Genomic DNA, 115343 nt, shown 5'->3' with positions numbered 1-115343 from the left:
CAGCGGGCTCGGGTAGCGGCCGGTGAACAAGATCGCGACCGCGGCGATCAAGGTGACGAAGACCAGCCCGATCCACAAGAACACGAGCACGACGAAGTGGGGGATGGCCAGGATCCACTTGACGAGCCACAGCCAGCGGCTGAGCGGCTCGTCCAGACGGCCGGTCACGCGCACCGGGTATTCGTCGACAGCGACGCCGGTGGCCTCGGCCGGGGGCCGGGCGGCGAGCGCTGGGGCAGTCGCCGGCAGCGTCGCCGCGCCTTGCGGCGGGGCCAGGCCGGGAACGGTCGACGACGACCTCGGCTCGCCGGTGCTCCACACGATGGCGGCGATGGCGAGCGGCAACAGCAGCATCCCGGCGATCATCAGGCCGAGCCCGATCCAGGGCAGGGCGGGGACGCGCACGCCGATCGAGGCGTCGACGTCGACACCCCGGGTGGCATCGGCGTTCATCACGACGACCGCCCAGCGCCCGGGCTCGACGTCCCACTCCAACTCGAGCGGGCCCTGCCCCGTCGCCGACGCCACCCACCACGTCTCGTCCACCGGCGAGGAGGGGGTCCTGGTGCCCGGTGACGTCGTGTACTCGACGCTGAACGGGTTCGTGTCGACGTCGTGCACGACGGCATGGGCGACATCGGCGAGGTAGCCGGCGACCTCGTCCTCTGGCCCGATGCCGACGAAGAGCTCCGTGTCGGACGACGACTCTGCGCGCAGGCGCACGGTCGCCCAACCGTCGGGCGTCCAGTCGCCGGGGTCGGGCCGCGCACCGAGGTCGACCTCTTCGGAGACGATCGCGTACGTCCCTGTCCCGAGCGGCTCGGTGGAGGTGTGGAAGTAGCCGTCGTCGTCGCGTGCGATGGCGGTGACGACGAGCACCCCTGCTCCGACGAGGAGGGCGGCCAGACCGACCAGGGCGGCGACGGAGGCGACGACGGCGGCGATGATGCGACCCGGTCTCATGTGCACAGTCGAGCAGAGTGCACCGTCGTTGAACAGAGGCGAACGTCTGCCACTATCTTCGCCGGGGAAGGACGCCGGGCGCGCCCTTGCCGACGAGGGGGGATGGATCGATGGGGCAGATGAGGAAACGGCCAGCGCGCCGCGGGCGCACCGTTGCCGCGGCGCTGTTCGTGGCCACGGCGGCGATCGCCGCGGGCTGCGGCGGCGACGACTCCGGCGACGGGGCGACCGCCACCGACGCCCCAGCCACCGACGCCCCAGCCACCGACGCCCCAGCCACCGACGCACCAGCCACCGACGCGCCCGCCACCGACGCGCCGACGACTGCCGCGCCGACGACTGCCGCGCCGACGACTGCCGCGCCGACGACTGCTGCGCCGACGACCACCGAGGCGCCCGAGCCGATCCGCATCCTCGTGACGAACGACGACGGCATCGAGGGGATCGGCATGGACCTGCTCGTCACCGCTTTGAATGAGCTCGACGGGTTCGAGGTGACCGTGGTCGTGCCGCTCGAGGACAAGACCGGCTCCGGCGGCAGCACCACGCCCGGGCCGCTCACCGCCACCGAGGACACGACGATCAGCGGGCACCCCGCCTTCGCGGTGCACGGCTTCCCGGCCGACACCATCGTCTGGGCCGTGGATCAGGGCGGGCTCGACTTCGTGCCCGACCTCGTCGTCTCCGGCATCAACCACGGCCAGAACTTCGGCCCCGTGGCCGAGCTCTCCGGCACCGTCGGGGCCGCGCGCGCAGCGGCGTCGCGGGGCATCCCGGCCCTCGCGGTGAGCCAGGGGATCGTCATCACCGACGACACCGTCGAGCCGGACTACGCGAGCGGGATCGCGGCCACCCTCGCCTGGATCGAGGAGAACTTCGACGCGATCGAGGCTCACGAGCCGGGCGACCCGGTGGAGGCAGTCGTCAACATGAACATCCCCACCTGCCAGGTGGGCGACAACCGCGGTCCGCTCGAGGTGCCCCATGCCACCGAGCTGCCCCAGGACGTCGATCCGTTCGGGCCGATCGACTGCACGTCGACACTGACGAACCCCGCCAACGACGTGATGGCGTTCCTCTACGGCTTCGTCGCCATCGCGAATGCGCCGATCGCCCCCGCGGCCTAGCCACCGAGGGCGTACCTAGGGCCACCAACCGTCGTCGGTCTTGCGCCAGCCGCGCGCGGCGTCGCTGCCACCGTCGACGTGCACGGTGGTACCGGTGACGAAGCGCGACGCCGACGAGGCGAGGAACACCGCCGCGCCGGCGACGTCGTCGGGCTCTCCCCAGCCGAGGGCGAGCTTCGCGCCGTAGTCGTCGGTGCCCACCTGCAGCTGCTCGTCGCCTGGTGTGGCGAGCGCGTCGGGGGCGATCGTGTTCACCCGGACGCCGCGGTCGGAGAGCTCCAGCGCGAGCGAGCGCGAGAGGTGCTCGACCGCGGCCTTCATCGCCCCGTAGACCGCGAAGCCCGGCGAGGCCTTGAACGCCTCCACCGAGGTGACGTTGATGATCGAGGCGCCGCCGGCGAGGTGCGGCACACACGCCCTGACGACGTTCGTGACGCTGGTGAAGTTCTCGTCGATGAGGCTGCGCTGGCCCTTCTCGTTCACGTCGAGGAACCCGGCGTGGAACGTGCCCCCGGCGTTGTTGACGACGACGTGGATCGGCCCGAGCGAGCCGACCCACTCCTCGACGGCCTCGCGGTCGCGCACGTCGAGCACTCCCGACACGCAAGACCGCCCGAGGCGCTCCACCTCGGCCGTGGTGCGGGCGAGCCCGTCCGCGTCGCGGTCGCAGATCGCGAGGTCGGCGCCGTACGCGGCAAACGCCGCGGCGATCGACGCCCCGAGCCCCCGCGCGGCCCCGGTGACGACCGCCGTACGGCCGTCGAGGCGGAAAGCATCTGGGTGCAGCGTCATGGGCAACCTGACTTGGCGGATGGGGCCGTGGACCCTGCGGACAGAATCTGAAACACCGTCAGATATCAATGCTAGCCTGGCCCACATGCGCGAGCTCCCGAAGATCATCTCGGTCGACGACCACGTAATCGAGCCGCCCAACGTGTGGACGGATCGCCTGCCCGCCAAGTACGCGGACGTCGCCCCCCGTGTGGTGCGTGCCCCTGTGAAGGAGATGTCCTACATCGGCGGCAAGTTCACCGCCGTCCCCGGCGAACCCGGCGGCGCGGGCGATCCCGTCGATTGGTGGTTCTACGAAGACCTGCGCCGGCCGCTGACCCGGCTCGACACCGCGGTCGGGCTCGATCGCGACGAGGTGATCCTGAAGGGCATCACCTACGAGGACATGCGCCCCGGCTCGTACCTCGTCCCCGAGCGCCTCGAGGACATGGACGTGAACGGCGTCGAGGCCTCCCTGTGCTTCCCGACGATGCCCCGCTTCTGCGGCCAGACGTTCTACGAGGCCTCCGACAAAGAGCTCGCCATGCTCTGCGTCAAGGCCTACAACGACTGGATGGTCGAGGACTGGTGCGCGTCTTCGGGCGGGCGCCTGCTGCCGCTCATCATCGTGCCGCTGTGGGATCCCGTCGCTGCTGCGGCCGAGGTTCACCGCAACGCCGAACGGGGTGTCCACGCGGTGTGCTTCAGCGAGATCCCCCCGAACCTCAACCTGCCGAGCATCCACGACGCCAGCGGCTACTGGCTGCCGTTCTTCGAAGCGTGCAACGAGGCCGACGTCACCATCAACATGCACATCGGCTCGGGCTCGAAGATGCCCTCCACCTCGCCCGACGCCCCCGCCGCCGTCGGCTCCGCGCTCACTTTCGCGAACTGCTGCTTCAGCATGGTCGACTGGCTGATGAGCGGGCTCTTCACCCAGTTCCCGAAGCTGAAGATCGCCTACGCCGAGGGCCAGATCGGCTGGATCCCCTACATCTTGGAGCGCGCCGACACGGTGTGGCACGAGAACCGGGGTTGGGGCGGCATCGCCGACAAGGTGCTCGAGCCGCCGTCGGAGCTGTTCAAGCGGCACGTGTACGGCTGCTACTTCGACGACCCGCACGGGTTGCGCTCGATCAACGAGATCGGCGTCGACAACGTCACGTACGAGAGCGACTACCCGCACTCGGACTCGACGTGGCCGCACACCGCGAAGATGGCTGCCGAGCAGACCGCCGATCTGCCCGACGACGTCGTGTACAAGGTGCTGCGCGGCAACGCGATCAAGATGCTGCACATCGACCACCTCTCCTGAGCCGCACCAGTCGCACTCAGTGGACGCCGAACGCGCCGACCTTGCCTACGGCACCATCTCCCGCGCAGTGCGGGCGGCCGCGACGCGCTTTCGCGACGCCGAGGCGCTCGTCGACGATGACCTGCGGCTGAGCTTTTCCGAACTGTCGGCGCGCGTCGACGAAGCCGGGCGCGCGTTCATGGCCGCCGGGCTCGATCCGGGCGACCGGGTGGCGGTGTGGGCCCCGAACATCGCGGAGTGGGTGCTCGGCGCGCTCGGCGCGTTGGCTGCCGGCGGCGTGGTCGTGCCGCTCAACACCCGTTTCAAGGGTGCCGAGGCCGCCTACGTGATCGGGCGCAGCCGGGCACGGATGCTGCTGTGCGTCAACGGCTTCCTCGGCAACGACTACGTCGACGCTCTGCGGCGCTCCGGCGAGGAGCTGGCCGCGCTGGAGCGCATCGTCGTGCTCCGCGGCGACGTCCCGCCCGGCACGCAGTCGTGGGACGACTTCCTCGCCGGCGCGGCCGCAGTCGAACCCGCCGCGCTCGACGCCCGCGTCGAAGCCCGCTCCCCCGACGACCTGTCCGACATCATCTTCACGTCGGGCACCACCGGGCGGCCGAAGGGGGTGATGGTCTCCCACGCGCAGACGCTGCGCGTCTTCTGGGACTGGAGCGGCATCGTCGGGCTCGACGCCGGAGACCGCTACCTGATCGTGAACCCGTTCTTCCACACGTTCGGTTACAAGGCCGGCATCGTGGCCGCGCTGCTGCGCGGGGCGACGATCATCCCGGTGGCCGTGTTCGACGTGCCGACTGTGCTGCAAAAGGTGAGCGACGAGCGCGTCACGATGCTGCCCGGCCCGCCCACGCTGTATCTGTCGATCCTCAACCATCCCGAGCGGGACCGCTTCGATCTCTCCTCGCTGCGCCTCGCCGTGACCGGCGCCGCCGCGGTGCCGGTCGAGATGATCCGCCGGATGCGTGACGAGCTGACGTTCCGCACGATCATCACCGGCTACGGGCTGACCGAGTCCACGGGCACCGTCACCATGTGCCGGGCCGACGACGATCCCGAGACGATCGCCACCACGTCCGGGCGGGCGATCCACGACGTCGAGGTGCGCGTCGTCGACGACGACGGCAGCGAAGTGCCGCGCGGCTCGACCGGCGAGGTCGTGTGCCGCGGCTACAACGTGATGCTCGGCTACTTCGAGGACCCCACCGCCACCGCCGAGGCCGTCGACGCCGACGGCTGGCTGCACACCGGCGACGTCGGGGTGATGGACGAGCGCGGCTACATCGACATCACCGACCGCTTGAAGGACATGTTCATCGTCGGCGGGTTCAACGCCTATCCGGCCGAGATCGAGAACGCGCTGCTCGGCCACGAGGCGGTGGCGCAGGCCGCGGTGGTCGGCGTGCCCGACGAGCGGATGGGCGAGGTCGGTCATGCCTTCGTCGTGGCCCGTCCGGGCGCGACCGTCGACGCGGAGGTGCTCATCTCCTGGTGCCGGGAGCGGATGGCGAACTACAAGGTTCCCCGCGCCGTGCACGTCGTCGACACGTTGCCGGTGAACGCAAGCGGCAAGGTGCTGAAGTTCGAGCTGCGCGACCGCGCTCAGGGGTGATCGCGGCCGAGGACCGCCAGCTCGCCCGCCGGCCCGACGGCCAGGGGACGATCATGCGACGGCCAGGCGAGCGCGGCTCCGAGCAGGGTGGCCAACCCGCCGACGATGCAGATCGTCGGGCCTACCCCGGCGAGCAGATCGTTGCGCGGCAGCACGCTGTCGATCGCGTACCAAGCCAGCGCGATCATCCCGATCGAGCCGACCATCGAAGCCGCGAGCAGACTGCGGCCGATCGGTGGCCGGCGCAGCAGCTTCGTGGATCGGGCGTCGCGCATCATCCTCAGGTTCCGTCGCAGGGCCGACACCTCGTCACTGCGCCGTGAGCGCTTGGCACGCAAGCCGTTCGCCCGCCTGGCCCGGTTGAGCGAGTTGAGCGGGGTGACACCCGCCAAGTTGCCGAGGGCCATGACCGCGAGCGCCACGATGATGGCCACCGGCGGGATCCAGCGCTCGAGCATCCAGCCGGATCCGGCCGGCTCCAGCCGGTAACCCCACGTCGTCCAGCGCAACAGGGTCTCGGATATCGAGCCGCCCGTGTTGCGGGCGTTCTGGACGACGATCTCGGCGACGACGGTTCCGACCAGGCCGAAGTAGAAGACGATCCAGGTAGCCGCGCCCATCAGGAAGAGGCCGAAGCGCTGCGCCGCGGTGGCGTCCTCGACGTACGCCGGAACGAAGGCCGCCGGCGCGACAGGGCCGTGGGTGGCGGTGGGCGGGGGTGCTACCGCGACGGCCGCAGGCATCGACGGTGGTGCAAGGGAGGTTCCGGGCGAGGGCCTGGTCTGCACCGCCGCGGACATGACGAGCGTCCTCGTGGCTGGGGCGATGTGGCCGTCGGGGTGGGAGACGGCGACCGGGTCCGAGCTGCCCTCGCCCGCGTCGGCGACGCGATCGGTCCACGTTTGGCCGTCCCAGTAGCGATACTCGTGGCGGCCGGTCGGATCGCGGTAGAGACCGGCCCGCGTCGACCAGGGCGGCGCGAAGCCACAGTGCGCGCACGGTGGATAGGCCTCGTCTGTGGTCTCGGGTGTGTAGTCGAGGTGATGACCGGGACGAGCCACCTCGACGACGGTGAGCTTGCCGCCGCACCGCGGGCAGTGGTCGCGTCCCTGCGCCTTCAACACCATCTTGGCGGCGAGGTGCCACCCGACCTTGCGGGCACTACGCATGCCGACCGGCGCCGGGCCGGCCAGCCGGGTGGTGATCGGCGGGGGCCAGCTCGGGTCGGCGTCTTCGTTGGTGACGTCGGACCCCGTCGACACCACCGCGCTCCACAGGTCGCCGTTCCACCAGCGCATGTTGTGACGTCCTGCGGGGTCTCGGTACCAACCGGCGATCGTCGCCGACGGCGGCGGAGCGGAGTCGACCGGGTCGTCGACAACGCCACCGTTGTCGCACGACTTAGATGTCCAGCGCACTCCGTCCCAGAAGCGCAGTCGATGTCGCTGCGCGGGGTCCGGGTACCAGCCGGCGAGTGCGACGGCCGGCGGCGGTTGCTCGGCAAGCTCATCGACGGTTCTGGCGCCACCGCCGTCACTCACCGCGCTCGTCCAGTACGTCCCGTCCCAGTAGCGCAACACGTGGCGTCCCGTGGGGTCCCCGAGCCATTCCGGTGCCGACAGCATGGCCGCACCTCCTCCGCTCCAGCTTTCAGTGTGCGGCGACGCCGCGACGACGCATAGGGCCACTGGTCCTGCGGCCTCTCGCGCTGGTGGCCGGCCCGCGTGAGAGGAGTGTGCGGCGGACTCAGTCGGGGTCGCGGCGGAGGACTTCGTTGGCGGCGTGCCATCCGCACATGCCGTGCACGCCGCCACCGGGCGGGGTCGAAGCAGAGCACAGGTACAGGCCGCGCACCGGCGTCGCCCACGGGTGCAGGCCGAGCGTCGGGCGGGCGAACACCTGACGCAGGTCACCGGCGCCGCCGGTGACGTCGCCGCCGACGAGGTTCGCGTCGTGGTCCTCGAGCGCCGCCGGGCCCATCGCGTGGCGGCCGACCACCCGGTCCCGAAAGCCCGGGGCGAAGCGCTCGATCTGAGCCTCGATCGCGGCGGTCATGTCCACGCCCGATCGAGCGGGCACGTGGCAGTAGCCCCACAGCACGTGCTCACCGCCCCGGGCGCGGGTGGGATCGAACGCGCTCGGCTGGGCGAGCAGCACGAACGGCCGCTCGGGGATGCGACCGCGCGCGACCTCGTCCTCGGCGGCGGCGATCTGTTCGAGGGAGCCCCCGACGTGGACGCTCGCAGCCCGGGCGACGTCGGGGTTCGTCCACGGCACCGGGCCGTCCAGCACCCAGTCGAGCTTGAACACCCCCGGGCCGTGACGGAACCGGCCGAGGCGCTCCACATACCTGCGCGGCAGCCGATGGCCGGCGATCGCCACCGCCTGGCGGGGTGACACGTCGAGCAGCACAGCGCGCGACGGCGCCAGCTCGTCGAGCAAACCCACCCGCACACCGCACTCCACCCGGCCGCCGCGCTCCACGAGCAGCGACACGAGCGCGTCGGCGATGCGTTGTGACCCACCGCGCGCCACCGGCCAGCCGACGGTGTGGCCGAGCGTGCCGAGCATCAACCCGTACGCCGCGGTGAGCGGCGTGCTCAACGACAGCACCGAGTGGGCCCCGAGCCCGGCGAGCAGCGCCTGCGCCTCGACCCCCTCGAAGCGCCGGCGGGCGAGCCCGGCAGCAGAGCGCAAACCGAGCAGACCGAACCGGGCCAGCGCGACGGGGTGCTTCGGGGGCACCCGCAACGGGCTCAGCACGCCGTCGGTCAGGTCGAATCCGGCGTCGGCCAGCGGGCCGTAGAGGCGGCGGTAGGCGGCGGCGTCGGCGCCGAGCCCGGCCGCGGTGTCGCCGACGCAACGGTGCTGGAGCGCGGCGCGGCCGCCGTCGAGAGGGTGCGCGAGCGGCAGTTCGGGATGCACCCACTCCAGCCCGTGCGCCTGCAACGGCAGCTCCCGCAGCGCCGGGGAGGCGATGCCGAGCGGGTGGATCGCCGAGCAGATGTCGTGCACCACCTCGGGACGGATCAGCTCGGCCGAACGGGTGCCGCCGCCGGGGCGCGGCGCGGCTTCGAGCACGAGCACCTTCCACCCGGCCGCGGCCAACGTCACCGCGGCGACGAGCCCGTTCGGGCCCGAACCCACCACGATCGCATCGTGTTCGGCCACGCCAGGCACCGTACCCGGATCGGGCAGCGACCGGCCCGGCCCGGGGATCGAGATCGCGTGCGGGATCGGGCGCGAGGGGTGACGGGTAGGGTCGAGCACATGGCGGAACGGCCCGTCGACTGGTACCGAGACGCGGTCATCTACGAGATCCACGTCCGCGCGTTCCGCGATTCGACCGGTGACGGCGTGGGCGACTTCCCCGGCCTGATCGAGAAACTCGACTACCTGGTCGATCTCGGCGTCGACACGCTGTGGCTGCTGCCGTTCTACCCCTCGCCGCTGCGCGACGACGGCTACGACATCGCCGACTACACCGGCGTGCACCCCGACTACGGCACGCGCGACGACGTCGTGCGCCTGATCGACGAGGCACACGCGCGGGGGCTGCGGGTGATCACCGAGCTGGTCATCAACCACACCTCCGACCAGCACCCCTGGTTCCGTCGCGCGATCGCCGCACCGCCGGACAGCCCAGAGCGCGACTTCTACGTGTGGTCCGACACGCCGGAGCGCTACGGCGACGTGCGGGTGATCTTCTCGGACTTCGAGAACTCCAACTGGGCGTGGCATCCCGAGGCCGGCGCCTACTACTGGCACCGCTTCTACTCCCACCAGCCGGACCTCAACTTCGACAACCCGCTCGTCGCCGACGCACTGTTCGGCGTGCTCGACGACTGGGCCGCGCTCGGCGTCGACGGCTTCCGCCTCGACGCGGTGCCCTACCTGTTCGAGCGCGATGGCACGAACGGCGAGAACCTCCCCGAGACCCACGACTTCCTCCGCCGGCTGCGGGCACACCTCGACCGCGCCCACCCCGGGGTGATGCTGCTCGCCGAGGCGAACCAGTGGCCGGAGGACGCGGCCGCCTACTTCGGCGACGGCGACGAGTGCCACATGAACTTCCACTTTCCGCTGATGCCACGGCTCTACATGGCCGCCGCGCAGGAGGACCGCTTCTCGATCGTCGACATCCTCGACCAGACGCCAGAGCTGCCCGACCCGTGCCAGTGGGCGATGTTCCTGCGCAACCACGACGAGCTGACGCTCGAGATGGTCACCGACGACGAGCGTGACGCGATGTACCGCGCCTACGCGGCCGACCCGCGCATGCGCGTCAACCTCGGCATCCGCCGCCGGCTCGCCCCGTTGCTCGGCAACGACCGCCGGTTGATCGAGCTGATGAACAGCCTGCTGTTCTCGCTGCCGGGGACACCGGTCATCTACTACGGCGACGAGATCGGCATGGGCGACAACATCTACCTCGGCGACCGCAACGGCGTGCGCACGCCGATGCAGTGGTCGCCAGACCGCAATGCCGGCTTCAGCGAGGCCAATCCCCAACGGTTGTACCTGCCGGTGGTGATCGATCCCGAGTTCCACTACGAGACGGTCAACGTCGAGGCGCAGATGGCCAACCCGCGCTCGCTGTGGTGGTGGATGAAGCGCATGATCGCCCTGCGCCGACGGCACCCCGTCCTCGGACGCGGCCGACTCGAGATGCTGCACCCGGACAACACCAAGGTGCTCGCGTTCGTGCGCCACGACGACAACGAGCGACTGCTCGTCGTCGCGAACCTCTCCCGCCATCCCCAACCGTGCAGCCTCGACCTGTCGCCATGGGCCGGCCTCACCCCGGTCGAGCTCACCGACGGCACGGCCTTCCCCTGGATCGGCGACGGCGACTACCCACTTACCCTCGGTCCGCACGAGTGCTTCTGGTTCTCCTTGGAGGCGAGGCCCCAGCACCTGCGCCCTTCCGGTCCGGAACCGGCGGTGAGCGGCGACGGGCCCGAGCTCGTCCGGTTGCAGGTGCACGAGACGTGGACCGACGTCCTTGCTCCGCCCCACCTGCGACGCCTGGAGCCCGTTCTCGCCCAGCACCTGCTCTGGTGGCATCCCGGCGAGCTCGCTGCCTCGCCGATCGAGAAACTGTCGGTGCTCGACGCGCTCGACGTAGACGCCGGGGTGCTGCTCATCGCCCGCGTCGAGCGAGCCGACGGGACGGTCAGCGACCACGTCGTCTCCTTGGCCTTCGTGAACGACGAGGAGGGCAACGTCCTCGTCGAGCACGACCGCGCGGCGGCCTTCGCGCACCTCGACGTGATTTCCAAGAGACGGCGCAGCGGCATGCTCGTCGACGCGACGCGCCTACCCGCGTTCGCCAGCCGCCTTCTCGCGCTCACCGCTCGCGCCCAGCTGGTGGAGGGCAGCACCGGAGTGCTCACCGGTCGGCCCGAGGCGCCGCTCTTGCCCCACGCCGTCACCCGTGGACCGCGCCGCGTCGAGTTGCTGCCGGCCACCGTGGTGCGGGCCGGCCCATCGCACACCTCGCTGCGCTACGGCGACTCGGTGATCGCGAAGGTCCAGCACCGCCTCGGCACCGGCGAGCTCGACGCGCTCCTCGGGCGGGCCGGCGCCGAGAGACCGGCTCCGGTGCCCACTCTGGCGGGAACGCTGGAGTACAAGCCCGACGCCGGCGGGCCGGCGCGCACGGTGATGATCGCGCAGTGCATCGTGCCCGGTGCGGTCGACGCCTGGTTCGCGACCCTCGATGAGCTGGCGCGGTTCGCCGAGCGCGCCATGGCCGACCCGCCGCGTGACATCTCCGCGGAGCAGGGTCGCTGGCTCTCCCCGATCGAGCTGGCCACTCAGATCCCCGAGGGTGCGGGCGATCTGCTCGGACCGTTCGGCGTCACCTTCGAACAGATCGGGCGGAGGCTGCTGGAGCTGCACCAGGCGCTGGCCGCGGTGCCCGGCCAGTCGACGATCCGCCTGGGTGCGCTCGACCGGCGCAGCACCTACCAGTCACTTCGCAACACCGCCCGCCAAGGCCTGCGCGCTGCGGGCCGCCGCGCGCGCGAGCTGCCCGACCGCCTCGGTGAGCGCGTCGTCGCGCTCGCGGGCCAGGAGGCGTCGCTGCTCGACAAGCTGCTCCCGCTGCGCGAGCCCGGGTTCGAGATCCTGATCGCCCGCACGCACGGCAACGCGCACCTCGGCCAGGTTCTGCTGTCGGGCGGCGACGCCACGTTCGTCGACCTCGCGAGCGCCAACGGCGAGAGCCTCGAGCGCCTGCGCATGCGCCCCCCGATCCGCGACGTGGCCGGGGTCCTGATCAGCATCGAACACGCCTCGGCGCACACGTTGCGCCAGCAGACCGAGCGCGGCGTCGTCGAGCAGGGTTCCGCGGCGTACACCGATCTACGCGGATGGCTGGCCTCGTGGTCACGCTGGGCGGGCGCGTTGGTCGTGCGCGGCTGGATCGAGGAGCCCGGGGCCCGGTCGTTCGGCGCCGACCGACCGCAGGAGCTCGCGACCCTGTTGGACGCGTTCGTCGTCGAGCGCGCGGTGCAAGAACTGCTCGACGCGCTGGGCCGACGCCCGGTGTGGATCGAGGTGCCGCTGCAGACCCTGGAGCGCTTGGCCAACCCCGACTGAATGCGGCGCGGCGCTAGGAGTTGGCTCTGCGCTGCGCGCCCTCTTGCACCGTGCGCTTCAGGAGCAGCGCCGGCAGCAGCACCCCGGCCAACATCGCGATGACCCAGACGATGACCGTCGCGAGGGCCCAGGTTCCGAGCCCCGTGATGTGGAAGCCGTCGACGAAGATCTTCGTGACGATCAGCCCGACAAGCGTGGCGACGAGTGCCGAGCCCCCCATCAGCGCCTCGAAGTACCTGACTGCCATCTTCATGATGAAGGGTCGCACCAGGATGACGACTCCGGTGAAGATGAGCACGGCGAGCACGAAGGCACCGGCAGTCATGTCCATGTCTTCCAGCAGCGCATTGGCGACGAGCAGCCCGATGGCGTTGGCGGCCAGCAAGAAGGCGGTGGAGATCAAGAAGCGGACCAATGCGGCCTCCTAGGTCAGTTGTCGGGCGGGATGCTAAGGCACGCCGTCACCTCCTAGGGGGATCTACCATCTGACGTACAGTCAGAAACCGGTAGGACTCGACCACCAAGAGGGGCACCACGGCCATGCGCGGCATCGTTTACGACGGCACTTCGACCGAACTCGTCGACGGGTTGACGCTGCGCGCGCCCGGCGCGCGCGACGTGATCGTCGAGATCGGCGCCGCCGGGCTCTGCCACAGCGACCTGTCGTACATGCAGGGTCTCTACCCGGTGCCCTCTCCCGGCGTATGCGGCCACGAGGCGGCGGGGATCGTCGCCGAGGTCGGCGGCGCGGTCACCAACGTCGCGCCGGGCGACCACGTGATCGTCGCCACCCTTTCGGCCTGTGGGATGTGCGAGCACTGCGCCGACGGGCGGCCGACAGCGTGCCGGGCCACCCTCGCCAACTGGAGCCAGCCGTTCACGCTCGACGGCGAGCCGATCTACAACTTCGCCGCCACGAGCGCCTTCGCGGAGCGCACGGTGGTGCGCGACGTGCAGTGCGTGAAGATCCCCGACGACGTGCCGCTCACGTCTGCCGCGCTCGTCGGTTGCGGTGTCGTCACCGGCATGGGCGCCGTGTTCAACCGGGCGAACGTGCGCCGCGGCCAGTCGGCGGTGGTGTTCGGCGTCGGAGGTGTCGGGTTGAACGTGATCCAGGCGCTGAAGGTGCAGGGCGCGACGACGATCGTCGCCGTCGACACGATGCCCGATAAGGAAGCCCTCGCGCGGCAGTTCGGCGCCACCCACTTCCTGGACGGCAAGCGCGACGATCTCGTCGACGCAGTCGGTGCGATCCGCCCCGCGAGCGCGACCGCGGTGCGGGGCGCGTTCAACTCCGGCGGGGTCGACTGGGCATTCGACTGCGTCGCGCATCCCCAGGTCACATGGAACGCACTCGAGTGCCTCGACTGGGAAGGCACCGTCGTCGTCATCGGCGTCGCGTCCCAGACGGCCGAGTTCAAGGGCCTGTACGGCAGGCTCACCCAGGTGGACCGCGGGATCGTCGGCTGCCGATACGGCACGATCTCGCCGCACCGTGACATCCCCCGCATCGTCGAGCTCTACCGCCGGGGGGAGATCCTGCTCGACGAGCTCGTCACGTCCACCTATCCCGTCGAACGGTGGAAGGACGCGGTCCACGAGATGGAGTCCGGCCAGGTTGCTCGCGGCGTGCTCACGTTCTAGCCGCCGGCCCGACCACGACCACGCCTGCGACGACGATGCCACTGCCCGAGCGCCCGCTCACCGGCGACCACGCGACCGTGCTCGACGTGTTCGACGCGGTGGTGCGCGTGGCCGCCGACGCGATCGCGTTCGTGCAGCCCGGGCCCGACGCCAGCGCGCGGCGGATCACGTTCGGCGAGTGGGCGGCGCAGGCCGACGCGCTGGCGGGGTGGCTTCTGGAGCGGGGCGTACGCCGTGGCGACGTCGTCGGCATCGAGCTGCCGAGCGGCATCGACTACGCCGTCGCGTACCAGGGCGCGATGCGCGCCGGCGCGGTCGCGACCGGCATCAACCCCCGGCTGGGGCCGGCCGAGGTGCGCCACATCACCGAGCACGCCGCGCCCTCGTTCACGTTCCGCGACGAGCTGCCCCAACTCGATCCGGGTGACCCCGAACGGCGGCGGGTGCGCCTCGACACCACCGACCCGGTGGCCATCGTGTGGACCGGCGGCACCACCGGGTTGCCCAAGGGCGCGTGGTTCGACCACGGTTGCCTGCGCGCGATGACGCTCGGCGCCGCGCCGCTCAGCGCGGTGGGCGACCGGCGGCTGTCGCCACTGCCCTTCGCCCACGTGGGTGCGATGACGAGGGTCTGGGACGAGCTGATGCACGTGATCACGACCGTGGTCACCCCCACCCCCTGGGCGCCGGGGCCGACGCTCGCCCTGCTCGACGCCGAACGGGTGACGGTGTGCCAGGGGGTACCGACGCAGTACAGGATGCTGCTCGACCACCCGAGCCTCGACGCGGTGGACGTGTCGTCGCTGCGCCTGGCCGGCATCGGCGCCGCCCGCGTACCCCCCGACCTGGTCACCGAGATCCGCGAGCGCCTCGGCTGCCCGGTCGTCGTGCGGTATGCGAGCACGGAGTCGTGCCTCGCCACGGGTACCCGGCTCGACGACGACGTCGACGTCATCTGCTCGACCGTCGGCCGCCCGAACGGCGGCGTCGAGCTGCGCCTCGTCGACGACGACGCCGGCCCGGTCGAAGAGCTCGGCCCCGACCACGTCGGCACCGTGTGCCTGCGCAGCCGCGCGATGATGCGCGGCTACTGGCACGACCCGGAGCGCACCGCCGAGGTGATCGACGCCGAGGGATGGCTGCACACCGGCGACCTCGGCTGGCTCGGCGACGACGGCAACCTGCGCCTCGTCGGGCGCTCCACCGAGATGTTCATCCGCGGCGGATACAACGTGTACCCGATCGAGGTCGAGAACTGCCTCGGCGGGCACCCCGCGGTGGCGGCGGCGGCGGTGCTCGGCGCAGCAGTGGACGACCGCCTCGGCGAGATCGGGGTGGTGTTCGCCGTCGCCGCGCCCGGCGCCCACCTCGACCTCGGCGAGCTGCGTACGTTCGTGAAGGAGCGACTCGCCGACTACAAGGCGCCGGACTGCCTGGTGACGATCGACGAGCTGCCGCTGACGAGCATCGGCAAGGTGGACAAGAAGGCGCTGCAACCGCGCGCCGATGAGGAGGGTTCGAGATGGAGCAGATGAGCGGGATCATCGACACCGCCGGCAAGGCGTTGTGGCAGCTCGTCGAGGAACGGGCCGCGCTGACGCCTGACAAGCGGATGGCCTTCGACGAGGCCGGGCGCTCGTTGTCGTACGGCGAGTACAAGGCCTGGTGCGAGCGCGTCGCTGCCGGCCTGCAGGGCCACGGCGTCGGCGAGGGCACCGTGGTGTCCTGGATCCAGCCGTCGCGGTTCGAGTCGCTGGTGCTCACCGGCGCGCTCTGCCGCCTCGGCGCGGTGCAGAACCCGATCCTGCCCATCTACCGCCACCGCGAGGTGTCGTTCATCACCCGTCAGATCGGGTGCCGGCTGCTCGTCGTGCCCGGGGTGTTCCGCGGGTTCGACTTCCCGCCGATGGCGCGCGAGGCCACGGCCGGGCTCGACCTCGAGGTGCTCGTCGCCGACCCGGCGATGCCCGAGGGCGACCCGGCGACGCTCGCCCCCTACCGCCCCGCGCCGACCGAGCTGCGCTGGTTGTTCTACAGCTCCGGCACCACGGCCGACCCGAAGGGCGCGAAGCACAGCGACGCCACCATGTCGGCCGCCAATGACGGCATGCAGTGGAGCATGCAGGTCGGCCCCGACGACAAGGCCGCGGTGGTGTTCCCGATCACCCACGTCGGTGGACTGGTGTGGCTGTTCAACGCGATGCAGACCGGCGTCGAGCTGTTGATGGTCGAGGTGTTCGACCCGGCGACGACACCGCGCTGGCTGGGCGAGCACGGCTGCACCTGCGCCGGGGCCGGGACCGTCTTCTGGCTGACGTACCTGAACGCGCAGCGCCAGCTACCGCCCGGGGAGCGCCTGCTGCCGGACGTGCGGATCTTCAACGGTGGCGGTGCGCCGAAGCCGAAGTCGCTGCACGCCGAGATGATGGAGGCGTTCGGCGCTCCCGTGATCGGCGGGTGGGGGCTCACCGAGAGCCCGATCAACACGATGGTGCACGTCGACGATCCCGACGTGAAGAAGGCCGAGACCGACGGCCGGCCCTGCCCGGGTGTCTCCCTCCGCACGGTCATGGACGGCGTCCAGGTGGCGCCCGGCGTTGAAGGCGAGCTACAAGTGTCGGGCCCCCAGGTGTGCATGGGCTACGTCGACTCGACGCTCGACGACGAGGCCTTCACCCCCGACGGCTGGTTCCGCACCGGCGATCTCGGCGTCATCGACGCCGACGGCTGGGTGTCGATCACCGGGCGACTGAAGGACATCATCATCCGCAAGGGCGAGAACATCTCCGCGAAGGAGATCGAAGACCTGCTGTTCCTGCACCCCGCCGTCGCCGACGCGGCGGTCGTCGGGTTGCCCGACGACGCGAGCGGCGAGCGCGCCTGCGCCGTGGTGGTGTGCAAGGCCGGCGAGCAGTTCACGTTCGCGCAGATGGTGGAGCACCTCTCCGCCCAGCGCCTTTCCAAGCACAAGATCCCCGAGCAACTCGAGATCGTCGAGCTGCTCCCCCGCAACCCGAGCGGCAAGGTCCTGAAGAAGGACCTGCGCCAGAACTATGGAGGTCACCCATGAACAATCGCTTCACCGACAGGGTCGCCATGCTGACCGGCGCCGGATCGGGCATCGGGCGGGCGACTGCCCAACGCCTGGCCGACGAGGGTGCCGCCGTCGCCTGCCTCGACGTCCAAGGGGCCGAGGCCACCGCCGAAGGCATCGTCGCCGCCGGCGGGCGCGCTTTCGCGTGGACTTGCGACGTGACCGACGCGGCAGCGGTGGAAGCGACCGTCGACACCGTGGTGCGTGAGCTCGGCAGGCTCGACATCGTCGGCAACATCGCCGGCATCGGCCACTTCGCCTGGTCGCACGAGGAGACACCGGAGTGGTTCGACCGCATCCTGCGAGTCAACCTGAACGGCACGTTCTACGTCGCCCGCTACTCGATCCCCCACATGCTGCGCCTCGGCGGTGGCGTGATCGTGAACATCGCGTCGACCGCGGGGCTCATCGGCCAACCGTGGAGCGCCGCGTACTGCGCGAGCAAGGGCGGAGTCGTCCAGCTCACCAGGGCCCTGGCCTACGAGTACCGCACCAAGGGGATCCGCGTGAACGCCATCGCGCCGGGTGGCACGGTGACGAACATCGTCTCGTCGTTCTCCACTCTCCCCGAGGGTGCGGACGTGAGCGAGATGGCGAAGATCATGACGCCGATGGGCATGTGCCAGCCCGAGGAGATCGCCGCCGCGATCGCCTATGTCGCCTCCGACGAAGCGAAGTACATGAGCGGCTCGATCATCCCCATCGACGGTGCCATGACCTGCTGACCGGCGTCCGGCGCCCGGCGCGTCAGTTGGTCAGCGACGCCGCCAACGAGGAGACGAGCAGCGCCAGCGCCCCCTCGATCGGCAGCGGGGGCGAGAACCAGAAGCCCTGGGCCGACTCGCATCCGAGGCGGCGCAGCTCACGCAGCTGGAGCTCGGTCTCGACGCCCTCTGCCACCGGCGACATGCCGAGCTCGTGGGCGAGCGACAGCACCAGGCCGACGATCTGGGTGTCGCCCGTGTCGACGCCGAGGCCGTCGATGAACGAACGGTCGATCTTCAGGTACTCCACCGGCAACCGCCGCAGCATCGCCAGGCTCGAATACCCGGTGCCGAAGTCGTCGATCGCTACCTGGACGCCGAGCGTGCGCAGCCGGTCGAGCACGCCCTTGGCCTCGGCGAGGTCCGACATCAAGGCGTGCTCGGTGATCTCGAGCACGAACCCGCTCGGGGACACGCCGGCCACCTCGGCTCCCAGCGCGAGGCTCTCGACGAGGCCGGGCGACAGCAGCTGCGAGGAGGCGATGTTGATCCCGACCTGGATCTCCGGATCGACGGCCTGCAGGCGGGCGAGCGCGTCGGCCGCCCCGCGCAGCACCCGATCACCGAGCTCGTTGGCCAAGCCCACCTCGACCGCGAGATCGAGGAAGTGGGCGGGGAGCAGCAGCCCACGGCTGGGGTGTCGCCACCGGACGAGGGCTTCGAAACCGACGATCGTCGGTGCCGCGGTGTCGTAGATCGGCTGGAAGTGCAGCTCGAACTCCTCGTGCTCCAGCGCCAGGCGCAGGTCGCGCTCCAGCTCCAGCCGATCGACGATCTGGGTTCGCATCGCCTCGTCGAACACGACTGCCCGGCGGCGCCCTGACCGCTTGGCGTGGTACATGGCGATGTCGGCATCCTGGACCAGCTCTCCGGCGTGCAGCGGTCCGCCGCCCCACGAGGCGATGCCGATCGACGCGGTGACGACATGCTCGCGCCCGTTCAACAGCACCGGCCGGCGGATGGCATCCTGCAGCCGCTCGGCCACCTCGATCGCCTCTTCGGAATCCTCCAACCCGCTGCACACGACGAGGAACTCGTCGCCACCGAGGCGGCCGATGACATCTTCGTTGCGGCACGCGGTGCGCAGCCTGGCGCCGATCGCTTGCAGCAGCTCGTCGCCGACGCGATGGCCGAGGCTGTCGTTGACGAGCTTGAAGTTGTCGAGATCGCAGAAGAGCACGGTGAGCTGGTCGGCCTCCTCCATCCGCGCCAAGAGCTCTTCGAACAGATGCTCCCGATTGGGCAGGCCGGTGAGTGCGTCGTGCGCCGCCGCGTGCGCGAGGCGCGACTCGAGGCGCTTGCGCTCGCTCATGTCGCGATAGACGACCCCGAGCGCCTCGACCTCCTGCGCCGGACTCGGAATGCCGACGACCACCGCCGAGACGGGGATGCGTCGCCCGCTCGTCGGCGAGACGAGGTCGAGCTCTGCGCCCCACCGCTCTCCGGCGAGCACGCGTTGGTACGCGTCGCCGATGAGCGCCTCGTGGTACTCGACGGGCACGATCGAGAACGCGTCGAACTGGTCGAGGGCGGCGTCGTGGGCGATCCCCGCGAAAGCGCGACCGGCGGGGTTGAGGTAGATCGTCTGTCCCTTGACGTCCATCATCCCGATGATGTCGCTCGTCGACTCGGCCATCGCCGCAAACCGCCACAGCCACCGCTCCCGCTTCACGTCGGCCGACACGTCGGACAGCATCGCCACCGTGCCAGCGACTCCCGTGCCCTCCACCTTCACGGGTGCGATGTCGACCCGGACGGTCCGCCCGCCGAGCTCGTCACGGGTGCGCCCCATGTACGAGGCCGCCACCCCGAGGGCGAGCGAGTCGCGCACCGCCTCGTAGATCTCGTTGTCGTCGGGGTGGATCACGTCACGGAAGCCGGATTCGAGGAGCTGTTCGACCGAGCAGCCACAGATCTCCGCCGCGCGCTGGTTGACGAACGAGCGCTGCTCGCCGTCGTAGAACACGATCCCGAGCGGCGCGGCGTCGATCAAGGTGCGGATCTGGGCCACCTGCAACTCGCGTCGATCGGCACGCCGGCGTTCGCGCTCGGCGGCCTCGACCGTCATGCCGAGGGCATCGCCGACGATGCCGGCGACGACGACGCAGCCGAGGGCCGGCAACGCCCTGGCGAGAGTGGGTCCCGGCCCGAGCGCCCAGTACGAGCCCACTGCCAGGCCCGCCAGCACGCCGACCTGCACGGGCAGGCTGCGCCGCAGCCCGAGCACGAGCCCGTAGACGATCCCGAGGTACGAGAACCAGATCAGCAGGTCCACCTGGTGACCGGGTACCGCGGCGCTCGCGGCGAAGACCAGCGCGACGGCGACCACACCGCGCAGCACAGCCGCGATCCACCGCCGGTGAAGCAACGGCACCGACCCCGCCACCACTGCGAGCGCAGCCAGGCCGGGGAGAGCCCATGCCGGGCCGTGCTCGCGGGCGAGGACGGCCCCGGCGTACGCGCTCGCGGCTGCGGCAGACGCCACCTCGAGCCACGGCCCGTAACGGTGCACGAGCGCGACGGCGTCGGCTCCCCCGTCGACAGGCCTGCCGTCTGGCGATCGACCCTCGTTGCGCCCGCGGATCAGGCTGTCCCGTCCGCTGACGCGACCAGCCATGGACTGGCCAGGCTACGCCCCCTCCACGGTCACCTCAAGAGGTCGGCCCACCGCGATCGGTGCTTGTAACGCAGGCGCAATCCAGGTGCTTGTAACGCAGGCGTAATCCAAGGGTGCTAGTCAGCTTCGATGACGCGCACCCTGTTGCTCACTTTGCACATCTGCGGTGTCGCGGCGTGGCTCGGGGCGAACCTCGTGCAGCTCGTCGTGGCCCGGCTCTACGCGAAGGCCGATGCGGGCGCGGCCCGGACGTGGACCGAGGCCACCCAATGGCTCGGTCGGATCCATTACCCCCTGGCCGGCGCGGTCATCTCGGTCAGCGGCGTACTGCTGGTGCTCGACGGCGACTGGTCGTGGGGTGCCGGCTTCGTGTTGCTCGGGATCGTCACCGTCGTCGTCGGTGCGGCGCTCGGCGTGGCGCTGTTCAACCCGCTCGCCGAGCGCCGGGCGCGCGCCCTCGCCGCCGGCGACCTCGACGCCGCGAGCGTCCCGATGCGCACGATCCTGCCTGCGGCCTGGTTCGACACGACCCTCGTCGTCGTGACCGTGCTCGCGATGGTCGACAGGTGGCTGCCCTAAGAGCAGCGCGCCTTCCCCGGACCCGGCCGGATGCGGCTCGGGGTCACGATGCTGAGACGAGGGCGCCGCGGCCGTCTACGGTCACCAGCTCACCGACGACGTCGCGCTCGCTCCAGACGGCGATCGTGGCCCCGTCCTCGGTGACGGCCGCGCACCGCTCCCCCGCGGGGTTCTCGACGACGGCCAGCCCGCGAACCGGGCCTTCCCGATCGTGCACGACGGTCGCGGCCACCACTCGCGCCTCGCCTTGCAGGTCCGGGCGTTCGCGCCGGGCGGGTGACAGCGCCGCTGCCCGGGCGCTGACGTCGAAGTCGACCAGCTCCGCCTGCGGCCCCCCGCCGCGCCACACGGCCGCCGCCACCTTCGACAACATGCCGCTGACGCTCGTCACGAGACCCGTCTCACCGGGACGCGAACGCAGCACACGCGCCATCGCCGCCGTCGACTGCAACACGTAGTTGTTGAACGGGCCACCGCCGAACGTCATCCCCCCGGTCACGGTCCACGGCCGCCCGGCGAGGTCGTCGATGTCGAGCAGCTCGGCCGCGGCCACCTGCACGGCCGACGGGAAGCAGCTGTAGAGATCGAGGTGGTCGACGTCGCCCACCGCGACGCCGCACGCCGCCGCCAATTCGTGCCCGATCAACCGCCACGCCGGGCAGCCCCCGAGGTCGGGGCGCGCGGAGAGAGCCACGATGTGGTTCGTCTCCCCCAGCGCGACCGGTGACACCCAGCGGCCGGGGTCGACGCCGAGCTCACGGGCGGTATCGACGGAGGCGACGACGAGTGCGGCCGCCTGGTCCACCGTCCAATCACTGACGCACCGGCGGCGGTACGGCGAGGCGAGCAGCCGGTTGCCGCGCGCGGGCGACAACAGCTCGGCGGCGGTCCATCGCGTCGGGTCCCAGACATCTGAGTCGTCGGGCAGGTCGGCGGCCACCTCGGCACCCCTCGCCCACAGGCGCGCGACGTGGGTCTCCCGCTCGCGAGGGGTGTGGCCATCGCGGTGGGTGAGCACGCTCTCGATCAGCGCGTACTGGTGCACGGGCACGGCGAAGTGCCGTTCGATCTCCATCGCCGACACGATCTCGCCGCCCGGGGCGAGCACCTCGTCGGGGCCGGGCCACGGGCCGTCGGCGACGTCGGCCGACAGCTCGACCCCGGCCGCCGCAGCCACCCGCGCCCGATGCATCGCCTCGCCGCCGACGACAGCCACCGCCCGCGCCTCGCCGGTGGCCACCAGCCGGCAAGCGAGGGCGATGAGCGACTGCTGCAGCACGCCCACCTCGGACACGACGCTGCGCACCGCGTCGGCACCCACCGCGGCGGCTACCGCCCGCCCGGGGTCGGCGTGCTTCCAGGTGCCGCGCGGCACGAGCACGGCGTCGAGCCGGCCGGCGAGCCCGGCCACCTGGGCATCCGCGAGCGAGCGCCGGAGCGCCTCTTGCATCAGCTCGATCGGGCCCAGCCCGGGCAGCGAGGCAGCATCGAGGCGCTGCCGCACCGTGCCGACACCGAGCAGCACAGGCGCCCGTCCCCCCACCGTGTGGGGGAGCCCCGAGTGCTCCGACGCATCGTCCACGGACCCGATCGTGGCACGGCCGCCCGCTGCCCGAGGATTCTGACGCTCCGTCAGATCTGGGTACGATCGGCGGTTCGGAGAGGGGGCAGAGGGATGGACCTTCGCTACACCGAGGACGAGGAGGCGTTCCGCGCTGAGCTGCGAACGTGGCTGGACGGCGCCCTCCCGCAGGTGGGCCCCGAACCGGCGCGCGGTGACTGGAACGCGAGACGCGCTTACGACACCGCTTGGCAGCGGATGCTGTTCGACGCCGGCTACGCGGGCATCAACTGGCCGAAGGAGTTCGGCGGACGCGGGGCCACGCCGACCGAGCACCTGATCTTCCTCGAAGAGACCGAGCGTGCGAGGGCGCCGTACGTCGGCATGAACTTCGTCGGCCTGCTGCATGCCGGGCCGACGCTCGTCGTCGAGGCCTCCGACGCGCAGAAGGCCCACCACCTGCCGGGGATCCTGAAGGGCGAGCACGTGTGGTGCCAGGGGTTCAGCGAACCCGGCGCGGGTAGCGACCTCGCTGCGCTGAGCTGCCGGGCGATCCGCGACGGCGACCACTACGTGATCAGCGGCCAGAAGATCTGGACCAGCTTCGCCCACGTCGCCGACTACTGCGAGATGCTGGTGCGCACCGACCCCGAGGTACCCAAGCACCGCGGCATCACCTGGCTGATCATGCCGATGGACGCGCCCGGCATCGACATCAGGCCGCTGCGCACGATGGAGGGCTCGACCGAGTTCTGCGAGATGTTCCTCGACGAGGTGCGCGTGCCCGTCGCCAACCGCGTCGGCGCCGAGAACGACGGCTGGCGGGTGGCGATGGTGACGCTCAGCTTCGAGCGGGGCACGGCGTTCGTGTCCGAGATGCTCCAGACGATGGAGCTCTGCCGTGACCTCGCCGCGCTGGCGAAGAAGATCACCCGGCAGTCGGCGACGGCGTGGGAAGACCAGGGTTTCCAGCGCGACCTCGGCCGGCTGGCCGCCGAGCTCGACGCGCTGTGGGCGCAGACCAAGCGCAACATCTCCGAGGCGACGCGCAAGGGCCTCGTCGGCGTCGGTGGCAACGTGTTCAAGCTCGCGTATACCGACCTGCGCCACCGCCTCGGCGAGCTCGCGCTGCACCTGCTCGAACGCGCGTCGCTGTCGCTCGACGACGTCGGTGAGCTGCCCACCGGCGAGCACGTCCACGGCCGCATCCACGGCCTGTCGATGACCATCGCCGCCGGCACGTCGCAGGTGCAGAAGAACATCGTCGCCGAGCGGGTGCTCGGCCTGCCGAAGGACCCCTGAGGAGCACCGCGATGGACTTCTGGCTGACCGACGACCACGAGGCGCTGCGCGACGGAATGCGCGCGTTCGTGCAGGGCCGCTTCCCGCTCGACTCGCTGCACGCGGTCGAAGAGACGCCCGCGGTGCTCGACCGCGACCGCTGGCGAGAGCTCGGCGACATGGGCGTGTTCTCGATGCGCGCCGACGGCATGGGCATGCGTGACGCGGTGCTCGCCTTCGAAGAGCTCGGCCGCGGGCTCGTGCCCGGGCCGCTCGTGGCCACCCACCTCGCCGCGGGGCTCGTCGACGGGGCCGCCGAAGGCACGTCCGTCGTCGGTCTCTTCGAACCGCAGGCCGCGGGCACCCTCGTCGAGCACGCCACCCAGACCGACCGGCTGCTGTGGTTCGACGCCGGCACAGTCCGCCTCGTCGACCCGTCGACGCTCACGCTCGACCCCGTCGAACGACCCCTCGACCCACTGTCACCCGTGTGGCTGTGCACCGACGACGCCGCCGCGCTCGACGCGCCGGTCGTCGCCGAGGGAGAGGCGGCCGCGGCGCTGTGCCGTGACGGGCTGGTGCTGACCGCCGCGCTGGCGCTCGGCCTCGCCCTCGCCGCCGTCGACCTCGGCACCGCCTACGCAAAGCAGCGTGAGCAGTTCGGGCGCCCGATCGGCAGCTTCCAGGCCGTCAAGCACATGCTGGCCGAGATGCTCGTGAAGGCCGAGGTGGCACGTTCCGCCGTGTACGCGGCCGCGTGCGCGCTCGACGACGCGAGCGACGCCGACCCGCAGCGGTCCGCCGCGGTCGCGAAGGTGATGGCCGGCGACGCCGCGCTGTTCAACGGCAAGACCGGCATCCAGGTGCACGGCGGGATGGGCTTCACGTGGGAGGTCGACGCGCAGCGCTACTGGAAGCGCGCGGTCGTGCTCGACGCCACCTTCGGCACGTCCGACCACCACGCGACGGCGATAGCCGCCACCCTCTGACCGACGAGAGCCCGTAGAGACCAGGAGACGAACGAGATGGCGATGACCCCAGGTGGCATCTGCGCAGGGCGAGTCGTGATCGTCACGGGGGCAGGCCGCGGACTCGGCCGCGCCCATGCGCTCGCGTTCGCCGCGGAGGGTGCGAAGGTGCTCGTCAACGACCTCGGGGCGTCGTTGGCCGGCGTCGGCCAGGACCCTGGCCCGGCCGAGGAGGTGGTGCGCGAGATCGAGGCGATGGGCGCCGAGGCGGCCGTCAACGGCGACGACGTGAGCGACTGGGACGCGGCGGGGGCCATGGTGCGTCAGGCCATCGACACGTGGGGCAGGCTCGACACCGTCGTCTGCAACGCCGGCATCGTGCGCGACCGGATGATCGTGAACATGGGCGTCGACGAGTGGGACGCGGTGATGCGCGTGCACCTGCGCGGCATGTTCTGTCCCGTACGCCACGCCGTCGACCACTGGCGTGGGTTGAGCAAGGCCGGTACCCCGTGCGACGCCCGCGTGGTGACCACGTCGTCGGGCGCCGGGTTGTTCGGCAGCGTCTCGCAGGCGAACTACTCCGCGGCGAAGGCCGGCATCGCCGCGTTCACGATCGTCGCTGCCGCCGAGCTCGCGCGCTACGGGGTGAAGATCAACGGCATCGCCCCCTCGGCGCGCAGCCGGATGACCGAAGAGGCGTTCGCCGAGATGATGGCCAAGCCCGAGTCCGGCTTCGACCAGATGGACCCGGCGAACGTCAGCCCGCTCGTGGTCTGGCTCGGGTCCGCGCGGTGCGACGTGAGCGGGCGGATGTTCGAGAGCGCCGGCGGCGAGCTGTCCGTCGCGGACGGCTGGCAGCACGGCAACGTGTTCGACAAGCACGCCCGCTTCGAGCCCGCCGAGATCGGCGCGATCGTCGCCGACCTGGTGCGTGAGGCCCCGTCCCCTGCCCCGGTGTACGGCGCCTGACGCCTCCCGGCGATCTGACGCATCGTCAGATCACAGTCACGCAGGCAGCTAGCGTGTCGCTCCATGACCGACGACGTCTTGGCGGCAGACGGACGTGTGATCGGCGCCCGCGCGCAGGCGACTCGGCGGCGGCTGCTCGACGCGACTGCCAAGCTGCTCGATGAGCACGGGGTGCTCGACCTGAAGGTGATCGACGTCACCCGTGAGGTGGGCACCTCGCCGGCCACCTTCTACCAGTACTTCGCCGACGTCGACGCGGCGATCCTCGCGCTCTCGATCGAGGCCGGCGACGACGAGGCACCGCTGCAGCGCCACTTCGCCACGAGCTGGACCGGCGAAGACGGCCTCGACCGCGCCCGCGCCTTCGTCGACGACTTCATCGCGCACTGGCGCGAGCACCAGGCGGTGCTGCGGGTGCGCAACCTGAAGGCCGAGGAGAACGACCCGCCGTTTCGCACCGCGCGCCGGCAGGCGAACCTGGCGATCATCGAGAAGATGATGACGATGGTCGTGGAGGGCCAGCGCGCCGGACGGATCGCCGAGGTGGTCGACCCCTTCGCCGCCGCGGCCGGCATGCTGGCCATGGCCGAACGCCTGCTCACCTACGAACGCGAGATCGTCCAGCGCGGCACCACCCCGCACGCGCTGCGCGAGACGATGGCGACGCTCATCTACGAGACGCTCACCGGGCGCAGTGCCTGACGAGTCGCGCCCGGTGCAGCCACCGCGGTTGGCAGTGGTCACCGGTGGGGCACGCGGGATCGGTGCCGCGTGCGTCGAGCGGCTGCGGTCGGAGGGGTTCGAGACCATCGTCGCCGACGTGCTCGCCGACCCGCCTGTCGACGTCACCGACGAGCAGTCGTGCGCCGCGCTCGCCGGGTCGGTGAAGGCGGCGGGAGGTCGAGTCGGTGCGCTCGTGCTCTCGGCCGGCATCGTGCTCGACCACCCCGCGCCGCTGCTCGACACCCCGATCGAGGAATGGCACGAGGTGCTCGACGTCAACCTCACCGGGGTGCTGCTGCCGATCCGCGCCCTGTCGCCGTTCATCGCCGACGGCGCCTCGATCGTCGTCGTCACCTCGGGCGAGTTCCAGCACGCCACCGTCGACAACGGCGCCTACTGCGTGGCGAAGGCCGGGGCGTGGATGCTGACGAAGATGCTCGCTCTCGAGCTCGCCCCGCGGGGCATCCGCGTGAACGCCGTGGCCCCGGGGTTCGTCGACACGCCGATGACCGCGCCGTACCTCGCCGTGCCCGGACGTCGCGAGAAGCTCGCCGAGCGGACCCCGCTCGGCCGGGTCGGCACCGTCGAGGACGTCGCCGGCGCGGTGGCCTACCTGTGCGGGCCGGCGGGCGGCTTCGTCACCGGGACCACGCTGTGGGTCGACGGCGGGCTCGCCACCAACGAACGCTGACGCACGCTTGGAGGACCTCACTCGATGACCGGCATCTCCTTGCGCTACGACCTGCGCCGCGCACCTGCCGGAGCGCCCTATCCAGCGTTGTACGGCGCCTGCTTGGAGCAGGCGCGCTGGGCCGACCGTCTGGGTCTCGACGCCGTCGTGCTCGCCGAGCACCACGTCTCCGAGGACGGCTACATGCCCTCCCCGCTCGTGGTCGCTGGTGCCGTCGCCGCAGCCACCGAACGCATCCTGATCAGCATCTCCGCGATCGTCGCCCCGCTCTGGGACCCGATCCGTCTTGCCGAGGACCTCGCCTCGTTGGACCTGCTCGCGCGTGGCCGGGCGAGTGCGGTGCTCGTCATCGGCTACCGCCCCGTCGAGTTCGACGTGCTCGGCTTCGACTACGGCACGCGCGCGGCACGGCTCGAGCACGTCGTCGGCGTGCTGCGCCGCGCGTGGAGCGGCGAGCCGTTCGAGTACGCCGGGCACGAGGTGCGCGTGCTCCCGACGCCGCACACGCCAGGGGGACCGCTGTTGCTGGCCGGCGGCTCGACCCCGGCCGCGGCACGTCGTGCCGCCCGGCTGGGGATGGGCCTGATCCCCTCGCACCACGACCCGGCGATCGTCGACGCCTACCACGCCGAGTGCGCGCGCTGCGGCGTTGCCCCGGTGTTCGTCGCCCATCCGGCGGGGCCGGGGTTCGTGCACGTCTCCAGCGACCCCGAGCGGGACTGGGCGCGCATCGGCCCGCTCGCGCTGCACGATGCCGGCGTGTTCCGTAGCTGGCAGCCGGGCACGTACCGCACGCTCACGGAGAGCCGTGCGCTCACCGTCGACGACCTGCGCGCCGAGGGCACCTACCAGGTGCTGACCCCGCAGGAGTGCGTGGCGATGGCGCGCTCGCTACCGCGCGGATCGTCGCTGGTGCTGCACCCCCTGATGGGCGGGATCCACCCCGACTGGGCGGCCGAGTCGTTGGAGCTGTTCGAGCACGAGGTGCTGCCCCACCTGTCGCGGTAGCACCCGGCGCGGGCTCACATCGGCGGGCCACCCCACGCAGGCACGTCGGACGACGCCTCGCCGAACAGCGCGGCCTTGTTCTCTCCGATGCCGGCGACGGTCCACCTCTGACCGCCGGCGGTGATCGAGGACGCGATCTCGGCCGGGCGCATGCGGTGGATCTGGTCGCCGAGCACGATGAACGTCTGCCCGCTGACCCCGGCCGAGTCGTCGCTCGCCAGCCACGCGACCATCGGCGAGATGTTCGCCGGGTCGTACTTGTCGAACCCGCTCTCGGGCGCGGCGAACCTCGGGTTCACCTCGGTCATCGGTGTACGTGCGCGGGGAGCGATGCAGTTCACGGTGACCCCGTAGCGGCCGAGCTCACGGGCGAGGATCAACGTCATGGTGACGATCCCCCCCTTCGCGGTGCCGTAGTTGCTCTGGCCCGGGCCGCCGAACAGCCCGCTCTCGCTCGTCGTCGTGATGATCCGCCGCGGCACCGGGGCCTCGCCCTCGGCGAGCGACTTCGCCTGCTCCCGCCAGTACTGCGCCGCGAAGCGGCTCGGCGCGAAGTGACCCTTCAGATGCACCTCGACGACGTCGTCGAAGGGCGCCTCGTCCATCGAGAACGACATCGCGTCGCGGATGAACCCGGCGTTGTTGACCAGCACGTGCAGATCGCCGAACTCGTCCACCGCCCGCTGCACGAGCGCGCGGGCGCCCGCCCAGTCGGTGACGCTCGTGCGATGGGCCACAGCCCGGCCCCCGCTCGCCGTGATCGCGCCGACCACGTCGTCGGCGTTCTCGGTGAGGTCGTTCACGACCACTGCGGCACCCTCGGCGGCGAGCAGCTCGGCGTGGCAGCGGCCGACGCCCTGCCCGGCACCGGTGACGATCGCAACCTTGCCCTCGAGCGCTCCCACAACGACCTCCCGTTCATCTGATGGACCGTCAGATCCTACGCTGTGGAGGTGCTCGTGAGCCTCGGCCTGCCCGTCGACCGCGCCGGCGCCGACGCGGAGCTGGCCACCGCCGCGGGCATCGCCGCGTGCTCCCGGGCGGCGGAGGCGGCGGGAATCGATTCGGTGTTCGTCACCGACCACCCCGCTCCCGACGAGCGCTGGCTGCGTCGCGGCGGGCATCCGACGCTCGACCCGTTCGTCGCGCTCGCGTTCGCCGCGGCGGCCACGAGCACGCTGCGCCTGCACACCAACTTGCTCGTCGTTCCCTACCGCAACCCCTTCCTCGCCGCGAAGGCGGTGGCCAGCCTCGACGTGCTCTCCGGCGGGCGGGTGACGCTCGGCATCGGCGTCGGTTACCTCGAGGCCGAGTTCGATGCGCTCGGCGCCTCCTACACGCACCGCGCGGCCGTCGTCGACGACGCCCTCGTGGCGATGAAGGCGGCGTGGACCGGCGCGCCGGTGGACCGTCACGGGCCGGGGTACGCGGCGCGCGGCACCGTGGTGCTGCCCACGCCGCTCCAGCGTCCGCATCCGCCGATCTGGGTCGGCGGCAACTCGCTCGCCGCGCTGCGCCGCGCCGTGGAGCACGGCAGCGGGTGGTCGCCGATGCCCAGTCCGCCGGCGACGGCGACGATGCTCGGCACGCCGGCACTCGATTCGGTGGCCGCGCTCGCCACGCGGGTGGAGCGGCTGCAGGCGATGACCGCCGCTGCCGGGCGCACCGACGCGCTCGACGTCGCGGCCATCCCGCTGTCGGTGTCCGGGTTCGCCTCCGGTAAGTGGGAAGCGGCGGCGGTCGTCGACGAGGCCCTCGCGCTGGCCGGTGCCGGAGCCACCGTGCTCGTCGTCAACCTCGCCGGCAAGACGATCGCCGCGTTCCGCGCCGAGCTCGACCGGTTCGCCGAGCACGTCCTGCCCCACCTGCCGCGAGGCGTGGCAGGCTCTCCGGCATGAGCAGCGTCCGGGCTCGGCGAGATCCGCTGCGCGCGATCGCGTTCGGGATCGCCGTCGCCGCACTCGTCGCCACCGTCGCCGGCCTCGTGCTGGTGCAGCGCCTCGGCAACAACACCCGGGAAGCGCTCGACGTCACCGTCGAGACCGCCGACCTGATCGCCGACGTCGCCGGGCAGTCGGCGAGCCTGCCCGACGCGATGGCCGAGCTGACCCGCGCGGTGAACACCACCCTGCGCCAGGTGCGCAGCCTGACCAGCACCGCCGCGACGACGGGCTACGAGCTGAGCGACGCGCTCGGCACGAACGTCGCCCAGTCGATCGAGGGCACGGCCCGCACGGCCGACCGCCTGGCGGGGTGGATCGAGCTGGTCGAGCGGTTCATCCCCGGCAACTCGAACTCCCTCGCCGAGGACCTGCGCGAGATCTCCGACGGGCTCGAACCCGTTCCGGGCCAGCTCCGCGCGCTGGGTGAGCGCCTGAGCGAGGGATCCGACGGCCTGACCGACACGATCGGCACCCTCGAACAGCTGGAGACGCGCCTCACCCGCCTGGCGGTCGACATCACCAACGCGTCGGTGACGGTCGCCGACGCCCCCCGCATCGCCGCCCAGATCCAGGCCAGCGCGAGGGCGGCGAGAGATGGCATCGACCGCGACCTGTGGCTGCTGCGGCTGCTCGTCGTCGCCGGCGGAGCAGCGGTCGGGCTCGTCGCGCTCGGCTTCGCCAACGTGGCGCGCCGCCTCGCCCTCTACGCCCCCGGTGGCGATCAGTCGGCGCCGGGAGCAGCGGCCGAGAAATCTGATACTGTGTCAGAAACTAATGAGCGCAAGGCTTCGGCCGTGGAAGAAGAGGGTGTGTGATGACCGGCGAACGCGAGATTCCCAAGCTCGTCTCGGTCGACGACCATGTCGTCGAGCCCCCGCACCTGTTCGAGCGGTGGCTACCGCAGAAGTGGAAGAGCCACCCCGACGTGCCCCGCGTCGAGCGGCGCGGCCTGGCCGGGATGACCTATCTCGGCGGCACCAAGTACGACTTCCAGTGGGACGACGACGCCCCGAAGGCCGACTGCTGGATCTACGAAGACCTCATCGCGCCGCACAAGCGCCACGTCGCCGCCGTCGGCTTCGACCGCGACGAGATGACCGCATCGCCGATCACCTACGACGAGATGCGCCCCGGCTGCTACGACCCCATCGCGCGCCTCGCCGACATGGACGCCGACCACGTCGAGTCCTCGCTGTGCTTTCCGACCATGCCCCGCTTCTGCGGCCAGACGTTCTCCGAGGCCAACGACAAGGGTCTCGCCGCGGCATGCGTCACCGCGTACAACGACTGGATGGTCGAGGAGTGGTGCGGAGACGCCGGCGGGCGGATGATCCCGCTGCCGATCATCCCGCTCTGGGACGTCGAGCTCGCCGCCGCCGAGGTGCGCCGCAACGCCGCCCGCGGCGTGACCGCCGTCGCGTTCAGCGAGATCCCCGCGAAGCTCGGCCTGCCGACCCTGCACTCGGGCTACTGGGAGCCCTACTTCCAGGCGTGCGCCGAGACCGGCACGGTCGTCTGCATGCACATCGGCTCGTCCAGCCAGATGCCGGCCACCTCGCCCGATGCCCCGCCCGCGGTCGCGGCCACGCTCAGCTTCGGCAACGCGATGAGCTCGCTCAGCGACTTCTTGTTCTCCGGGGTGCTCGTACGTCACCCCGACCTGCGTCTCGCCTACAGCGAGGGCCAGATCGGCTGGATCCCGTACATCTTGGAGCGCGCCGACGACGTGTGGGTGGAGCACCGTGCGTGGGGCGGGGTGCGTGACATCGTGCCCGAGCCGCCTTCCACCTACTGGCACCGCCAGATCTTCGGCTGCTTCTACCGCGATCGCCACGGCCTGGAGAGCCTGCACCGCATCGGCGTCGACAACGTCACGTTCGAGACCGACTACCCGCACACCGACTCGACGTGGCCGTACACGAAGAAGATCTTCGCCGAGCAGGTCGCCGAGCTCGACGACGACACGGTGTTCAAGATCGCGCGGGGCAACGCCATCCGCATGCTGCGCCTCGACCCCGACACCGGCCGCTGGCGCCAAAGCTGAGGCCCTGAGAGGGCTCGACTCGCAACGCACGAAGGGGGCGCGATGCGACGACCGACGGCGCTCGTCACGGGCGCGAGCAGGGGCATCGGCAAGGGCATCGCCGTCGCGCTCGCGCATGCCGGCTACGACGTCGCGATCACCGCGCGCACCGTCACCGAGGGCACCGCACTCAGCCCGGAGACAGGTGCCGTGCTGGCCGGCAGCCTCGCCGCCACACAGGCCGACATCGAGACCGCGGGCGCGCGCTGCGTCCCGGTCGCGATGGACCTGCTCGACCTCGACGCGATCGAGGGCGTGGTCGACACCGTGTTCGCGGCGTTCGACGGCCGCTGCGACGTCGTCGTCAACAACGCGATCTACACCGGCCCGGGCAACGACACCCGCTTCGCCGGTGTCGCCGTCGCCGACATCGTGAAGCGGGTCACCGCGAACGTCACCGCCCAGATGCTCGTCACCCACCGCGCCCTTCACCACATGCTCGCGAGCGACCCCGACCCGCTCACCGGGAGGCGGGGCACGTTCGTGGACATCACCTCCGGTGCCGGCCAGCACACCCCCGCCCGGCCCGCGGGCGAGGGGGGCTGGGGGCTGGTCTACGCGGCGACCAAGGCCGGGTTCCACCGCATCGCCGACATGGTCGCGTTCGAGTACGGCGAGCGCGGCATCTTCGCCATCAACGTCAACCCCGGTTTCGTCGCCACCGAGCGCGTGCTCGCCGCCGGCGAGCGCCTGGCCTTCGTGGCGAAACGTGGCGCCCCGCCGGCGCTGATCGGGACCGCCGTCGTCCAGATGCTCGCCGATCCCGCCGTGGCCAACGGCGCCTACCTGCAGGCACAGGAGTACGTGGCATGAGCGCCGGTGACACCGCGACCTACCGGATCGGCCCGCCGAACACCGCCGCCCTGCTGCCCGACCCCGACCCCGTCCCCGTCCGCTACACGCTGATCTCGGTCGACGACCATCTCGTCGAGCCGCCCGACATGTTCGACGGCCGGCTGCCCGCGCATCTGCAAGAGGGCGCGCCGCGTCTCGTCGTCGACGCCAACGGCCACCAGGTCTGGGAGTTCGCCGGCCAGCGCTACACGCAAGTGGGGATGAACGCCGTCGCCGGCCGCCGGCCGGAGCTGCGCTCGCTGGAGCCGACCCGCTTCGAGGACATGCGTCCCGGCTGCTACGACGTGCACGAGCGCGTCCGTGACATGGACCTCGTCGGCTGCTCGGCATCGCTCTGCTTCCCCTCCCAGATCGCCGGGTTCGCCGGACGCGTGTTCTCCGCATGCGAAGACGCCGAGCTCGGCTTGGCCGTCACCCGCGCCTGGAACGACTGGATGGCCGAGGAGTGGTGGGGCGCATACCCGGAGCGGTTCATCCCCTGCGGGATCACGTATCTCGCCGACGCCGACCTCGCCGCGGCGGAGATCCGCCGCAACGCCGAACGCGGCTTCGTCTCGGTGACCCTGCCCGAGCGCCCGCACAACGTCGGGCTGCCGAGTCTCTTCACCGGCTGGTGGGACCCGGTGATCGAGGCCTGCGTCGAGACCGGCACCGTGGTGTCGCTGCACGTCGGTTCGAGCGGCATGTACCCGATGCCCGAGGCCGCTCCCGCGCTGGCGCTCGGCGCGACGCTGTTCGGCCAGCTCAGCCTGACCGCGTGCGCCGAGTGGCTGTGGAGCGGCTACCCGTTGCGCTATCCAGAGCTGAAGGTGGCGATGAGCGAGGGCGGGATCGGCTGGGTGCCGATGCTGCTCGACCGGCTCGACTCGATCGTCGACCGCAGCGGCTACGGGCGCGGCTCCGCGCTGCGTCCGGCCGAGGTCCTGCGGCGCAACTTCTGGTTCTGCACCTTGGACGATCCTTCGACGATCGACCTGTATTCGGTGATCGGCGAAGATCGGATCATGGTCGAGATCGACTACCCCCACGGCGACTCCACCTGGCCCGACACCCAGACCGTGCTGCACGAGGCCTGGGGCCATCTGCCCCCGGCCGTGCTGCGCAAGCTCTGCTGCGAGAACGCGGCCGCCCTGTACCGCCACCCACTACCCGACCCGGTGAAGCCGTGAGCACCGTCGCCGCGCTGCTCCGGGCCAGGCTCGGCGACGACCACCCGGGATACCTGTTCGAAGACCGGACGTGGACGTGGGATCAGGTGGCGCGCGCCTGCGCCGAGCGCGCCGCGCTGCTCCAAGGTCTGCGCGACCCCGACCGCCCCTTCCACGTCGGCGTGCTGCTCGACAACGTCCCCGAGCACCTCTTCGTCGCCGGTGGGGCGGCGCTCGCCGGCGCGACCGTGGTCGGTATCAATCCCACCCGGCGCGGCGCCGAGCTGGCGCGCGACATCCGCCACACCGACTGCCAGCTCATCGTCACCGACTCGGCCCAAGCCGAGCTGATCGACGGCCTAGACGGGATAGACCCCGAGCGCGTACTGACGATCGACGGAGCCGCCTACGCCGCGGCGGTCGACGCCGTCGCCGGCAGTGAGTTTCCCGCCGACGACCCACCGGGTGACCTCCCGCTCTGGCTGCTCTTCACCTCCGGCTCGACGAGCGCGCCGAAGGCCGTCGTGTGCTCGAACGAGCGGATGGCGATGTCGGGCATCCGCGCCGCCGCGGGCTACGGCATCACCCGCGACGACGTCTGCTACTGCGCGATGCCGCTCTTCCACGGCAACGCGCTGATGGCCTGCTGGGCACCTGCGCTCTCCGTCGGCGCCACGGTCGTGCTGCGCCGCAAGTTCTCGGCCAGCGGTTGGCTGGCCGACGTGCGCCACTACGGCTGCACCTACTTCACGTACGTCGGGCGCACCATCGCCTACGTGCTCGCGCAGCCGCCGACGGCTGAGGACCGCGACCACAGCCTGCGTCTCGGTTTCGGCACCGAGGCCAGCGCGCTCGACCGCGACCGCTTCGCCGACCGGTTCGGCTGCGCGCTCGTCGAGGGCTATGGATCGAGCGAGAGCGTGGTGGTGATCATGCGCACTCCCGACACTCCGCCGAACGCGCTCGGCCGGCCGCGCACCGACGACGGTTCCGACGTCGCGGTGATCGACCCGGGCACGGGCAAGGAGTGCGCGCCGGCGGTGTTCGACGAGCACGGCCGGCTGACGAACGCCAGCGAGTCCATCGGCGAGCTCGTCAACCGGGCCGGTGGAGGCATGTTCGAGGGCTACTACCGCAACGCCGAAGCCACGTCGGACCGCCTGCGCGACGGCTGGTACTGGACCGGTGACCTCGCCTACCGCGACGCCGAGGGGTTCTTCTACTTCGCGGGGCGCAGTGCCGACTGGCTGCGGGTCGACAGCGAGAACTTCGCCGCCGCGCCCGTGGAGAACATCTTGCACCGCTTTCCCGGCGTCGTGATGGTGGCCGTCTATGCCGTGCCGGACCCCCGCACCGGCGATCAGGTGATGGCCGCGCTCGAGCTGCAGCCGGGCGTCGAGTTCGACGCCGCCGCGTTCGACGCCTTCCTCGCCGCGCAGCGCGACCTCGGCACGAAGTGGGCGCCGGCGTTCGTCCGCGTCGTCGAGCGCATCCCGGTCACGGCGAACAACAAGGTGCACAAGCCGCCGCTGCGTGGCGTCGGTTGGGACTGCGCCGACCCGCTGTGGTGGCGACCTGCGCGCCACGACCCGCTGCGCCCGATGACCGCCGCCGACCGTGCGGCGCTCACCCGCGAGTTCGAAGTGAACGGGCGCGCCGACATGATCGCCGGGCGATGATGAACCGGGCACGCCTGCACGAGCTGTTCGACCTGAGTGGGCGGGTGGCGATCGTCACCGGCGGCACCCGCGGCATCGGCCGCGCTCTCGCCGAGGGCTTCGCCGCGGCGGGGGCGAACGTGGTCGTCGCCAGCCGCAAGGCCGACGCGTGCGCCGAGACCGAGCAGCACCTGCGGTCGATGGGTGCCGAGGCGCTCGGCGTGCCCACCCACCTCGGCGAGCTCGAAGGCGTCGCGAACCTCGTCGAGGCGACGGTGGCACGCTTCGGCGCGGTCGACATCGTCGTCAACAACGCCGCCACTGCGCTCAGCCTGCCGCTCGGGGAGTTCACCGCGCAGGTGTGGGCCAAGGTGTTCGACGTCGACCTGCGCGGGCCGGTGTTCCTCGTCCAGGAGGCACTGCCCCACCTGGAGGCCAGCCCCCACGCCGCGGTGCTGAACGTCATCTCCGCCGGCGCCTACCTGCCGACGACCGCGCAGTCGATGTACGGCGCGGCCAAGGCCGGCCTGCTGTCGTTCACGCGGTCGATGGCCGCCGACTTCGCCGGCCGCGGCATCCGGGTGAACGCCCTCGCCCCCGGCACCGTCGACACCGACATGGTGCGCAACAACTCACCCGCGGCGCAGGCGTCGATGGCCGCGGCCTCGTGGATGCGGCGCATGGCCTCCCCCGAGGAGATGGTCGGCCCGGCGTTGTTCCTGGTGTCCGACGCCTCGAGCTTCGTCACCGGCCAGGTGGTGATCGCCGACGGCGGCCTCGTCCCCGCCCGCTAACCGTCGACCGCAGGTTCCTTCACCCCGCCCGCCCCGCCCCCGCCAATCCGTCAAACCGCAGGTTCCGCGCCAATCTGTCAACCGAGCTGCGGCTGGCGCAGGTTCGTTGACAGATTGGCGCGATAGCCGCGGTTTGCGGTTCAGGGGGTAGTGCCGTCGACGGCGCGGGCCTGCCACAGCTGCCAGGTGGGGTACCACTCGGGTAGCTCGCCCTTGCCGGAGTGGCTGGCCGGCCAGTTGGCGTCGGCCAGCCCGATCGGGCGGGTGAGCATGTCGGCGCCGTACCACAGCAGGTGACGGCGGCCGACGAAGAGCCAGCGCCCGTCGCGCCGCTCGTACGTGTCGTGGTACTGGATCTGCTGCACCACCCACGTGCCGGGGGCGTCGAGCGGCTCGATCTCGCCGCGGCAGGAGACGACGCCAGTCGCATGGTCGGCATCGGCGACGTCGATCACGTGGTTGCTGCCGGACAGGATGCTGCGCCCCAGCTCACCGAGCTGCGCGGCGAAGGAGTCACGCAACGCCGAACGCCCGACCAGAGCCTGGCCGGACGCGTCGCGCCCGGCGCGCACGTCGGGTACGAACAGCTCGACCAACGCGTCGAGGTCGCGCGCGTCGAGCAGGATCGCGTAACGGCTGGCGAGCTGGCGGATCTCCTCGCAGGCGACGAGCCAGGCGACGGGATCCATCCCGGGCGGCACCACGGCCGGTGCGGCCTCAGCCCTGGCCCGCCGGCCGAGACGCCGGCAGAGGGTGCGGGTGCGCGGTCGGCTGCAACAGCGCGTCGGTGCCGCCGTCGACGAACAGCACCTGGCCGACCACGTAGCTCGCCCGCGGCGACAGCAAGAAGGCGATCGCCTCGGCGATCTCGCCGGGCTGCCCCCACCGCCCGCGGGGGATCGGGATCCGCATGACCGCGTCCTTGAAGCCGTCCATCTCGAGCAGCGGGCGTGTCATCCCGGTGTCGATCACACCGGGGGCGATGGCGTTGACCCTGATCCCGGCGCCGATCCACTCCGCCCGCACGGCGTTGGCGCGCGTCCAGAACGCGATCGCCAGCTTGCCGGCGGGATAGGCGACGAACGCCTCGTCGGCGTCGCCGCCGAAGCGCGCCAGCGCGGCGGCCTCGTCCCCCGCCAGGAACACCGCCGCCTGATCGACGCTCAGCCCCGGTGACATCGTCGTCGAGTTGGACGAGATCATCACGACCGCAGGATCAGTGCCGCGGCTCAACGCCTCACGCAGACCCTCGACCAAGGCGATCGTGCCGAAGTAGTTGACCGCGACGACGAGGCGGGCGGGTGCCGGCGTGCTCACCCCGGCGCACGGGGCGATGCCGTCGAGCGTGCCGCCGCACGCGGCGAGCACGCCCTCGATCGCCGCGGTGCGCCCGGCCTCGGTGCTCAGGTCCGCGACCACGTCCGCGTCATGGAGGTCGACCCCGATCACCCTGTGTCCCTCCGCCTCGAGGACGGCCTTCGTCGCGGCGCCGATGCCCGATGCCGTCCCCGTTACGCAGATCGTGCCCAAAGTGTCGTTCCTTGCTGTGGGAGCCGCACCGCGGCGATGGTGGTGAAGGTTGCCGTCGTCGACTCGAGGTGACGGCATTGCGCGCGATCAGACCCTTGCTTTCTGACGACGCGTCAGAAAGAGTAGACGATCGTCACACCGACCCCGTCGCCGTGGGTCGGTACCCCCGAACGAACGCGCAGACTGATCGGTTCGCCGTCTTTCTCGGTCGGTTCCGTGACACATAGCGTCAGGGATCCGACCGAGAATTCTGGAGAGATGCGACTTGAGCGACATGGCCGAGCTTCGATACGAGGTGGATGGCTCGGGGATCGCGCGGATCACACTCGATCGACCCGACGCCGCTAATGCGATCACCCCCGACCAGCGCAACCAGATGGTGTCGCTGTTCGAGGAGGCCAGCGGCGACCTGCGCGTCCGCGTGGTCGTGCTCGGTGCCACCGGCAAGCACTTCTGCACCGGCGCCGACCTGAGGGTGAGCAAGATCCCCGAGGCGCCACGCCCCGAAGGCGCGCCGGAGCGCACGATGGGTGACGTCGGGCGCAACATCCGCCGCGGCGCGCAGCGCCTCGTCGGCGCCGTGCTCGATTGCGAGAAGCCGGTGATCGCCGCCGTCAACGGCACCGCGGCGGGGATCGGCGCCCACCTCGCGCTCGCCTGCGATCTGATCGTGGCTGCCGACACGGCCCGCTTCATCGAAGTGTTCGTCCGTCGAGGCATCACGCCCGACGGCGGCGGTGCATACCTGCTGCCGCGGATGATCGGTCTCGCGAAGGCGAAGGAGCTGATCTTCTTCGGCGACGACCTCGCCGCGCCCGACGCCGAACGGATCGGGCTGATCAACAAGTGCGTCCCGGCCGACGAGCTCGCGGCGACCGTCGACGAATGGGCGCAGCGGCTGGCGAACGCCCCGACGAAGGCGGTGTCGCTCGCGAAGTGGTTGCTGAACCGCTCGCTCGACAGCGACCGGCGGACCGCGTTCGAGGAAGAGGCCTGGGCCCAAGAGCTCGCCAGCCGCACCGACGACTTCCAAGAAGGCGTGCAAGCCTTCGTCGAGCGGCGCGACGTGCGCTTCAAGGGATGGTGAGGGTCATGGCTGGTAGAGGTGCCGCCGGCTCGCCGACGCGGCCGTTCGCCGCGATGCTCGCTCCGGGCCGGATCGGGACGCTGCAACTGCCCAACCGCGTGGTGATGCCGGCGATGGACATGAACCTGTCCGAGGACGGGGTGATCGAGCAAGCCGAGATCGACCACTACGTCGCCCGTGCCGCGGGAGGTACGGGGCTCGTGATCACCGGCGCCGGGGCCATCGCGTACCCCGTCGGCGCGGCTTCCTGGCACCAACCCGGCTGGAGCGACGACCGCTACCTGCCCGGCATGCGTGCGCTGGCCGACGCCGTGCACGCCGTCGGCGGCCTGATCTGTGCCCAGCTCGCCCACCACGGCAAGACCGCCGGCGTCGACGTCGCCGAGGAACGCCAGCTACTCGTGCCGTCCGTGCCGATCCCGAAGATGGACATGGCCGCGCTGCAGGACCTGACGACGGACGAGCTGATGCGCTTGGCCACCACGACGAAGGGCAAGGCGCAGGTCTACCGCGAGGCCGACGAGGACGACCTCGCCTGGGTGATCGCCACCTTCGCCGAGGCCGCCGCACGCTGCAAGGACGCCGGCTTCGACGCGGTCGAGGTGCACGCCGGGCACGGCTACCTGCTGTCGACGTTCCTCTCCGCCGGCTACAACAAGCGCACCGATCGCTGGGGCGCCACGATCGAGAACCGGGCGCGCCTGACCTGTGAGGTGACGCGGGCGATTCGCGAAGCGGTGGGCCGCGACTACCCCGTGATCGTGCGCATCAACGGCCACGAGTACGGCCCTGTCGGTGGGGTGGATGCCCCCCAGGCCGCCGCGTTGGCAGCGCTGATCGAGGCCGCCGGCGCCGACGCGATCCACGTGTCGGCGAACGCCCACAACCCGTTCGCCGACTTCACCGAGGGCCCGTTGCCCGCCGGCGTGGGCCAGTACCGCGAGTTCGCCCGCACGGTGAAGGCTGCCGTCAAGGTGCCGGTGATCGCCGTCGGGCGTCTGCTGCCCGAGATCGCGCAAGAGATGCTCGCGAGCAACGACTGCGACTTCGTCTCGATGGGTCGCCAACTGCTCGCCGATCCCGAGCTGGTCGGGAAGCTGCGCTCCGGGCGCCGTGAATCGGTGCGCCCCTGCATCAACTGCTACGTCTGCGTCGAGCAGAACTTCTTCGACGCCACGCCGAAGTGCGCGGTGAACCCCGCGCTCGGCAACGAGGCGCTCGCCGACCTCCCCGCCGCCAGCGCGCGGCGCAACGTGGTGGTCGTCGGCGGAGGTCCGGGGGGGATGGAAGCCGCGCGGATCTGCGCCGCGCGTGGTCACCGGGTGACGCTGCTCGAGCGGGGCAGCCACCTCGGCGGCACGGCGTGGTTCTCCCAGCTCACCACCCCGGCCAACGGCCAGCTCGTCTCCTGGCACGTCCACGAGCTGCAACGGCTCGGCGTCGACGTGCGCCTCGGCGCCGCGGCAACACTCGACACGGTGCGCGCCCTCGGCCCCGACACGGTGGTCGTGGCCACCGGGGCCAGCCGCACCCGCCCCGACGTGCCCGGCGCCGACCGGGCCCACGTGCGTACCGGCGACGAGATGCGCGCGCTGATCGCGGGGGACTCCGCGCAGCGGGGGAAGGGCGGCCCCGGACTGCTCGTGCGCGCGGCGATGACCGCCGGCCGCGCGCTGAAGCTCACCGAAGACACCGACCGCATCCGCTCGCTCTCCAAGCGGTGGATGCCCGTCGGCAAGCACGTCGTCGTCGTCGGCGGCGGCCTCGTCGGGCTCGAGCTGGCCGAGTTCCTCGCCGAACGCGGCCGCAGCGTCACCGTGTTGGAGGAAGGCACCGCGCTCGGCCTGCCGATGGCGATGCCCCGCCGGTGGACGGCGGTGCGCAGTGCCGCCGCCCACGGCGTGATGCTGCACCGCCAGGCGACACTCGTCGAGATCCGCGCCGACGACGTCGTCTACCGCGTCGGCGACCAGGAACACACCGCCGCCGCCGACGAGGTGATCGTCGCCTCCCACGTCGCCCCCGACGAGTCGTTCGCGCAAGCACTGCGCGAGGCAGGCCTCGACGTGCACGTCGTCGGCGACGCCGGACAGGTCGGCTACATCGAAGGGGCGATGCACTCCGCCGACGCGGTGGCACGCTCGCTCTGACCGGGTCGGCCCTTCGGCCGGCAAGGGTGCTGACCTACGATCGGAGGCCATGTCCAGCTTCGCCGATCGCGTCCGGGCCAGGGTCGACGACGACCACCTGGCGCTGCTCTTCGGCGACGAGCGCTGGACGTATCGGGAGTGGGCCGCCGAGGTCGCGACGCGCGCCGACCTGTGGCGCTCGCTGAGGCTGCCCGCCGCGCCCCACATCGGCGTGCTGCTGGAGAACGTGCCCGACTTCACGATGTGGCTCGGCGCCGCTGCCGTCAGCGGAGCGACGATCGTCGGGATCAACCCCACGCGGCGCGGCGCGGAACTGGCCCGCGCCATCACCTACACCGAGTGCCAGCTCGTCGTCACCGAGCGCAGCCAGCTCGAGCTGCTCGACGGACTCGACCTCGGCGCCAACACGCGCGTGCTGGTCGTCGACGACCCGGCGTACGACGAGGCGCTGCAAGCCCACCGCGGGTCGCCGCTGCCGGCGGAGCCCGTCGATCCCGCCACCCAGTTGCTGCTGCTCTTCACGTCGGGCACGAGCGGCGCGCCGAAGGCCGTCATCACGACCCACGCCAGGTTGGAGAGCGTCACCGGCGCGATGACGGCGATCACGTCCTTGACCGCCGAGGACGTGACGTACATCTCGATGCCGCTCTATCACTCGAACGCGCTGTTCACCGCTTGGGCGCCGAGCGTCGCCGTCGGCGCCGCCGTCGCGTTGCGCCGCAAGTTCTCCGCGTCGGAGTTCCTGCCCGACGTCCGCCGCTACGGGGCGACGTACTTCGACTACGTCGGCAAGCCGCTGGCCTACATCCTCGCCACCCCGGAGCAGCCCGACGATGCCGACAACCCGTTGCAGCGCGGCTACGGCAACGAGGCCTCCGAGGCCGACCTCGCCCGCTTCCAGGAGCGATTCGGCTGCACGCTGACCGACGGCTACGGCCAGACCGAGACCGGCGCGGCGATCGTGCGGGTCCCCGACATGCCCGCCGGCTCGCTCGGCGTGCCCGCGCAGCCGACGGTCGTCGTGCTCGACCCGGCCACCGGCGAGGAGTGCCCACCCGCGCGGTTCGACGCCGACGGTCGCCTGCTGAACGCCGACGGGGCGACCGGGGAGATCGTCAACCTCGGCGGCGGCTCCTTCGAGGGCTACTGGAACAACGCTGAGGCGAACCACGAGCGCATGCGCGACGGTGCGTACTGGTCGGGTGACCTCGCCTACCGGGACGCGGCGGGTTTCTTCTACTTCGCCGGGCGCAGCGCCGACTGGCTGCGCGTCGACGGCGAGAACTTCGCCGGCGCGCCGATCGAGCGCATCCTCGCCCGCTTCCCCGGGCTGCTGCTGGCCGCCGTGTACGGCGTGCCCGATCCGCAGGCAGGCGACCGGGTGATGGCCTGCCTGCAGCTCACGCCTGGGACCTCGTTCGACCCCGACGCGTTCGCCGCCTTCCTCGCCGCGCAGCCCGACCTCGGGCCGAAGTGGGTGCCGACGTTCGTACGCGTCGCCGACGAGCTGCCGATGACGCAGACGAACAAGGTGCTAAAGCGCGTGCTCGTCAACCAGCGCTGGCACCCCGGCCCGCCGGAGGCCGGCGACGTGGTGTGGTGGCGCCCGGGCAGAGAACTGAGCTTCGTCCAGCTCAGCGCCGACGAAGCCGAGGAGCTGCGCCGGCGCTTCGCGCTGCACGGCCGCGCTCACCTGGTGGAGTGACGTTCGGCTCAGGTACTGCTGGCGTGACCTTCGGCCCTGGCCTCGGCAAGGGGGCGGTGGATGGATGGAATCGGCCGGGTGGCCGGCCCAGGTCCCTTTGGACGGAGGAATCCCCATGACCCGCTCACGCACTCGCACCCGGACTCTCGCAGCCGTGCTGGCGACGGTGGCACTCGTCGGCGCCTGCGGCGGCGACGACTCATCCGGTGACTCGACAGACAGCACCGGCACGGAGACCACACTCGACGAGACGACCAGTGCCGCACCCACCACCGAGGCGCCGGCTACCACCCCCGCGCCGGACACGACAGCGCCCGACACGACCGCGCCGACCACCAGTGAGCCCGCGACGACAGATCAGCTCGCGATCTGGCCCGCCGCCGACGTGGTGTTCGCTACGCCGGAGGAGGCCGCAGCCGACTTCGTCGAGAACGCGCTCGGTGTGCCCGCCGAGCTCGGTGATTTCATGCAGGGCGACGAGCGCAGCGGCGAGATCGAGGCCTTCTCCCCTGGTGAGGGCGGCGCCGCGACACGGGTCGTGCGTTCCCTGCTGCTGATGCGCCAGCTCGGCGAGGGCTGGTTCGTCCTCGCCGCGGTCAGCGACGGCGCCTCGATCGACTCCCCGGAGGCCTACGCCGAGATCACGGCTGGCCCCCTCGCCGTGGAAGGCATGGGCAGAGGCTTCGAGGCGCTGCTCGTCGTGACCGCCTTTCCCGCCGGCGATGCCGCGAACGAGCTCGCCGAACAGACGACGATGGGCGGCTCGATGGAGACGCTCGAGCCGTTCGCGGTGGAGCTCGACCTGTCCTCGGCCGGCCCCGGTGACGTCGTGACGCTGCTCGTCAGGGGCGGCGTCGGGTTGGAGACCGACCCCGGCGAGTTCGCCGCCATCCCCGTCGTCGTCGCCGGCTGACGGCTCAGGGGACGAGGGCCACCTTGCCGGCCACCAGACGGTCGGCAAGGTCGGCCAGCGCCTGGGCGGCGTCGGCGAGGCGATACGACTGCGGCTCCACCGGGCGCAGGCGCCCCTGCCCGATCAGCGCGAGCACCTCGGCGAGCAGGCGCTCGTTCTCGGCCGGGTGACGCCCCGCCCAGGCTCCCCAGTCGACGCCGGTCACCCGCCTGTTGCGCAACAGCACCTGGTTCGCGGGCAGCCGAGGTATGCCGGCGACGAAGCCGACGACGAGGTACTGGCCGTCCTCGCCGATCGCGCGGAGGCACGTCTCGCCGAGCACTCCTCCGACGGGGTCGTAGAGCAGGTCGACCCCTCCCCCCGAAGCCGCTTTGGCCTGCTCCTTCACCTCGTCGGGGGTGAGCGAGCTGTCGATCGTCTCGACCGCACCGCGGCTGCGGGCGAGCTCACGCTTCTCCTCGCTCGACGCGGCGGCGATCACCCGCAGTCCGCGAGCGGTGCCGATGTCGACCGCGGCGAGCCCGACACCTCCCCCGGCGCCGAGCACCAGCATCGACTGGCCGGCCTGCGCCTTCGCCCGCTCGGTCAGCGCGAACCATCCCGTCAGGTAGCTCTGCATGAACGTCGCCGCCTGTCCGTCGGACAGCACGTCGGGCACCTGCACCACCCGGTCGGCGCCCACCACGGCCTCGTCCGCGAACCCGCCGAGACCGACGTTCGCCAGCACGCGATCGCCCATACCGACTCCGGTGACACCCTCACCGAGCTCGACCACTCGGCCGACCACCTCCATCCCCGGCACGAACGGGGTCGGCGGCTTGATCTGATACGTGCCCTGCACGAACAAGCCGTCGACGTAGTTGACGCCGCACGCGGTCACGGAAAGCCTCACCGCGCCCGGGCGGATCGGCGCGGACGGCTGCTCGACGAGCTCCAGCCGGTCGAAGGGCCCGAGCTCACGGCACACGATCGCACGCATGACGAAGGACAGTAAGCCAACACCCCCTCCCCCCGTAACGTGGGCGACCATGCGGTTCTGCGTGGCGTTCCCGATGTTCGAGGCCGATCAACTGCTCACGTTGGCCCCGGTGGCCGAGGATGCCGGCTTCGACCTGATCACGGTCCCCGACAGCGTCTTCTACCCCGAGCAGGTCTCCGCCGACTACCCGTACTCCTCCGACGGCAAGCGCTTCTGGGCTCCCGAAACTCCCTTCGTCGAGCCGTTCGTGGCGATGGCGGCGATGGCCGCGCTCACCTCACGCATCGGCTTCGTCACGAACGTCCTCAAGCTGCCGTTGCGTGAACCCTTGATCGTGGCCAAGCAGCTCAGCTCCCTCGCGGTGCTCTCCGGCGAGAGGGTCGAGCTCGGGGTCGGGTTGTCGTGGATCCCCGAGGAGTTCCGCTTCACCAACACCGAGATGCGCACCCGCGGGGCGCGCCTCGACGAGCAGATCGCCATCTTGCGCCTCGTCTGCGGCGGTGGTGGGCCGCAGTTCGTCGAGCACCACGGCCGGCACTACGACTTCGACCGGCTGCTGATCAGCCCGGCACCGACCGCGCCGGTGCGCATCCACGTAGGCGGGCACAGCGAAGCCGCGCTGCGCCGCGCGGCCGACATCGGCGACGGCTGGATCTCGGTGCAGGTGACGAGCGACGAGGTCGCCCGCGTCGCCACCGAGCTCGCCCGCCTGCGCCACGAGGCCGGCACCGCCGCGCGCCCCGGATTCACGATGAACGTGCTGCCGATCGACGTGTTCGACCTCGACGGCTACCGGCGCGTCGCCGACGTGATCGAGGGGTGCGGCATGCACGCGGTGTTCCAAGCCGTGCCGTGGTACCTGTCCGGCGGCGATCCCGAAGACCTCGCCGTGCGCCGCGACTCGATCGCCCGGTTCGGCGACGAGGTGATCGCGCGCGCGGTCTGACGCGTCAGCGAGCGGTGACGGTGGCCGTGTCGCGGCCGGACTTCAGCACCTTGCCGGGAACTGCACCGGTCGCGATGCCGTCGACGACCACCGGCACGCCGTTGACCAGCACTCGCACGACGCCGATCGAACCCGCGGTCAGCCGCGCGGAGTCGCCCGGCAGGTCGTTGACGAGGGTCGCGTCCTCGGCGCCGACGGTCTCGGGATCGAGCACGACGACGTCGGCGTGAGCGCCCTCGCGCAGCACACCGCGGTCGACCAATCCGAACAGCGCGGCGGGGGCCGAGCTCATCATCCGCACCGCGTTCTCGACGGTGGTCAGCTTCTTGCCGCGCAGGCAGTCCTTCAGCCAGCGGGTCGGGTACGGGGCACCGCACATGCGGTCGAGGTGGGCGCCGGCGTCGGAACCGCCGATCATCGCCCGCGGGTCCTGCCACAGCTCGGCGCGCATGCGCCACGACTCGGCGTCGTTGTCCTGCGGGATCGGCCACAAGATGGTGCGCAGGTCGTCGGCGATCACGATGTCGAGCAGCGTGCCGAACGAGCTCTGCCCTCGCTCGGCGGCGATCTTGCGCACGATGCGGCCCTTCAACCCTGCGTTCGCCGGGGAGTACGTGTCGCCGATGACGTAGTCGCCGAAGTCGGCGAGACGCCGGAACACCCCGGCCTCTTGGGACTTCGACGATTCGAGCAGCTGCAAGCGCACGTCGGGATCGTTCAGCCGCTCGATCCGCTCGGCCACCGGAACGCCGAGCACGTCTTGCCAGCCGGGCAGCAGCCACAGCCCGCAGAACGTGAGGAAGCTCATGTTCATCGGCACCTGCACCGGCATCGTCAGCGCGACCACCTTGCCGCCCAGCTCGACCGCGCGGTCGTACGCCTGGAGCTGGCGAGGTACCCGGTCGGCCTCGCGGGAATCGACGGTGAGCACGTTCCAGTTCATCGGCCGGTTGGCCGCGGCGCTCATCTTGGCGATCAGCTCGATCTCGTCGTCGGTGAAGCGGTCGAGGCAGCCGGGCACGATGCCTTCGAGGGTGGTGCCCTCGTGCAGGCCGACCTCTTCGCTCAGCGCGATCAGCTCGTCCGATGTCGCCCAGCGGCTGGCCACCGGCTCGCCGTCGCCGTCGGAGTGCGAGGTGGAGTTCGTGAACGAGAAGCCGAGGGCGCCGGCGTCGATGCAACGGGCCAACTCGGCGCGCATCGCCGCGATCTGGTCGGCGTCGGCCTCGCTGCCGACGGCCTCGGGGCCCATCACGTAGCGGCGGATGGCGCAGTGGCCGGCGAGGAACCCGGCGTTGACGGAGATCGAGCCCTCGATGCGCGCGATGTAGTCGGCGAAGGTCTCCCATCCCCAGTCGGTGCCGTTCTCCAGCGCGGCGAGAGGCATGCCCTCGACCCGCGCCATCATCCGGCGCAGGTAGTCGGCGTCGCCGGGCAGCAGCGGGGCGAGCGTGAACCCGCAGTTGCCGGCGATGACGGTGGTCACCCCGTGGACGCTCGACGGGCTGGCCGTCGGGTCCCACAGCAGCTGGGCGTCGTAATGCGTGTGCGGGTCGACGAATCCGGGCGTGACGAGCAACCCGGTCGCGTCGATGACGACCTTCGCCGGCTCGTCCACCTCACCGATGGCGACGATGCGCCCGTCTCTCACGCCGATGTCGGCACGGCGCGCCGCAGCGCCGGTGCCGTCCACGACCGTTCCACCCTTGATCAGCTCGTCGAGCATGTGCGAACCCCCGGACAGTTGGTTTCTGACGCTCTGTCAGATTGTAACCTCGGACCGCGCCCGAACCATCCGGTCCGGGGCGGCGCGAGGCGAGGCCGAGGGGGCAGAAGATGTCGGACGTGACGGGCGACAAGCACTACCGGATACTGATCGGCGGAGAGTGGCTCGACGGCGCGAACGGCGCCTACGACATCGTCAATCCGGCCACCGAGCAGGTCGTCGGCCGGGCGCCCGAGGCGTCGGTGGAGCAGGCGCAAGAGGCTGCTCGCGCGGCACAGGAGGCGTTCCCCGGGTGGTGGCGCACACCCCCGGCGGAGCGGGCCCGCCTGCTGCAAGCGGTCGCCGATCGCCTGCGCGAACGTCAGGGCGAGCTCGTGCCGCTGATCATCAGCGAGACCGGCGCGACCGCCCAGGTGGGCTCACGCATGCAGGTGCCGGTGGCGATCGAGCGCTTCGAGCGCTACGCCCGCTCGGCGACGCGCTCGATCGACATCGCGCTCCCCCCGGCGCCCACCGCGGCCACCCCCCTCGCCGCGGGCGGGCTGATCGGCGCCGTCGTGCACCGCCAACCGGTCGGTGTGGTGGCGTGCATCTCGCCGTACAACTTCCCCGTCGTCAACATGGCCGGCAAGATCGCACCAGCCCTCGCCGTCGGCTGCACCGTGGTGATGAAGCCCGCTCCGCAGGACCCCCTGGCGGTGATCGAGCTGGCCGAGATCATGCACGAGGTCGGCTTCCCGCCGGGGGTCGTGAACATCGTCACCTCCGCTGCGCCCGAGCCGGCGGCCGCGCTCACCACGAGCCGCGACGTCGACATGGTCAGCTTCACCGGCTCCACCGTCGTCGGCGAGCGCATCTTCGCCGCCGGCGCCCCGACGATGAAGCGCCTGCTGCTCGAGCTCGGCGGCAAGGGTGCGGCGCTCGTCCTCGACGACGCCGACCTGAAGTCCGCGGTGAGCGCGCTGGCCAGCGTGTGGGCGTTCCACAGCGGCCAGATCTGCACCGCGCCGACGCGCGCGATCGTCCACCGCAGCCGCTACGACGAGCTCGTCGGCGCGCTGGCCTCAGCGGCGGGGAGCCTGAAGGTCGGCGACCCGACCGCGCTGGACACCGTCGTCGGCCCGGTGATCTCGGCCGTGCAGCGTGACCGCATCGCGGGCTACGTCGCCGCGGGAGCAAGCGAGGGCGCGACGGTCGTCGTCGACGGTCGCGATCCGGCCGGTGTCGAGCGCGGCTTCTACGTCGCCCCGACCCTGCTCGCCGACTGCCGGGCGGGGATGACGCCGGTGCAAGAGGAGATCTTCGGCCCGGTCGTCGTCGTCGTGCCCTTCGACGACGAGGAAGAGGGCATCGCCATCGCGAACGGCACCGAGTTCGGGCTCTACGACTACGTGTTCTCCACCGACACCGACCGCGCCTACCGCATCGCCCGGCAGCTGCGCAGCGGCAACGTCGGCATCAACACCGCCCAACGCAACCACGAGACGCCGTTCGGCGGCTTCAAGATGAGCGGCATCGGCCGCGACGGCGGCGACTTCGGGCTGCACGCCTACACCGAGATGCAGTCGATCGTGTGGCCGGGATGAAGCCCGCGGCCTTCCTCGCGAGCGTCCGCGCCCTCGACTGCTCGATGCTCGGCCCCGGCGGGCTCGCCGGGCATCTCGTCGACTTCGGGGCTGAAGTGGTGAAGATCGAGGCGCCCGGCGGCGACTACGTGCGCCAGATGACGTGGCCGATCGTCCACGAACAGGGCCCCGGCGGCGAGCGGGTGAGCAACTCGCTCATGCACCTCCACCTCAACCGTGGCAAGAAGTCGCTGGTGCTCGACCTGAAGCAGCCCGAGGCGATCGAGGTGTTCGACGATCTCGTGCGCGCGAGCGACGTCGTCATCGAGGGCATGCGTCCGGGTTTCCTCGCGAAGCGCGGGTACACGTTCGAGCGCCTGGTCGAGCTGAACCCGCGGATCGTGGTGTGCTCGATCTCGGGCTACGGCGCCACCGGCCCCTACCGCGATTTACCGAGCCACGGCGTCGCGTACGACGCGTGGAGCGGGGTGGTGCAGCCCGTCGTCGACGACGACGGCTTCACGCGCATCCCCAACCAGGTCAACGTCGGCATCACCGCCGGGCCGGCATTCGCGGCGATGGCGATCATGGCCGCCCTCGTGCGGGCGCGCACCACCGGTGAGCCGGCGCAGATGGAGCTCGCCCAGAGCGACGCCGCCGCCTACTTCGACTGGTACCGCATCGAGACCGCGCGCTCTTACCAGCGCCCCGCCGACGAGGTCACCGGCAACGCGAGCGACGGCTACGAGCGCCGGGCACCGGGCCTCGGGGGAATGTGGGAGGGGGTGCGCTACCAGTTCTACGAGTCGGCCGACGGGCACGTGCTGTTCATGGCGAGCGAGCAAGCGTTCTGGAAGAGCTTCTGCGCGGGGGTCTCCCGGATGGACCTGTTCGAGCGCTGGCCGGGCTCCACCTACGCCGACCACGCGCGCGGCAACCTCGAACTGCAGGCGGAGCTGCGCGAGATCTTCCGTACGCGCACGACGGCCGAGTGGATCGCGTTCGCCGACGAGCACAACACCACGATCGCCCCCGCGAACACGCCGGCGAGCCTGCTGGACGACCCCCAGTTCCGCGAGCGGATCAGCTGGGTCGGAGCCGAGCGGCTCGGCTGCGACCAGATGCTGCTACCCCTCCACGTCACCGGCGAGGAGCTGCCCGCCCCCGAGCGCGCCCCCGACCCCGGCCAGCACACCGACGAGGTACTGCGCGTGCTCGGCTACGACGACGCCCGCATCGCGGCACTCCGCTCGTCCGGCGCCGTCGCCTGACCCCTGCCGCCCTGCCGCCCGCCGCCCGCCGCCCGAGGCCGCGGCTTGCGCGCCAATCTGGCGCGATAGCTGCACCTGGCGTCGATTCGTTGACAGATTGGCGCGGAAGCTGCGGTTTGGGGGGGCGATCCGGCGGTTCGATGGGGTTCGGTGTTGTTCGACGGGGTTCGGTGGGTCAGGCGATGAGCGGGAAGTCGTGGCCGGTGAGCCAGTGGCGCCCGACCTCGCGGGCCTCGGCCCAGCGGGGGGCGAGGCGCTCACCGGCGGGGTCGTCGGCGGTGACCTGGCCGAAGTCGGCAGGGGTGGGCCCGCAACGATCGGCGTGCTTGCGCAGCGCGGCGAGGTCGAAGCCGAAGATCTCGGCCGCGTTCATGCCCACCATGGCACGGGTCTCGTCGACGGGGATGTCGTGGAAGGTCTTCGTCAGCCACTCCCGCGTCGTCGGCCAGGTGCCCTCCGGGTGGGGGAAGTCGTTGCCCCAGCAGATGTTGCCGACTCCGATCTCGTAGCGCATGCCGAGCTCACGGCGCTTGGTGTTCGAAGCGCCGATGAACACGTTGCGGTCGACGTACTCCGAGGGCAGCATCGACACCGCGCCCCCGAACGGGTTGGCGCCGAGCTTCTCGGCTCCCTTCTGCCCGAGGAACAGCCGGTCCCAGAACCAGAGCAGCCCAGGCAGCCACCAGCAGCCCGCCTCGGCGACGCCGAAGCGCAGCCCGGGGAAGCGCTCGAACACGCCGCTCCACAGCATGAACCACATCGGGCGGGCCGGCCACCAGGTGACCTCGGTGACGTAGATCCCGAGGTGGTCGCCGTACTCCTGGCGCGGCGCGGGGCCGCTGTGGGTGACGACGGGCATCTGCAGTTCCTCGCACAGCGCCCAGACCGGGTCGTAGCGCCGGTCGTGGTAGGGCGTCTGGTCCACCCACATCGCCGGGATCATCACCGACCCGAGCCCGCTCTCCCGGGCGCGGCGGATCTCGGCCAGCACCCGGTCGAGCTCGGCCGTGATCGGCACGAGGGCGACGCCACAGCGTCGCTCGGGGCTCGTCGCGCAGAGCTCGGCGAGCCAGCGGTTGTGGGCGATCGCCCCGGCGAGGCCGAGCTCGGGGTTCATGTCGCCGCTCATCCCCAGCCCCGCACCGAACGGCACGCAGGTGCGGCTCTCGACCGCGTCGGCGTCGGGGAACACGACCTCGCCGCTGACCCCATCGCCGTCCAGCTCGACGTCGCGCCGGGGCGCCTCCCAGCCGCCGCGCAACGCCTCTTCGTGCTCCTCGAACCACGACTTGGCGTAGCTCTCGTTGCGCACGCCGAGCTTGGTGATCGCTTCCAGCTGCACGTGGCGCTCGCTGAGGAAGCCGTCGAAGGCGTCGTGGTACTTCGCGTCGAGGTACGCCCGGTAGTCCTCGGTCGGCAAGCCGGCATGGCTGTCGGCCGACACGATGATGTACGGGGCCGTCGGGTCGTCGGTGGTCGGGTCGCTGTCCACTGGTGGGTCTCCTCTTTCGGTCTCTGTCTCGGCCGGCTCAGCCGGGCACTGCCCGCAGGTACGTCGGGTTGGTACGGGCGAGCATGCTCTCGGCACGCGCCCGGATCTGGGTGTCGGTGCGCTCGCTCGCCGGTTGGATCCAGAACCGCCCCTCGCGCACGGCGTCGACGACCTGCGCGGCGACGTGTTCGACGGGCGTGTACTGGGGCTCGATGCCCGCCGCACGCATCTGTTCTTCGAGTGCTTCGACGGTGGTGTACGGCGTCTGGCGGGCGCGTTCCTTAGCGAACACGTCGGGGCGAGTGCGCCAGCTCTCGAACAGCCCGGTGCGCAGCATGTGCGGGCCGGGGAACAGCACCGCCGCGGTCACGGAAGAACCGGCCTCGAGCAGCTGCGCGTACAGGCACTCGGTCAGGGTGACCACGGCAGCCTTGGTGACCGCGTACTGCGGGGTGGAGGCGAGCGGCGAGACCCCGCCGTTGCCCGACGACGTGTTCACCACGCACCCCTCTTCGCCGCCGGCGACCATCCCCGGCACGAAGGCGTTGATGCCATGGATCACGCCCCACACGTTGACCGCCATCGCCCAGCGCCAGTCGTTCAGCTCGTGCTCCCACATCCGGCCCTCGGCCCCGGCGCCGATGCCGGCGTTGTTGCACAGCAGGTGCACCGCGCCGTGCAGCTCGAGCACGCGGTCGCGCAGTGCCTCGACGCTCGCGTAGTCGGTCACGTCGGTAGGCACGCCGTCGACGTCGAGCCCCGATGCGCGCAGCTCGGCGACGGTCTGCGCGAGCGGCTCGGGCTGCACGTCGGCAAGGACCACCTTCATCCCCTCGGCCGCGAAGCGCTCGCCCATCGCGCGCCCGATGCCCCCGGCGCCACCGGTGACCACCGCCACCCTCCCGACCAGTTCCATCTCGTGTCTCCTCCGAAGCCGTTTCAGCCGTCGATCTGGCCGCTCGCCCGCGCTCAGTCGGTGCCGACTGGCGACAGGTCGTCGTAGCGCTGGTGCACGAAGGGCGTGATCCAGTCGCCGGGCACGGTGCCGTGCAGCTCGCCCCACTGGCGGCTCGTGCGCTCGGCGAGCTCGACCGAGCGCAGCTTGCGCACCGGCAGGTCGGCGACGGGATCGAAGCGGCTCTCGCGCAGCACGATGTCGCCGTCCACGACGAACGCCTCGCGGGTCGTCTCCTCGCGATGGCAGTAGACGAGGGCAGGGTCGGTGTCGAAGCCGTTGCCGTCCGGGGCCGGCAGGAACTTGAAGTAGAAGTCGGTGCGGGTGCGCACCGGTGTCTCGACCGGCGCGCCGACACGGCCGTCGATCTCGACGAAGCGCGTCCCCATCCGCTCGAACCAGCCTTGCACCCGGTCGCCGTCTCGGCTCACCACCACCTCGGCGAGCTTCTTCGGCTCGCCGAACGTCTCCCGCCCGCCGACCACGGCCTGCTCGGTGGTCATCGGCATCACCAGCGGGTAGGCGCCGAGGAGCCCCTCGTGCACCGCCGACACCGCGAACGTCCCCGCCCCGAACGGCGGCCGGCCGAGGCCGATGTCGACGGCTGCCACGGTCACCCGCACCAGCGGCTCGGGAGGCGGCTCCAGCGGGCGGGGCAGCACGGCGGCGATGGCGTCGGCGTCGGTCTCGTAGATGGCGGTGAGCGTCAGCGCCCACACCCCGAGCGAGGTCAGCTCGACCTCGCGGTTGCGCAACTCGTCGGGCGTCCTCGCCCCGTAGCGGATCCGGCTGGAGGCTGCCATGTCAGCCGCGCGCTCCGAACCCGGCGAGCGCTGGGCAGCGCTCCGCGGCGAGGGGCACGTCGCCGGGGCGCAGCGGCACGTCGATCTCGGCCACGGCCGGCCCGACCCGCTCCGCGATCGGCGCGAGCGCGGCGATGTCGAAGCCGTACAGCGCGGCCGCGTTGCCCCCGAGCATCGCCGCCACCTCGTCGGTCGGGACCCCGGCGAACGCGGCGCGAATCGCCTCGCGCGACCAGGGGTAGGAGGCCTCCTTGTGCGGGTAGTCGTTGCCCCACATGATGCGGTCGCCTCCGACGCGGTCGCGCAGCGGCACCTCGGCGGGGCGGATGAAGCTGGCCCCGATGTAGCACTGGCGGGCCCAGTACTCGCTCGGCTTCATCGAGAGCTTGCCGACCACCGACGCTCCCCACTCGGCCTCCTGCGATCCCCCCGCCTTGCCCATGCGGTCGAAGAAGTAGTCGAGACGGGCCAGCTCTTCGGGCACCCACGCGGTGCCGGACTCGGTGAACACCAAGTTCATCCCCGGATGCCGCTCGAACGCGCCCGACACCATCAGATGGGCGAGCGCACGGTGGGACCACCACGTCACCTCGAGCAGGAAGATCACCTTGTCCGCGTCGGCGTCGCCCATCGGCGGGCTGGCGCTGCCGCCGTGGTGGCTCACCGGCATCGCCAGTTCTTCGCACACCTCCCACAGTGGCTCGTACACCGGTTCGTAGAGCTGGGGCAGGCCGATGCCGGGCGGGACACCGGGCAGCAGCACCCCACCGGTGAGCCCGTGCGCGTGCGCCCACCGGATCTCTTCGACAGCGGCGGGTATGTCGTGCAGCATGATCTGGGCCACGCCCGCACGGCGCCCCGGCGTGGCCGCGCAGAAGTCGGCGAGCCAGCGGTTGTGCGCCTGCAGGCCCGCCCAGCGCAACGCGAGGTCGCCGGCGGTCGCCGCCGGCACCTGGGTGGTGAGCGAAGCCTTGGGGAAGAACGGCGGGATGGTGTTCGGGAACACCACCTCGGCGACGATGCCGTCGTCTTCGAGCTCGGCGAGGCGCCGGTCGCTGTCCCAGTTGCGGCTGCCGTCGGGGCCGGAGAGGTCGGCGTAGGGGTTCTCGAACGTCGCCGCCCACGCGTCGAAGTCGTCGTGGTGGCGGGAGGCCAGGTACGGGCGGTAGTCGGCCAGGTCTGCCCCGGCGTGGCCGTCGGAGCTGATCACCACATAGCGGTCGCCAGCGAGCATCTCTGTCACTACCCCCCTTGCAGCCTGTATCGACATGCGATACGGTAGCTCACGTCGTGATACAGTCTCCCGCCGAGGTGCCATGGCTGTCAAGACCCTGCAGTCCGTCGAAAGCGCGTTCCGGGTGCTGGAGCTGCTCGCCGAGCGCCAGCCCGCCGGAGTGTCCGCGCTCGCCCGCGAGGCCGGCCTCGACAAGAACGCCGTGCAGCGGGTGCTCGTCACCCTCGGCGGGCTCGGCTGGATCCGCCAGGTCGACGACGACAGCGGCGCGTGGGAGCTCACCGGGCGCGCCGCGCGCGTGGCGGCGCACTACGCGCCCGACTGGCGGGAGGCCGCGCGCCCCCATCTGGAGGGACTCCAGCAGAGCACCGGCGAGACCGTGCTCATGTGGCGCCGGGAGGGAGAGCAGCTGGTGCTGGTGGACGCCGTCGACAGCGTGCAGCCGCTGCGGGTGACCGTGCCGATCGGCACCGAGCTGCGTCTCGAGGCCGACCACGAACTGCGCCGCCAGCTCGGCGCGCCGGCCGAGCCGCGCCGGCACTGGGTGGTCGACCAGTCCTATCCGAACGCCGTGGCCGTCGGCGCGGCCCTGTTCGACCGCGCCGGGCGAGGGGTAGGGGTGCTAACCGTCGTCGGGCCGCGCAGCCGCCTGCCGCGAGCCGACCTGAAGAGGTTGGGCGCGCTCGCCGCCGCCGCCGCGCGAGCGATCGACGCCGCACGTTGAGCCCGGCAGCTAGCAGCGGTGCACGATCTGCTCGGCGAACTCGTCGATCGAGCTCTGGTAGACGGCGGCCACCTCGTCGAGCGTCCGCTGCTCGCCGGCGGCCAAAGCGGGAAGGGCGGGCAGGTTGGCGAGCGCCCACGGCTGGCACATCATCGCGGTGATCCCGTCGTCTTCGGCACGGCGGTAGAGGTCGGCGCTCGGCATCTCGTAGATGCCCAGGATGATCTCGAACGGTTCGCCGGCGCGACCCTCCGCGCGCAGGTACTCCTTCAGCTTCCGGGCGTACTGCACCGCCTCGTCGTAGGGATAGGCGCCGCCGATCCAGCCGTCGCCCACCTGGGCCGCACGCTTCAGCGCGATGTCGGAGTAGCCGCCGATGTAGATCGGCACCGGTGCCGGCGGGTGGGGCTCCATCATCAGCTCGGGGATGTCGTAGTGGTCGCCGTGCCACTCCACCCAGCCGCCCTTCCACAGCTCCCGCAGTGCCCGCACCATCTCCGTCAGGCGCTTGCCGCGCGTGGCGTACTCCTGGCCCTGCAGCTCGAACTCTTCTCTCATCCACCCCGCGCCGGCGCCGAGCATCACCCGGCCGCCGGAGATCACCGAAGCCGTGGCGACCTCCTTCGCGAGCTGCAGGATCGGACGGTGGGGAGCTACGTACACGTTCGTCGTGAAGCGCAGTTGCGTGGTCAGCGCCGACATGGCGCCGATCAGCACCCACGGATCCGGCCAGGCCGTCTCCGGTTCCCAGATCGGGCGGCCGTCGGGGTGCGGCGAATACGGGTACGGACTGGTCAGCTCCCGCGGGTGCACGAGGTGGTCGCTGACCATCAGCCCGTGGTAGCCAGCGCGGTCGAGCAGCGTCGCGACATGCACCATCTCGGTGGTGTCCATGAAGGCCGTTGCGCACCAGAACTTCATCGATTCCCCTATGTGTCGAAGCGGTCTGCGGTCTGACACTCTGTCAGACGTGGACCCGCCCGCTCCCCCTCAGGTCGAGAGCGTTGCGGGCGACGGGGTGGTGCTGATCGACAACGACGACGGCGTCGCGGTGGTCACGCTGCACCGCCCGCAGGCGCGCAACGCACTGAACGCCGAGCTCGCCGCTGCGCTGCCGGGCGCGATCAGCGCCTGCGACGCCGATCCGGCCGTGCGCGCGATCGTGCTCACCGGCAGCGACCCCGCGTTCTGTGCCGGATTCGACCTGCGCGACGTGCGTTCCGGCGCGAAGACCGGCGCCAACCCGCACCCGGGATGGTGGGGCGCGCTGCCCCCGACACGGGTGCCGGTGATCGGTGCGATCAACGGGGCGGCGGTCACCGGCGGGTTGGAGATCGCTTTGGCGTGCGACTTCCTGGTCGCTTCCGAACTGGCCCGGTTCGCCGACACCCACGCGAAGGTGGGGATGCTGCCCGGGTGGGGGCTGACGATCCTGTTGCCCGAGGCCGTCGGTGCCCGCCGGGCGCGGCAGATGAGCCTCACGGGTGACTTCGTCGACGCGCCCACCGCGCTCGCGTGGGGCCTGGTGAACGAGGTCGTCGCCCACGGCGAGCTGCTCCCCCGCGCCGTCGAGCTGGCCCGCCACGTGGCGGCCAACCCCGCCGCGGCGGTCGCCGAGGTGCGCGCGCTGTACCGCGAGGTGGCGCCGATGGGTTGCGGCGAGGAGACCTACGAGTACGAGAACCGCCGCGCCCGCGAGTGGGCGGCGCGGGCCGCCGCCGAGCGCAGCAGGCAGCCGTGACGCGCGTCTACGCGGGGATGGACCCCCGCCTCCCGGTGGCGCGGGTGGGTGAGCACGCCCGCCGCGTCGAACGGCTCGGCTACGACGGGCTGCACGTCGCGGAGACGATCCACGACCCGTTCCTCGTGTCGATGGCCGCGCTCACCGCCACGGAGCACATCGTCGTGCGGACGTCGGTCGCGCTCGCCTTCCCGCGCAGCCCGATGGCCGTCGCCTATTCGGCGTGGGACCTGGCCGCGCTCTCGTCGGGACGGTTCCAGCTCGGGCTCGGCACCCAGATCCGCCCCCACATCGAGCGCCGCTTCGGCGCGGCCTTCGACGATCCCGTCGGCAGGATGCGCGACTACGTCGCCGCGGTGCAGGCGTGCTGGCGAGCCTTCGGCGGTGAGGAGCGGCTGAACCAGGTGAGCGAGCACTACACGCTGAACCTGCTGACCCCGAACTTCACCCCCGACCCTCTGCCCGACGGAGCCGCTGCGCCGCAGATCTGGCTGGGAGGCGTCAACCGCGGCATCGTGGCCCTGGCCGGTCGGGTGGCGGCTGGGTTCGTCACGCACCCGACGAACAGCCACCCGCGCTACCTGCGTGAGCTGTGCCTGCCCGAGCTGGAGCGGGGCGCGGCCGCCGCGGGGCGAACGCTCGCCGACATCGAGGTGGTCGCCGGCACGCAGTGGATGCTCGGCAACTCACTGGCCGAGCTCGACGAGCGCCGTGAGCACAACCGGCGGCTGCTCGCGTTCTTGTACTCGACGCCGGCGTACGAGCGCACTCTCGACCTGTTCGGCTGGACCGAGCTCGCCGGGCGGCTGCGGGCGCTGATCCGCGAGGGTCGCTGGGACGACCTGCGCGGGCTCGTCACCGACGAGGTGCTCGACGCGCTCGTGCCCCAGGCCACATACGCCGAGCTCCCCGCCGTTGCCGAGGAGTGGTTCGCCGGTCTGGCCGGCGGCCTGCTCGTCGCCCCGCCACCGGACCCCACCGACGACGCCGCCTTCGCCGACGCCCTCACCGCGCTGAAGCGCCAGTTCTGACCTACCGCCGGCGCGCGGCGCGACCGGTGGAAGTGCGATATCTCACGACAGACGGGTGTCTCCACATATCGCACTTCCAGCGCGGCCAGCGCGGCGCATGCGGAAGTGCGATATCTCACGACAGACGGGTGTCTCCACATATCGCACTTCCACCGCCGCCACCGCGGCCACCGCGGCCAGCGCGGCCAGCGAAGCGCGGCCGGAGGCGGGCTAGCCGAGCAGGTGGTGTTCGGCGAGCACGTCGCGGCTGACCACCTCTCGGCCGGCGAGCGCTCGCGCCGGCTCGCTGCCCGCCAGCAGCCAGGCGATCACCGCCGCCGGGCCCTCCGGAGGGTCCCCGGTCACCTCGGTGCGGGCATGCTCGGCACGCGCCCGCATCACGTCGGTGACGACGTGGCCGGGGTTGAGGCTGTAGGCGCGCAGGCCCTGGCCGGCGTGTTCGGCGTGGAGCACCCCCGCGATGCGGTGCGCGGCGCCCTTGGCCATCGCGTACGCGAGCCCCCACCCGCCTTCGCCGGCCGGCTTGCGCGGTGAGAGCGTCGCCGCCCCGGAGGTGAGGTGCACGAACACCCCGTCGCCGCGCTCGAGCATCGGCGGCAACAGTCGCTTCAGCAGGATGAGCGGGGTGACGGCGTCGGCCTCGATCACTCGCTGGAGCAGGTCGAGGGGGACGTCGAGGAAGCGGTCGTTGATTCCCGGCCCCTGGTAGATGGCGTTCGACACCATGGCGTCCACCCGGCCGAAGGCGGCTAGGGCCTCGTCCGCGGCCAGGGCCACCCCCTCGGGATCGGTGAGGTCGAGCGCCACCGGGACGGCCTCCCCGCCGAGCGCGACACATGCCGCGGCGACCTCGTCGACCGAACCGGGCAGCGCCGCTCCGGCGACGGGATCGGTCAGCGACGTGCCCTCGAACGTCGCCCCACCGGCTACCGATCGAGCGGTGAGCACCAGGCGCCAGCCGTCGGCGGCGAGCGCCAGCGCGGCCTCCTTGCCGATCCCCCGGCTCGCCCCGGTCACCATCGCCACCTTCGTCGCGCCGGATCCGTGGAGCACGCAACCGGACTGTACGGTGCGAGCCGATGGCCGCCCAATCGACCCGATCGACGCCCGCCACCGCCAACGGATCGACCCCCACCGCGGGGGAGGTGCGCTTCGACGGCCGAGTGGCGATCGTCACCGGTGCGGGCCGCGGCCTCGGCCGCGAGCACGCCCTGCTGCTCGGTGCCCGCGGCGCGCAAGTGGTCGTCAACGACGCCTCCGCCGAGCACGCGCGGTCGACCGCCGACGACATCGTCGCCGCCGGTGGCCTGGCCGTCGCGGAGACCCATTCCGTCGCCGACGCCGACGGCGCGGCCGCCATCGTGCGCCGCGCGGTAGCCGAGTTCGGCGCACTGCACATCGTGCTCAACAACGCTGGTCGCGGTGGGCCGACCGGCACGATCGAGCAGACGACCGACGAGCAGGTGGAGGTGATCGTGTCGACGCACCTCGTCGGGTCGTTCTACGTGACCCGCGCCGCGTGGCCGGTGCTGCGTGGGCAGGGCTTCGGCCGGGTGCTGTTCACCGCCTCCGGGTCGGCGCTCGGCAGCGCCGGCATGCCCGCGTACTCGATGGCCAAGGCCGGCCTCTTCGGCCTCACCAGGTCGCTCGCGGTCGAGGGCGAGCCGCACGGCATCACCGTCAACGCCATCTTGCCGATCGGGTACACCCGCTCGGCCGCGCTCAACCCGCACGAGGACACCCGCCGGTGGATGGAGGAGCACTTCCCTCCCAGCCTCTGCTCGCCGGCCGCGTGCTGGCTGGTCCACGACGACGTGCCCTGCACGGGAGAGCTGATCACCGCCGGCGTCGGCCGGGTGGCCAGGATCGCCACCGTCGGGGTGCCCGGACTCGACCGGGGGGGCGAGCTCACCATCGAAGACGTCCGCGACCGCTGGGCCGAGGTCGTATCGATGGACGGCTCGGGGGTGGTGACGAGCGGGCGCGACGAGCTCGCCTTCTACACCGGCGAGGCCGCGTGGCGCGATTGAGCCGGCGGCAGCGACCGGTTGCAGCCCCCGCGAAGCTTTCTGACAGACTGTCAGAAACGGGACAGGGCACGGCTCTCGTGGGTCTGCCACACCGTCTCCTCTAGAAGGCACAGGGGGATAGCGCACGCATGCACATCGGCGACACGCCCGAGGAGGCCGCGTTCCGCGCCGAGGCCCGTGCCTGGCTCGACCAGCAAGCGAGCCGTCGCGAGAGCGGTGACGCCCAGGTCGCAGCCCCCGCCGGTGGGCTCGCGGCCCACATCCAGAGGTGCCGTGACTGGCAACGCGTGCTCGCCGACCACGGCTGGGCGGGGATCACCTGGCCGACGGAGTACGGCGGGCGCGGCGCGAGCTCGATCCAGGCCGCCATCTTCGGCGAGGAGCAGGCCAACTACGACGTGTCCGTCGGCGCGTTCGCGGTGTCGATCGGGATGGTCGGGCCGACGCTGATCGCCCACGGGTCGCCGGAGCAGAAGGAGCGCCACCTGGCCCGGATCCTGCGCGGTGACGAGGTGTGGTGCCAGCTGTTCAGCGAGCCGGGCGCGGGCAGCGACCTCGCCGGCCTGGCCACCCGCGCCGAGCTCGACGGCGACCATTACGTGGTGAACGGCCAGAAGGTGTGGACGAGCTTCGGCCAGTTCGCCGAGTACGGGATCCTGCTCGCCCGCACCGACCCGTCGGTACGCAAGCACGCCGGGATCACCTACTTCATCGTCGACATGTCGAGCCCGGGGATCGAGGTGCGCCCGATCACCCAGATCACGGGGATCAAGCACTTCAACGAGACCTTCCTCACCGACGTGCGCATCCCGGTCGAGAACGTCGTCGGCGAGGTGAACGGCGGCTGGGCCGTCGCCCAGACCACCCTCACCAGCGAGCGGGGAGTCATCGGCAGCGGCGGCGGGTGGCCCGTCGCCCAGCTGATCGACCTCGCGCAGCGCTACGGCAAGGCCGACGACCCCGCCGTGCGCCAGAGCCTCGTCAAGGCGCATTGCCGCGAAGAGACGATGAAGTACATGCGCTACCGGATGCGCACGGCGATGAGCCAGCGCAAGATGCCCGGCTTGGAGATGCTCGTGCTCAAGCTCGCCGTCGCGCAGCACTGGGCGCGCAGCGGCGACGTGGCGATGCAGATCCTCGGCGCGGCCGGCACGCTCGCCGGCGAGGACGCCGCCGAGAACGACGCCTGGGGCCAGCAGTTCCTCGGCCAGTACTCGATCCGCATCGGCGGGGGCACCGACGAGATCCAGCACAACATCATCGCCGAGCGCGGTCTCGGCCTACCCCGAGAGCCCGACCCGGACAAGGGCCTGCCTTGGCAGGCCTTGACCAGGGCATAGCGGGTCTCTCCAGCATCCCAAGGACGACCACCATGAGCGATTCGACGACGACCGCTGCCGGCGACACCGAGACCGCCGAGGAGAAGGCCGCGTTCTACGCCACCTTGCAGAGCTTCGTCGGGCTCGAGATCGGGCCGCCCGTGCCCGGCCCCGACGAGGTCAACGCGCCGATGGTGCGCCACCTGGTGGAGACGCTCGGCGACGAGAACCCCGTGTACACCGACCCCGCGGCCGCCGCGCGCAGCGTGCACGGCGGCCTCGTCGCCCCGCCGACGATGCTGCAGGCGTGGGTGATGACCGGCATCGAGGGCCCGAGCCGCGGCGGTGACAGCCCGTACGTGCAGATGAACGAGCTGCTGTTCGCGAAGGGCTTCACCAGCGTCGTCGCCACCAACAGCGAGCAGACCTACGTGCGCTACCTGCGCCCCGGTGACCGGTTGACGATGCGCACCGTCATCGACTCGATCAGCGAGGAGAAGACGACCGGGCTCGGCACGGGTCACTTCGTGACCACCCGCCAGGACTACTACGACGCCGCCGGCGAGCTGGTCGGCTCGATGCTGTTCCGCATCATTCGCTTCCGTCCCCGGCCGAAGGCGCCGGCGCCCCCCGCACGCCCGCCGCGGCCGTACGCGGCGACCACGCCCGACACCGGCTGGTGGTTCGACGCGCTGGGTGAGGGGCGGCTCCTCGTCCAGCGGTGCGCGTCGTGTGGGCTGCTGCGCCACCCGCCGGGGCCGATGTGCCGGAGCTGCCACTCCCTCGACTGGGAGCAGGTCGACGCACCGCTCGCCGGCACGATCCACAGCTTCGTCGTCACGCACTTCCCGCAGGTGCCGAGCTTCGACTACCCCCTTCCGATCGCGCTCGTCGAGCTGGCGGGCTCCGCGCCGGGCCAGGTGATCCGCATGGTGATGAACACCGCCGACACCCCGCGCGAGTCCCTCGTCATCGGTGCGCCGGTGCGCATCGAGGTCCGCGACGCCGGCGAGGGCACGATGCTGCCGTTCGCGATCGTCGACGGCGACACCGCGCCGGCCCCTACAGAGGGAGCAAGCTCGTGAACTTCGACCTGACCGAAGAACAAGAGGTGGTGCGTGACCTCGCCCGCCAGATCTTCGAGGGCCAGGCGCCACCCGAGCGCGTGAAAGAGGTCGAGAGCGCCGACGGCTTCGACCGCGAGCTGTGGGCCCAGCTCGCGGCGAGCGGCATCCAGGCGCTCTGCGTTCCCGAGGAACACGGCGGCAGCGGGATGGGGATGGTAGAGGCCGCCCTCGTGCTGACCGAGCTCGGCCGCCGGGTGGCACCCGTGCCGCTCGCGCCTTCGATGGTCGCCGCCCTGGTGCTCGCCCGCCACGGCACACCCGAGCAGCAGCAGCGCTACCTGCCCCGCATCGCCGCCGGCGAGGTGGTCGCGATCGCGCTGGCCGAGCCGGGCGCGAACGACCTCACCCACCCCTCGCTGCGGGCCACCCCCACCGGCAGCGGCGTGCACCTGGCCGGCGTGAAGCCGGCCGTGCCGCACGCCCAGAACGCGGCGATCCTGCTGGTGAGCGCGAGCCTGCCCGACGGCGCGCCGCTGGTCGCCGTCGTCGACACCGCCGACGCCGCGGCCGGCCTACGCGTCACGCCGCTCTCCACGACGAACCACGAGCCCCAGGCCGAGCTCGACCTCGACCTCACCGTCGCCTCCGAGCAGGTGCTCGGTGAGCCCGGAGGCGCTGGCGCCGACGTGCTGCGGGCACTGGCCGAGCACTCGCTGGTGGCGATCGCCGCCCTGCAGGTGGGCGTCGCCGAGGGTTCGCTCAAGATGACCGCCGAGCACCTGTCCACCCGCATCCAGTTCGGTCGCCCCCTCTCGGCGTTCCAGGCCACCGGGCAGCGTGCCGCCGACGGCTACATCACCACCGAGGCGATGCGCGTCACCGCCCTCAACGCGGCCTGGCGGCTGTCCTCGGGCCTCGACGCCGCCCGCGACGTCGCCGTGGCCGCCTACTGGGCCACGGAAGGTGCCCAGCAGGTGGTGCTCGCCGGCCAGCACCTGCACGGCGGGATCGGTTCCGACGTCGACTACCCGGTGCACCGCTACTTCCTGTGGGGCACGCAGCTCGCCACCGCGCTCGGCGGCGCCAGCTCCCACCTCGCCCGACTCGGCCGGCTCATCGCCACCGCCTGACGCCCAAGCCCGGAGCCACACCCATGAACCTGACCACGCTGCGCTACGACGACGTGCAAGTCGGCGACGAGCTGCCCCCGCTCGACATCGCGCTCACCCGCACGCTGATCGTCGCCACCGCGATCGCCACCCGCGACTACCAAGAGGTGCACCACGACCCGGGGCTCGCCGTCGAGCGCGGTTCGAAGGACATCATCATGAACATCCTCACCACGAACGGCTTCGTCGGGCGCTTCGTCACCGACTGGGCAGGCCCCGACGCATTGGTGCGCTCGGTGAAGGTGCGCCTCGGCGCCCCGAACTACCCCGGCGACACCATGCACATGACCGGCCAGGTGAGCGAGAAGGTCGACGACGAGCGCGCCGTACGGGTCACCGTGCGCGGCGCCAACAGCCTCGGCGACCACGTCAACGCCACGGTGGAGGTGGAGCTGCCGTGAGCAAGGCCAAGGGCAACAAGCTGGGCGGGCAGGCGGCGATCGTCGGCATCGGGGCGACGGAGTTCTCGAAGGAGTCCGGGCGCAGCGAGATGAGCCTCGCCTGCGAGAGCGTGCTCGCCGCGGTCGAAGACGCCGGCCTGGTGCCCGCCGACGTCGACGGCCTGGTGGCGTACACCGCCGAGAACAACCCCGAGATCGAGCTCGCCCGTCACCTCGGCATCGGCGAGCTGCGCCACTTCAGCCGCATCCACTACGGCGGCGGCGCGGCGTGCGCCACGGTGGTGATGGCCGCGATGGCGGTGGCCACCGGCGTCGCCGACGTCGTCGTCTGCTACCGCGCCTTCAACGAGCGCAGCGGACGCCGGTTCGGCGCAGGCGTGCAGGATCTGCCCAACGCCGCCACCGCGGAGAGAGCCCAGTTCTCCTGGACGAGCCCGTTCGGGCTGCTCACGCCGGCGAGCTGGGTGGCGATGGTCGCCCAGCGCTACATGCACCTGTACGGCGCCACCAGCTCCGACCTCGGCCGCATCGCCGTCGCCGATCGCAAGCACGCGGCGACGAACCCCGCGGCATGGTTCTACGAGCAGCCGATCACCCTCGAAGACCACCAGGCGAGCCGGTGGATCGTCGAGCCGCTGCACCTGCTCGACTGCTGTCAGGAGTCCGACGGTGCCCAGGCGATCGTCGTGACGACCGCCGAGCGTGCCCGTGACCTGCCCCAGCCCCCGGCGATCATCGTCGCCGGCGCGCAGGGAGCCGGCGAGGAGCAGTGGACGATGAGCAGCTTCTACCGCGACGACATCGCCCAGCTCCCCGAGATGCGCCTCGTCGCCGACGAGCTGTGGGCTTCGTCGGGGCTCACCCCGGCCGACATCCAGACCGCGGTGCTCTACGACCACTTCACGCCGTACGTGCTGATGCAGCTCGAGGAGTTCGGCTTCTGCGGGCGCGGCGAGGCGAAGGACTTCATCGCCGACGGCGCGATCGAGCTCGGCGGGAGATTGCCCGTCAACACCCACGGCGGCCAGCTCGGCGAGGCGTACATCCACGGCATGAACGGGATCGCCGAAGGTGTGCGCCAGGTGCGGGGGACCAGCGTGAACCAAGTCGGTAATGTCGACCACGTCCTCGTCACCGCCGGCACCGGCGTCCCGACGAGCGGCCTCATCCTCGGGAAGGACTACTGAAGCATGCCGATCGACACCTCACTCGTCGACATCCAGAGCCACGGCGTCTACGTCGACGGCCCGCCGCACGACACCTTCGCCGTCCTGCGCCGTGAGGCGCCGATCTTCCGCCACGAGGGCAAGAACCCCGGCGACACGCCCTGGTTCTGGGCCATCACCCGCCACGCCGACATCGTCGCCGTCAGCCGCCAGTTCCAGACGTACTCGGCCGCGCGCAAGGGAGTGACGATGTTCGAGGACCGCGCCGACATGGAAGTGGCGCGGATGCTGATCGACACCGATCCACCCGAGCACACCCGGCTGCGCGGCCTCGTCAACCGGGGGTTCACCCCGCGGGCGATCAAGATGCTCGCCGACCACTACGTAGACGTCACCAAGCGTCTCGTCGACGAGGCGATCGAAGAGGGCGAGGTCGACTTCGTCACCAAGGTCGCCGCCGAGCTGCCGCTCATCGCGATCGCCGAGATGATGGGCCTCCCGATGGAAGACCGGCACAAGGTGTTCGACTGGTCGAACCGGATGATCGCGACGAGCGACTCCGACTATTCGAGCGGCATGGAGGACGCCACCGCAGCGGCGGGCGAGCTCTACATGTACGCCCAGGAGCTCGCCGCAGACCGGCGGGCGAACCCACGCGACGACATCATCTCGATCCTCGTCGGTGCAGAAGACGGCGACCAGCTCTCCGAGCACGAGTTCAACCTGTTCGTGCTGCTGCTCAGCGTCGCCGGCAGCGAGACCACCCGCAACGGCATCAGCCACGGGGTGCTCTCCCTGATGGAGCATCCGGCAGAGTGGGCGCGCCTGCGGGCCGACCCCTCGCTCGTCGACAGCGCGGTCGAGGAGATCCTGCGCTGGGCGACACCGGTGAACCTCTTCCGCCGCACGGCCACGTGCGACGTGGAGCTGCACGGCCAGCACATCGCCGAGAACGAGAGCGTGGTCATCTTCTACGCGTCGGGCAACCGCGACGAAGACGTCTTCGACCGCCCCGACACCTTCGACATCACCCGCTCGCCGAACCCGCACCTCACCTTCGGCGGCGGCGGCCCGCACTTCTGCCTCGGCTCCAACCTCGCCCGGCTCGAGATGCGCGCCGTGTTCGACGAGCTCGCCCGGCGCTGTGACCACATCGAGCAGACCGGCGAGGTGCACCGCCTGCGCAGTTCGTTCATTAACGGCATCAAGACCCTGCCGGTTCGCCTGGTCCCGGCCTGACCCGGAGAAAGGACCCCCCAATGGGCAACCCCGTCATCATCGAGGCCGGCCGCACCGCAATCGGCAAGCGCAACGGCTACTTCGCCGACATGCACGCCTCTCGGCTGCTCGGCGCCGCGCAGGTGGGCGTGGTGCAGCGAGCCGGGCTCGACCCGGCATCGATCGGCCAGATCGTCGGGGGCTGCGTCACCCAAGCCGGCGAGCAGGCGTCGAACGTCACCCGCACGTCGTGGCTGCAGGCGAACATGCCGTGGGAGGTGGCGGCGACGACGATCGACTGCCAGTGCGGCTCCAGCCAGCAGGCCAACCACATGATCCACAACATGATCGCCGCCGGGGTGATCGACAGCGGCATCGCGTGCGGCGTCGAGCACATGAGCAAGGTGTGGCTCGGCGCCAACGTGCCGCGCACGGCCGACGAGCAGTTCGTGAACGGCAGCTCCAAGGACGCCGACTTCCCGTTGGACATGCCCGACCAGTTCACCGCCGCCGAGCGGATCGCGCAGCGCCGCGGCATCACCCGCGCCCAGGTTGACCACCTCGGGCTGATCTCCCAGCGCAAGGCCATCCGGGCCACCGAGGAAGGGCGCTTCGAGCGCGAGATCATCCCGGTCGAGGTCGCGGACGCCGACGGCAACACCACCGTGGTCACGCGCGACGGCGGGCTACGGGAGACGTCGGCCGAGAAGCTGGCCGCGCTGAACCCGGTGCTGCCCGGCGGGATGCACACGGCGGGCAACTCGAGCCAGATCTCCGACGGCGCGGCAGCGGTGCTGTGGATGGACGAGGCGCGCGCCAAGGCAGAAGGGCTCCGCCCGCGGGCTCGCATCGTCGCCCAATGCCTCGTCGGTGCCGAGCCCTACTACCACCTCGACGGCCCGGTGCAGTCGACGGCGAAGGTGCTCGCCGACGCGGGGATGACCATGGCCGACATCGACATCGTCGAGATCAACGAGGCGTTCGCGAGCGTCGTGATGTCGTGGGCGAGCGTATACGGGATATCCGAGGAAGAGCTCGAGACGAAGGTCAACGTCAACGGTGGCGCGATCGCCCTCGGGCATCCCGTCGGCTCCACCGGCAGCAGGCTGATCACCACCGCCCTGCACGAGCTGGAGCGGCGCGACGCCGAGTTCGCGCTGGTGACGATGTGCTGCGGGGGCGCGGTGTCGACGGGCACGATCCTGCAGCGCCTCTGATGCCCCGCGACGCCGCGGCCACGCGCGACCTGCTGCTCGACGCAGGTCAACGGCTGTTCGCGGCGTCGGGAGTGTTCTCCACACCCTTGAACCAGGTGGTCGCGGCCGCGGGGCAGCGCAACGCGTCCGCGCTCCACTACCACTTCGGTGGGCGCCAGGGCCTGCTCAACGCCATCTTGGAACGTCAGGGAGACGAGATCGAGCAGGAGCGCCGGCTCGTGCTCGACCGCATCGAGGTGACGGGCGCGGCCGGCGACCTGCGTGCGCTCGTCGAGGCGATCGTGCACCCGCAGGCTCACAAGCTGGAGACCTCAGGCGGCCGTGAGTTCCTCGCCATCGTGCCCCAGCTCAACGAGCTGTTCGCGATGTGGGACTCCGACGGCTCTCCGGTGCAGGCCCGCCGCGCCTTGCGGGCCATCGAGCGCGCGTTGCCGAGCGGGCTCGGCCCGGATCTCGCCCACGAGCGCGTGACGCGCTTTCTGGAGCTGGTCACCGAGGCCCTCGGAGCCCGCGCCCGCCTGTTGACGAGGGGCCGGGAGACCGCGATCACGAACGAGGAGTTCGTCGCCAACCTGATCGACATGGCCGTCGGCGCGCTGTCCGCGCCGCCAGGGCAGCAGGTGGCGCGCTAGCGGCCGCGCGCCAGGCCGAGCCCCGCCGACGCGACCAGCTCGCGCTGGATCTCGTTGACGCCGCCCCCGAACGTGTTGATCTGCGCCGCCCGGTTCGCCTGCTCCACCTCGCCGTGCAGCACCGCTCCCGGCGAGCCGGGGCGCAGGTGCGCGGCCGGGCCGAGGATGCCCTGCAGCGTGCGGTACACCTCGACCGCCTTCTCGGTGCCGAACACCTTCACCGTCGACGCCTCCGCTGGCCCGAGCGCGTGATCGGCGACCAGCTTCGCGAGCTTCCAGGTCATCAACCGGATCGCGTCGAGCAGTGCCGTGCACCGGGCGAGGTCCATCTGCACCCACGCCAGGTCGATCATCGTCTCGCCGTCGCGCACGCCAGACGGTGTGGTGCGGCACCACTCGGTGACGTCTTCGCACAGCCTCTCGGTCAGCCCGGAGAGCGCGGCGAGCCCCACCCGTTCGTGGTTCAGCTGCATCGTGATCAGCCTCCAGCCACCGTTCACCTCACCGACGACGTTCGTCGCCGGCACCCGGACGTCGGTGTAGTAGGTGGCGGTGGTGGTGCCCCCGCCGACGGTGACGATCGGGGTCCAGTCGAACCCCGGCGAGGACGTCGGCACGATCAGGATCGAGATCCCCTTGTGCTTCGGGACGTCGGGATCGGTGCGGCACGCCAACCACACGTAGTCGGCCTGGTTCGCCCCGGACGTGTACACCTTCGCGCCGTTGACCACCCACTCGTCGCCGTCGCGCACCGCGCTGGTGCGCAGGCTGGCGAGATCGGTGCCGGCCTCCGGCTCGGTGTAGCCGATGGCGAAGTTGATCTCCCCGTTCAAGATGCCGGGCAGGTACTTGGCCTTCTGCTCGGGGGTGCCGAGCGCCATGATCGCCGGACCGACGGTGTTGACGGTGACGAACGGGAAGGGGGCGTGGGCGCGCTGGATCTCGTCGAACATGATGAACTGATCGGTCGCCGGGCGCCCGCGGCCGCCGTACTCCACCGGCCAGCCGAGCCCCAGCCAGCCGTCGCGCCCGAGCCGGCGCACGATGTCACGGAACTCCGCCGTGCCCTCATCCGCCCCACCGAGCCTGCCCCGGACCTCGGGCGGGAGGAGCGCGGCGAAGTACTGGCGCAGCTCCGCACGCAGGGCCTGCTGCTCTTTCGTCTCGGCCAGGTACATGTCCGGCATCGTAGACGACCGGTCCCCGAATCTGACGGGCCGTCAGATTCGAGCAGGTAGGCGATGTCAGTCGCGTTGCAGCTTCTTTGCACTGGCCACCCACGTGGTGGCACCCACCGCCGCAGCAGCTAGACAGGACGACCGTGCGCATGATGACCCCCGCCAGCCGGGAGATCTCGGTAGAGGAGGCCTACGACGGCACACACCGCCGGCGCCACGACGACCGGCCCTGGGTGGTGCTCTCGATGATCTCCACCGCCGACGGCGCGACCGCCCTCGAGGGCAGCTCGGGCCCACTCGGCGGGGACGCCGACCGGGCGGTGTTCATGCACCTGCACCGCTGCGCCGACGTGGTGCTGGTCGGCGCCGAGACCGTGCGTCGCGACGTGTACAGCCCCCTGCCCGCTCACCAGCAGCTCGTCGTGGTGTCCGCCTCCGGCGACCTCGGGCGCCAGACGAAGGTGCTGCTCGACGCCGGCAACACGAAGGTGGTGTGCGGCGACGTGCGCGACATCTTGCGCGGCATCGACGGCGAGGTGTGCACGCTCGAAGGTGGGCCGGCGTTGAACGGCCAGATGTTCTCGGCCGACCTCGTCGACGAGGTGTGCCTCACCGTCGCCCCGCGGTTCGTCGCCGGGCGCAGCCTGCGCGTGGCGGAGGGTTCGTTCGCCGCCCGCGACCCGTGGCACCTCGCCCACGTGTGCGAGGACGACGGGTTCTTGTTCCTCCGCTACCTGCGCTCGGCGCCGTCCTGATCGGCGGGTAGCGCCGCCAGCAGCCCGGCGGCCCGCAGCCTGGCCACCGGCGGGCGTTCGGCCAGGTTCAGCTCCACTGTGTGACCTCCCGGGCGGTGTAGCGCGAGGACGTCCTCGGCGAACGCCGCGGCCGCAGGTGTGCGGGAGAGCAGCGTCGCCGCCACCTCGGCCGCCTGCACCGCGAGGGAGTCGAGCGTCTGGTGGCGGTGCATGCGCGTGCCGAGGTCGACCTGGCTGATGCAGTCCGCGCCGAACCTGCGCACGAGATCGACGAGCATCGCGATCTCCACCCCCCAGCCCTCGACGAACGGGATGCTCTCGAGCAGGCTCCGCCGCCCGGCGTACTCACCGGCGAGGGGCTGGTGCAGGCCGGTCAGCTCGGGGAAGAACAGCGACAGCAGCGGCCGCGCGACGAGCTCGGTGGTGCGCCCCCCGCCGCCTTGGCCCGTCGGGCGGTCGTAGGTGGCCTTCACCAGGCCGACCTCGCCGGCCCCAACTTCGTCGCCGACCTCGCCGTCGGCCAGCAGAGGGGCCAGCAGGCGCACCACCCAATCGGCACGGAAGCTGCTGACGTCGCCGTCACACCACACCACGAAGTCGCCGTGGCTGGCGACGAGCGTCGCCCAGAGGGCGTTGCCCTTGCCCCGGCCCTCGCCGTGCACCTGGTGGACGTGTTCGATCGGCACCACGGTGGCGCCGGCGGTGCGGGCGACGTGCGCGGTGCCGTCGGTGCTGCGGTCGTCGAGCACGATCAGCTCGTCGACGAGCGTGCCGAGCAACCGCCGGTGGATCTTCTCCACCAGGTCACCCACCGTGCCCGCCTCGTCGCGGCACGGGATGCACATCGATACCGTGCGGCCGCGCTTCGCGGCGACCGCTCGCTCGAGATCCCACCCGGCCGTGTCGAAGGTGCTGATCGGCTTCACCGGCCGGCCCGCCCGCGCCCGTAGCCTGCCCGGCGATGCTGCTCTACGGCGTGGTGAACGCCTCTCCCGACTCGTTGAACCTCGACTCGATCGTCACCGACGCCGACTCGGCGCTGCGCCGGGCCGGCCGGCTGCTGGCCGAGGGCGCAGACGCGATCGACCTCGGTGGCCAGGGCTCGACCGACGCCGCGGCCGTGATCCCGTGGGAGGCCGAGTGGAGCCGCCTGGAGGCGATCGTGCCGGCGCTCGCGGCCCTCGGCGTGGAGTTGAGCATCGACTCGTGGCGCCCCGAGGTGGTCCGCCGCGCGCTGGCAGCGGGGGCGACCGTGGTCAACGCCGCCGACGGCATGCAGTCCGAGGCGATGTGGGAGGTGGCCGCCGATCACGGCGTGGCGGTGGTGCTGCCGTTCCTCTCGGGGCCGAACCCGCGCGAGATGGAGCTGGTGCAGAGCGATCCGGTGAGCGCGATGGTCGACTTCTTCGAGCAACGCCTGGCGGTGGCCGACCGCTTCGGGATGCGCGAACGCTGCATCTTGGATCCCGGCACCGGTTTCGCGCCGCCGAACTGGCCGTGGGAGGAGCGCTACGTGTACCAGAAGCACGTCTACTCGAACCTCGACGCGCTGCGCCGCTTCGGCTTGCCGCTGTACATCGCGCTGCCCTGGAAGCAGACCGCTCAGCACGACGAGCTGCTGGAGATCGTGTTGCGCCAGCGCCCCGAGTACGGCCGCGCCCACTACCCCGCCCGCGTGCGGGCGGTAGAGGCGCGGCTCGGCCTCGCCTGAGCCGGCGGGCCGGTCAGAGGGCGTCGAGCGGGCCACGGGGGTGGACACCATCGGGAGCGAGCCGTTCGTCCCAGCCGGGGGGACACCGCTCGGGTGCCACCTCGGACAACGGGGCCAGCACGAACCGGCGCTCGGCGAAGCGGGGGTGGGGCACGGTCAGGTCGTCGCTCTCGATCGTGACCTCGTCGTAGAAGAGCAGGTCGAGGTCGAGGGTGCGCGGCCCCCAGTGGACGACGCGCTGGCGGCCGGCCTCGGCCTCGATCCGCTGCAGCCGGCGGACGAGGGCGTACGGGTCGAGGCCGGTCTCGACCACGGCGACCATGTTGAGATACGCCCCCTGGGCGTCGGGCCCGCCGACCGGGTCGGTCTCGAACACCTGCGACTGGGCCACGGGCGCGAGCTGCTCCAGCGCCGACCGCAAGAACCCGACCCGGTCGCCGAGGTTGGTGCCGAGCGCGACGATGGCGATGTGCGGGTGCCGAGGGGCGACGTTGGCGCCGCGGCGCGACCGGTACACGTGCACCGCGGACGACTCGACGTCTTCGGGGATGGGCGGGCGGAGCTTGGTCAACCGCACGTCGACGGCTTCGACGCGTTCGAAGGTGAGCACGACCTCGGCGACCTTCTGCGCCAGCCGCTCGAGCAGCAGGTCCTTCGACTCGCGGGCGAGGGCGGCCACGGCCTCGGTCACCGCGCCGTAGTTGACGGTGTCACCGAGCTCGTCGCTGAAGCCTGCGTCGTTCAGGTCGACGTGGAGCGAGAGGTCGAGCTGCAGCGGCTGAGGTGATTCACGCTCGTGGGCGAGGACGCCGATGAGCGCCATCAACCGCAGGCCGTTGATCTCGATCCGGTCCGACATCGCCGAACACGGTATCTGCCACGTTGCGCCGGCGGTCAGGCGCGTCGCGACTCGAGCAACGCGGTGACCGCCTTGCCGTCGGCTTTGCCCTGCGACGCCTTCATCACCGCGCCGACGAGCGCACCGGCAGCCTTCTGCTCGCCGGCGCAGAACTTGGCCCAGGCATCGGGCTGCGCGGCGATGGCGGCATCGACGAGAGCGTCGAGGGCGCCGGTGTCGATCGCTTCGAAGCCACGAGCCTTCGCGATCGACGCCGGATCACCGCCACCGGCTTCGACCAGCTCGGCCAGCACCTGCTTGGCCTGGGTGGCGGTGAGCAAGCCGTCGCGCTCCAGCGTCACCAGCCGGGCGAGGTCGCCGGCCGGCACCCGGGGCGTCGGACCCTCCGAGGCGTAGGCCTCCTTCACGTGGACGAGAGCCCGGGCGGCGTCGGCGCCCGCCGCGGACACGGCCAGCACGTAGTCGTCCTGGCCGCGCTCGACGACCACCTTCACCGCCTCGCTGTCGGGGGCGGCTCCTGCCGCATCGCCCAGCCGGCGGCGGCGCTCGGCGGGCAGCATCGGCAGCTCGGTGCGGACACGCGCGATCCATTCGGCGTCAGGCACCAGGGGCACGAGATCGGGCTCCAGGAAGTAGCGGTAGTCGTCGGCGTCCTCCTTGCTGCGCAAGGTGTGCGTGCGGCCGTCGTTCTCGTTCCAGTGGCGCGTCTCCTGGCGCACCGCCTCGCCCCCTTCCAGGATCTGCACCTGGCGCCGGGCCTCGTACTCGACGGCCCGACCGAGCGAGCGCACCGAGTTCAGGTTCTTGATCTCGCAGCGCGTACCGAACGGCGCTCCCGGCAGGCGCACGCTCACGTTGGCGTCGACGCGCATCGAGCCCTCCTCCATCTTCGCGTCGGAAGCACCGACGGCGACGAGGATGTGGCGCAGCTCGGTGACGAACTCACGCGCCTGGTCGGGGGTGCGGATGTCGGGACGGCCGACGATCTCGACCAGCGGCACGCCGGCGCGGTTGAAGTCGATGAGCGAGTGCTCGCTGCCATGGATGCGACCGCCCGTGCCACCGACGTGAGTGCTCTTGCCGGTGTCCTCTTCGATGTGGGCGCGCTCGATGCCGATGCGGGTGCCGTCGGCGAGCTCGAGCCAGCCGTCGACGTTCAGCGGCTGGTCGTACTGGGAGATCTGGTACGCCTTCGGCATGTCCGGGTAGAAGTAGTTCTTGCGGTGGAAGGCGCACGGCTGGGTGGTGCAGTGCAGCGCGGCACCGATGCGCATCGCGAGCTCCACCGCGTGGCGGTTCAGCACCGGCAGCGCACCCGGCAAACCGAGCGTCACCGGGTCGATGTGCGTGTTCGGCTCGTCACCGAAGTGGTTCGCGCTGGCCGAGAACAGCTTCGTGCGCGTCGCGAGCTCGACGTGCACCTCGAGCCCGACGACGAGCTCGTAGCCGTCGACCGTGAACTGGGTGTCGCTCATCGCCCGGCCACCTCCGCGCTCGCCGCGGCCCGCTCCAGCTCGGCGGCGACGCGGAACATCACCGGCTCACCGAGCGTCGGGGCCAGCACCTGCACCCCGACCGGCAGGCCGTCGGCCCCGCTGCCGAAGGGCACGCTCATCCCCGGGTGCCCGGCCAGGTTGGTGGGGATCGTGTAGACGTCGCAGAGGTACATCGCGAGCGGGTTGTCGGTCTTCGCGCCGATCGGGAACGCGACCATCGGCGAGGTCGGGGTGAGCAGCACGTCGGCAACGCGGTAGGCGGCCTCGAAGTCGTCGTGGATCAGGCGGCGCACCTTCAGCGCCTTGCCGTAGTACGCCTCGTAGTAGCCGGCCGACAGCGCGTACGTGCCGAGCATGATCCGGCGTTTCACCTCGGCGCCGAAGCCCGCCGCGCGGGTGGCGCCGTACATCGCGTTGACGTCGGGCGCGTCTACACGCAGGCCGTACCGCACGCCGTCGTAGCGGGCCAGGTTGCTCGACGCCTCGGCCGGGGCGATGAGGTAGTAGGCGGTGAGCCCGTACGTGAACGCGGGCACCTGCACGTCGACGATCTCGGCCCCCGCGGCGCGCAGGGCATCGAAGGCCTGCTCCAACCGCTGCGCCACGTCGTCGTCGGCACCCGCGGGCAGGTCGGTGATCCGCCCCACGCGCAAGCCCTCGACGCCGCCGGCCAGCACTCCGAGCAGGTCGGGGACCGGCCGGGGGATGCTCGTCGAGTCGGCCGGGTCGTGGCCTCCGATCGCCTGCACCACCACGGCGGCGTCGGCGACGGTGGTCGCGAAGGGGCCGATCTGGTCGAGGCTCGACGCGAACGCGACCAGCCCGTAGCGGCTGACCACGCCGTACGTGGGCTTCACGCCGACCACGCCGCACAGCGCGGCCGGTTGACGGATGGAGCCGCCGGTGTCGCTGCCCAGGCTGACCGGGGTGAAGCCGGCGGCGACGGCGGCCGCGCTACCTCCGGAGGATCCGCCGGGCACCCGCGTCAGGTCGTGGGGGTTGCGCGTCGTCCCGAACGCCGAGTTCTCGGTGGAAGAGCCCATCGCGAACTCGTCGAGGTTGGTCTTGCCGACGCTCACCGCCCCGGCGGCGCGAAGGCGCCCGACGACGGTGGCGTCGTACGGCGGGCACCACCCGTCGAGGATCTTCGACGAGCACGTCGTCGGTATGCCCCTCGTGCACAGGTTGTCCTTCAACGCGATCGGCACCCCGGCCAGCGGGCCCGGGTCACGCCCGGCGGCGACGGCGGCGTCTACCGCGGCGGCCTCGGCGCGGGCCTGGTCGGCAGTGACGAGGTTGAAGGCGTGGACCTCGCCGTCACGCTCGGCGATGCGCTCCAGATGGGCTTCGACCACGTCGAGCGCGGACAGCTCGCCGGCTCGCACCGCGGCGGCGATGCCGAGCGCGGTGGTGGGCATCGGAGTACTGGCGGACGGCGGCGTCATGCCGGCTCCAGCCCGATGATCGGCGGCACCCGGAAGCGGCCGTCTTCGGCCGCCGGGGCCTGCGCCAGCACCTCGTCGCGGTCGAGGCTCTCCGCGACGACATCGTCGCGGAGCACGTTCGCGAGGGGGTAGGGCTGGGTCATCGGCGCGACGTCGCCCAGGTCGAGGGCATCGATGTCGGCGAAGTGGTCGAGCATGTCGCCGAGCTCCACCGTGACGTGCTCCAGCTCGTCGGCGCCGAGCTGGAGCCTGGCGAGCCGGGCGACCTTGGCCACTACGTCGGCGGTGATGCGTGCAGACACGGGGGACGAGCCTACGCGGCGGGGACCCGATCGCGAAGGAGCATCCCGACGTGCTCGCCGAGGAGCACCAGGTGGTCGAACTGGGCGGCGGTGAGGAACTGGTCGCCCGTCGGGTAGCAGGGGAACTTCGGGTCGAGCGCGGCGAACGCGACGAGCGCGGCCGGTGCGCGGCGGCTGAGCTGGTACCTGCCGTACGCGAGCGTGGCCTGGGTGCCGTCGGGGTAGTGGATCGTGCCGGTCGTCACGCAGTCCTCGGGGAAGGGGTCTCCCAGCTGGCCTTCGCCGGGGTGGGCGATCGGGCCCCAGTCGACGTCGATGCGGATGCCGAGCTCGGCATGAGCCACCTCGATCGCCTCACGCAGCGTGTTGAACGAGCCCGGCCTGTCGCCGCTCGCGTCGACCACGACCGCGACGCGTGGGCGCTCACGGAGCAGCTCGACCAGGCCGAGGTTCTCGCGGTGGCCGCCGTCGGCGACGTAGACGAAGGCGTCGTGCTCCAAGTCGTAGACGCCGAACAGCTCCTTCACCAGATACGTGAGGTTCACCCGGGGTGAGGTGACCGGATCGGCGAACCAGTCGACGTGGCGCGGGTTCGGCACCCAGGCGCCGAGGCGTAGGTTCGTGGCCGCGAGCAGCGAGTTGGTCGTGCCGAGCGCCTGGCGGCCCATCGCGGACGCGAACGCGGCACCGGTCAGCGCCATCGATCGGCTGACGAGCCAGCAGCGCGGGTAGCCGTCCCACCACGACCCCCGCGGGTACTGCCAGCTCGGCACCGAGTCGTCGGCGCCGGGGACGCGGTGCAACGTGATCGCCCGCGGCCGGAACGTGAGCGCGACGCCCTTCACCCCGGCAGGCTCCAGCTTCGACGAGTGCGCCGACGCGGCGATGATCAGCTCGGGCCCGCGGGCCTTTCCGTCTGCGTATGCGGACCATGCCGGTTCGTCGGCGTAGCCGAGCGGCGGCAGCGGCACCGCCGGCTCGCCCGGCCCGGGCGCGGTGAGCGCGAACGTCCCCGCGAGGCGCTTGCGGTAGATCCCGCCGAGGGTCAGCCGGTGTGCCGCGATGGTGTCGGCGGCGGCGATCCAGGCGAGCGCGACGAGCAGCGCGGCCGGCACGGTGGCCGCGGCCAGGGGCAGCCCGACTTGCCAGCGGTTCGGCCACGCCGTGTCGTCGCGGGCGAGCGAGTCGGCCACCTTGCCGGCCAAGAGGAGCCACGCGAGCGCGAGCGCGACACCACCCAGGTACAGCCACCGGCGCGTCGCATGTGAGCGCAGCACGCCGACGACCGCCGACACGATGCCGAGGCTCGTCAGCAGTCCGAGGATGCCGGCCCCGGCGTTGGCCGAGTCCCTCGGCGTGAGCATCTGGGCGATCTGGCGGAAGAGCGATGGGCCGCGTTGGATGCCGAAGGGCACGCCGACGAGCTGCGTGGCGAGTGCCAGCGCCGCACTCCCGATCGCGAACGCCGCGGCGCGCAGCCGCGCCCGCGCCGCGTCGCGGCGCGCCCCGGACGCGAGCCACAGGGCCACGGCGAGGACGAGCGCCGGCAACCAGGGCCACACGAGTCGCGCGGGGGTGAGCGCGGTCGAGTCGCCGAACGCAGGATGGATCGCGTAGGAGCGCACGGCGCGCCCGGCGGCGAAGCCGACGACGTACCCGGCCGAGGCCACCGTGCCGAAGACGACCGCGAACCGCGCCAGCGCCCCCAGCACGCCGCCGAGCAGCGAGCCGTAGCCGTTGTCGACGAAACGTCGGCGCGCAGCCACCGATCTCGCCCACGGTCCGTCGGCGTCGAACAAGCCGTCGCGCTGACCGCTGGCTGGTGGATCGACGGTCCCGCCGGGTCGGCGGGTGATCCGCCAGCCACCGGCCGCGTAGGCACCACCGCTGACCGCGCACACCCACCGGCTGCGGCCGAACACCGACGAGCGGGCACTTGCGGCGGCGGTGGCCGGTGTGTCGACGGTGGCCGATGTGTCGACGGTGTCGAGCGCGCGGAGGGCGCCGAGCGCGACGGCGGCGGCGCGGATCCCGCCGCCGGACAGCGCGATGCCGATCCCCTCCCCCGGGCCGGGTTCGGACGCCGCCGGCGGGTCGAGCGGCGGATGGGCACCGGTGTCGAGCAGGCCGAACAGCCGGCGCAGCATCGGGCGCAGCACCGGCGCCAGGGCCGGGCCGACCACGAGGCCGACGGCGCCGAACAGCGCCAGCGCGTACGCGCCGAGCATCCACCAGCGGATCGCGGCGACGGTCGGTGGCAGCCAGCCCGGAGGTGTCCCGTCGAAGTGGGCGAGCACCAGCAGGGTCTCGACGACGTCGAGCACCCCTGCGGCCAACGCCGCGTACGGCACCAGGCGCCATCCGCCTCGACGCCGGCGGGGGTACGTCCACCGCGCCGCGCGCGCCAGCACGGCCGTGCCGATCGTGGCCACCGACACCGCGAACGCCAGGTCGACCAGCAACGCCGCGCGGGCGCCGTCCGCGGCCGCGGCCCCAGAGGCGACCCAGCGCTCGACCGTGCCGGCGAAGCCGAGCTCGTTGTGCAGACCGCTCGGCGAAACGGCGACGCCGGCCACGAAGAGCCCGACCGGCACCGCCAGCGCGAGCGCCTCCCACCTGCTCCCCACCCCCCGACCGCGCGCCCCCCTCCCGTTCTCGGTCGGATGAGTCGCGCTATGTGTCACAGATCCGACCGAGAACTGCGGGAGCGCAGGTGGGTTGTGGCCAGGTAGACGAGGGAGCCGACGACGAGGACGATCGCCATCCACTGGTTGAGGCGCAGGCCGGCGCCTTCCTTGGCCGGGTCGATGCGCAGACCCTCGATCCAGAACCGGCCGATGCCGTAGCCGAGCAGGTAGTAGGCGAGCAGACGCTCCGGGCGGCGGTGGATGATGCGGCGCCCGATCACGATCAGCAGCGCGCAGAGGGCCAGGTTCCAGAGCGACTCGTACAGGAAGGTCGGATGGAACGTCGTCCCCGGCTCGTACCCGGCGGCGATCGCGTGGGCATCGTCCACCTCGAGCGCCCACGGCAGATCGGTGGGGCGCCCGAACAGCTCCTGGTTGAACCAGTTCCCCCACCGCCCGATGGCCTGGGCGAGGGGCAGGCTCGGCGTCGCCGCCCACACCGTCTGGGCGAGCGGCAGCTTGCGCCGGCGAGCCGCCCAGATGCCGACGAGGATGCCGAGCAGCAGCCCTCCGGGGATGCCGAGCCCGCCATGCCAGATCTTCACGATGTCGCCGGGCGAGTCGCTGAACCGCTCCCAGTCCGTGGCCACGTGGTACAGGCGGGCGCCGATGATCCCGGCCGGCACCGCCCACAGCGCTACCGCGGACGCGTCGTCACGTGTACCCGCGCCGATCTGCTCCATCCGGCGGCCCCACAGCCAGACGGCGGCGATCACGCCGAGCGCGATCATCAACCCGTAGGCGCGGATCTCGAGCGGTCCGATCGAGATCGAACCGCTGCCCGGGCTGGGGATGGAGGCGAGCAGGGCGACGGTCATCGCGCCGTCACCCGCCGGGCGAAGGCGACCGCGGCCTCGTTGACGAGCTCGCGATCGAAGTCCTGCGTCGCCACGTGGTAGCTGCGTTCGAGCGTCATCCGCTCGACCGCGCCGCCCCAGTGCTCGGCCAGGTAGTCGCTCTGCAACGGGTCGACGACGTGGTCGCGGCGGGAGGTGATGAGCAGGAGCGGGACCTCACCCGCGGGCAAGCGCGCCGCGAGCGGGCCGACACCGTCTTCGATCATCGAGATCAGCGACCGCAGCGGCGTGCCGTCGTACGCGAGATCGCTGCCTTCGGGGTCGGCGATGTCGGGGCCGGTACCAGGCAACAGCTCGTGGCCCTCCGCCACCATCGCGTGCACCATCTCCATCACCTCGGGAGGTTGCGGCTGAGCCGCGGGGTTGATGCACACCACAGCTGCCACCTCCGGGTGCTCACAAGCGACGTGGAGTGCGAGAGTGCCCCCCATCGACAGCCCGGCCACCACCACGGCGTCGGCGCGAGCGGACAGTCGCTCGTATGCCGCCATCGCCTCGGCCGCCCAGTCGGCCCACCTGGTGCCCAACATGTCCTCCACCGCCGTGCCGTGACCTGGCAGCAACGGCAGCTCCACGTGGAAGCCCGCCGCGGCGAACGCCTCGGCGACGCCGCGCATCGACGACGGGTTGCCGGTGAACCCGTGGAGGCACAGCGCACCGTGAGGCCCGGCGCCGTGGTGGCTCCAGGGCTCGGCCCCCGGCATGATCGAAGAGGCGGTCGGAGGCGTCGGCATGGGTCCTGATTCTGCCGGATTGACCGACCGGTCAAGTGCTGGTGGACTGGACCGGTGGTCCGCCAGCTCACCGAACAGGGGCGAGAGCGAAAGCAACAGCTCCTCGACGTCGCTGCCGAGCTGTTCGCCGAGCGCGGCTACGGCCCGACCCGCATCGCCGACATCTGCGACGCGGCCGGCGTCGCGAAGGGGCTCTTCTACTGGTACTTCGACACCAAGGAAGCTCTGTTCGCCGAGCTCGTGCGCCACATGCGCCTGCGCCTGCGCCGCGCCCAGGGCCACGCGATGGATCCCGCCGCCGACCCGGTCACCCGCATTCGGCAGGGCTCCGAGGCGAGCATCCACTTCCTCGCCGAGCACCGGGCGTTCTTCGCCCTGGTCGAGGTGGAACGCACCGACGAGCGCATGGCGCCCGTGCTCCACGAAGGTGCCGGCGTCTACGTCGACGACGTCTTGCGCCTGGTGACCGAGGCCCAGCTCGCCGGCCAACTGCCGAGCGACATCGACCCCACCCTCGCCGCGCTCGGTGTGCTCGGCACGGTGTCGTCGTTCGGCCAGTACCTGCGCAGCGGGCGGATCAGCGCGCCGATCGACGACGTCGCCCGGTTCGTCGGCGACTGGGTGGTGCGCGGTCTTGCTCCGGTTCAGGCGACGGCGTGATGCTGGGCCACGATCGGCGTCAGCTCCGGATGGCGGGACAGCATCACCTGCACGAACGCATCGACGATGTTGCTGTCGAACTGCGTTCCTGACGCACGCGAGATGTAGCGAACCGCGTCCTCGACGCTCCACGCCCGCTTGTACGAACGCTCACTGGTCAGCGCGTCGAAGACGTCGGCGACGGTGACGATGCGTCCCGACAGCGGGACGTCCTCGCCCGAGCGGCCGTGCGGATAGCCGGCGCCGTCCCACCGCTCGTGGTGGTTCAGCGCGACCTCTTCGGCGAGCTGCATCAACGGCGAGTTGCTGCCGGCGAGGATGCGCGCACCGATCGTGGTGTGCGTCTTCATCACGTCGAACTCGGCCGGCGTCAGCGGGCCGGGCTTCAGCAGGATCGAATCGGGGATCGCGACCTTGCCGATGTCGTGCAGGCGCGCCGCCAGGCGGAGGCGCTCGGCGTAGTCGGCGTCGGAGCCGAGCATGTGCGCGAGCTCCGCCGACAGATCGCCGACGCGCACGGTGTGCTCACCAGTGTCGGTGTCACGGAACTCGCCGAGCACGGCGAGGCGCTGCAGCGTCTCCAGCTGGAACGCCTCGAGCTCGGCCGTCCGCCCGCGCACGAGCGCTTCCAGCTCGGTGGTCCGCAACCTCAGGATCTCGGCCTGCTGGCGGGCCTCTTCGGTCTCGTGGGCGATCTGCAGCGTCTTGATGCGCAGGTCGGTGCCCTCGTTGAAGAGACGCTCGTTCAGATCGAAGCGTGCCTCGTGGTGGGCGAGCGCCTGTTCGAAGTCGCCGGCCCGCTTGTGCGTCTCGGCCAGCGCGGTCTCGGCTTCGAGCTCGAGCAGCCGCAGGCCACTGGACCGGGAGAGCTCCAGTGCCTTGCCGAGCTCGGCGATCGCCTCGGTGAGCTCGCCGGCATCGGCCGACGTGCGCCCGAGACCGAGGTGGACCGTCACCTTCGCCGACGTCCCGAGGTCTGCTCCGCTCGCTTCGAGTGCGTCGAGGGTGCGCGTCGCCTCGGCGAGCAGCTCCTTCGCCCGGGCGTGGTCCTTGATCCCCGCGTAGGCCTCGGCGGCGACGACGAGCGCGTTCGGCAGGAACGCCGGCTCGTACTCGCGGCACAGCGCGACGGCTTGTTCGGCAAGGCCGACGGCGAGCAGGAACTCCCCCCGCTCGGCGCGCAGCTCGGCGAGGTTGGTGATCGTCAGCGCGTCGACGTCGCGCCGGTCGAGGTCGCGGTTGGCGGCGATCGCCGCTTCGTAGTTCACGATCGCGCGGTCGGTGTCGCCGAGCTGGTGATGGATCAGGGCGAGCGTGTTGAGCTGCAGCCCCTCGTCGCCGTGCCGGCCGGTGCGGCGGTAGCTGTCGAGCGCCTCGAGGCAGCAGGCGAGCGCCTCGCTGTGGTTGCCGGCGGCACTGTGCACCAGCGCCATCAGATGCATCGTCCACGAGGTGACCGCCGGTGCGTCGGCGGCCGCCGCCAGGTCGCGCGCTTCGACGGCGAGGGCGAAGGCCTCGTCCGGGTTGCCGGAGTAGTACGACAGCGCCGCCAGGCGATAGATGGCTTCGGCCTCGGCGGCATGGTCTCCGGTGCTACGGGCGAGCACCCGGGCCTGCTGGGAAAGGACGCGCGAGCGGTGGGGGTCGGAGGTCTCGATGTCGTGCGCGACGTCGAGCAGGGCGCGCGCCGAACGGGGAGCCCGTCCACCGGCTGCGTAAAGCCCCAACTCGTGCATCCGCCGTCCTTCCACGCGCGCGCTGAAACACGCAGTGTGGTCAGGGTAGACCGATCTTCATGCGACAGGGGTGATGTCTGAACCAAGTCTTGACACTCCACCCTGGCGCGGCCCGCGACGCCCACCGAGCGTCGGCCCCCCTCGCTCACCGCAGGCGGCGGAATCGGTAAGCGCAGCTCACCCGTATCGTGGCGGGAGTGTCCGCTACGGCACCGTCACCCCGTCGAGCAGTCGAGCGCTCGGCCCTCTACGCGCTCGCGCCCTTGGTCGTGCTCGTTCCGGTGTGGCTGCTCGCGACGACGGTGTTCTGGCTCGCCGTGCGCCCGTTCTGGCGGGTACCGCTGTGGGCGTTCGCCGGCGGCTACCTGGTGCTCGGCGTGCTGCTCTTCACCCGACCGGTGCAACGTCTGGTGCTCACCCGCCTGCTCGGCGCGCGGCGGCCGACGCGGCGCGAGGGGGTCCGCCTCGAGGCGGCCTGGCGCGATGTCGCCCAGGCCAACCACGTCGCCCCCGGTCGGTTCCTGCTCGCCGTGCTCGACGAGGACGACCTGAACGCGTTCGCGTCCGGCGGTCACCTGCTCGTCGTGACGTCGTTCGCGGTCGAGGTGCTCCCCCACGACGAGCTCTGCGGCGTGCTCGCCCACGAGCTGGCCCACCACCTCGGCTCCCACACCGTGGCGCTCACGATCGGGCAGTGGCTGAGCCTGCCGATAGTCGTGCTCGCCCGGTTCGGGTTCTTCCTGCAGAACGTGGCCACCGCCGCCACCCGCGCGTTCGCCGGCGAGTCGACGGTGGTCTCGGCGATCGGACGCGGGATCGGAGCACTGCTGACCGCGGTGTCGTGGGTGTTCCTCGCCGGCTTGATCCTCGCGACCGCGGCGAGCAACGTCGTCGGGCGCGGTGCGGAGCACCAGGCCGACCTGCGAGTGGTCGAGATGGGCTTTGGCCGCGAGCTCGCCGCCGCGCTGCGCCGGATGCTCGACGTCGGCCACGGGGGTCGCCCTTCGGGGTGGTTGGAGCGGATGCACACCACGCACCCCCCAGCCCGCACGCGCGTCGCGCGCATCGAGGCTCAGCTTCGTGCCGCACCGCGGGCGCGGCGCTGACGCGTCACCCGTCGGCGAGCGCGTCGTCGATCGCCGCTTCCACCTGCGCCTTGCTCGCCTCGCCGAGATGGAGCCAGGTCAGCTCACCGTTCGGGAGCACCACCGCGGTCGCCGGCACGCTCGGCACCCCCAGCCTGCTGAGCAGCAGCCCGTCGAGATCACGGTAAGCGGGGAACGTCACGGCGATCTCGTCGAGGAACTCCTCGACCTGATCGACGTCGTCGCCGATGTTCACGCCGACGACGTCCACGTCGGCGGCACGCTCGGCGGCGATCTCCTGCAACGCCGGCATCTCGCGCCGGCACGGCTGGCACCAGACCGCCCAGAGCGTCACCACCAGCGGCCGCTCCCCGACGAGGTCGGCGGTGGAGACGACCGCGCCGTCGAGCGCCTCGACGTCCACCTCCGGCCACGAGTCGACGCCACCCTCGTCCCCGCCGCACCCGGCAGCGAGAACGACCGAGGAGACGGCGGCCACGACGGCGGCGGACGCCCGGTGACGGAAGAGGGACATCGTCGGTGCCCGCACGGGTCAGCTGACGACGATCGTCACTGTGTCGTGGGTGCCCACCGTGCAGAGGCCGAAGTAGTAGCCCGGCTTGTCGAACAGCAGCCGCGTGGTCTCGCCGGGGCGCACCGTGAGCGGACCGAACGTATGCACGCGGTCGTCCAAGTTCTCCACCACCATCGTGTCGCCGGCGAGCAGGTCGACCCGCTCGGGCATCACGTCGGCCACCGGGTACCCCTGCTCCATGAGCGCGCCCGTCCCGGCGGGAATCGTGAACTCGAGCACCTGACCGCCACCACCCGGTGACACCGGCTCCGCGCCGCCGTCACCGCTGTCACGGCCCGCGAGCCACACCATCGCGGCGACGGCGAGAACGATCGGCAACACGAATGCGCCGACCGCGGCGAGGGTGCGCCGCGCGGAGCGCGTGCCGACGGCTTCGGGGGGAGCAGCGCTACTCATGCGTCGGCACCCATTCGGTCGAACAACACCTCGAGATCGCCGGCCATCGCCTCGCTCCCGTGTCCGAACGGCCACTCGACCACCACCACGCCGTGCTCGTCGACGACGTACGCGGTGGCGGAGTGCACCACCTCGATACGCCCATCGGGCTGGGTGGTCACCGACGAGCTGGCCAGGAACGCGGCCTCGGCGGTGCGCAGCTCCTCCTCGGAACCGGGGCGCAGCGCGTGGAAGCGGTCGCTGAAGCTGTTCAGGTAGCCGTTCATCACCTCGGGCACGTCCCGATCGGGGTCGACCGTGACCATCGCGATGTCGACTCGCTCTGCGGTGTCACCGAGCAGGCGCTTGGCGGCGCGCACCTCGGCCAAGGTGGTCGGGCAGATGTCGGGACAGTTCGTGTAGCCGAAGAAGACGACGAGCAGCTCGCCCGGCTCCGCGCGGAACGTGAACTCCGCCTCGGTCGCACCGTCGGTGGCATCGGTCACGGAGACGTCGCCGACGACGAGTGGCTCGTCGCGCACGATGCCTCGCAGCTCGTCGGCACCGTCGTCGTCGCCCCCGCAGCCCGTGGCCGCCAGGGCGAGGCCGATGACGAGGAGCGAGACGACGACACGCATCGCGCCGGCGGGGAGGAACGATCGCCGCGACATCGCCATCATCGTGGCGGGAGGGCTGCGCAACAGGTACGGACCTTGGTCACTTCCTCGACGGATAGCGTCCGATCCGCCATGCCCGATCCGGTCCCCCCCGCCGCCGCCGGCCTCTCTGCACCCCTGCTCGACGCCGCCCGCGGCCGACCGAGCACGCACACGCCGGTGTGGTTCATGCGCCAGGCCGGGCGCAGCCTGCCCGAGTACCGGGCGGTACGCGGCGAGGGCAGCATCCTCGCCGCCATCGCCAGGCCCGAGCTGGCGGCCGAGATCACGCTGCAACCCGTGCACCGCTACGGCGTCGACGCCGCCGTGCTGTACAGCGACATCGTCGTGCCCGCCCACGCCGTCGGGTTCGGCATCGACGTCGCCCCCGGTACCGGCCCGGTGGCCGACCGGCCGCTGCGCCGCGCCGCCGACCTCGCCCGGCTGCGGCCCCTCGTTGCGGAGACCGACACGCCCTACGTGCTCGAGACCGTGCGCATCCTGGTGCGTGAGCTACCCCCCACCGTGCCCGTACTGGCCTTCGCCGGGGCGCCGTTCACGGTGGCCAGCTACCTCGTCGAAGGGCGGCCCTCGCGCACCTACCAGCACGTGAAGGCGATGATGCACGCCGAGCCGGCCGTGTTCGGTGCATTGATGGAGCGCCTCGTGCAGCACGCGGTCGAGTCCATCTCCAGCCAGATCCGCTGCGGGGCACGCGCGTTCCAGCTGTTCGACTCCTGGGCCGGAGCCCTCTCCCGGCGCGACTACGAGCGCGACGTGTTGCCCCACAGTCGCTCGGTGTTCGACCAGCTCGCCGAGCGCCACCCCGACGTGGCCGGGATCCACTTCGGCATCGGCTGCGACCACCTCCTCCCCGCGATGCACGCCGCCGGGCCGGCAGTGCTCGGCCTCGACTGGCGCACCCCGATCGGCCAGGCGCGTCGACGGCTGGGCGACGACCTCGTCGTGCAGGGCAACCTCGACCCCGCGCTGGTGCTCGCCGGGTGGGAGGTGGCCCGTGGCGGCGCCGACGAGGTGCTGGCCGACAACCTGCGCGCCGACGGCAGCCGTCACCCGGGGCACATCTTCAACCTCGGCCACGGCGTGCAACCCGACACCGACCCCGGTGTGCTCGCCGAGCTGGTCGGATACGTGCACGCGGCCACGGCAACGCCGGGGCTCACGCCGGGGCGGCCATGACCAGCCCGCCGATTGCCGTCGTCTTGATGGCCTACGGCAGCCCGCGCAGTCGGGACGACATCGAGGCGTACTACACCGACATCCGCCGTGGTCGCCCACCCACCGCCGAGCAGCTCGCCCATCTCGTCGCCCGCTACGACGCCATCGGCGGCACGTCACCGCTCACGCGAGTGACCACCGCCCAACGCAACGCCCTGGCCGCGGCGCTCGAGCGCCCCGACCCCGGTGGCTTCGACGTGATCCTCGGGATGAAGCACGCCGAGCCGACGATCGAGCAGGCCCTCGACCAGGCGGCCGCGAATGGTGTCGAACGCGCCGTCGGGCTCGTGCTCGCCCCGCACTACTCGGCGGGTTCGGTCGGCGAGTACCTCGAACGCGCGGCCGCTGGCGCCGCACGCCACGGCATCGAGTTCTCCGGCATTCGCAGCTGGGCCACGCAGGCGGCCTTCGTCGAGTTCTGCGCGAGTGAGGTGCGCGAGCGACTCGCCGCGATGCCGGCGAACACCAAGGTGCTGTTCACCGCGCATTCCCTGCCCCGGCGCGTCGTCGACGCCGGCGATCCGTACGAAAACGAGGTGCGCTCCACCGCGGCGGCCGTTGCTCGGGCGGCCGGCCTCGCGAGCTGGAGCCAGTGGGCCGTCGTGTGGCAGTCGGCCGGGCGCAGCGCGAACCGGGCCACCGATCCCTGGCTCGGGCCGGACGTGCTCGAGGCGATCGACGATCTCGCGCCGAGCGAGAACGCCGCAGGCGTGTTGGTCTGCCCCTGCGGCTTCGTCGCCGACCACCTCGAGGTGCTGTACGACCTCGACGTAGAGGCTCGCCGGCGCGCCGAGGCGCGCGGCCTCGCGTTCGGGCGCACGGCGACCGTCGGCGAGAACGAGGCGGTGATCGCCGGGCTGGCCGACCTCGTCGCCGGGACCGCCGCTCAGCGTCGCGCCGCCGGATCCTGACCGTAGAAGTCGGCCAGCACGGCGTAGAGCTCGCTGTGCCGGGCGCGCACGGCCACCGGCACGGTGAAGAACGTCTCGGTGGCGACGGCGAAGAACTCCGCCGGGTTGGTGGCCGCGTAAGGGCGGAGCACCGCCCGTGCGGTGTCGTCGCTCGGTGGTGCCCGCAGCGCCTCGATCTCGGCGGTGCACACCTGAGCCCACCGGGTCAGGCGGCTCGGATCCAGCGGTGGGGTGCCGTCGATGACGCCGTCGAGCATGTCGAGGCGATGCGCGAACTCGTGCAGCACGACGTGTTCGCCCCCACGCGGCCTCAGGCTCTGGCGGCGCGCGGCAGCCCAGGACACCAGTATCGGACCGCGGTCGTGCGCCTGACCGCCGATCACCTCTGGGGCCTCGGTGGTCGTGCCGCCCGGGCCGGGTCGCGGGCCGCGCAGCACGATTGCGTCGCGATGGACGATGACCGAGCTCACGTGCGCGAAGCAGTCGACGCCGGGGTCGAGGTTCAGCACGAGCAGCGCCGCGTGTGCCGCGACGACGACGGGCACCTCCGCAGTCATGGTGAAGCCCCGTGCCGCTTCGAAGCGCAGCCGGCCGAGCAACTGCTCGGTCAGCTCCCCTAGGCGCGCCCGGTCGGCGGCGTCGAGCCATCGCCACTCGCCCACCCAGCGCTCGGCGAAGAGCGCCCAATCGGAGGGCAGCGATGCCCGGTGCCGGTGCCACACGGCCGCCGACGTTACCGACCCGGCAGACTGGCCCGATGGGCACCATCGCGCGCCGCCTCTCCGACCGCCACGTCGTCGTCATCGGCGCGGGGGTGACCGGGCTGACCACCGCGCATACCCTGCTCGCCCAGCCCGACGCGCCGCGCGTCACGGTGCTCGAGGCCGCCGACCGCACCGGCGGCAAGATCCGCACCTCTTCGTTCGCCGGGCTCGACGCCGTCGACGAGGCCGCCGACGCGTACCTGATCCGCGTGCCCTGGGTGGTCGATCTCGTCCGTGAGCTCGGCCTCGGCGACGAGCTGACCAACCCGGCGACCGGATCGGCGGCGGTGTGGCACGGGCGGATGCACCCGATCCCCGCGGGGCTCGTGCTCGGTGTCCCCTCCGACCTCGCCTCGCTCGCGCGGAGCCGCCTGCTCAGTCGGCGCGGCAAGGCCCGCGCCGCGCTGGAGCCGCTGCTCCCCCGCACCGACCCCGGCGACTGCATCGGGCACTGGGTGCGTTCGCGCTTCGGCGGCGAGGTGCACGAGCGGCTGATCGACCCGCTGGTCGGCAGCATCTACGCCTCCGACACCGACCGCTCGAGCCTTGCCGCAGTCCCCCAGCTGGCCGCGCTCGCCGGCCCGCGCAGCGCGTTGCTCGCCGCCCGCAAGATGCGGCCGCGCGGCGCGGGCCCGGCCGGGCCCGTGTTCGAGGCGCCGCTGCGGGGGATGGGTGCCTTGACCGACGCGCTGGCGCAATCGATCCGCCAGAGGGGCGGTTCGATCAACACCGGCGCCCGCGTAGAGCACATCGAGCGCGTCGGGCGCGCGGCGGGCAGCGGAAGCGGGGCCGGGGGCTACTGCGTCGCCGCCGCAGGGGTCGCCCTCGACGAGGCCGACGCCGTCGTCGTCACGTCTCCGGCCGGGCCGAGCGCCCCGCTGCTCGCGCCGCTCAGCGGTGACGCGGCGGCCCTGCTCGGCGGCGTCGACCACGCCGGGGTGGTGATGGTGACGGCGACGGTGCCCGCCGAGTCGTGGCCAGAGGCACTCGCCTACAGCGGCTACCTGGTGCCCAAGCCCGACCAGCGCTCGGTCACCGCCGTCTCGTTCGCGTCCAACAAGTGGCCCCACTGGCGCCCGGCCGACGGTTCGATGCTGCTGCGCATCTCGCTCGGGCGCGACGGGTTGAACGTCGACGACTGGGACGACGAGCGCATCGTCGATGCCGCGGTCAGCGAGGTCGGCGGGCACCTCGGCCTCGATCTGCAACCGGGCGCGGTACGCGTCAGTCGCTGGCCGGGAGCCTTCCCGCAGTACCGGCCGGGCCACTTCGAGCGCGTCGATTCCCTGGAGCGCGCCCTCGCCGCCGACGCGCCGGGCGTGCTCGTGGCCGGCGCGAGCCACCGCGGGATCGGCATCCCGACGTGCGTCCAGCAGGGCCGTCGCGCAGCCGGACTGGTCGGCGAGCTGCTCGTCACCGCGCGACAATGAGACCCGTGCACCTCCGAGAGCTGGCTGTCGCCGCGGGTCTGGTCACCCTCGCGGTCGCCTGCTCGTCGTCGTCGGCGGCCGTAGAGACGACGGCCCCGACCACCCCCGGCGCACCCGGCTCCAGCACCACCGGCGCGCCGGTCGCCTCGACTTCGCCGGTGACGACGACCGCGCCGCGGCGCCCGACGACCACGCTTCCCACCGTCTCCGCACCGACGACGTTGCCCGGCATCACGCTGCCCCCGCCGCCGGCGGAGCTGCCGGTCCCGGCGCCCGTACCGCCTGCGGGGGCCAGCGAGCCCGAGTTCATCGTCGGCACGATGGAGATCCCGAAGATCGGCCTCTCCAAGTACCTCTTCGCCGGCATCACCGACCGCACGCTCGACAAGGGTCCCGGGTACTGGCCCGGCACGGCTCTTCCCGGGCACGTCGGCAACACCGTCGTCGCGGGTCACCGCACCAGCAAGGACCGCCCGTTCCGCGACCTCGACGATCTCGTCCCGGGCGACGAGATCATCTACGTCACCGCCGAGGGCCGTTTCGTCTACCGCGTCACCGAGACCCAGATCGTCTCCCCGAACGCGCTCTGGATCACCACCCAGACCACGGCCCGTACGACCACGCTCTTCGCCTGCCATCCTCCGGGCTCGACGCGCCAGCGGATCGTGGTGTTCGCCGAACTGGTCGCGTGAGCCGCATCGCCCGTCCGGCGCTCGCCCTCGGCGCCGGTGCGCTGGTGGCGTCGTCGATGCCGCCCTGGGGTTGGTGGCCGGCGGCGTTCGCCGGCATCGCCCTCTTCTCGCTCGCCGTCGACGGCGCATCGTCGCGCCGGGGCGCGTTCGGCCTCGGGTGGCTGTTCGGCGTCGGCTGGATGGCACCGGCGATGGCGTGGATGTGGTTCCTCACCGCTCCCGGCTACGTGTTGGTGGTGGCCTTCTTCGCCGCGCTCCACGGAGTCGCCGCCGCCTGGTCTCCCCGCGGGCGCGCCACTCCGATCGGCAGGGCCGCCGCGCACACGCTGGCCGAGGTACTGCGTCTGGTGATGCCCTTCGGCGGGGTGCCACTCGCCACGCTCGCCATCGGGCAGGCCGCCGGGCCGCTCGCCTCCCTCGCCCGCGTCGGAGGGGTGGTGCTGCTCACCTGGGTGACGTTCCAGCTCGGCTTCGCCCTCGGGGCGCTGCTCCGCCGTCCCCGACCGGCAGGAGTCGTCCCCGCCGCCGCGTTCTCGGTCGGATTCGTCGCGCTATGTGTCACTCTGGCGACCGAGATTGCACCCCGCGGGGAAGACACGGGTGAGATCTGGAGGGTGGCGGCGGTGCAAGGGGGCGGGCCGCAGGGCACACACGCGATCGACACCGACGCGCGGGTGGTGTTCGAGCGGCATCTCACGGCGACCGCAGCCATCGAAGCCGACCCCGAGCTCGACCTCGTCGTCTGGCCGGAGAACGCGATCGACATCGACGGCGTAGGCACCAGCTTCGCGACGAGCGACGAGCTGGCCGACATCGCCGAGCAGGCGGCCCGGCTCGGCGTGCCGATCAGCGTCGGCATCACCGAAGACGTCGACGGCGAGCACTTCACGAACGCGCAGGTGGTGGTCAGTCCCGAGGGCGAGGTGACGAGCCGCTACGACAAGGTGCGCCGCGTCCCCTTCGGCGAGTACGTGCCCCTGCGCGGTCTGCTGGAAGCACTCGGCGCCCCCCTCGACCAGGTGCCGAACGACGCCCGCGCCGGCACCGGGCCGGCCGTGATCGAGGTGCACGGCAATCCGGTCGGCGTGGCCATCTCGTGGGAGATCTTCTTCGGCGGGCGAGTCCGGGAGGGTGTGCACCACGGCGGCCAGCTCGTGCTGAACCCCACCAACGGGGCGAGCTACACGCTCACCATCTTGCAGTCCCAGCAGGTCGCCTCGTCGCGGCTGCGGGCGATCGAGTCTGCGCGAACCGTGGTGCAGGTGTCGCCGACCGGGTTCAGCGCGTTCGTCTCGCCAGCGGGCGAGGTGAGCCAGCGCACGGCCGTCTCCGAGCGCGCCGTGATCGTCTCCGACGTCGCCCTGCGCAGTGGGCGCACGTGGTACAGCCGGCTCGGCGACCGTCCGTTCGTGGCACTCGTGGCACTGGTGCTCGCGGCATCGTGGTGGGTCGCCCGACGCACCACGCCGGGCTGAGGAAGGGGGACGACTGGTGCGCGGGCTCGTCCAACGTGTCAGCCGGGCGGCGGTCACCGTCGACGGCGCCGAGGTGGGCGGCATCGGGCGGGGGCTGTGCGTGCTCGTCGGCGTCACTCACTCCGACACCGAGGCCACGGCACGCAAGCTCGCCGAGCGGATCTGGCACCTGCGGGTGTTCGACGACGCGGCCGGGGTGATGAACCTGTCCGCCGCGGACACCGCCGCCGAGGTGCTGGTGGTCAGCCAGTTCACGCTGTACGGGGACACGTCGAAGGGCCGGCGGCCGAGCTGGACCGCGGCCGCCCCACCGCAAGTGGCCGAGGGGTTGGTGGAAGCAGTCGTCGCCGAGCTGCGCCGCCTCGGCGCCACGGTGGCCACGGGCACCTTCCGCGCGCACATGGCGGTCGCCCTCGTCAACGACGGGCCGGTGACCGTGCTGCTCGAGGTGGTCGGCTGAAGGCCGCGCGCTGGCAGACTGCGCCGAATGGCCGCTCGCGAACGTGTGCTGCTCGAAGCGGGGCCGGCGAGCTGCACCGTCGCACCGGCGCTCGGGGGGCGCATCGCGAGCCTCACCGTGCACGGCAACGAGCTGCTGGTCACGGCCACGCCCGCGCAACTCGCCGGAGCGGACCCGCACGGCTGGGGCTGCTTCCCCATGGCCCCCTGGGCAGGGCGGGTGCGTGACGGTCGGTTCACGTTCGCCGGCCGGCAGCATCGCCTCCCCCGCAACCTGGCCCCCCACGCGATCCACGGCACCGCCGTCGGCCGCGCCTGGGACGTCGCCCGCAGCAGTGAGACCGCAGTCGAGCTCGAGGTCGGGCTCGGCCCGGCGTGGCCCTTCGCCGGCCGTGTCACCCAGCTCATCGAGCTGTCGGCCGATCGCCTGCGCTGCACCCTCGCGGTGCACGCCACCGACGACGAGATGCCCGCCGAGCTCGGCTGGCACCCGTGGTTCGCCAAGCCGACCCGCGCCGAGCTCGGCTTCGCGGCGATGTACCGGCTCGACCACTCCGGCATCCCGACCGGGGCCCTCACCGAGGAGATTCCGCCCGGGCCGTGGGACGACTGCTTCGTCGGGCCGATTCGGCCGCCGCAGCTCGACGTCGCCGGCGTGCGGGTGACGATCTCGAGCGACTGCGACCACTGGGTGGTCTACGACCGTCCGGCCCACGCGACGTGCGTAGAACCCCAATCCGGTCCACCCGACGCCATCAACTTCGACCCGCGCCCGCTCGCCCCCGGCGAGTCCTTGGAGCGCTGGATGGAGATCTCCTGGGAGCGCTTGCCCGTGGAGCACCCGGCGCCCGCCTGACCTGGCAGTACACGCGCCCGGTAGGCTCGGCACCCTATGTCTCCGGCTCTGGACCCGAACGGGCCGCTGCGCATCGCCTACCTCACGTACAGGGGCAAACCCCACGTCGGTGGCCAGGGTGTCTACACCCGGCACCTCACCAAGGCGTTGGCCGATCTCGGCCACTCCGTCGAGGTGCTCGGCGGCCAGCCGTACCCCGTGCTCGACGAGCGGGTGGCGCTCACGAAGCTGCCGAGCCTCGACATCTTCAACGACACCTATCCGGGCCGGCTCCCCGCGTTCTGGGAGATCAAGTCCCGCGAAGACGCGATGGAGCTCGGCCAGTTCCTCACCGGCACGTTCTCCGAACCGCTGGCGTTCAGCGCGAGGGCGCTGCGCCACCTGCGCCCGCGGGTGCGCGAGTTCGATCTCGTGCACGACAACCAGTGCCTCGGCTACGGCATCTTGAAGCTCGAAGAGCTGATCCCGACGATCGTCACGCTGCACCACCCGATCACGAAGGACCGCGAGCTCGAGGTCAGCCATGCGCCGAACTGGCGCAAGAAGATGTCGGTCAGCAGGTGGTACGCCTTCGTGAAGATGCAGGCCCGCGTGGCATCGAAGATGCCGCGCATCGTGGTGGTCAGCGAGAACAGCATCAAGGACATCCACGTGGACATGGGCGTGTCCTACGAGCGCATGCGCCTCGTGCCCGTCGGCGTCGACCCCGATCTCTTCCGCCCGATGCCGCAGGTCCAGCGCGTGCCCGGCAGGTTGATCACGACCGCCTCGGCCGACGTCGCCCTGAAGGGCCTCTCGTACCTGCTCGAGGCCATGGCCAAGCTGCGCACCGAGCGCGACGTCACGCTGACGATCATCGGCAAGCCCAAGCCGGGCAAGAGCATGAGCCTCATCGACAAGCTCGGGCTCGCGCCGTACATCGAGTTCGTGTCCGGAGTGCCCGACGAGCGCATCGTCGAGCTCTACGCCGAAGCCGAGCTCGCCGTCGTGCCGAGCCTGTACGAGGGGTTCAGCCTTCCCGCGATCGAAGCGATGTGCACCGCGACATGCCTCGTGGCCACCGACGGCGGCGCGCTGCCCGAGGTCACCGGCAAGGACGGCGACACGGTGCTGTCCTGCCCCGCCGGCGACGCCGACGCCCTCGCCAACGCCTTGCGCCGCGGCCTCGACGATGCCGAGCTGCGGGCGCGCGTCGGAGCCGCCGGCCGCCAGCGCGTCGTCGAGCGCTGGAGCTGGCGCCGCTGCGCGCAGATGACCGTCGACCAGTACCGCGAGGTGCTGGCGATGCCCCACAACGTCGACAAGCTCCGCCGCAACGGCCGTATCTGAACCTCGCACCCTCACCGACCCCATGCTCACCGTCCGCTTCGATCGCCTCGGCCTGCGCCCCGGTGACCTCGTCCTCGACGCCGGATCCGGCTTCGGCCGTCACGCGTTCGAGGCAGCCCGCCTCGGTGGCCGGGTCGTCGCCCTCGACTATGCACCGCACGAGCTGCAAGAGACGCGCGACACCTTCGACGCGATGATCGAGGCTGGCGAGATCGCCGCCGACCGCCTGGTCGGAGTGCTGCGCGGCGATGCCACCCGCCTGCCCTTCGCCGACGAGACGTTCGACCGCGTGATCACCTCGGAGGTGCTCGAGCACATCCAAGACGACGTGGCCGCGATCTCCGAGCTCACCCGCGTGCTGAAGCCGCAGGGCACGTTCGCCTGCACCGTCCCGACGTCGTGGCCGGAGAAGGTCAACTGGTGGCTGTCGGAGGACTACCACGCCCCCTCGGCACCCGGGGGCCACCTGCGCATCTACTCGGCCACCGAGCTGCGGGCGAAGCTGCGCGCTGCCGGGCTCGATCTCGTCGGAAGCCACCACGCGCACGCCCTCCACTCGCCGTACTGGTGGCTGAAGTGCGCCGTCGGTGTGCGCAACGACGACCACGCCGCTGTCCGGGCATACCGCCGCTTCCTCGAATGGGACATCGTCGAGCAGCCGCGCTCGGTCGCCGTCGCCGATCGGGTGCTGTCGCCCGTGCTCGGCAAGAGCCTGGTGCTCTACGGCACGAAGCGTGGCGGAGCGCAGGTCGCGCGATGAGCATCCGGGTCGCCGACATCCCCGGTGTGATCTCCGCCGACGAGCTGTGCCAGACCGCCGCGTCGATCGCCGCGCTGCAGCTCCCCTCGGGGATGATCCCCTGGTTCCCGGGCGGCCACTGCGATCCATGGAACCACGTCGAGACGGCGATGGCGCTCGACCTCGTCGGCATGCACACCGAGGCCGAGCGGGCGTACGCGTGGTTGGTGGAGACCCAGCATCCCGACGGCTGGTGGTTCAACTACTACTGGCCCGACGGTTCGGTCGAGGACCCGAAGCTCGACACCAACGTCTGCGCGTACGTCGCCGCGGGCGTTTGGCACCACTGGCTCTGCACCGACGACCGCGGGTTCGTCGAGGCCCTCTGGCCCACCGTCGAGCGGGCGCTCGACTGGGTGCTGTCCTTGCGCCGCCACGACGGCGCGGTGCTCTGGGCCCGTGAAGTGGACAGCTGCCCGTGGGACTATGCCCTGCTCACCGGATCGTCGAGCATCTGGCACTCGTTGCAGTGCGGAGTGCTCGTCGCCGACCTGGTCGGTCGTCCTCGCCCGGACTGGGCCGCCGCCGCCGACCGGCTCGCCGACATCGTCGCCAACTCCCCGCACGCCTTCGAGCCGAAGGACCGCTGGGCGATGGACTGGTACTACCCGGTGCTCACGAACGTCCTCCTCGGCGACCCGGCGGTGGCCCGCCTGAAGAGCGGTTGGGACACCTTCTCGATCGAGGGACGCGGCATCCGCTGCGTCAGCGACGAGCCGTGGGTGACCGCGGCCGAGACGGCCGAGTGCGCCCTGTCGTACGTCGCGATCGGAGACCTCGACACCGCCAGCGACCTGCTGCGCTGGACCCGGGCTCACCGCCACGACGACGGCTCGTACTGGACAGGCATCGTCTACCCCAACTTCGAGCGCTTCCCCGCCGACGAGCGCACCGCGTACACCGCCGCCGCGGTGGTGCTCGCCGCCGACGCGCTGGCCGGCGCATCCCCGGCCAGCCAGCTGTTCGCGCCGGCCGCCGAGACCGCCTGAGCGCGGTCGGGACACCTCAGCCGGCACCGAGCGAGGGCGGTAGGCTCGTCGCCATGCCCGCCGCATCCGAACGTCACCCCGCGTTCGAGGAGTACTGCGAGTGCATATTCGAGCTGCGTGAAGACGATCTCGACGTGATCCAGGCCCGCATCGCGGAACGTCTCCAGGTGAGCCGCCCCGCGGTGTCGGAGATGATCAAGCGCATGGAGGCCGAGGGCCTGGTGCACACCACCGCCCGCAAGATCCGCCTCACCGCTGCCGGCGACCTGCTCGCCCAGCGTGTCGTGCGCCGCCACCGCTTGGCAGAGCGGTTCCTCACCGACATCCTCGGCCTGTCCTGGGCCGAGGCCCACCACGAAGCAGGCCGCTGGGAGCACGTCATGAGCGCGGCCGTCGAGGCGGCGCTCGATCGCGTGCTCGGCGAGCCGACCACCTGCCCGCACGGCAACCCGATCCCCGGCTCGCACTACGAGGCGCCCGACGCCCAGCCGCTCGGCAGGCTGACCGTCGGCGACCGCTTCACCGTCGCCCGCATCCCCGAGGAGCTCGAGTTCACCCCCGGATTGCTCGACTTCCTGGAAGACGCCGCCATCCTCCCCGGCCGCAACGGGCAGGTCACCGCGACCTCACCCGACGGCACGGTGACAGTCGAGATCGACGGGAACCACGTGGGTGTCGGAGCGTTCGCGAGCGCCCGCATCCTCGTCACCGACTGAACGCGTACGCATGTTGTCGAGACGCAAAGCCTGGCCGATCCTCGCGAGTGCGCTTGCGCTCAGCGGGTGCGCGACGACCGTCGACGAAGGCACGAGCGACACCACCGCCGACGGCGCGGTGACCACCGTGGCGCCGCTCACCGTGCCGGAGGGTTCGACGAGCGTGCTGCTCGACCGCCTCGTCGAGGCGATGACCGAGCTGTCCGCGACCATCGGCCCCTCGGGGGGCGACGCGGGCGAATCAGCGGGTGATGCCGAAGAACTCCTGGTCGAGATCGAGGCCTTGTGGTCGGCGGCGCGGGCAGGGGTCGAAGCCTCCGATTCGCTGGCTGCCCTCCAGATCGACGGCCTGGTGGCACTTTCGCGCACGGCCGTCGAGCGCAACCGCCCGGCCGATGCCGACCGCGCCGCCCGCCTCGTGGCCGACCTGGCCGATTCGATCGCCTGAGGTCGCTAAGCGCCGGCGGTCATCACTGCCGGCAGCGCCTCGGAGTGCACCACCACCAGGCGCCGCGTGGCGCGGGTGAGCGCCACGTACAGCGCGCGTAGCCCCTGCGACTCGGTCTGGACGATGCGGGCCGGCTCGACCACCAGCACACCGTCGAGCTCGAGGCCCTTCACCAGGCTGACCGGCACCACCGTGACCCCGGTCTCGAGCGCGGTCCTGGTCGCCCGGCCGTGCTCGATCCCGGCGGCGTCGAGCGCCTCGGAGATCTCCTCGACGAGGTCGTCGGGGGTGACGACGGCCATGTTGCCATCGACGAGATCGGCCATCAGTTCGCCGGCGCGCTTCGCGACCTCGGCCGCGAGCGCACCGGGTGAAGCCGACACCACCCGCGGCGCCACCTCGCCCTCGCGCACCGCGGCCGGGGCACGCAGCCCCGGGGTCGCCGCCGCCATCACCCGGTTGGCGAGGTCCATTATCTGACCCGGGATGCGGTAGCCGACGCTCAGGCCGATCACCCGAGCGGGCTTGCGATCGGGCAGATGGGCGAGCACGTCGCCCCAGTCGTCGGGCGCGAGGGGGCCGGTGGCCTGGGCGATGTCGCCGACGACGGTCATCGACCCGTTCAGCGAGCGCCGCGCCGCCATCCTCAGCTGCATCGGCGTCAGGTCCTGCACCTCGTCGATGATGATGTGGCCGTAGGTGCGGATCTCGTCGGCCTCGTCGACCTTGCCGCCGCGGCGCGGCACCGGGCCGAGCTGCCAGCGGGCCTCGTCGAGCAGGGCCACGTCGGCGTCGCTCCAGCGCACCTCGTGCACGTCGGCGCACCGGGGCCGGTGCAGCGCCATCAGCTCGTCGTCGGCGAAGTGCTGCGATCCGGCCAGGCGCAGCAGCGCCTTGGACCCGAACAGGTCGTGGAGCAGCTCGGCCGGGGTGAGCACCGGCCACATCCGCTCCAGCGCCGCGCGCACGTCGTCGAGGTGCCGCACCGCGTCTTTCACCTCGACCGGCTCGACGTCGTTGTCGCGAGCGGCGGCGGCCATCGCCGCCCACACCTCGGCCTCCACCCAGCGCCGCCCGCCGTTGTGGCGGCGGAAGCGCCGGCGCGCCGTCCTGACGATGCGCGCGCTCTCCTCGGCCCGCAGCCTCGTGTACCCGGAGCGGAACGGCACCACCAGGTCTTCGCGCAGCGATCGCTCGCGGTCCGTGATCGCCTTCGCGACGACGTCGGACATCGCGATGTGGCCCTTCACGCGCTCGGCCAGCTGGCTGTCGCCGCCGGCGCCGATGCGGGCGAACGTGACGTCGGGAACCAGGTCGGCGAGCACCGCCTGCTCGACGCCGGCCTCGCCGAGGCTCGGCAGGACCTGCTCGATGTAGCGCAGGAACACCCGGTTCGGACCGATCACGAGCACGCCCTGGTCTTCGAGCGGGAAGCGGAACGTGTACAGCAGGTAGGCGCCGCGGTGGAGCGCGACCACCGTCTTGCCGGTACCCGGGCCGCCCTGGACGACGAGCACACCTGGCTGGGGAGAGCGGATGATCGCGTCCTGCTCGGCCTGGATCGTGGCCACGATGTCGCCGAGCTGGCCGGTGCGGCCGCGCTCGATCGCCGCAAGCAGGGTGCTGTAGCCGCGCAGCCCGGTGCCCGCATGGGTGACCCCGGCCGGCTGGCCGTCGAGGCCTTCGTCGTGGCCCATGCCGAGGTGGCCCTCGCCGAACAGCTCGTCCTCGATGCCGAGCAGTTCGCGCCCGTGCACATGGAAGTGGCGACGGCGGGCGAGCCCCATCGGCTCACGCCCGGTCGCCCGGTAGAACGGCTCGGCGACCGGTGCCCGCCAGTCGACGACGATGGGCTCACGATGCTCGTCGGCGACGGCGAGGCGTCCGATGTGGAAGCTCTCCGTGCCGTCGGGGCCCTCGATCAGGCGGTCGATGCGACCGAAGACGAGGGCCGCGTTGCCCAGCTCGAGATCGGCCAGGCGCTTCACCACAGCCTCGTCGAACACGTCGCGCTCGTATCGCGCCTGGAACGTGCCGCCGAGACCGGCCTCGGAGAGCTGGCGCAGCTTCCACGCGTCGGCGCGGCTGCGATCCAGGCAGTCGTAGGCATGGTCGATGTACGCCTGCTCGGCAGCGAGGTCGGGGTGCTGGCTCGTCATCCGTCGTGCTCCCCCGGAGCCCGAAGCGCTCTCGCAACCGGATCTGGGGCCGTTCCACTCTATCTGGCAGCGGACGCACCACCTAGGGACCCCAACGACTGGGAACCCAACGACTGGGGACCCCAACGACTCAGTGCGTGCTCAGGTCCGCGGTACGTGCGCCGAGCAGCGCCACGAGCTCGCCCGGCGCGAGCTCCACGTCGAGGCCGCGGCGACCCGCGCTCACATAGACGGTGTCGTGCTCGCGCCACGACGAGTCGACCACCGTCTGCAGCCGCTTCCTCTGCCCGAGCGGGCTGATCCCCCCGACGACGTAGCCGGTCAACCGCTCGGCATCGGCCACGGCGAGCATCTCGGCGCGCTTTGCGCCCACCGCGGCGGCGAGAGCCTTCAACGACAGCTCCCCGGCGACGGGCACGACCGCCACGACGGGGAGCCCGTCGGCCACGGCGAGCAGCGTCTTGAACACGCGGGCCTCGTCGACACCGAGCGCGCCCGCAGCGGCCCGCCCGTAGCCGAGGCCGCCATCGTCGCTCGCGTCGAAGGCGTGCACCGTGTGCTCGACACCGGCGCGTGCCAGCACGACGAGCGCGGGCGTGCTCGACGTCTTCGCCATTGGGGCCACGCTAGGGCTCGGCTCCTAACCTCGGCGTCATGGCCTTTCCCGGAAACGTCGGCGTGATCGACTTGATGATCGGACTCCCCAAACAACATGCCGCCGACCACTACCGGTTCATGGAGGGCGCGCTGAAGGACCAGGCCTCCAAGTCGATGGCGATGCCCGCCGAGTACATGTTCACCGAGGTGCCGGGCGACGTGGGCGAGGGCATCGACCCGGTGGCGATGCTCGTCGCCGACATGGACCGCTGCGGGGTGGCGATGGGCATGATCCACATGGGTAGCGAAGACGCGGAGCGGGCCCTCGCTCTGCACCCGGACCGGATCATCCCCTGCATCGACGCCGACCCGAACGACGTGATGGGAGCGGTGCGGCGCGTGCGCGAGGCCCATGCTCGCTGGAACGTGAAGGCGGTCACCTCGTTCCCGGCGGGTTGCCTGCCCCAGGTCCCCGTCAGCGACCGTCGCTACTACCCGCTTTACGCGACGTGCATCGAGCTCGACATCCCGGTCGTGATCAACGCGGGTGTGCCGGGGCCTCGGGTGCCGATGCACTGCCAGCACGTCGAGCACTTCGACGAGGTCTGCTACGACTTCCCCGAACTGCGCATCGTGATGCGCCACGGCGCCGAGCCGTGGGAAGAGCTCGCCGTGAAGCTGATGCTGAAGTGGCCAGGGCTCTACTACATGACGTCGGCGTTCGCCCCGAAGTACTACCCGAAGGCGATCGTCGACTTCGCGAACACGCGCGGTGTCGGCAAGGTGATGTACGCGGGCTACTACCCGATGGGGCTCTCGCTCGATCGCATCGCGGCGGAGATGGAACAGGTGCCGCTGCGTGAGCACGTCTGGGCACCATTCTTGCGGGAGAACGCGATCGAGGTGTTCCGCCTAGACGTCTCCTAGATGGCCCCTGACGCGGTCAGAACCGGACGCCCTGACGGACGTCCGGTTCCACGTTCAGCTGTACGACAGCGTGAAGGTCAGCTGATGACGCGCACGTCGCGCGCCTCGTCGCCCTTCCGGCCGGGACCGACCTCGAACTCGACCTGCTGGCCTTCTTCGAGCTTCTTGAAGCCCGTACCAGCGATCTGGGAGAAGTGCACGAACACATCAGGCCCGTCTTCACGGGTGATGAAGCCGTACCCCTTCTCCGAATTGAAAAACTTGACAGTGCCGACAGCCAAGGCGGAACTCATTTCTCTCACACGTCCGGCACCACTCGCCGAACGGTGCCGCAGGCTACGGGCTGCCGGCCGCGTTTCCATCGCCTCGCCGCGATTTTCGTGTTACCCCGCCACCGCGGTGGTGGGCCGTCGACGGCCGTGCGGGCAAGTGCCCCCGACAGGAATCGAACCTGTGGCCTGCTGCTTAGGAGGCAGCCGCTCTATCCAACTGAGCTACGGGAGCGCCGGTCCCAGCCTAGGCGCCGGCCTCTGGCAGTCTGGGTCCCCATGGACGCACAGTTCCCCGAGCTCGGCTTCTACACGCTCGCCGGCGGTGCGCAATCGCCACGTGAGCTGATCGACGAGGTCCGCGCCGGCGAGGCGATGGGCCTCGGCACGGCGTTCATCTCGGAGCGGTTCAACGTGAAGGAGGCCGCGACGCTGTCGGGTGCTGCCGCCGCGGTCTCGGAGCAGATCCACATCGCCACCGCGGCGACGAACCACAACACCAGGCACCCGATCGTCACCGCGTCGTACGCCACCACCATGCACCGCCTCACTGGGGGGCGGTTCACGCTCGGGCTCGGCCGGGGCATCGCCCCGATGCAGGACGCGTTCGGGATGGGGCGGGTGACCACGGCGCAGATGGAGGACTTCGTCGGCCTGATGCGGCGCCTGTGGCGGGGCGAGGTCGTCGTCGGTCACGACGGGCCGGCCGGATCGTGGCCCGTGCTCGTGCTCGACACCGACTTCGACGAGGACATCGACGTCTTGCTGACCGCGTTCGGGCCGAACTCGCTCGCCCTCGGCGGGCGGGCGTTCGACGCCGTGGTGCTGCACACCTTCTTCACCGACGAGACCACCGCCCGCGCGGTGGCCGCGGTGAAGCAGGCTGCGGAGCAGGCCGGACGCGATCCGGACCAGGTCAAGGTGTGGTCATGCCTGGCCACGGTCGGCGACCACCTGCCCGAGGAGCTGCGCCTGAAGAAGACGGTCGGGCGCCTGGCCACCTACCTGCAGGGATACGGCGACCTGATGGTGTCGACGAACGGCTGGGATCCGTCGGTCCTGGCGAGGTTCCGCGCCGATCCGCTGGTCGCCGGCTTCCGCGGCGCCTTCGACGCGAAGGCCTCCAACGCCGAGCTCGAGCACATCGCCACGCTGATGCCAGCCGAGTGGCTGGCGCCTGCCGCCGTCGGGTCGCCCGACGCCTGCGTCGACACCGTGCTCGCCCAGTTCGGTCTCGGCTGTGACGCCGTCATCCTGCACGGCGCGACGCCGGCCGAGCTGGCCCCGGTGGTCGAGGCCTACCGCGCCCGCCGCCGCGGGGCCTGAGGAGCGGCAATGACCGACGACTGGGCCCCGCTGCTGGAAGACCTCGCCGCCCGCCGGCACGCCGCGCGCGCGATGGGTGGCGAGGAGCGCCTTGCCCGCCGCCGCGACGAGGGCCGCCTGAACGCCCGCGAGCGCGTCGACGCCCTGGCCGACCCGGGCTCGTTCACCGAGATCGGCGTGCTCGTCGGCGAACTGCCCGCCGACGCGTTCGTCGCCGGGGTGGGCGAGCTCGACGGGCGGCCGGTGGCGATCGGCGCCGAGGACTTCACCGTCGCCGGGGGATCGATCGGCGCCGGGGCCGCCGCCAAGCGCCACCGGCTGGTGGAGCTGGCCGTGCAGGAACGGATGCCGCTCGTGATGCTGCTCGAAGGCGCCGGGCACCGCCCGCCGCTGCCCGACGACCCCCCGTCGGTCCGGCATCCGAACGACCTGCAGGCCCAGGCGTCGGCGAGCGGGCTGGTGCCGATGGCGACCGCGGTGCTCGGCTCGTCGGCCGGCCACGGCGCACTGACCGCTCCGCTCAGCGACTTCACCGTGATGACCCCCGACGCGGCGATCTTCACCGCCGGTCCCCCACTCGTGAAGGCATCGCTCGGCGAAGAGGTCGACCGGCTCGCGCTCGGCGGCCCCGACGTCGCGCTGGCGAGCGGGGTCGTCCACAACCTCGCGACCGACGACCTCGACGCGCTGGCCCAGGTGCGGCGCTGGCTGTCGTACCTGCCGTCGTCGGCGTGGGAGCACCCGCCGGTGGGCGCCGCCGCCGACGGCGACCGCCCGACGCCGGAGCTGTACGAGATCGTTCCCCGCAACCCGCGCCGCGCCTACGACATGGCCGCAGTGATCCGGGTGGTCGTCGACGAGGGCACGTGGTTCGAGGTGCAGCCCCGCTTCGGGCGCTCGCTGCTCACCGGCCTGGCGCGCCTCGGCGGCCAGCCGGTGGCGGTGGTCGCCAACCAACCGCTGCACCTCGCCGGCACGATCGACGCCGACGCCGCCGACAAGGCCGCCCACTTCGTGCAGGTCGCGGATTCGTTCCACGTGCCGATCGTGCTGCTGAGCGACAACCCCGGGGTCATGGCCGGCACGGTCGCCGAACGGGCCGGCATCTTGCGCCACGCCGGTCGGATGTTCGCCGCCCAGCACCGGGCGACGGTGCCCAAGCTGCAGGTCACCTTGCGCAAGGCGTACGGGTTCGGCAGCTCGGCCATGGGAATGAACCCCTTCGACGGCCAGACGCTCAACCTCGCGTTCCCCGGGGTGACGTTCGGCGCGATGCCGTCACGCGGCGCCGACGACGCGACGAAGGCCGACGAGGCTCGCCGCCAGGCACTGCTCGAGGCCGAGCTCGCGTCGGGTTACCGCACCGCCGCCGGCATGTCGGTGGACGACCTGATCGACCCCGCCGAGCTGCGCCACCATCTGCTCGCCGGGTTGCGCGCGGCGCGCGCCCGGCTTCGTGGCCACGCGTCGCCCGTCGCCCGCATCGGCCACCTCGCCTGAGCGAGCCGTCGCTACGGGCTCGGTTGGCGGACGAGGGGCACGCAGTCGCTGACGCAGGCGACGTCGTCCGAGCGCGACTCGCCACCGGCAGGCGAGCCGGCCCGGTGCAACACTGCCCGCGTCGGGTCGATCTGCACGGATTGGCCGGACACGGTGGCCGTGCCGTCGGCGATCAGCGTGTAGCCGCCGGCCTCGTTCGGCGGCCAGACGAGCGAGACGGCGGGGCGGGCAGCGGCATACGCGGACGACTTCTGCCCGGTGCCGACCGCGAACCTGGCGTTCGCCAGCTCGGGGCGTACGGCTACTGCGTGCGGGCGCCCGTCGTCGGCGACGGTGAGCAGGTAGCACTGCTGCCTGCCGGCCATCGCCTCGCGCAGCGCGTCGACGTCGACGGAGATGCTCATCGGCACACGCTACGGGCCGGGAAGAATCTTGAGCGGACTGGTCGGGTTTGGGAGTACACTCGACCGCCTCACCCGTCCCCTCTGATCGGAGTACAGACATGGCCGTTCGCCTCGGAGACACCGCTCCCGACTTCACCGCCGAGACCACTCAGGGCACGATCTCGTTCCACGACTGGCTCGGCGACTCCTGGGGTGTGCTGTTCAGCCATCCGAAGGACTTCACCCCGGTCTGCACCACCGAGCTCGGCTACGTGGCCAAGATCAAGCCCGAGTTCGACAAGCGCAACGTCAAGGTGATCGGGCTCTCCGTCGATCCCGTCGACAGCCACCTCTCGTGGGAAGAGGACATCGCCGAGACCCAGGGGACCGCGGTGAACTTCCCGATGATCGGCGACGCCGACCATGTCGTCTCCGACCTCTACGACATGATCCACCCGAACGCGAACGACACCTTGACGGTGCGTTCGGTGTTCGTCGTCGGGCCGGACAAGAAAGTGAAGCTGATCATCACTTACCCGGCCTCGACGGGTCGCAACTTCGACGAGATCCTGCGGGTCATCGACTCGCTGCAGCTCACCTCCAACTACAAGGTCGCCACGCCCGCCAACTGGCGCGACGGCGAGGACGTGATCATCGGCGCGGCGGTCACCGACGACGAGGCGAAGGAGCTGTTCCCGAAGGGTTGGAAGGTGTTGAAGCCGTACCTGCGGGTGCTGCCCCAGCCCAACAAGTGACCTGACGGAAAGGCGCCGGGCGCCGGCGTTCGGGCATCATTTCCCCATGGACGTCTTCGAGGCGATGGGAACGGCTCGGGCGATGCGGTGGTACCGCGAGGACCCCGTCCCCGACGAGCTGATCGAGCGCGTGCTCTGGGCGGCGACGCGCGCCGGCAGCCCCGGCAACAACCAGTGCTGGGACTTCGTCGTCGTCACCGATGCCGAGCAACGCCGGCGCCTCGGCGAGGCCGTGGAGCCGTTCGCGCAGGTCGCGGCGCGAGCGAGCGAGCCCGACGACCCGACCGCGCGGCGCACCCTTCACGGTGCCCGCCACCTGGCGGGTTCGCTCGCCGACGTGCCGGTGATCGTCGTCGTTTGCGGCCACAACGTCTACCCGGCGCACCATCCGATGGAGCACATGATGTGGTCGGCGGTCTACGCCGCCAGCCAGAACCTGATCGTCGCCGCGCGGGCACTCGGCCTGGGCGCGGCATTCACCACCTTCCACGCCACCGCGCCCGCCGAGTTCAAGCGAATCCTGAGCATCCCCGAAGACCGCCACCTCGGCGTCACCATCCCCCTCGGTTGGCCCGCCGGCCCGGAGGGCCCGGTCTCACGCAGACCGCTGGAAGAGGTCGTGCACCGCGACCGCTGGTGACTACTTCGTCCCGTCTGCGTCGTCACCGTCGTCGCTGTCGCCGTCGTTGTTGGCTTTGTCTTCGGCGGCTTGTGCTTGTTGGTTGCGCCAGCGGATGAGGGCGCGGAGGCGGTCGAGGTCGTCGATTGGTCTCACGGGTTGGGGTTTGACTTGGTGGTGGTCGCTGACGTCGGGGTGGCGGTTGTGGAAGGCGCACAGCAGTCGCCCGTTGAATTGGCTGGTCTGCCCGCCGTCGCGCCAGGTGGTGATGTGGTCGACGTCGCAACGCTCCACGCTCTGGTAGCAGCCTGAGGAGTGTTGGCAGCGGCGGTCGCGGACTTCGATCGCGCGGCGTAGGGCGCCGGTGAAGCGTCGTTTGTGGGTGACGGCGATGACGGTGGTCTTGTTGTCGAAGATCACCGATTCCACTAGTGCGTCGTTGACCAGTCCGGCTGCTTGGCCGGGGGTGATCACGGTGCCGTTGGACAGCTCACACATGTGCCGCAGTGTCTGGTCGCCGACGAGCACGGTGATCAGTGGGCGTTGGCGGCCGGTCTTGGACGCGGCTGAGCGTTTGGCCATCTCCACCAACGCCGCCGCCCGGCGCTGTGTCGCGGTGCGCACGACCAGTTGCGCCTTGTCGGCGAGCAGCAACTGGCGTTCCAGGCGTTGTAGTTCGTTGGTGAACACCGCGCCTGACACCGCGTCGAGCTGACCGTTGATCACCACCGTGCCGTCCAAGGTCGCCGACGCGTGCAACGCGTTGGCACTCTCGTTGCGTTCGGCCTCGTCCTCGGCGGCGGCGGCGTTGGCGCGTTGACGCCAGTACTTGACGAGCCGTTCGGCGTCGGGGAACGGCAACCGGGCGCATTGGTCGACGAGCCATTCCTCGCTGTCGGCGAACGCTGCTTGGCAGGGTTCCTTGCGTGCCTTGGCGAACAGGTACACGTGATCCAGCGACAGCTGACCGGCGGTGATCGCCGCCGCAGCATGACGCATCATCGCCAGGTCCCGCGCCCGGGCGAGCTCCACCCGCGCCGAGTGCGTCGACGTGTTCGTCTCCCGGGCCAGGCGCTGAGCGGGGCTGCGCGAACCATCGCCGGCCCACACCCCCCGCATATCCCAACGGCGAACGACAGCGGCGCGGGCCACACCCAACCGAGCGGTACAGCGCTGCACCGCAACGGTCAACGCGTGCAATCTGTCGTCAGACAACCCGGCGAGGTCGAGCCGAGAGAGGGCATCGACACCGGCGTTCAAAGCCGCCAGCGCCTCATCCTCGACCCCTACAACCCCGACTACGGGTTCCATCAGACCAGTATACGAACATATGTTCGCTACGTCAACCCCGTTGGGCGGAAAGTTGCAGGAATCTCCGAAGGCGCGGGCGCTACCGCGCCAAGGCGCCGAGTGCAGCCACGACTCGACGCCAACCCTCACCGAGCACGGCGAGGTCGCCGCGACCGTGCGGGTGCGTCTCACCGGTGACGGCGGCGAACGCCTGGCACGCGAGCGTGCAGGCCACGACGTCGCCTGCCCCGACAGCGACGTCCACCGCTTTGTCGAGAGCGATGCGCGCCTCGTCGTGCTTTTCGAGCAAGGCGTAGGCCGCGCCGGCGGCGACAAAGGCAATCGTGCGGTCCAGGTAGGTGGCCCCGGCGGTGTCGTCGACCGCGGCGGCCAGCTCTACGGCGTCGTCGGCTCTACCTCCCAGCGCGGCGACGAGCGCCGACGCGGTCTGGGCGAAGGGATGGGTAGACATCGGCTCCGCGACCAAGGCGAGCTGATCGGCCGCGTCTTCGATCCGGTCGAGCTGCGCGAGGGCTACCGCCCTGATGATCAGGGCCTCCCCCGACGCGCCCTCCACCTCGTCGGAGCGGTTCAACGCCTCGTCGACGAGCGCGAGCGCGCGTGCCCCGTCGCCGGCGTGCATCACCACACCGGCGGCGACGAGGAGCGGGAACGCCGTCGCGCCGTAGCCGGTCTGCTGGGAGACGAGCTCTTCCACGCCGCGCATCGCGGCCGAAACGCGGCCGGTGGCGAGCTGGGCCCGCAGCAGTGGCGCCATCGCCTGGACCTCGCCGTACCGGTCACCAAGGCGGCGGAACCGCGCTCGCGCGTTCTCGGCCAGCTCGACGGCCTCCTCCAAGCGACCGGTCCACAGTCGCAGAGCAGCGCGCAGGCATTCCATCATCCCCGCCGCCCACTCGTCACCACGCTCGCCCGCCTCGACGATCACGAGGTCGGCCAGCGAATCGGCTTCGTCGAAACGGCGGTTCAAGAAGTGCACCCATGCGAGCAGGCCGTACGCCCAGCCGACCCCGTTGCGGTCGCCGGCTTCGGAGAGCGTGGTCGCGGCGCGTTGCAGGCGCTCTGCGGCGGCCTCCGTATCGCCGGACATGAACGACGCCCACGCCCGGTGCTGCTCCACCCACGCCAGCCCGCGGGTGTCACCGAGATCGCGGTACAGCCCCTCGGCTTCACCGAAGAACCACTCGGCGTCGCGCAGCGAGCCGCCGAACAGCTCGAGAAAGCCGCGCGCCCGCAATGCCCGCGCGAGCTGGGGCTCCAGACCGGCCGCACGCAGGATCTCGACCGCGTGACCGAGCTCGCGGCGGGCGGCATCGAGGTCACCCTCCATCTGCCACATCGTGCCCAGCCACCGCCGTGCCTCGGCCTCGTTCACCAGGTCGCCGGCGGTGAGCGACGCGGTGAGCGCCAGCTCGAGGTCGCTGCGCGCCGGCGCGAAGCGGCGTAGCTCCACCGACGCGCCGCCGCGCAGCACGAGAGCGGCTCGGCCGACGGTGGCGACGTCGTCGCCGAGCAGGTCGATCGCCCTCGTGGTCTGGCGCAGGACGAGCTTCAGGCTGCCGCTGTCGAACGCCTTCGCCGCCGATTCGAGCAGCAGCGCGTATGCCTGCGTACGGATGTCGTCGGGCACTCCGGCGACGAGTCCGAGCTCAGCGACGAGCTCGGCCGCGGTGGCGGCATGGTGGGCGACGTCCTCGACCGCGATGCGCCCTCCCGCAGACGCCGCCGCCACCCCCGCGTGGCGCTGAGCCCGGACGGCCTTGGTGAGCATCTGGTACGCGACGTCACGCACCGAATTGGAGCGGAACCGCCACCGCGAGCCGGAGACGTCGAGCAGCCCGGCCTCCGCCAGAGCGGCGAGATCCGCGGGATCGAAGGTCTGGCGCAGCTTGCCCGCGAACGTGACGAGGCCCACCACATTGCCGGTCGTGCCCATCACGGCGGCGTTCTCGATGATCAAGCGCTGCTCGGGGGGGAGCCCGTCGAGGCGCGCGGCCACGAGCCCGCGGAGCGAGTCGGGCAGCTCGGCCACTGCGCCACCTGCGCCGACGAGGCCGGCCAGCTCCTCCAGGAACAGCGGGTTGCCGCCGCTACGGGCGTAGAGCTCGTCGACGGTGGACGAATCGAGGTCGGCGCCCGCCACCGCCGCGACGAGCTCGGCCGAAGCGGCGCGCGTCAGCGGCTCGAGCAACAGCCGGACCGTCGTCACCCGCAGCGCCGCGGGGGGCCAGGCGAGCTCGGGCGTGGAGCGAGCCGAAGTGACGACCACGAGGGGACGCCGCGCGAGCTGGGCGAGCAGCCGCTCGATCAGCTCCAGCACCGCGGTGTCCGCCCAGTGCACGTCGACGACGCTGACCACGACCGGACCCTTGCGGAGCTTCGCGTCGAGGAGCGCAGCGAGGGAAGCAACCAGCACGTCGCGCGCGACGGAGGGGTCGAGCGTGTCGAGGCGCGAGGGCAGGCCGAGCAGGTGCGAGATCGCCTGACCGAGGTCGTCGAGCACATCGGGCCCGACGATGGCTCCGAACATCTCCCGACCGCGCTCGATCGCCAAGGCGTTCGCCTCGTCGGCGGGCAGCGACGGGTCGATGCCGAGGTGGTCCATCAGCGCGCTCGCCACCGGCCACCACACGTTGGACTCGCCGTAGGGCACACAGGCGCCCTCCAGCAACATCACGTCCTGGCAGCCGGCGATGTGTCCGACGAGCTCGTCGACGACACGGCTCTTGCCGACCCCACCCTCACCCTCCACCGCCACAAGCACGGCACGCTCGGAAGCGAGAGCTACGTCGATCGCCGACAACCCGAGCGCGAGCTCGGTATCCCTCCCGACGAGTGCCGCGCCGCTGCGCCTGCGGCCGGACCCGGGCAAGGCCAACGGCTCCACGGCGAGGTAGGTGACCATGGACTGCGACCGGCCGCGCAACGCGAGGTCGCCGAAGGGCTCGTAGCGGATCACGTCGCGGGTCAGTTCGTAGGTGTCCGCCCCCACCAGCACCCCACCCGGCGGAGCTTCGGCCTGCAGGCGGCTGGCCGAGTTCACGACGTCGCCCATCGCCGTGTAGTCGCTGCCGGTCAGCGCCCCGACCAAGACCTCGCCGGTGCGGATGCCGACACGCATGCGGATCTGGGGCACTCCTTCGAGAGCGAGCGCGTGTGAAGCGAGAGTTCGTTGCATTCGCAACGCGGCACGTACCGCGCGCTCGGCATCGTCCTCATGGGCAACGGGCGCCCCGAAAAGCGCGACGATCGCGTCACCGAGCACCTTGTCGACATGGCCGCCGAACGAGGTCACGTCGCCGATCAGCAGCGCGAAGCACGAGTCGACGAGCCGCGTCACGTGCTCGGGATCCATCTCCTCGGCGAGCTGGGTGAACCCGACCAGATCGGCGAAGAGCACCGTGACCACCCGCCGCTCGCCCCCGAGCGCGGGCGTCAGTGCATGTCCGCACGACGGGCAGAAGCGCGCGCCCTCGGGGACCGAGCTGGCGCAGGAGGGGCACACCATCGACCGTCGAGCGTACGGCAGAACGCGGTTGGGCGATACCGACATGGGCGATACAAAGGACCCATGACAGACACCGCCATCCCCGCGACCGGCCGAGCCGCGGCCGGAGCCATTGACGCCGCGAAGCACTACGGCAGCGGCGACAACCTGGTGCGTGCCCTCGACGGGGTGACGGTGGCGTTCGAAGAAGGCCGCTTCACGGCCATCATGGGCCCTTCCGGATCAGGCAAGAGCACGCTCATGCACTGCCTCGCCGGGCTCGACTCGCTGACGAGCGGTGCCGTGTACGTGGGCGACACGTACCTCGCTTCCTTGAACGACCACGACCTCACCGAACTGCGCCGGCGCGACGTCGGGTTCGTCTTCCAGGCCTACAACCTGGTGCCCACACTGACCGCGCTCGAGAACATCACCCTGCCGCTCGCCCTCGGTGGCGACACGGGCGACACGGCGTGGATCGACGAGGTGATCGACCGGGTCGGCCTACGCGATCGTCTGCGCCACCGACCCTCGGAGCTCTCCGGCGGGCAGCAGCAGCGCGTCGCCGTCGCCCGCGCGCTCGCCAACCAGCCGAAGATCATCTTCGCCGACGAGCCGACCGGCAACCTCGACAGCCGCGCGGGCGCCGAGATCCTCGGCTTCCTCCGCCAAGCGGTCACCGACATGGGCCAGACGATCGTCATGGTCACCCACGACCCGACCGCGGCCGGCTATGCCGACCGGGCGGTGTTCCTCGGCGACGGCAAGATCGTCGACGAGATGCTCGAGCCGACTGCCCAGCGCGTGCTCGACCGCATGAAGCGCTTCGGGGACTGAGCGCGATGATCGGCACCATCACCCGCAAGAGCCTGCGAGCCCGGTGGGGCCGCAGCCTGTTCATCGGGCTCGCGATCCTGCTCGGCGTCGCGTTCGTCTCCGGCTCGTTCGTGCTCGCCGACAGCCTGAAGGCCACGTTCGACAACCTGTTCTCGCGGCTCAACGAAGACGTCGACTTGGAGGTCCGCTCCTCGCTTGCGTTCGACGACGTCGACGCGCAGCGTGACCCGATCCCCGCCGAGCTCGTCGACGTCGTGTCGTCGGTGCCCGGGGTCGGGCGCGTGGAGCCGCTGCTCACCCGCTACGCCCAGCTGCTCGATCCCGACGGGGAGCCCGTGGTCACCCAGGGCGCGCCGATGTTCGGCGCGTCGTGGACCGGTGAGTCGGGTCTCGGCGGGATGGTGCTGAAGGACGGGGTCGAGCCGCAAGGTTCCGACCAGACCGCGATCGACAAGGCGACGGCCGACCGCATCGGCTTCGAGGTCGGCGACGAGATCAAGATCATCTTCGACACCGGTCCCCACACGTTCACCATCGTCGGGCTGATCGGGCTCGGCAACGCCGACGGCTTCGGCGGCGCGACCATCGCTGCGTTCGACCCGGCCACCGCGCAAGAAGTCCTCGGCTCGGTGGGCACGTTCGACGCGATCGACGTACAGGTCGCCGAGGGCGAAGACGCGGCCGTGGTCGCCGAACGCATCGGAGACGTCCTGCCTCCGCGCGTCGAAGTTGTCTCCGGCGAGCAGGTGGCCGAGGAGAACTCCGATGCGATCAACCAGTTCATCGGCGTGTTCGGGACGGGGCTCTTGGTGTTCGCGTTCATCACCGCGTTCGTCAGCGCGTTCATCATCAACAACGTGTTCGGGATCACGATCTCCCAGCGCCTGCGCGAGCTGGCGCTCCTGCGCGCGGTCGGGGCGAGCGGCCGCCAGGTGCGCCGGATGATCCTCGTCGAAGCGCTGTTGATCTCGATCACCGCCACCGTGCTCGGCATCCTCGCCGGCATCGGCGTGGCACGGGGCCTGATCGCGATCTTCGACGCGGCCGGGGCAGGGTTCCCGCCCGCGGCACTCGTCATGAAGCCGCGCACGGTCGCCGTCGCCTTCCTCGTCGGGGTCGGCATCACCCTCGTTTCGGTGCTGCTGCCCGCGCGCAGAGCAGCGCGCATCCCGCCGGTGGCCGCGATGCGACCGGAGATCGGCTTCGGCGCGCTCACCTCCAACCGCCGGCTGGTCGTAGGCGGCATCGCCACCGTCGTCGGTGCGGTGATGTTCCTCGTCGGCATCTTCCTGCGCCCAGGCGGCACCCCCGGCCTCATCGCGCTCGCCGGCGGCGGAGCGGTGGCGGTGTTCGTCGGCGTCGCGGGGCTGTCCGCGGTCGTCGCCCGCCCGGTGACCCGCGCGCTCGGCTGGCCGATCGCGAAGGCCTTCCACGTACCGGGAAGGCTCGCCCGCGAGAACGCCGGGCGCGTGCCGCGACGTACGGCACGCACCGCGTCGGCACTGATGATCGGGGTCGCGCTCGTCAGCGCGGCGGCGGTGTTCGCGTCGTCGCTGCGCGACACGTTCGGGCGGGTCCTCGACCGCTCGGTGACCGCCGACTTCATCATCACCGACAAGTCGTTCCAGGGCCTGCCCCCGGCACTCGCCGGCCGCTTGGCCACCCTGCCCGAGCTCGCCGCCGTCTCCCCCGTGCGAGGAATCGCGGCCGAGGTCGACGGCGACGTCAAGGCGTTCGGCGCGATCGACCCCACCGGGTTCGCCGGCCTCGCCGACATCGGCCTCGTCGAGGGCAGCTACGACGCGCTCACCGAAGGCGGGGTGTTCGTGCACGAGGGCCCCGCCGACGACCTCGACCTTGCGCTCGGCGACCCGCTGGACGTCGTCTACCAGAACGGCGTCGAGGCCACCCTCACCGTCGCCGGGATCTTCGACGACGCCTCGCTCGTCGGCAACTGGCTGATCAGCATCTCCACCATGGAGAGCGTCACCAACGTGCCGCCGCGCGACTTCTTCGTGATCGCGAGGCTCGCCGACGGGGTCGAACCCGCGGAGGGCCGGGCGGCCGTCGACGCCGCCATCGTGCAGTTCCCGCAGGCCAAGCTGCAGAGCAACGCCGAGTTCCGCGCCGAGCAAGAGGGTCAGATCAACCAGCTGCTGGCGATCATCACGGCCCTGCTCGGCATGGCGATCGTCATCGCCGTCATCGGGATCGCGATCACGCTTGCGCTCTCCGTGCTGGAGCGCACTCGTGAGATCGGGCTGATGCGCGCCGTCGGGATGAGCCGTCGCCAGTTGCGCCGCACGGTGCGCTGGGAGTCGGTGATCGTCTCGGTGTTCGGCGCGCTCGTCGGCGTCGTCGTCGGCCTGCTGTTCGGTGTCGCGCTGTCGATCGCCGTGCCGGAGACGGTGATCGACGGGATCACGTTCCCGACGACGATGGTGATCATCGTGCTCATCGGCGCCGTCGTCGCCGGAGTACTCGCCGGCTGGTGGCCGTCGCGGCGGGCCGCGAAGATGAACATCCTCGAAGCAATCGCCACCGAGTAACCAAACCGCAGCTTCCGCGCCAATCTGTCAACGAAGCTGCGCCTGCCGCAGGTATCGCGACAGATTGGCGCGCAAGCCGCGCACGCAGCTTGCGCGCGCGAGCCGCGAGCCGGGCGAAGGGCGAAGGGCGAAGGGCGAAGGGCGAAGGGTCCGGGGGGTTCAGCCGAAGGCGATCTCGCCCTGGCGGCGGCCGCGGGCTGCGCGGGCTTCGGCCAGGAACAGGACCGCGGCGGGGTGGGGGTCGGCGGGACGCTCGCCGTCTTCGACGGATACCGCCCGCGACACCCGTCGGTCCAAGCGGTGCTGGCACTCGGGGCAGAAGTACAGCAGGCGGGCGTGCTCGCCGAAGCGACGCACCTCGATCGTGCCGCGGCAGCGAGGGCACCGCTTGCCGTTGCGGCCGTACACGGCGAGGCCGCCGGGCACCTCGGGTGCCGTCACGCGCTCGTGCCCGTTCAGGTTGTCCCTCAGCATGCGAGCAGCGGAGCGCACCACGTCGGCGGCGTCTTCGCGGGAGAGGTCACCGACGCGAGCGAACGGG

Annotated in this window: 102 protein-coding genes and 1 tRNA gene (2 of these 103 running past the window's edge); 63 read left to right on the top strand and 40 right to left on the bottom strand. The window is 71.4% G+C overall.

Going from position 1 to position 115343, the window contains the following annotated elements; all coding sequences use genetic code 11:
• Window positions 1–963 carry the 5' portion of a DUF4389 domain-containing protein gene (locus IPM43_11575; GenBank protein ID QQS24054.1) on the bottom strand. 477 nt of this gene lie to the left of the window's left edge, so the window shows 963 of its 1440 coding nt (coding positions 1–963); its start codon is at window positions 961–963; the stop codon falls past the left edge of the window.
• Window positions 964–1082: 119 nt separating this feature from the next.
• On the opposite strand from IPM43_11575, the gene IPM43_11570 reads away from it, so the two are divergent.
• Window positions 1083–2090 (top strand): survival protein SurE, encoded by a 1008-nt coding sequence (locus tag IPM43_11570; protein QQS24053.1) that lies wholly within the window; start codon window positions 1083–1085, stop codon window positions 2088–2090.
• A gap of 15 nt (window positions 2091–2105) precedes the next feature.
• Here IPM43_11570 and IPM43_11565 read toward each other — a convergent pair whose 3' ends face one another.
• The gene (locus IPM43_11565; GenBank protein ID QQS24052.1) at window positions 2106–2882 is read right to left on the bottom strand and encodes an SDR family oxidoreductase; all 777 of its coding nucleotides are present in this window, start codon (window positions 2880–2882) and stop codon (window positions 2106–2108) included.
• 85 nt (window positions 2883–2967) lie between these two features.
• On the opposite strand from IPM43_11565, the gene IPM43_11560 reads away from it, so the two are divergent.
• Window positions 2968–4176 carry an amidohydrolase gene (locus tag IPM43_11560; GenBank protein QQS24051.1) on the top strand — a complete coding sequence of 403 codons (1209 nt, stop codon included), beginning with the start codon at window positions 2968–2970 and terminating at the stop codon, window positions 4174–4176.
• A 55-nt stretch (window positions 4177–4231) separates the two neighbouring features.
• Window positions 4232–5785 carry an AMP-binding protein gene (locus IPM43_11555; GenBank protein QQS26442.1) on the top strand — a complete coding sequence of 518 codons (1554 nt, stop codon included), beginning with the start codon at window positions 4232–4234 and terminating at the stop codon, window positions 5783–5785.
• Here the strand turns inward: IPM43_11555 and IPM43_11550 are convergent.
• Window positions 5776–7410 (bottom strand): DUF2510 domain-containing protein, encoded by a 1635-nt coding sequence (locus IPM43_11550; GenBank protein QQS24050.1) that lies wholly within the window; start codon window positions 7408–7410, stop codon window positions 5776–5778. The genes IPM43_11555 and IPM43_11550 overlap by 10 nt on opposite strands.
• A 121-nt stretch (window positions 7411–7531) precedes the next feature.
• Window positions 7532–8956, bottom strand: coding sequence for an NAD(P)/FAD-dependent oxidoreductase (locus tag IPM43_11545; GenBank protein ID QQS24049.1), 1425 nt, complete (start codon window positions 8954–8956; stop codon window positions 7532–7534).
• Window positions 8957–9055: 99 nt separating this feature from the next.
• Here IPM43_11545 and treS point away from each other — a divergent pair, with 99 nt between their 5' ends.
• A complete protein-coding gene (gene treS, locus IPM43_11540; protein QQS24048.1) occupies window positions 9056–12391 on the top strand; it encodes a maltose alpha-D-glucosyltransferase in 3336 nt (1111 codons plus the stop codon).
• Window positions 12392–12404: 13 nt separating this feature from the next.
• On the opposite strand, the gene IPM43_11535 is transcribed toward treS, so the two are convergent.
• Window positions 12405–12806 carry a phage holin family protein gene (locus IPM43_11535; protein ID QQS24047.1) on the bottom strand — a complete coding sequence of 134 codons (402 nt, stop codon included), beginning with the start codon at window positions 12804–12806 and terminating at the stop codon, window positions 12405–12407.
• Between the two features lie 125 nt (window positions 12807–12931).
• Here IPM43_11535 and IPM43_11530 point away from each other — a divergent pair, with 125 nt between their 5' ends.
• From IPM43_11530 to IPM43_11515, 4 genes are read left to right on the top strand one after another with little or no spacing between them, the layout of a single operon-like run.
• Window positions 12932–14035: an alcohol dehydrogenase catalytic domain-containing protein gene (locus IPM43_11530; GenBank protein QQS24046.1), complete on the top strand. Its 1104-nt coding sequence runs from the start codon at window positions 12932–12934 to the stop codon at window positions 14033–14035.
• Window positions 14036–14070: 35 nt separating this feature from the next.
• Window positions 14071–15570: an acyl--CoA ligase gene (locus tag IPM43_11525; protein QQS24045.1), complete on the top strand. Its 1500-nt coding sequence runs from the start codon at window positions 14071–14073 to the stop codon at window positions 15568–15570.
• Window positions 15567–17105, top strand: a complete 1539-nt coding sequence (locus IPM43_11520) for an AMP-binding protein (protein ID QQS26441.1) — start codon at window positions 15567–15569, stop codon at window positions 17103–17105. The genes IPM43_11525 and IPM43_11520 overlap by 4 nt, the downstream gene beginning before the upstream one ends.
• Window positions 17102–17854 carry an SDR family oxidoreductase gene (locus IPM43_11515; protein QQS24044.1) on the top strand — a complete coding sequence of 251 codons (753 nt, stop codon included), beginning with the start codon at window positions 17102–17104 and terminating at the stop codon, window positions 17852–17854. Before IPM43_11520 ends, IPM43_11515 begins: the two co-directional genes overlap by 4 nt.
• Before the next feature lie 22 nt (window positions 17855–17876).
• Here IPM43_11515 and IPM43_11510 read toward each other — a convergent pair whose 3' ends face one another.
• Window positions 17877–20510, bottom strand: coding sequence for an EAL domain-containing protein (locus tag IPM43_11510; protein ID QQS24043.1), 2634 nt, complete (start codon window positions 20508–20510; stop codon window positions 17877–17879).
• A 129-nt stretch (window positions 20511–20639) separates the two neighbouring features.
• Between IPM43_11510 and IPM43_11505 the strand changes: the two genes are divergently transcribed.
• The gene (locus IPM43_11505) at window positions 20640–21089 is read left to right on the top strand and encodes a hypothetical protein (protein QQS24042.1); all 450 of its coding nucleotides are present in this window, start codon (window positions 20640–20642) and stop codon (window positions 21087–21089) included.
• Between the two features lie 43 nt (window positions 21090–21132).
• Here the strand turns inward: IPM43_11505 and IPM43_11500 are convergent, their stop codons facing one another.
• Window positions 21133–22671 carry an acetyl-CoA acetyltransferase gene (locus tag IPM43_11500; GenBank protein ID QQS24041.1) on the bottom strand — a complete coding sequence of 513 codons (1539 nt, stop codon included), beginning with the start codon at window positions 22669–22671 and terminating at the stop codon, window positions 21133–21135.
• A gap of 93 nt (window positions 22672–22764) precedes the next feature.
• Here IPM43_11500 and IPM43_11495 point away from each other — a divergent pair, with 93 nt between their 5' ends.
• From IPM43_11495 to IPM43_11470, 6 genes are all read left to right on the top strand, one after another.
• Window positions 22765–23952, top strand: a complete 1188-nt coding sequence (locus tag IPM43_11495) for an acyl-CoA dehydrogenase family protein (protein ID QQS24040.1) — start codon at window positions 22765–22767, stop codon at window positions 23950–23952.
• An 11-nt stretch (window positions 23953–23963) separates the two neighbouring features.
• Window positions 23964–24920, top strand: coding sequence for an acyl-CoA dehydrogenase family protein (locus IPM43_11490; protein ID QQS24039.1), 957 nt, complete (start codon window positions 23964–23966; stop codon window positions 24918–24920).
• 42 nt (window positions 24921–24962) lie between these two features.
• A complete protein-coding gene (locus IPM43_11485) occupies window positions 24963–25871 on the top strand; it encodes an SDR family oxidoreductase (GenBank protein QQS24038.1) in 909 nt (302 codons plus the stop codon).
• 63 nt (window positions 25872–25934) lie between these two features.
• Window positions 25935–26573 carry a TetR/AcrR family transcriptional regulator gene (locus tag IPM43_11480; GenBank protein QQS24037.1) on the top strand — a complete coding sequence of 213 codons (639 nt, stop codon included), beginning with the start codon at window positions 25935–25937 and terminating at the stop codon, window positions 26571–26573.
• On the top strand, window positions 26566–27285 hold the full coding sequence (locus IPM43_11475) for an SDR family oxidoreductase (protein QQS24036.1): 720 nt from the start codon (window positions 26566–26568) through the stop codon (window positions 27283–27285). The genes IPM43_11480 and IPM43_11475 overlap by 8 nt, the downstream gene beginning before the upstream one ends.
• A gap of 24 nt (window positions 27286–27309) precedes the next feature.
• Window positions 27310–28293, top strand: coding sequence for an LLM class flavin-dependent oxidoreductase (locus IPM43_11470; protein QQS24035.1), 984 nt, complete (start codon window positions 27310–27312; stop codon window positions 28291–28293).
• 14 nt (window positions 28294–28307) lie between these two features.
• Here the strand turns inward: IPM43_11470 and IPM43_11465 are convergent, their stop codons facing one another.
• Window positions 28308–29198, bottom strand: a complete 891-nt coding sequence (locus tag IPM43_11465; protein ID QQS24034.1) for an SDR family oxidoreductase — start codon at window positions 29196–29198, stop codon at window positions 28308–28310.
• Between the two features lie 48 nt (window positions 29199–29246).
• Here IPM43_11465 and IPM43_11460 point away from each other — a divergent pair, with 48 nt between their 5' ends.
• The 6 genes from IPM43_11460 (at window position 29247) to IPM43_11435 (ending at window position 36774) form a co-directional block, all read left to right on the top strand.
• Window positions 29247–30191, top strand: coding sequence for a TIGR03619 family F420-dependent LLM class oxidoreductase (locus tag IPM43_11460; protein ID QQS24033.1), 945 nt, complete (start codon window positions 29247–29249; stop codon window positions 30189–30191).
• The gene (locus tag IPM43_11455; GenBank protein QQS24032.1) at window positions 30188–31051 is read left to right on the top strand and encodes a hypothetical protein; all 864 of its coding nucleotides are present in this window, start codon (window positions 30188–30190) and stop codon (window positions 31049–31051) included. The genes IPM43_11460 and IPM43_11455 overlap by 4 nt, the downstream gene beginning before the upstream one ends.
• Complete coding sequence (locus tag IPM43_11450; GenBank protein QQS24031.1) at window positions 31051–32280, top strand: amidohydrolase; 1230 nt, start codon at window positions 31051–31053, stop codon at window positions 32278–32280. The genes IPM43_11455 and IPM43_11450 overlap by 1 nt, the downstream gene beginning before the upstream one ends.
• 42 nt (window positions 32281–32322) lie before the next feature.
• Entirely contained in the window at window positions 32323–33132 is an 810-nt protein-coding gene (locus tag IPM43_11445; GenBank protein ID QQS24030.1) for an SDR family oxidoreductase, read from the top strand.
• Window positions 33133–33556: 424 nt separating this feature from the next.
• Complete coding sequence (locus tag IPM43_11440) at window positions 33557–36001, top strand: AMP-binding protein (GenBank protein QQS24029.1); 2445 nt, start codon at window positions 33557–33559, stop codon at window positions 35999–36001.
• Window positions 36001–36774 (top strand): SDR family oxidoreductase, encoded by a 774-nt coding sequence (locus IPM43_11435; protein ID QQS24028.1) that lies wholly within the window; start codon window positions 36001–36003, stop codon window positions 36772–36774. Before IPM43_11440 ends, IPM43_11435 begins: the two co-directional genes overlap by 1 nt.
• A 140-nt stretch (window positions 36775–36914) precedes the next feature.
• Here IPM43_11435 and IPM43_11430 read toward each other — a convergent pair whose 3' ends face one another.
• Window positions 36915–37463 carry a nuclear transport factor 2 family protein gene (locus IPM43_11430; protein QQS24027.1) on the bottom strand — a complete coding sequence of 183 codons (549 nt, stop codon included), beginning with the start codon at window positions 37461–37463 and terminating at the stop codon, window positions 36915–36917.
• A gap of 28 nt (window positions 37464–37491) precedes the next feature.
• Window positions 37492–38304 (bottom strand): SDR family oxidoreductase, encoded by an 813-nt coding sequence (locus IPM43_11425; GenBank protein ID QQS24026.1) that lies wholly within the window; start codon window positions 38302–38304, stop codon window positions 37492–37494.
• A 274-nt stretch (window positions 38305–38578) separates the two neighbouring features.
• On the opposite strand from IPM43_11425, the gene IPM43_11420 reads away from it, so the two are divergent.
• From IPM43_11420 to IPM43_11405, 4 genes are all read left to right on the top strand, one after another.
• A complete protein-coding gene (locus IPM43_11420; protein ID QQS24025.1) occupies window positions 38579–39391 on the top strand; it encodes an enoyl-CoA hydratase/isomerase family protein in 813 nt (270 codons plus the stop codon).
• 5 nt (window positions 39392–39396) lie between these two features.
• Window positions 39397–41541 (top strand): FAD-dependent oxidoreductase, encoded by a 2145-nt coding sequence (locus tag IPM43_11415; GenBank protein QQS24024.1) that lies wholly within the window; start codon window positions 39397–39399, stop codon window positions 41539–41541.
• 49 nt (window positions 41542–41590) lie between these two features.
• On the top strand, window positions 41591–43246 hold the full coding sequence (locus tag IPM43_11410) for an AMP-binding protein (GenBank protein ID QQS24023.1): 1656 nt from the start codon (window positions 41591–41593) through the stop codon (window positions 43244–43246).
• Between the two features lie 115 nt (window positions 43247–43361).
• A complete protein-coding gene (locus tag IPM43_11405; protein ID QQS24022.1) occupies window positions 43362–44159 on the top strand; it encodes a hypothetical protein in 798 nt (265 codons plus the stop codon).
• A 4-nt stretch (window positions 44160–44163) separates the two neighbouring features.
• Here the strand turns inward: IPM43_11405 and IPM43_11400 are convergent, their stop codons facing one another.
• A complete protein-coding gene (locus tag IPM43_11400; protein QQS24021.1) occupies window positions 44164–45138 on the bottom strand; it encodes an NADPH:quinone oxidoreductase family protein in 975 nt (324 codons plus the stop codon).
• A gap of 49 nt (window positions 45139–45187) precedes the next feature.
• On the opposite strand from IPM43_11400, the gene IPM43_11395 reads away from it, so the two are divergent.
• The gene (locus tag IPM43_11395; protein QQS24020.1) at window positions 45188–46084 is read left to right on the top strand and encodes a TIGR03619 family F420-dependent LLM class oxidoreductase; all 897 of its coding nucleotides are present in this window, start codon (window positions 45188–45190) and stop codon (window positions 46082–46084) included.
• A gap of 4 nt (window positions 46085–46088) precedes the next feature.
• Here IPM43_11395 and IPM43_11390 read toward each other — a convergent pair whose 3' ends face one another.
• Window positions 46089–47810, bottom strand: a complete 1722-nt coding sequence (locus IPM43_11390) for an amidohydrolase family protein (GenBank protein QQS24019.1) — start codon at window positions 47808–47810, stop codon at window positions 46089–46091.
• 110 nt (window positions 47811–47920) lie between these two features.
• On the opposite strand from IPM43_11390, the gene IPM43_11385 reads away from it, so the two are divergent.
• Window positions 47921–49396: an aldehyde dehydrogenase family protein gene (locus IPM43_11385; protein ID QQS24018.1), complete on the top strand. Its 1476-nt coding sequence runs from the start codon at window positions 47921–47923 to the stop codon at window positions 49394–49396.
• A complete protein-coding gene (locus IPM43_11380) occupies window positions 49393–50646 on the top strand; it encodes a CoA transferase (protein QQS24017.1) in 1254 nt (417 codons plus the stop codon). Before IPM43_11385 ends, IPM43_11380 begins: the two co-directional genes overlap by 4 nt.
• A gap of 175 nt (window positions 50647–50821) precedes the next feature.
• Here IPM43_11380 and IPM43_11375 read toward each other — a convergent pair whose 3' ends face one another.
• From IPM43_11375 to IPM43_11360, 4 genes are read right to left on the bottom strand one after another with little or no spacing between them, the layout of a single operon-like run.
• A complete protein-coding gene (locus IPM43_11375; protein ID QQS24016.1) occupies window positions 50822–52138 on the bottom strand; it encodes an amidohydrolase family protein in 1317 nt (438 codons plus the stop codon).
• A gap of 37 nt (window positions 52139–52175) precedes the next feature.
• Window positions 52176–53054 carry an SDR family NAD(P)-dependent oxidoreductase gene (locus IPM43_11370; GenBank protein ID QQS24015.1) on the bottom strand — a complete coding sequence of 293 codons (879 nt, stop codon included), beginning with the start codon at window positions 53052–53054 and terminating at the stop codon, window positions 52176–52178.
• 53 nt (window positions 53055–53107) lie between these two features.
• The gene (locus tag IPM43_11365; protein ID QQS24014.1) at window positions 53108–53896 is read right to left on the bottom strand and encodes an acetoacetate decarboxylase family protein; all 789 of its coding nucleotides are present in this window, start codon (window positions 53894–53896) and stop codon (window positions 53108–53110) included.
• Window position 53897: 1 nt separating this feature from the next.
• Window positions 53898–55130, bottom strand: coding sequence for an amidohydrolase (locus IPM43_11360; GenBank protein QQS24013.1), 1233 nt, complete (start codon window positions 55128–55130; stop codon window positions 53898–53900).
• A gap of 82 nt (window positions 55131–55212) precedes the next feature.
• Here IPM43_11360 and IPM43_11355 point away from each other — a divergent pair, with 82 nt between their 5' ends.
• The gene (locus tag IPM43_11355) at window positions 55213–55854 is read left to right on the top strand and encodes a helix-turn-helix domain-containing protein (protein ID QQS24012.1); all 642 of its coding nucleotides are present in this window, start codon (window positions 55213–55215) and stop codon (window positions 55852–55854) included.
• A gap of 9 nt (window positions 55855–55863) precedes the next feature.
• On the opposite strand, the gene IPM43_11350 is transcribed toward IPM43_11355, so the two are convergent.
• On the bottom strand, window positions 55864–56775 hold the full coding sequence (locus IPM43_11350; protein QQS24011.1) for a TIGR03619 family F420-dependent LLM class oxidoreductase: 912 nt from the start codon (window positions 56773–56775) through the stop codon (window positions 55864–55866).
• Window positions 56776–56785: 10 nt separating this feature from the next.
• On the opposite strand from IPM43_11350, the gene IPM43_11345 reads away from it, so the two are divergent.
• Complete coding sequence (locus IPM43_11345) at window positions 56786–57595, top strand: enoyl-CoA hydratase (GenBank protein QQS24010.1); 810 nt, start codon at window positions 56786–56788, stop codon at window positions 57593–57595.
• Window positions 57592–58626: a TIGR03617 family F420-dependent LLM class oxidoreductase gene (locus tag IPM43_11340; GenBank protein ID QQS24009.1), complete on the top strand. Its 1035-nt coding sequence runs from the start codon at window positions 57592–57594 to the stop codon at window positions 58624–58626. The genes IPM43_11345 and IPM43_11340 overlap by 4 nt, the downstream gene beginning before the upstream one ends.
• 210 nt (window positions 58627–58836) lie before the next feature.
• On the opposite strand, the gene IPM43_11335 is transcribed toward IPM43_11340, so the two are convergent.
• Window positions 58837–59679 carry an SDR family oxidoreductase gene (locus IPM43_11335; protein QQS24008.1) on the bottom strand — a complete coding sequence of 281 codons (843 nt, stop codon included), beginning with the start codon at window positions 59677–59679 and terminating at the stop codon, window positions 58837–58839.
• A 26-nt stretch (window positions 59680–59705) separates the two neighbouring features.
• On the opposite strand from IPM43_11335, the gene IPM43_11330 reads away from it, so the two are divergent.
• The 9 genes from IPM43_11330 (at window position 59706) to IPM43_11290 (ending at window position 68845) form a co-directional block, all read left to right on the top strand.
• Entirely contained in the window at window positions 59706–60656 is a 951-nt protein-coding gene (locus tag IPM43_11330; protein QQS24007.1) for an SDR family NAD(P)-dependent oxidoreductase, read from the top strand.
• Between the two features lie 128 nt (window positions 60657–60784).
• Window positions 60785–61996: an acyl-CoA dehydrogenase family protein gene (locus tag IPM43_11325; protein ID QQS24006.1), complete on the top strand. Its 1212-nt coding sequence runs from the start codon at window positions 60785–60787 to the stop codon at window positions 61994–61996.
• A gap of 32 nt (window positions 61997–62028) precedes the next feature.
• A complete protein-coding gene (locus IPM43_11320; protein ID QQS24005.1) occupies window positions 62029–63060 on the top strand; it encodes a MaoC family dehydratase N-terminal domain-containing protein in 1032 nt (343 codons plus the stop codon).
• Entirely contained in the window at window positions 63057–64172 is a 1116-nt protein-coding gene (locus IPM43_11315; GenBank protein ID QQS24004.1) for an acyl-CoA/acyl-ACP dehydrogenase, read from the top strand. The genes IPM43_11320 and IPM43_11315 overlap by 4 nt, the downstream gene beginning before the upstream one ends.
• 23 nt (window positions 64173–64195) lie before the next feature.
• Window positions 64196–64612: a MaoC family dehydratase gene (locus tag IPM43_11310; GenBank protein ID QQS24003.1), complete on the top strand. Its 417-nt coding sequence runs from the start codon at window positions 64196–64198 to the stop codon at window positions 64610–64612.
• A complete protein-coding gene (locus IPM43_11305) occupies window positions 64609–65799 on the top strand; it encodes a lipid-transfer protein (GenBank protein QQS24002.1) in 1191 nt (396 codons plus the stop codon). The genes IPM43_11310 and IPM43_11305 overlap by 4 nt, the downstream gene beginning before the upstream one ends.
• Window positions 65800–65808: 9 nt before the next feature.
• The gene (locus IPM43_11300; GenBank protein ID QQS26440.1) at window positions 65809–67017 is read left to right on the top strand and encodes a cytochrome P450; all 1209 of its coding nucleotides are present in this window, start codon (window positions 65809–65811) and stop codon (window positions 67015–67017) included.
• Window positions 67018–67037: 20 nt separating this feature from the next.
• Entirely contained in the window at window positions 67038–68213 is a 1176-nt protein-coding gene (locus IPM43_11295; protein QQS24001.1) for a steroid 3-ketoacyl-CoA thiolase, read from the top strand.
• On the top strand, window positions 68213–68845 hold the full coding sequence (locus IPM43_11290; protein QQS24000.1) for a TetR family transcriptional regulator: 633 nt from the start codon (window positions 68213–68215) through the stop codon (window positions 68843–68845). The genes IPM43_11295 and IPM43_11290 overlap by 1 nt, the downstream gene beginning before the upstream one ends.
• Here the strand turns inward: IPM43_11290 and IPM43_11285 are convergent.
• Window positions 68842–70023 carry an acyl-CoA dehydrogenase family protein gene (locus IPM43_11285; GenBank protein QQS23999.1) on the bottom strand — a complete coding sequence of 394 codons (1182 nt, stop codon included), beginning with the start codon at window positions 70021–70023 and terminating at the stop codon, window positions 68842–68844. The genes IPM43_11290 and IPM43_11285 overlap by 4 nt on opposite strands.
• 152 nt (window positions 70024–70175) lie before the next feature.
• On the opposite strand from IPM43_11285, the gene IPM43_11280 reads away from it, so the two are divergent.
• Window positions 70176–70778 (top strand): dihydrofolate reductase family protein, encoded by a 603-nt coding sequence (locus IPM43_11280; protein ID QQS23998.1) that lies wholly within the window; start codon window positions 70176–70178, stop codon window positions 70776–70778.
• Here the strand turns inward: IPM43_11280 and IPM43_11275 are convergent.
• Window positions 70754–71704 (bottom strand): glucosyl-3-phosphoglycerate synthase, encoded by a 951-nt coding sequence (locus IPM43_11275; protein ID QQS23997.1) that lies wholly within the window; start codon window positions 71702–71704, stop codon window positions 70754–70756. The genes IPM43_11280 and IPM43_11275 overlap by 25 nt on opposite strands.
• A gap of 35 nt (window positions 71705–71739) precedes the next feature.
• Here IPM43_11275 and IPM43_11270 point away from each other — a divergent pair, with 35 nt between their 5' ends.
• Window positions 71740–72489, top strand: coding sequence for a dihydropteroate synthase (locus IPM43_11270; GenBank protein QQS23996.1), 750 nt, complete (start codon window positions 71740–71742; stop codon window positions 72487–72489).
• A gap of 13 nt (window positions 72490–72502) precedes the next feature.
• Here the strand turns inward: IPM43_11270 and folK are convergent, their stop codons facing one another.
• The 7 genes from folK to IPM43_11235 are packed head-to-tail and all read right to left on the bottom strand — an operon-like array spanning window position 72503 to window position 80869.
• Window positions 72503–73348, bottom strand: a complete 846-nt coding sequence (gene folK, locus IPM43_11265; protein QQS23995.1) for a 2-amino-4-hydroxy-6-hydroxymethyldihydropteridine diphosphokinase — start codon at window positions 73346–73348, stop codon at window positions 72503–72505.
• 35 nt (window positions 73349–73383) lie between these two features.
• Window positions 73384–74823 carry an Asp-tRNA(Asn)/Glu-tRNA(Gln) amidotransferase subunit GatB gene (gene gatB, locus IPM43_11260; protein ID QQS23994.1) on the bottom strand — a complete coding sequence of 480 codons (1440 nt, stop codon included), beginning with the start codon at window positions 74821–74823 and terminating at the stop codon, window positions 73384–73386.
• Window positions 74820–76289 (bottom strand): Asp-tRNA(Asn)/Glu-tRNA(Gln) amidotransferase subunit GatA, encoded by a 1470-nt coding sequence (gatA, locus tag IPM43_11255; protein ID QQS23993.1) that lies wholly within the window; start codon window positions 76287–76289, stop codon window positions 74820–74822. The genes gatB and gatA overlap by 4 nt, the downstream gene beginning before the upstream one ends.
• Entirely contained in the window at window positions 76286–76591 is a 306-nt protein-coding gene (gatC, locus tag IPM43_11250; GenBank protein QQS23992.1) for an Asp-tRNA(Asn)/Glu-tRNA(Gln) amidotransferase subunit GatC, read from the bottom strand. The genes gatA and gatC overlap by 4 nt, the downstream gene beginning before the upstream one ends.
• 11 nt (window positions 76592–76602) lie before the next feature.
• The gene (locus IPM43_11245; protein ID QQS23991.1) at window positions 76603–79218 is read right to left on the bottom strand and encodes a hypothetical protein; all 2616 of its coding nucleotides are present in this window, start codon (window positions 79216–79218) and stop codon (window positions 76603–76605) included.
• Window positions 79219–79271: 53 nt separating this feature from the next.
• The gene (locus IPM43_11240; protein ID QQS23990.1) at window positions 79272–80096 is read right to left on the bottom strand and encodes a prolipoprotein diacylglyceryl transferase; all 825 of its coding nucleotides are present in this window, start codon (window positions 80094–80096) and stop codon (window positions 79272–79274) included.
• Window positions 80093–80869, bottom strand: a complete 777-nt coding sequence (locus IPM43_11235) for an alpha/beta fold hydrolase (GenBank protein QQS23989.1) — start codon at window positions 80867–80869, stop codon at window positions 80093–80095. The genes IPM43_11240 and IPM43_11235 overlap by 4 nt, the downstream gene beginning before the upstream one ends.
• Before the next feature lie 54 nt (window positions 80870–80923).
• On the opposite strand from IPM43_11235, the gene IPM43_11230 reads away from it, so the two are divergent.
• On the top strand, window positions 80924–81529 hold the full coding sequence (locus IPM43_11230; GenBank protein ID QQS23988.1) for a TetR/AcrR family transcriptional regulator: 606 nt from the start codon (window positions 80924–80926) through the stop codon (window positions 81527–81529).
• Here the strand turns inward: IPM43_11230 and IPM43_11225 are convergent.
• On the bottom strand, window positions 81514–83265 hold the full coding sequence (locus IPM43_11225; GenBank protein ID QQS23987.1) for an HD domain-containing protein: 1752 nt from the start codon (window positions 83263–83265) through the stop codon (window positions 81514–81516). The two genes, IPM43_11230 and IPM43_11225, sit on opposite strands and share 16 nt — an antisense overlap.
• 197 nt (window positions 83266–83462) lie before the next feature.
• On the opposite strand from IPM43_11225, the gene IPM43_11220 reads away from it, so the two are divergent.
• The gene (locus IPM43_11220; GenBank protein ID QQS23986.1) at window positions 83463–84371 is read left to right on the top strand and encodes a M48 family metalloprotease; all 909 of its coding nucleotides are present in this window, start codon (window positions 83463–83465) and stop codon (window positions 84369–84371) included.
• A gap of 4 nt (window positions 84372–84375) precedes the next feature.
• Here IPM43_11220 and IPM43_11215 read toward each other — a convergent pair whose 3' ends face one another.
• The 3 genes from IPM43_11215 to IPM43_11205 are packed head-to-tail and all read right to left on the bottom strand — an operon-like array spanning window position 84376 to window position 85991.
• Window positions 84376–84885, bottom strand: coding sequence for a TlpA family protein disulfide reductase (locus IPM43_11215; GenBank protein ID QQS23985.1), 510 nt, complete (start codon window positions 84883–84885; stop codon window positions 84376–84378).
• A gap of 18 nt (window positions 84886–84903) precedes the next feature.
• A complete protein-coding gene (locus IPM43_11210; GenBank protein QQS23984.1) occupies window positions 84904–85341 on the bottom strand; it encodes a hypothetical protein in 438 nt (145 codons plus the stop codon).
• Window positions 85338–85991: an SCO family protein gene (locus IPM43_11205; protein QQS23983.1), complete on the bottom strand. Its 654-nt coding sequence runs from the start codon at window positions 85989–85991 to the stop codon at window positions 85338–85340. The genes IPM43_11210 and IPM43_11205 overlap by 4 nt, the downstream gene beginning before the upstream one ends.
• Window positions 85992–86069: 78 nt before the next feature.
• Here IPM43_11205 and hemE point away from each other — a divergent pair, with 78 nt between their 5' ends.
• Window positions 86070–87176, top strand: a complete 1107-nt coding sequence (hemE, locus tag IPM43_11200; GenBank protein QQS23982.1) for a uroporphyrinogen decarboxylase — start codon at window positions 86070–86072, stop codon at window positions 87174–87176.
• Window positions 87173–88126: a ferrochelatase gene (gene hemH / locus IPM43_11195; GenBank protein ID QQS23981.1), complete on the top strand. Its 954-nt coding sequence runs from the start codon at window positions 87173–87175 to the stop codon at window positions 88124–88126. Before hemE ends, hemH begins: the two co-directional genes overlap by 4 nt.
• Here the strand turns inward: hemH and IPM43_11190 are convergent.
• Window positions 88102–88848, bottom strand: coding sequence for a zinc-dependent peptidase (locus tag IPM43_11190; protein ID QQS23980.1), 747 nt, complete (start codon window positions 88846–88848; stop codon window positions 88102–88104). The two genes, hemH and IPM43_11190, sit on opposite strands and share 25 nt — an antisense overlap.
• A 35-nt stretch (window positions 88849–88883) precedes the next feature.
• On the opposite strand from IPM43_11190, the gene hemG reads away from it, so the two are divergent.
• The 10 genes from hemG to IPM43_11140 are packed head-to-tail and all read left to right on the top strand — an operon-like array spanning window position 88884 to window position 98083.
• The gene (gene hemG / locus IPM43_11185; GenBank protein ID QQS23979.1) at window positions 88884–90320 is read left to right on the top strand and encodes a protoporphyrinogen oxidase; all 1437 of its coding nucleotides are present in this window, start codon (window positions 88884–88886) and stop codon (window positions 90318–90320) included.
• Window positions 90321–90325: 5 nt separating this feature from the next.
• Window positions 90326–91012 (top strand): class E sortase, encoded by a 687-nt coding sequence (locus IPM43_11180; GenBank protein QQS23978.1) that lies wholly within the window; start codon window positions 90326–90328, stop codon window positions 91010–91012.
• The gene (gene lnt / locus IPM43_11175) at window positions 91009–92487 is read left to right on the top strand and encodes an apolipoprotein N-acyltransferase (GenBank protein ID QQS23977.1); all 1479 of its coding nucleotides are present in this window, start codon (window positions 91009–91011) and stop codon (window positions 92485–92487) included. The genes IPM43_11180 and lnt overlap by 4 nt, the downstream gene beginning before the upstream one ends.
• A 16-nt stretch (window positions 92488–92503) precedes the next feature.
• A complete protein-coding gene (locus IPM43_11170; GenBank protein ID QQS23976.1) occupies window positions 92504–92947 on the top strand; it encodes a D-tyrosyl-tRNA(Tyr) deacylase in 444 nt (147 codons plus the stop codon).
• Window positions 92948–92974: 27 nt separating this feature from the next.
• Window positions 92975–93802 carry an aldose epimerase gene (locus IPM43_11165; protein QQS23975.1) on the top strand — a complete coding sequence of 276 codons (828 nt, stop codon included), beginning with the start codon at window positions 92975–92977 and terminating at the stop codon, window positions 93800–93802.
• A gap of 36 nt (window positions 93803–93838) precedes the next feature.
• On the top strand, window positions 93839–95131 hold the full coding sequence (locus tag IPM43_11160) for a glycosyltransferase family 4 protein (protein QQS23974.1): 1293 nt from the start codon (window positions 93839–93841) through the stop codon (window positions 95129–95131).
• Between the two features lie 22 nt (window positions 95132–95153).
• Entirely contained in the window at window positions 95154–95891 is a 738-nt protein-coding gene (locus tag IPM43_11155) for a class I SAM-dependent methyltransferase (GenBank protein QQS23973.1), read from the top strand.
• Entirely contained in the window at window positions 95888–96919 is a 1032-nt protein-coding gene (locus tag IPM43_11150; GenBank protein ID QQS23972.1) for a prenyltransferase, read from the top strand. The genes IPM43_11155 and IPM43_11150 overlap by 4 nt, the downstream gene beginning before the upstream one ends.
• A gap of 53 nt (window positions 96920–96972) precedes the next feature.
• Window positions 96973–97635: a metal-dependent transcriptional regulator gene (locus IPM43_11145; protein ID QQS23971.1), complete on the top strand. Its 663-nt coding sequence runs from the start codon at window positions 96973–96975 to the stop codon at window positions 97633–97635.
• Between the two features lie 10 nt (window positions 97636–97645).
• Entirely contained in the window at window positions 97646–98083 is a 438-nt protein-coding gene (locus IPM43_11140) for a hypothetical protein (GenBank protein QQS23970.1), read from the top strand.
• Between the two features lie 5 nt (window positions 98084–98088).
• On the opposite strand, the gene IPM43_11135 is transcribed toward IPM43_11140, so the two are convergent.
• Complete coding sequence (locus IPM43_11135; protein QQS23969.1) at window positions 98089–100242, bottom strand: AAA family ATPase; 2154 nt, start codon at window positions 100240–100242, stop codon at window positions 98089–98091.
• A 130-nt stretch (window positions 100243–100372) separates the two neighbouring features.
• Complete coding sequence (gene ybaK / locus IPM43_11130) at window positions 100373–100858, bottom strand: Cys-tRNA(Pro) deacylase (protein QQS23968.1); 486 nt, start codon at window positions 100856–100858, stop codon at window positions 100373–100375.
• 38 nt (window positions 100859–100896) lie between these two features.
• On the opposite strand from ybaK, the gene IPM43_11125 reads away from it, so the two are divergent.
• Window positions 100897–101766, top strand: coding sequence for an amidohydrolase family protein (locus IPM43_11125; protein ID QQS23967.1), 870 nt, complete (start codon window positions 100897–100899; stop codon window positions 101764–101766).
• Window positions 101767–101843: 77 nt separating this feature from the next.
• Here the strand turns inward: IPM43_11125 and IPM43_11120 are convergent, their stop codons facing one another.
• Window positions 101844–102047 carry a cold-shock protein gene (locus tag IPM43_11120; protein ID QQS26439.1) on the bottom strand — a complete coding sequence of 68 codons (204 nt, stop codon included), beginning with the start codon at window positions 102045–102047 and terminating at the stop codon, window positions 101844–101846.
• Between the two features lie 149 nt (window positions 102048–102196).
• Window positions 102197–102270 (bottom strand) — tRNA-Arg (locus IPM43_11115).
• A gap of 44 nt (window positions 102271–102314) precedes the next feature.
• Between IPM43_11115 and IPM43_11110 the strand changes: the two genes are divergently transcribed.
• Both IPM43_11110 and IPM43_11105 read left to right on the top strand, forming a co-directional pair.
• Window positions 102315–103361 carry a TIGR03857 family LLM class F420-dependent oxidoreductase gene (locus tag IPM43_11110; GenBank protein QQS23966.1) on the top strand — a complete coding sequence of 349 codons (1047 nt, stop codon included), beginning with the start codon at window positions 102315–102317 and terminating at the stop codon, window positions 103359–103361.
• 9 nt (window positions 103362–103370) lie between these two features.
• Window positions 103371–104861 (top strand): acetyl-CoA carboxylase carboxyltransferase subunit, encoded by a 1491-nt coding sequence (locus IPM43_11105; GenBank protein QQS23965.1) that lies wholly within the window; start codon window positions 103371–103373, stop codon window positions 104859–104861.
• Between the two features lie 11 nt (window positions 104862–104872).
• On the opposite strand, the gene IPM43_11100 is transcribed toward IPM43_11105, so the two are convergent.
• A complete protein-coding gene (locus IPM43_11100) occupies window positions 104873–105265 on the bottom strand; it encodes a pyridoxamine 5'-phosphate oxidase family protein (GenBank protein ID QQS23964.1) in 393 nt (130 codons plus the stop codon).
• A 98-nt stretch (window positions 105266–105363) separates the two neighbouring features.
• Here IPM43_11100 and IPM43_11095 point away from each other — a divergent pair, with 98 nt between their 5' ends.
• Window positions 105364–105999: a peroxiredoxin gene (locus IPM43_11095; protein QQS23963.1), complete on the top strand. Its 636-nt coding sequence runs from the start codon at window positions 105364–105366 to the stop codon at window positions 105997–105999.
• 46 nt (window positions 106000–106045) lie between these two features.
• Window positions 106046–106639, top strand: coding sequence for a nitroreductase family protein (locus IPM43_11090; GenBank protein ID QQS23962.1), 594 nt, complete (start codon window positions 106046–106048; stop codon window positions 106637–106639).
• Here the strand turns inward: IPM43_11090 and IPM43_11085 are convergent, their stop codons facing one another.
• Window positions 106640–107929, bottom strand: coding sequence for a DUF222 domain-containing protein (locus IPM43_11085; GenBank protein ID QQS23961.1), 1290 nt, complete (start codon window positions 107927–107929; stop codon window positions 106640–106642).
• A gap of 79 nt (window positions 107930–108008) precedes the next feature.
• On the bottom strand, window positions 108009–111437 hold the full coding sequence (locus IPM43_11080) for an AAA family ATPase (protein ID QQS23960.1): 3429 nt from the start codon (window positions 111435–111437) through the stop codon (window positions 108009–108011).
• Between the two features lie 63 nt (window positions 111438–111500).
• On the opposite strand from IPM43_11080, the gene IPM43_11075 reads away from it, so the two are divergent.
• Together IPM43_11075 and IPM43_11070 are read left to right on the top strand one after the other, a co-directional pair.
• Window positions 111501–112253 (top strand): ABC transporter ATP-binding protein, encoded by a 753-nt coding sequence (locus IPM43_11075; protein ID QQS23959.1) that lies wholly within the window; start codon window positions 111501–111503, stop codon window positions 112251–112253.
• Between the two features lie 5 nt (window positions 112254–112258).
• Entirely contained in the window at window positions 112259–114802 is a 2544-nt protein-coding gene (locus IPM43_11070) for an FtsX-like permease family protein (GenBank protein ID QQS23958.1), read from the top strand.
• 159 nt (window positions 114803–114961) lie between these two features.
• Here the strand turns inward: IPM43_11070 and IPM43_11065 are convergent, their stop codons facing one another.
• Window positions 114962–115343, bottom strand: partial view of an Fpg/Nei family DNA glycosylase gene (locus IPM43_11065; protein QQS23957.1) — the end only. Its footprint extends 539 nt past the window's final position; only the last 382 of its 921 coding nucleotides appear in the window; its start codon lies off the right edge, out of view; it ends in the stop codon at window positions 114962–114964.

The sequence above is a fragment of the Actinomycetota bacterium genome (genome assembly GCA_016700055.1).
In the GTDB taxonomy this organism is placed as follows: Bacteria; Actinomycetota; Acidimicrobiia; order Acidimicrobiales; family Ilumatobacteraceae; genus Kalu-18.
The sequence above is the reverse complement of the archived record's forward strand: the minus strand, read 5'-3'. Positions and strand labels throughout refer to the sequence as shown.

Excerpts from the sequence above, each read along its gene's own strand:
- IPM43_11570 (QQS24053.1), top strand. The coding sequence starts at position 1,083 with ATGAGGAAACGGCCAGCGCGCCGCGGGCGCACCGTTGCCGCGGCGCTG.
- IPM43_11565 (QQS24052.1), bottom strand. The coding sequence starts at position 2,882 with ATGACGCTGCACCCAGATGCTTTCCGCCTCGACGGCCGTACGGCGGTC.
- IPM43_11560 (QQS24051.1), top strand. The coding sequence starts at position 2,968 with ATGCGCGAGCTCCCGAAGATCATCTCGGTCGACGACCACGTAATCGAG.
- IPM43_11550 (QQS24050.1), bottom strand. The coding sequence starts at position 7,410 with ATGCTGTCGGCACCGGAATGGCTCGGGGACCCCACGGGACGCCACGTG.
- treS (QQS24048.1), top strand. The coding sequence starts at position 9,056 with ATGGCGGAACGGCCCGTCGACTGGTACCGAGACGCGGTCATCTACGAG.
- IPM43_11530 (QQS24046.1), top strand. The coding sequence starts at position 12,932 with ATGCGCGGCATCGTTTACGACGGCACTTCGACCGAACTCGTCGACGGG.
- IPM43_11525 (QQS24045.1), top strand. The coding sequence starts at position 14,071 with ATGCCACTGCCCGAGCGCCCGCTCACCGGCGACCACGCGACCGTGCTC.
- IPM43_11520 (QQS26441.1), top strand. The coding sequence starts at position 15,567 with ATGAGCGGGATCATCGACACCGCCGGCAAGGCGTTGTGGCAGCTCGTC.
- IPM43_11515 (QQS24044.1), top strand. The coding sequence starts at position 17,102 with ATGAACAATCGCTTCACCGACAGGGTCGCCATGCTGACCGGCGCCGGA.
- IPM43_11510 (QQS24043.1), bottom strand. The coding sequence starts at position 20,510 with ATGGCTGGTCGCGTCAGCGGACGGGACAGCCTGATCCGCGGGCGCAAC.
- IPM43_11505 (QQS24042.1), top strand. The coding sequence starts at position 20,640 with ATGACGCGCACCCTGTTGCTCACTTTGCACATCTGCGGTGTCGCGGCG.
- IPM43_11495 (QQS24040.1), top strand. The coding sequence starts at position 22,765 with ATGGACCTTCGCTACACCGAGGACGAGGAGGCGTTCCGCGCTGAGCTG.
- IPM43_11490 (QQS24039.1), top strand. The coding sequence starts at position 23,964 with ATGGACTTCTGGCTGACCGACGACCACGAGGCGCTGCGCGACGGAATG.
- IPM43_11485 (QQS24038.1), top strand. The coding sequence starts at position 24,963 with ATGACCCCAGGTGGCATCTGCGCAGGGCGAGTCGTGATCGTCACGGGG.
- IPM43_11480 (QQS24037.1), top strand. The coding sequence starts at position 25,935 with ATGACCGACGACGTCTTGGCGGCAGACGGACGTGTGATCGGCGCCCGC.
- IPM43_11470 (QQS24035.1), top strand. The coding sequence starts at position 27,310 with ATGACCGGCATCTCCTTGCGCTACGACCTGCGCCGCGCACCTGCCGGA.
- IPM43_11455 (QQS24032.1), top strand. The coding sequence starts at position 30,188 with ATGAGCAGCGTCCGGGCTCGGCGAGATCCGCTGCGCGCGATCGCGTTC.
- IPM43_11450 (QQS24031.1), top strand. The coding sequence starts at position 31,051 with ATGACCGGCGAACGCGAGATTCCCAAGCTCGTCTCGGTCGACGACCAT.
- IPM43_11445 (QQS24030.1), top strand. The coding sequence starts at position 32,323 with ATGCGACGACCGACGGCGCTCGTCACGGGCGCGAGCAGGGGCATCGGC.
- IPM43_11440 (QQS24029.1), top strand. The coding sequence starts at position 33,557 with ATGCGAAGACGCCGAGCTCGGCTTGGCCGTCACCCGCGCCTGGAACGA.
- IPM43_11435 (QQS24028.1), top strand. The coding sequence starts at position 36,001 with ATGAACCGGGCACGCCTGCACGAGCTGTTCGACCTGAGTGGGCGGGTG.
- IPM43_11430 (QQS24027.1), bottom strand. The coding sequence starts at position 37,463 with ATGGATCCCGTCGCCTGGCTCGTCGCCTGCGAGGAGATCCGCCAGCTC.
- IPM43_11420 (QQS24025.1), top strand. The coding sequence starts at position 38,579 with ATGGCCGAGCTTCGATACGAGGTGGATGGCTCGGGGATCGCGCGGATC.
- IPM43_11415 (QQS24024.1), top strand. The coding sequence starts at position 39,397 with ATGGCTGGTAGAGGTGCCGCCGGCTCGCCGACGCGGCCGTTCGCCGCG.
- IPM43_11410 (QQS24023.1), top strand. The coding sequence starts at position 41,591 with ATGTCCAGCTTCGCCGATCGCGTCCGGGCCAGGGTCGACGACGACCAC.
- IPM43_11405 (QQS24022.1), top strand. The coding sequence starts at position 43,362 with ATGACCCGCTCACGCACTCGCACCCGGACTCTCGCAGCCGTGCTGGCG.
- IPM43_11400 (QQS24021.1), bottom strand. The coding sequence starts at position 45,138 with ATGCGTGCGATCGTGTGCCGTGAGCTCGGGCCCTTCGACCGGCTGGAG.
- IPM43_11395 (QQS24020.1), top strand. The coding sequence starts at position 45,188 with ATGCGGTTCTGCGTGGCGTTCCCGATGTTCGAGGCCGATCAACTGCTC.
- IPM43_11390 (QQS24019.1), bottom strand. The coding sequence starts at position 47,810 with ATGCTCGACGAGCTGATCAAGGGTGGAACGGTCGTGGACGGCACCGGC.
- IPM43_11385 (QQS24018.1), top strand. The coding sequence starts at position 47,921 with ATGTCGGACGTGACGGGCGACAAGCACTACCGGATACTGATCGGCGGA.
- IPM43_11380 (QQS24017.1), top strand. The coding sequence starts at position 49,393 with ATGAAGCCCGCGGCCTTCCTCGCGAGCGTCCGCGCCCTCGACTGCTCG.
- IPM43_11370 (QQS24015.1), bottom strand. The coding sequence starts at position 53,054 with ATGGAACTGGTCGGGAGGGTGGCGGTGGTCACCGGTGGCGCCGGGGGC.
- IPM43_11365 (QQS24014.1), bottom strand. The coding sequence starts at position 53,896 with ATGGCAGCCTCCAGCCGGATCCGCTACGGGGCGAGGACGCCCGACGAG.
- IPM43_11360 (QQS24013.1), bottom strand. The coding sequence starts at position 55,130 with ATGCTCGCTGGCGACCGCTATGTGGTGATCAGCTCCGACGGCCACGCC.
- IPM43_11355 (QQS24012.1), top strand. The coding sequence starts at position 55,213 with ATGGCTGTCAAGACCCTGCAGTCCGTCGAAAGCGCGTTCCGGGTGCTG.
- IPM43_11350 (QQS24011.1), bottom strand. The coding sequence starts at position 56,775 with ATGAAGTTCTGGTGCGCAACGGCCTTCATGGACACCACCGAGATGGTG.
- IPM43_11345 (QQS24010.1), top strand. The coding sequence starts at position 56,786 with ATGTGTCGAAGCGGTCTGCGGTCTGACACTCTGTCAGACGTGGACCCG.
- IPM43_11330 (QQS24007.1), top strand. The coding sequence starts at position 59,706 with ATGGCCGCCCAATCGACCCGATCGACGCCCGCCACCGCCAACGGATCG.
- IPM43_11325 (QQS24006.1), top strand. The coding sequence starts at position 60,785 with ATGCACATCGGCGACACGCCCGAGGAGGCCGCGTTCCGCGCCGAGGCC.
- IPM43_11320 (QQS24005.1), top strand. The coding sequence starts at position 62,029 with ATGAGCGATTCGACGACGACCGCTGCCGGCGACACCGAGACCGCCGAG.
- IPM43_11310 (QQS24003.1), top strand. The coding sequence starts at position 64,196 with ATGAACCTGACCACGCTGCGCTACGACGACGTGCAAGTCGGCGACGAG.
- IPM43_11295 (QQS24001.1), top strand. The coding sequence starts at position 67,038 with ATGGGCAACCCCGTCATCATCGAGGCCGGCCGCACCGCAATCGGCAAG.
- IPM43_11290 (QQS24000.1), top strand. The coding sequence starts at position 68,213 with ATGCCCCGCGACGCCGCGGCCACGCGCGACCTGCTGCTCGACGCAGGT.
- IPM43_11285 (QQS23999.1), bottom strand. The coding sequence starts at position 70,023 with ATGTACCTGGCCGAGACGAAAGAGCAGCAGGCCCTGCGTGCGGAGCTG.
- IPM43_11280 (QQS23998.1), top strand. The coding sequence starts at position 70,176 with ATGACCCCCGCCAGCCGGGAGATCTCGGTAGAGGAGGCCTACGACGGC.
- IPM43_11270 (QQS23996.1), top strand. The coding sequence starts at position 71,740 with ATGCTGCTCTACGGCGTGGTGAACGCCTCTCCCGACTCGTTGAACCTC.
- folK (QQS23995.1), bottom strand. The coding sequence starts at position 73,348 with ATGTCGGACCGGATCGAGATCAACGGCCTGCGGTTGATGGCGCTCATC.
- gatB (QQS23994.1), bottom strand. The coding sequence starts at position 74,823 with ATGAGCGACACCCAGTTCACGGTCGACGGCTACGAGCTCGTCGTCGGG.
- gatA (QQS23993.1), bottom strand. The coding sequence starts at position 76,289 with ATGACGCCGCCGTCCGCCAGTACTCCGATGCCCACCACCGCGCTCGGC.
- IPM43_11240 (QQS23990.1), bottom strand. The coding sequence starts at position 80,096 with ATGACCGTCGCCCTGCTCGCCTCCATCCCCAGCCCGGGCAGCGGTTCG.
- IPM43_11235 (QQS23989.1), bottom strand. The coding sequence starts at position 80,869 with ATGCCGACGCCTCCGACCGCCTCTTCGATCATGCCGGGGGCCGAGCCC.
- IPM43_11225 (QQS23987.1), bottom strand. The coding sequence starts at position 83,265 with ATGCACGAGTTGGGGCTTTACGCAGCCGGTGGACGGGCTCCCCGTTCG.
- IPM43_11215 (QQS23985.1), bottom strand. The coding sequence starts at position 84,885 with ATGTCCCTCTTCCGTCACCGGGCGTCCGCCGCCGTCGTGGCCGCCGTC.
- IPM43_11210 (QQS23984.1), bottom strand. The coding sequence starts at position 85,341 with ATGAGTAGCGCTGCTCCCCCCGAAGCCGTCGGCACGCGCTCCGCGCGG.
- IPM43_11205 (QQS23983.1), bottom strand. The coding sequence starts at position 85,991 with ATGTCGCGGCGATCGTTCCTCCCCGCCGGCGCGATGCGTGTCGTCGTC.
- hemE (QQS23982.1), top strand. The coding sequence starts at position 86,070 with ATGCCCGATCCGGTCCCCCCCGCCGCCGCCGGCCTCTCTGCACCCCTG.
- hemH (QQS23981.1), top strand. The coding sequence starts at position 87,173 with ATGACCAGCCCGCCGATTGCCGTCGTCTTGATGGCCTACGGCAGCCCG.
- hemG (QQS23979.1), top strand. The coding sequence starts at position 88,884 with ATGGGCACCATCGCGCGCCGCCTCTCCGACCGCCACGTCGTCGTCATC.
- IPM43_11165 (QQS23975.1), top strand. The coding sequence starts at position 92,975 with ATGGCCGCTCGCGAACGTGTGCTGCTCGAAGCGGGGCCGGCGAGCTGC.
- IPM43_11160 (QQS23974.1), top strand. The coding sequence starts at position 93,839 with ATGTCTCCGGCTCTGGACCCGAACGGGCCGCTGCGCATCGCCTACCTC.
- IPM43_11155 (QQS23973.1), top strand. The coding sequence starts at position 95,154 with ATGCTCACCGTCCGCTTCGATCGCCTCGGCCTGCGCCCCGGTGACCTC.
- IPM43_11150 (QQS23972.1), top strand. The coding sequence starts at position 95,888 with ATGAGCATCCGGGTCGCCGACATCCCCGGTGTGATCTCCGCCGACGAG.
- IPM43_11145 (QQS23971.1), top strand. The coding sequence starts at position 96,973 with ATGCCCGCCGCATCCGAACGTCACCCCGCGTTCGAGGAGTACTGCGAG.
- IPM43_11140 (QQS23970.1), top strand. The coding sequence starts at position 97,646 with ATGTTGTCGAGACGCAAAGCCTGGCCGATCCTCGCGAGTGCGCTTGCG.
- IPM43_11135 (QQS23969.1), bottom strand. The coding sequence starts at position 100,242 with ATGACGAGCCAGCACCCCGACCTCGCTGCCGAGCAGGCGTACATCGAC.
- ybaK (QQS23968.1), bottom strand. The coding sequence starts at position 100,858 with ATGGCGAAGACGTCGAGCACGCCCGCGCTCGTCGTGCTGGCACGCGCC.
- IPM43_11125 (QQS23967.1), top strand. The coding sequence starts at position 100,897 with ATGGCCTTTCCCGGAAACGTCGGCGTGATCGACTTGATGATCGGACTC.
- IPM43_11110 (QQS23966.1), top strand. The coding sequence starts at position 102,315 with ATGGACGCACAGTTCCCCGAGCTCGGCTTCTACACGCTCGCCGGCGGT.
- IPM43_11105 (QQS23965.1), top strand. The coding sequence starts at position 103,371 with ATGACCGACGACTGGGCCCCGCTGCTGGAAGACCTCGCCGCCCGCCGG.
- IPM43_11100 (QQS23964.1), bottom strand. The coding sequence starts at position 105,265 with ATGAGCATCTCCGTCGACGTCGACGCGCTGCGCGAGGCGATGGCCGGC.
- IPM43_11095 (QQS23963.1), top strand. The coding sequence starts at position 105,364 with ATGGCCGTTCGCCTCGGAGACACCGCTCCCGACTTCACCGCCGAGACC.
- IPM43_11090 (QQS23962.1), top strand. The coding sequence starts at position 106,046 with ATGGACGTCTTCGAGGCGATGGGAACGGCTCGGGCGATGCGGTGGTAC.
- IPM43_11085 (QQS23961.1), bottom strand. The coding sequence starts at position 107,929 with ATGGAACCCGTAGTCGGGGTTGTAGGGGTCGAGGATGAGGCGCTGGCG.
- IPM43_11080 (QQS23960.1), bottom strand. The coding sequence starts at position 111,437 with ATGGTGTGCCCCTCCTGCGCCAGCTCGGTCCCCGAGGGCGCGCGCTTC.
- IPM43_11075 (QQS23959.1), top strand. The coding sequence starts at position 111,501 with ATGACAGACACCGCCATCCCCGCGACCGGCCGAGCCGCGGCCGGAGCC.
- IPM43_11070 (QQS23958.1), top strand. The coding sequence starts at position 112,259 with ATGATCGGCACCATCACCCGCAAGAGCCTGCGAGCCCGGTGGGGCCGC.